100 protein-coding genes and 1 riboswitch (1 of these 101 running past the window's edge) are annotated in these 115343 nt (G+C 65.1%); of the genes, 62 read left to right on the top strand and 38 right to left on the bottom strand.

Annotated features, from left to right (window positions below):
- On the bottom strand, positions 1–442 hold the beginning of the coding sequence (locus tag ACE103_RS02595; protein WP_375778223.1) for an acyl-CoA dehydrogenase family protein. 743 nt of this gene lie to the left of the window's left edge; only the first 442 of its 1185 coding nucleotides appear in the window; the start codon lies at positions 440–442; its stop codon lies off the left edge, out of view.
- 168 nt (positions 443–610) lie between these two features.
- On the opposite strand from ACE103_RS02595, the gene ACE103_RS02590 reads away from it, so the two are divergent.
- A complete protein-coding gene (locus tag ACE103_RS02590; protein ID WP_375778222.1) occupies positions 611–1156 on the top strand; it encodes a carboxymuconolactone decarboxylase family protein in 546 nt (181 codons plus the stop codon).
- 134 nt (positions 1157–1290) lie between these two features.
- A complete protein-coding gene (locus ACE103_RS02585; RefSeq protein ID WP_375778221.1) occupies positions 1291–1785 on the top strand; it encodes a VOC family protein in 495 nt (164 codons plus the stop codon).
- Positions 1786–1884: 99 nt separating this feature from the next.
- On the opposite strand, the gene ACE103_RS02580 is transcribed toward ACE103_RS02585, so the two are convergent.
- Together ACE103_RS02580 and ACE103_RS02575 are read right to left on the bottom strand one after the other, a co-directional pair.
- Positions 1885–2385, bottom strand: a complete 501-nt coding sequence (locus ACE103_RS02580; RefSeq protein ID WP_375778220.1) for a DUF2938 domain-containing protein — start codon at positions 2383–2385, stop codon at positions 1885–1887.
- Positions 2378–3241, bottom strand: coding sequence for a class I SAM-dependent methyltransferase (locus ACE103_RS02575; protein ID WP_375778219.1), 864 nt, complete (start codon positions 3239–3241; stop codon positions 2378–2380). The genes ACE103_RS02580 and ACE103_RS02575 overlap by 8 nt, the downstream gene beginning before the upstream one ends.
- 95 nt (positions 3242–3336) lie before the next feature.
- On the opposite strand from ACE103_RS02575, the gene ACE103_RS02570 reads away from it, so the two are divergent.
- Entirely contained in the window at positions 3337–3768 is a 432-nt protein-coding gene (locus ACE103_RS02570; protein WP_375778218.1) for a helix-turn-helix domain-containing protein, read from the top strand.
- A gap of 20 nt (positions 3769–3788) precedes the next feature.
- Here the strand turns inward: ACE103_RS02570 and ACE103_RS02565 are convergent, their stop codons facing one another.
- The 3 genes from ACE103_RS02565 to ACE103_RS02555 form a co-directional block, all read right to left on the bottom strand.
- Entirely contained in the window at positions 3789–5003 is a 1215-nt protein-coding gene (locus ACE103_RS02565; RefSeq protein ID WP_375778217.1) for an MFS transporter, read from the bottom strand.
- Between the two features lie 118 nt (positions 5004–5121).
- Complete coding sequence (locus ACE103_RS02560) at positions 5122–6366, bottom strand: MFS transporter (RefSeq protein WP_375780988.1); 1245 nt, start codon at positions 6364–6366, stop codon at positions 5122–5124.
- 293 nt (positions 6367–6659) lie between these two features.
- Positions 6660–7157, bottom strand: coding sequence for a type II toxin-antitoxin system HicB family antitoxin (locus ACE103_RS02555; protein ID WP_223974706.1), 498 nt, complete (start codon positions 7155–7157; stop codon positions 6660–6662).
- A gap of 78 nt (positions 7158–7235) precedes the next feature.
- On the opposite strand from ACE103_RS02555, the gene ACE103_RS02550 reads away from it, so the two are divergent.
- Positions 7236–8108, top strand: a complete 873-nt coding sequence (locus ACE103_RS02550; protein WP_375778216.1) for a protein-L-isoaspartate O-methyltransferase — start codon at positions 7236–7238, stop codon at positions 8106–8108.
- On the opposite strand, the gene ACE103_RS02545 is transcribed toward ACE103_RS02550, so the two are convergent.
- Positions 8099–8788 carry a DUF938 domain-containing protein gene (locus ACE103_RS02545; protein WP_375778215.1) on the bottom strand — a complete coding sequence of 230 codons (690 nt, stop codon included), beginning with the start codon at positions 8786–8788 and terminating at the stop codon, positions 8099–8101. The two genes, ACE103_RS02550 and ACE103_RS02545, sit on opposite strands and share 10 nt — an antisense overlap.
- Before the next feature lie 229 nt (positions 8789–9017).
- Here ACE103_RS02545 and soxX point away from each other — a divergent pair, with 229 nt between their 5' ends.
- The 10 genes from soxX (at position 9018) to ACE103_RS02495 (ending at position 16605) form a co-directional block, all read left to right on the top strand.
- Positions 9018–9308 (top strand): sulfur oxidation c-type cytochrome SoxX, encoded by a 291-nt coding sequence (soxX, locus tag ACE103_RS02540; RefSeq protein WP_375780987.1) that lies wholly within the window; start codon positions 9018–9020, stop codon positions 9306–9308.
- A 31-nt stretch (positions 9309–9339) separates the two neighbouring features.
- Positions 9340–9834 (top strand): thiosulfate oxidation carrier protein SoxY, encoded by a 495-nt coding sequence (gene soxY / locus ACE103_RS02535; protein WP_223974703.1) that lies wholly within the window; start codon positions 9340–9342, stop codon positions 9832–9834.
- Between the two features lie 20 nt (positions 9835–9854).
- On the top strand, positions 9855–10166 hold the full coding sequence (soxZ, locus tag ACE103_RS02530) for a thiosulfate oxidation carrier complex protein SoxZ (protein WP_050419904.1): 312 nt from the start codon (positions 9855–9857) through the stop codon (positions 10164–10166).
- Entirely contained in the window at positions 10163–11023 is an 861-nt protein-coding gene (soxA, locus tag ACE103_RS02525) for a sulfur oxidation c-type cytochrome SoxA (protein WP_375778214.1), read from the top strand. Before soxZ ends, soxA begins: the two co-directional genes overlap by 4 nt.
- 8 nt (positions 11024–11031) lie before the next feature.
- Positions 11032–11334 carry a hypothetical protein gene (locus ACE103_RS02520; RefSeq protein WP_375780986.1) on the top strand — a complete coding sequence of 101 codons (303 nt, stop codon included), beginning with the start codon at positions 11032–11034 and terminating at the stop codon, positions 11332–11334.
- Between the two features lie 36 nt (positions 11335–11370).
- Positions 11371–13119, top strand: a complete 1749-nt coding sequence (gene soxB / locus ACE103_RS02515) for a thiosulfohydrolase SoxB (protein ID WP_375778213.1) — start codon at positions 11371–11373, stop codon at positions 13117–13119.
- Positions 13116–13571 carry a hypothetical protein gene (locus ACE103_RS02510; RefSeq protein ID WP_375778212.1) on the top strand — a complete coding sequence of 152 codons (456 nt, stop codon included), beginning with the start codon at positions 13116–13118 and terminating at the stop codon, positions 13569–13571. Before soxB ends, ACE103_RS02510 begins: the two co-directional genes overlap by 4 nt.
- Positions 13572–13705: 134 nt before the next feature.
- Complete coding sequence (locus tag ACE103_RS02505) at positions 13706–14164, top strand: hypothetical protein (protein ID WP_375778211.1); 459 nt, start codon at positions 13706–13708, stop codon at positions 14162–14164.
- A gap of 207 nt (positions 14165–14371) precedes the next feature.
- Positions 14372–15304: an IS110 family transposase gene (locus tag ACE103_RS02500; protein WP_375777642.1), complete on the top strand. Its 933-nt coding sequence runs from the start codon at positions 14372–14374 to the stop codon at positions 15302–15304.
- Positions 15305–15564: 260 nt separating this feature from the next.
- The gene (locus ACE103_RS02495) at positions 15565–16605 is read left to right on the top strand and encodes an MBL fold metallo-hydrolase (RefSeq protein ID WP_375778210.1); all 1041 of its coding nucleotides are present in this window, start codon (positions 15565–15567) and stop codon (positions 16603–16605) included.
- A gap of 181 nt (positions 16606–16786) precedes the next feature.
- On the opposite strand, the gene ACE103_RS02490 is transcribed toward ACE103_RS02495, so the two are convergent.
- The 3 genes from ACE103_RS02490 to ACE103_RS02480 are packed head-to-tail and all read right to left on the bottom strand — an operon-like array spanning position 16787 to position 19448.
- On the bottom strand, positions 16787–17590 hold the full coding sequence (locus ACE103_RS02490; protein ID WP_375778209.1) for an ABC transporter substrate-binding protein: 804 nt from the start codon (positions 17588–17590) through the stop codon (positions 16787–16789).
- Positions 17591–17634: 44 nt separating this feature from the next.
- The gene (locus ACE103_RS02485; RefSeq protein ID WP_375778208.1) at positions 17635–18408 is read right to left on the bottom strand and encodes an ABC transporter ATP-binding protein; all 774 of its coding nucleotides are present in this window, start codon (positions 18406–18408) and stop codon (positions 17635–17637) included.
- Positions 18405–19448, bottom strand: coding sequence for a FecCD family ABC transporter permease (locus ACE103_RS02480; RefSeq protein ID WP_375778207.1), 1044 nt, complete (start codon positions 19446–19448; stop codon positions 18405–18407). The genes ACE103_RS02485 and ACE103_RS02480 overlap by 4 nt, the downstream gene beginning before the upstream one ends.
- Positions 19449–19560: 112 nt before the next feature.
- Positions 19561–19759, top strand: a riboswitch (cobalamin riboswitch).
- Between the two features lie 159 nt (positions 19760–19918).
- On the opposite strand from ACE103_RS02480, the gene ACE103_RS02475 reads away from it, so the two are divergent.
- Together ACE103_RS02475 and ACE103_RS02470 are read left to right on the top strand one after the other, a co-directional pair.
- Positions 19919–22126 carry a TonB-dependent receptor gene (locus tag ACE103_RS02475; protein ID WP_375778206.1) on the top strand — a complete coding sequence of 736 codons (2208 nt, stop codon included), beginning with the start codon at positions 19919–19921 and terminating at the stop codon, positions 22124–22126.
- Between the two features lie 113 nt (positions 22127–22239).
- Positions 22240–22410, top strand: a complete 171-nt coding sequence (locus ACE103_RS02470) for a hypothetical protein (protein WP_375778205.1) — start codon at positions 22240–22242, stop codon at positions 22408–22410.
- Positions 22411–22527: 117 nt separating this feature from the next.
- Here ACE103_RS02470 and ACE103_RS02465 read toward each other — a convergent pair whose 3' ends face one another.
- Entirely contained in the window at positions 22528–23817 is a 1290-nt protein-coding gene (locus ACE103_RS02465; protein WP_375778204.1) for a hypothetical protein, read from the bottom strand.
- A gap of 225 nt (positions 23818–24042) precedes the next feature.
- Here ACE103_RS02465 and ACE103_RS02460 point away from each other — a divergent pair, with 225 nt between their 5' ends.
- A complete protein-coding gene (locus ACE103_RS02460; protein ID WP_375778203.1) occupies positions 24043–25275 on the top strand; it encodes an MFS transporter in 1233 nt (410 codons plus the stop codon).
- 70 nt (positions 25276–25345) lie between these two features.
- On the opposite strand, the gene ACE103_RS02455 is transcribed toward ACE103_RS02460, so the two are convergent.
- Complete coding sequence (locus ACE103_RS02455) at positions 25346–26821, bottom strand: CHAD domain-containing protein (RefSeq protein ID WP_375781313.1); 1476 nt, start codon at positions 26819–26821, stop codon at positions 25346–25348.
- Here ACE103_RS02455 and ACE103_RS02450 point away from each other — a divergent pair.
- The gene (locus tag ACE103_RS02450; protein ID WP_375781318.1) at positions 26717–26938 is read left to right on the top strand and encodes a hypothetical protein; all 222 of its coding nucleotides are present in this window, start codon (positions 26717–26719) and stop codon (positions 26936–26938) included. The two genes, ACE103_RS02455 and ACE103_RS02450, sit on opposite strands and share 105 nt — an antisense overlap.
- 93 nt (positions 26939–27031) lie before the next feature.
- On the opposite strand, the gene ACE103_RS02445 is transcribed toward ACE103_RS02450, so the two are convergent.
- A complete protein-coding gene (locus tag ACE103_RS02445; protein WP_375778202.1) occupies positions 27032–27259 on the bottom strand; it encodes a hypothetical protein in 228 nt (75 codons plus the stop codon).
- 77 nt (positions 27260–27336) lie between these two features.
- On the opposite strand from ACE103_RS02445, the gene ACE103_RS02440 reads away from it, so the two are divergent.
- Both ACE103_RS02440 and ACE103_RS02435 read left to right on the top strand, forming a co-directional pair.
- Positions 27337–29157: a chloride channel protein gene (locus ACE103_RS02440; protein ID WP_375778201.1), complete on the top strand. Its 1821-nt coding sequence runs from the start codon at positions 27337–27339 to the stop codon at positions 29155–29157.
- Positions 29158–29323: 166 nt separating this feature from the next.
- On the top strand, positions 29324–31042 hold the full coding sequence (locus ACE103_RS02435; RefSeq protein ID WP_375778200.1) for an amidohydrolase family protein: 1719 nt from the start codon (positions 29324–29326) through the stop codon (positions 31040–31042).
- A gap of 322 nt (positions 31043–31364) precedes the next feature.
- Here the strand turns inward: ACE103_RS02435 and ACE103_RS02430 are convergent, their stop codons facing one another.
- Positions 31365–32681: an MFS transporter gene (locus ACE103_RS02430; RefSeq protein WP_375778199.1), complete on the bottom strand. Its 1317-nt coding sequence runs from the start codon at positions 32679–32681 to the stop codon at positions 31365–31367.
- A gap of 247 nt (positions 32682–32928) precedes the next feature.
- Between ACE103_RS02430 and ACE103_RS02425 the strand changes: the two genes are divergently transcribed.
- The 5 genes from ACE103_RS02425 (at position 32929) to ACE103_RS02405 (ending at position 38391) form a co-directional block, all read left to right on the top strand.
- The gene (locus tag ACE103_RS02425; RefSeq protein ID WP_375778198.1) at positions 32929–33687 is read left to right on the top strand and encodes a class I SAM-dependent methyltransferase; all 759 of its coding nucleotides are present in this window, start codon (positions 32929–32931) and stop codon (positions 33685–33687) included.
- A 40-nt stretch (positions 33688–33727) separates the two neighbouring features.
- Positions 33728–34381: an ABC transporter ATP-binding protein gene (locus ACE103_RS02420; protein WP_375778197.1), complete on the top strand. Its 654-nt coding sequence runs from the start codon at positions 33728–33730 to the stop codon at positions 34379–34381.
- A complete protein-coding gene (locus ACE103_RS02415; protein ID WP_375778196.1) occupies positions 34378–36837 on the top strand; it encodes an FtsX-like permease family protein in 2460 nt (819 codons plus the stop codon). Before ACE103_RS02420 ends, ACE103_RS02415 begins: the two co-directional genes overlap by 4 nt.
- The gene (locus tag ACE103_RS02410) at positions 36827–37912 is read left to right on the top strand and encodes a lipocalin-like domain-containing protein (protein ID WP_375778195.1); all 1086 of its coding nucleotides are present in this window, start codon (positions 36827–36829) and stop codon (positions 37910–37912) included. Before ACE103_RS02415 ends, ACE103_RS02410 begins: the two co-directional genes overlap by 11 nt.
- 89 nt (positions 37913–38001) lie before the next feature.
- Positions 38002–38391 (top strand): MAPEG family protein, encoded by a 390-nt coding sequence (locus tag ACE103_RS02405; RefSeq protein WP_223974675.1) that lies wholly within the window; start codon positions 38002–38004, stop codon positions 38389–38391.
- A 176-nt stretch (positions 38392–38567) separates the two neighbouring features.
- Here the strand turns inward: ACE103_RS02405 and ACE103_RS02400 are convergent, their stop codons facing one another.
- The 3 genes from ACE103_RS02400 to ACE103_RS02390 form a co-directional block, all read right to left on the bottom strand.
- A complete protein-coding gene (locus tag ACE103_RS02400; RefSeq protein WP_375778194.1) occupies positions 38568–39758 on the bottom strand; it encodes an ABC transporter substrate-binding protein in 1191 nt (396 codons plus the stop codon).
- A 231-nt stretch (positions 39759–39989) separates the two neighbouring features.
- A complete protein-coding gene (locus ACE103_RS02395; protein WP_375778193.1) occupies positions 39990–43163 on the bottom strand; it encodes an efflux RND transporter permease subunit in 3174 nt (1057 codons plus the stop codon).
- Positions 43160–44326 (bottom strand): efflux RND transporter periplasmic adaptor subunit, encoded by a 1167-nt coding sequence (locus ACE103_RS02390; RefSeq protein WP_223974980.1) that lies wholly within the window; start codon positions 44324–44326, stop codon positions 43160–43162. Before ACE103_RS02390 ends, ACE103_RS02395 begins: the two co-directional genes overlap by 4 nt.
- 872 nt (positions 44327–45198) lie before the next feature.
- On the opposite strand from ACE103_RS02390, the gene ACE103_RS02385 reads away from it, so the two are divergent.
- The 5 genes from ACE103_RS02385 (at position 45199) to ACE103_RS02365 (ending at position 54218) form a co-directional block, all read left to right on the top strand.
- A complete protein-coding gene (locus tag ACE103_RS02385) occupies positions 45199–51744 on the top strand; it encodes a hypothetical protein (RefSeq protein ID WP_375778192.1) in 6546 nt (2181 codons plus the stop codon).
- Between the two features lie 337 nt (positions 51745–52081).
- Complete coding sequence (locus tag ACE103_RS02380) at positions 52082–52579, top strand: phage tail protein (RefSeq protein ID WP_375778191.1); 498 nt, start codon at positions 52082–52084, stop codon at positions 52577–52579.
- Positions 52580–52591: 12 nt separating this feature from the next.
- Positions 52592–53110: a phage tail protein gene (locus tag ACE103_RS02375; RefSeq protein ID WP_223974670.1), complete on the top strand. Its 519-nt coding sequence runs from the start codon at positions 52592–52594 to the stop codon at positions 53108–53110.
- A 12-nt stretch (positions 53111–53122) separates the two neighbouring features.
- Positions 53123–53653 (top strand): phage tail protein, encoded by a 531-nt coding sequence (locus ACE103_RS02370; protein WP_223974668.1) that lies wholly within the window; start codon positions 53123–53125, stop codon positions 53651–53653.
- Positions 53654–53660: 7 nt separating this feature from the next.
- Positions 53661–54218: a GNAT family N-acetyltransferase gene (locus ACE103_RS02365; protein WP_375778190.1), complete on the top strand. Its 558-nt coding sequence runs from the start codon at positions 53661–53663 to the stop codon at positions 54216–54218.
- Here the strand turns inward: ACE103_RS02365 and ACE103_RS02360 are convergent.
- Entirely contained in the window at positions 54200–54502 is a 303-nt protein-coding gene (locus ACE103_RS02360) for a DUF6916 family protein (RefSeq protein WP_375778189.1), read from the bottom strand. The two genes, ACE103_RS02365 and ACE103_RS02360, sit on opposite strands and share 19 nt — an antisense overlap.
- 471 nt (positions 54503–54973) lie before the next feature.
- Here ACE103_RS02360 and ACE103_RS02355 point away from each other — a divergent pair, with 471 nt between their 5' ends.
- From ACE103_RS02355 to ACE103_RS02315, 9 genes are all read left to right on the top strand, one after another.
- Positions 54974–56128, top strand: coding sequence for an iron-containing alcohol dehydrogenase (locus tag ACE103_RS02355; RefSeq protein ID WP_375778188.1), 1155 nt, complete (start codon positions 54974–54976; stop codon positions 56126–56128).
- 29 nt (positions 56129–56157) lie between these two features.
- Positions 56158–57708: an AMP-binding protein gene (locus tag ACE103_RS02350; RefSeq protein ID WP_375778187.1), complete on the top strand. Its 1551-nt coding sequence runs from the start codon at positions 56158–56160 to the stop codon at positions 57706–57708.
- Positions 57709–57830: 122 nt separating this feature from the next.
- Complete coding sequence (locus tag ACE103_RS02345) at positions 57831–58529, top strand: DUF2270 domain-containing protein (protein ID WP_375778186.1); 699 nt, start codon at positions 57831–57833, stop codon at positions 58527–58529.
- Between the two features lie 79 nt (positions 58530–58608).
- Complete coding sequence (locus ACE103_RS02340) at positions 58609–59496, top strand: TauD/TfdA dioxygenase family protein (RefSeq protein WP_375778185.1); 888 nt, start codon at positions 58609–58611, stop codon at positions 59494–59496.
- Positions 59497–59945: 449 nt separating this feature from the next.
- Entirely contained in the window at positions 59946–61541 is a 1596-nt protein-coding gene (locus ACE103_RS02335; protein WP_375778184.1) for an ABC transporter substrate-binding protein, read from the top strand.
- 85 nt (positions 61542–61626) lie between these two features.
- On the top strand, positions 61627–62574 hold the full coding sequence (locus tag ACE103_RS02330; protein WP_074129975.1) for an ABC transporter permease: 948 nt from the start codon (positions 61627–61629) through the stop codon (positions 62572–62574).
- Between the two features lie 4 nt (positions 62575–62578).
- On the top strand, positions 62579–63472 hold the full coding sequence (locus ACE103_RS02325) for an ABC transporter permease (protein WP_375778183.1): 894 nt from the start codon (positions 62579–62581) through the stop codon (positions 63470–63472).
- On the top strand, positions 63472–64485 hold the full coding sequence (locus ACE103_RS02320; protein ID WP_375778182.1) for an ABC transporter ATP-binding protein: 1014 nt from the start codon (positions 63472–63474) through the stop codon (positions 64483–64485). Before ACE103_RS02325 ends, ACE103_RS02320 begins: the two co-directional genes overlap by 1 nt.
- On the top strand, positions 64482–65474 hold the full coding sequence (locus ACE103_RS02315) for an ABC transporter ATP-binding protein (RefSeq protein ID WP_375778181.1): 993 nt from the start codon (positions 64482–64484) through the stop codon (positions 65472–65474). The genes ACE103_RS02320 and ACE103_RS02315 overlap by 4 nt, the downstream gene beginning before the upstream one ends.
- A gap of 152 nt (positions 65475–65626) precedes the next feature.
- On the opposite strand, the gene ACE103_RS02310 is transcribed toward ACE103_RS02315, so the two are convergent.
- The 4 genes from ACE103_RS02310 to ACE103_RS02295 all read right to left on the bottom strand — a co-directional run bounded on the left by ACE103_RS02310 (position 65627) and on the right by ACE103_RS02295 (position 71799).
- A complete protein-coding gene (locus tag ACE103_RS02310; RefSeq protein WP_375778180.1) occupies positions 65627–67606 on the bottom strand; it encodes an acetyl/propionyl/methylcrotonyl-CoA carboxylase subunit alpha in 1980 nt (659 codons plus the stop codon).
- The gene (locus tag ACE103_RS02305) at positions 67603–69219 is read right to left on the bottom strand and encodes an acyl-CoA carboxylase subunit beta (RefSeq protein ID WP_375778179.1); all 1617 of its coding nucleotides are present in this window, start codon (positions 69217–69219) and stop codon (positions 67603–67605) included. The genes ACE103_RS02310 and ACE103_RS02305 overlap by 4 nt, the downstream gene beginning before the upstream one ends.
- A complete protein-coding gene (locus ACE103_RS02300; RefSeq protein WP_375778178.1) occupies positions 69219–70817 on the bottom strand; it encodes an AMP-binding protein in 1599 nt (532 codons plus the stop codon). The genes ACE103_RS02305 and ACE103_RS02300 overlap by 1 nt, the downstream gene beginning before the upstream one ends.
- Positions 70818–70932: 115 nt before the next feature.
- Positions 70933–71799, bottom strand: coding sequence for a 3-keto-5-aminohexanoate cleavage protein (locus ACE103_RS02295; RefSeq protein WP_375778177.1), 867 nt, complete (start codon positions 71797–71799; stop codon positions 70933–70935).
- A gap of 214 nt (positions 71800–72013) precedes the next feature.
- Between ACE103_RS02295 and ACE103_RS02290 the strand changes: the two genes are divergently transcribed.
- Entirely contained in the window at positions 72014–73237 is a 1224-nt protein-coding gene (locus ACE103_RS02290) for an ABC transporter substrate-binding protein (protein WP_375778176.1), read from the top strand.
- A gap of 51 nt (positions 73238–73288) precedes the next feature.
- Here the strand turns inward: ACE103_RS02290 and ACE103_RS02285 are convergent, their stop codons facing one another.
- The 5 genes from ACE103_RS02285 to ACE103_RS02265 form a co-directional block, all read right to left on the bottom strand.
- The gene (locus ACE103_RS02285) at positions 73289–74110 is read right to left on the bottom strand and encodes a helix-turn-helix domain-containing protein (protein ID WP_375778175.1); all 822 of its coding nucleotides are present in this window, start codon (positions 74108–74110) and stop codon (positions 73289–73291) included.
- Positions 74111–74307: 197 nt separating this feature from the next.
- Positions 74308–74964: a glutathione S-transferase family protein gene (locus ACE103_RS02280; protein ID WP_375778174.1), complete on the bottom strand. Its 657-nt coding sequence runs from the start codon at positions 74962–74964 to the stop codon at positions 74308–74310.
- Positions 74965–75063: 99 nt separating this feature from the next.
- A complete protein-coding gene (locus ACE103_RS02275) occupies positions 75064–76272 on the bottom strand; it encodes an acyl-CoA dehydrogenase family protein (RefSeq protein WP_375778173.1) in 1209 nt (402 codons plus the stop codon).
- Positions 76273–76332: 60 nt separating this feature from the next.
- Complete coding sequence (locus tag ACE103_RS02270; RefSeq protein ID WP_375778172.1) at positions 76333–77490, bottom strand: acyl-CoA dehydrogenase family protein; 1158 nt, start codon at positions 77488–77490, stop codon at positions 76333–76335.
- Between the two features lie 133 nt (positions 77491–77623).
- Entirely contained in the window at positions 77624–78760 is a 1137-nt protein-coding gene (locus ACE103_RS02265; RefSeq protein WP_375778171.1) for an acyl-CoA dehydrogenase family protein, read from the bottom strand.
- Between the two features lie 215 nt (positions 78761–78975).
- Between ACE103_RS02265 and ACE103_RS02260 the strand changes: the two genes are divergently transcribed.
- Both ACE103_RS02260 and ACE103_RS02255 read left to right on the top strand, forming a co-directional pair.
- Positions 78976–80517 (top strand): long-chain fatty acid--CoA ligase, encoded by a 1542-nt coding sequence (locus ACE103_RS02260; RefSeq protein ID WP_375778170.1) that lies wholly within the window; start codon positions 78976–78978, stop codon positions 80515–80517.
- Between the two features lie 127 nt (positions 80518–80644).
- Positions 80645–81865, top strand: coding sequence for an ABC transporter substrate-binding protein (locus ACE103_RS02255; RefSeq protein WP_375778169.1), 1221 nt, complete (start codon positions 80645–80647; stop codon positions 81863–81865).
- Positions 81866–82064: 199 nt separating this feature from the next.
- Here ACE103_RS02255 and ACE103_RS02250 read toward each other — a convergent pair whose 3' ends face one another.
- Positions 82065–82829, bottom strand: coding sequence for a multiprotein-bridging factor 1 family protein (locus ACE103_RS02250; RefSeq protein WP_375778168.1), 765 nt, complete (start codon positions 82827–82829; stop codon positions 82065–82067).
- 252 nt (positions 82830–83081) lie between these two features.
- On the opposite strand from ACE103_RS02250, the gene ACE103_RS02245 reads away from it, so the two are divergent.
- The 3 genes from ACE103_RS02245 (at position 83082) to ACE103_RS02235 (ending at position 88475) form a co-directional block, all read left to right on the top strand.
- Positions 83082–85301 (top strand): marine proteobacterial sortase target protein, encoded by a 2220-nt coding sequence (locus ACE103_RS02245; RefSeq protein WP_375781312.1) that lies wholly within the window; start codon positions 83082–83084, stop codon positions 85299–85301.
- A 192-nt stretch (positions 85302–85493) separates the two neighbouring features.
- On the top strand, positions 85494–86084 hold the full coding sequence (locus ACE103_RS02240; protein WP_375778167.1) for a class GN sortase: 591 nt from the start codon (positions 85494–85496) through the stop codon (positions 86082–86084).
- A gap of 168 nt (positions 86085–86252) precedes the next feature.
- Complete coding sequence (locus tag ACE103_RS02235; RefSeq protein WP_375778166.1) at positions 86253–88475, top strand: acetate--CoA ligase family protein; 2223 nt, start codon at positions 86253–86255, stop codon at positions 88473–88475.
- A gap of 94 nt (positions 88476–88569) precedes the next feature.
- Here ACE103_RS02235 and ACE103_RS02230 read toward each other — a convergent pair whose 3' ends face one another.
- Positions 88570–89331 carry a trypsin-like serine protease gene (locus ACE103_RS02230; protein ID WP_375778165.1) on the bottom strand — a complete coding sequence of 254 codons (762 nt, stop codon included), beginning with the start codon at positions 89329–89331 and terminating at the stop codon, positions 88570–88572.
- A 439-nt stretch (positions 89332–89770) separates the two neighbouring features.
- Between ACE103_RS02230 and ACE103_RS02225 the strand changes: the two genes are divergently transcribed.
- From ACE103_RS02225 to ACE103_RS02180, 10 genes are all read left to right on the top strand, one after another.
- Positions 89771–90445 (top strand): LuxR C-terminal-related transcriptional regulator, encoded by a 675-nt coding sequence (locus tag ACE103_RS02225; protein WP_375778164.1) that lies wholly within the window; start codon positions 89771–89773, stop codon positions 90443–90445.
- 350 nt (positions 90446–90795) lie between these two features.
- Positions 90796–93255: a S8 family serine peptidase gene (locus tag ACE103_RS02220; protein ID WP_375778163.1), complete on the top strand. Its 2460-nt coding sequence runs from the start codon at positions 90796–90798 to the stop codon at positions 93253–93255.
- Between the two features lie 174 nt (positions 93256–93429).
- Positions 93430–93621 (top strand): hypothetical protein, encoded by a 192-nt coding sequence (locus ACE103_RS02215; protein WP_029080476.1) that lies wholly within the window; start codon positions 93430–93432, stop codon positions 93619–93621.
- Positions 93622–93677: 56 nt separating this feature from the next.
- Positions 93678–93857, top strand: a complete 180-nt coding sequence (locus ACE103_RS02210; protein ID WP_050630159.1) for a hypothetical protein — start codon at positions 93678–93680, stop codon at positions 93855–93857.
- 36 nt (positions 93858–93893) lie between these two features.
- Entirely contained in the window at positions 93894–94238 is a 345-nt protein-coding gene (locus ACE103_RS02205; RefSeq protein WP_223974627.1) for a hypothetical protein, read from the top strand.
- A gap of 99 nt (positions 94239–94337) precedes the next feature.
- A complete protein-coding gene (locus tag ACE103_RS02200; RefSeq protein WP_223974626.1) occupies positions 94338–95036 on the top strand; it encodes an isoprenylcysteine carboxylmethyltransferase family protein in 699 nt (232 codons plus the stop codon).
- A gap of 155 nt (positions 95037–95191) precedes the next feature.
- Complete coding sequence (locus ACE103_RS02195; protein ID WP_375778162.1) at positions 95192–95824, top strand: HAD-IA family hydrolase; 633 nt, start codon at positions 95192–95194, stop codon at positions 95822–95824.
- A 174-nt stretch (positions 95825–95998) separates the two neighbouring features.
- Positions 95999–96322, top strand: a complete 324-nt coding sequence (locus tag ACE103_RS02190; RefSeq protein ID WP_375778161.1) for a hypothetical protein — start codon at positions 95999–96001, stop codon at positions 96320–96322.
- 143 nt (positions 96323–96465) lie between these two features.
- Positions 96466–97419: an AAA family ATPase gene (locus ACE103_RS02185; protein ID WP_375781311.1), complete on the top strand. Its 954-nt coding sequence runs from the start codon at positions 96466–96468 to the stop codon at positions 97417–97419.
- Between the two features lie 6 nt (positions 97420–97425).
- Positions 97426–98802 (top strand): VWA domain-containing protein, encoded by a 1377-nt coding sequence (locus ACE103_RS02180; RefSeq protein WP_375778160.1) that lies wholly within the window; start codon positions 97426–97428, stop codon positions 98800–98802.
- A 74-nt stretch (positions 98803–98876) separates the two neighbouring features.
- Here the strand turns inward: ACE103_RS02180 and ACE103_RS02175 are convergent, their stop codons facing one another.
- Both ACE103_RS02175 and ACE103_RS02170 read right to left on the bottom strand, forming a co-directional pair.
- The gene (locus ACE103_RS02175; RefSeq protein WP_375778159.1) at positions 98877–99404 is read right to left on the bottom strand and encodes a hypothetical protein; all 528 of its coding nucleotides are present in this window, start codon (positions 99402–99404) and stop codon (positions 98877–98879) included.
- Positions 99401–99634, bottom strand: a complete 234-nt coding sequence (locus ACE103_RS02170) for a hypothetical protein (RefSeq protein WP_375778158.1) — start codon at positions 99632–99634, stop codon at positions 99401–99403. Before ACE103_RS02170 ends, ACE103_RS02175 begins: the two co-directional genes overlap by 4 nt.
- A gap of 104 nt (positions 99635–99738) precedes the next feature.
- On the opposite strand from ACE103_RS02170, the gene ACE103_RS02165 reads away from it, so the two are divergent.
- Positions 99739–100959, top strand: coding sequence for a DUF2235 domain-containing protein (locus ACE103_RS02165; protein ID WP_375778157.1), 1221 nt, complete (start codon positions 99739–99741; stop codon positions 100957–100959).
- 201 nt (positions 100960–101160) lie between these two features.
- Here ACE103_RS02165 and ACE103_RS02160 read toward each other — a convergent pair whose 3' ends face one another.
- The 3 genes from ACE103_RS02160 to ACE103_RS02150 are packed head-to-tail and all read right to left on the bottom strand — an operon-like array spanning position 101161 to position 105211.
- Positions 101161–103383 (bottom strand): molybdopterin cofactor-binding domain-containing protein, encoded by a 2223-nt coding sequence (locus tag ACE103_RS02160; RefSeq protein ID WP_375778156.1) that lies wholly within the window; start codon positions 103381–103383, stop codon positions 101161–101163.
- Entirely contained in the window at positions 103380–103871 is a 492-nt protein-coding gene (locus ACE103_RS02155) for a (2Fe-2S)-binding protein (RefSeq protein WP_223974612.1), read from the bottom strand. The genes ACE103_RS02160 and ACE103_RS02155 overlap by 4 nt, the downstream gene beginning before the upstream one ends.
- On the bottom strand, positions 103868–105211 hold the full coding sequence (locus ACE103_RS02150; RefSeq protein WP_375778155.1) for a c-type cytochrome: 1344 nt from the start codon (positions 105209–105211) through the stop codon (positions 103868–103870). The genes ACE103_RS02155 and ACE103_RS02150 overlap by 4 nt, the downstream gene beginning before the upstream one ends.
- Before the next feature lie 134 nt (positions 105212–105345).
- Here ACE103_RS02150 and recQ point away from each other — a divergent pair, with 134 nt between their 5' ends.
- The 4 genes from recQ (at position 105346) to ACE103_RS02130 (ending at position 110993) form a co-directional block, all read left to right on the top strand.
- Entirely contained in the window at positions 105346–107214 is a 1869-nt protein-coding gene (recQ, locus tag ACE103_RS02145) for a DNA helicase RecQ (protein ID WP_375778154.1), read from the top strand.
- 144 nt (positions 107215–107358) lie between these two features.
- Positions 107359–108051 (top strand): alpha/beta hydrolase, encoded by a 693-nt coding sequence (locus tag ACE103_RS02140; RefSeq protein WP_375778153.1) that lies wholly within the window; start codon positions 107359–107361, stop codon positions 108049–108051.
- Between the two features lie 167 nt (positions 108052–108218).
- On the top strand, positions 108219–109967 hold the full coding sequence (locus ACE103_RS02135; protein WP_375778152.1) for a flavin-containing monooxygenase: 1749 nt from the start codon (positions 108219–108221) through the stop codon (positions 109965–109967).
- An 81-nt stretch (positions 109968–110048) separates the two neighbouring features.
- Positions 110049–110993 (top strand): metallophosphoesterase, encoded by a 945-nt coding sequence (locus ACE103_RS02130; protein ID WP_375778151.1) that lies wholly within the window; start codon positions 110049–110051, stop codon positions 110991–110993.
- 23 nt (positions 110994–111016) lie between these two features.
- Here the strand turns inward: ACE103_RS02130 and ACE103_RS02125 are convergent, their stop codons facing one another.
- The 3 genes from ACE103_RS02125 to ACE103_RS02115 form a co-directional block, all read right to left on the bottom strand.
- On the bottom strand, positions 111017–112279 hold the full coding sequence (locus ACE103_RS02125) for a S1C family serine protease (RefSeq protein ID WP_375778150.1): 1263 nt from the start codon (positions 112277–112279) through the stop codon (positions 111017–111019).
- A 203-nt stretch (positions 112280–112482) separates the two neighbouring features.
- Positions 112483–112728, bottom strand: a complete 246-nt coding sequence (locus ACE103_RS02120) for a hypothetical protein (protein ID WP_375781310.1) — start codon at positions 112726–112728, stop codon at positions 112483–112485.
- 127 nt (positions 112729–112855) lie between these two features.
- Positions 112856–113869, bottom strand: coding sequence for a 1-aminocyclopropane-1-carboxylate deaminase (locus ACE103_RS02115; protein WP_097676548.1), 1014 nt, complete (start codon positions 113867–113869; stop codon positions 112856–112858).
- 161 nt (positions 113870–114030) lie between these two features.
- On the opposite strand from ACE103_RS02115, the gene ACE103_RS02110 reads away from it, so the two are divergent.
- The gene (locus ACE103_RS02110) at positions 114031–114495 is read left to right on the top strand and encodes an Lrp/AsnC family transcriptional regulator (RefSeq protein WP_097676549.1); all 465 of its coding nucleotides are present in this window, start codon (positions 114031–114033) and stop codon (positions 114493–114495) included.
- A gap of 21 nt (positions 114496–114516) precedes the next feature.
- On the opposite strand, the gene ACE103_RS02105 is transcribed toward ACE103_RS02110, so the two are convergent.
- Positions 114517–114759: a hypothetical protein gene (locus ACE103_RS02105; RefSeq protein WP_097676550.1), complete on the bottom strand. Its 243-nt coding sequence runs from the start codon at positions 114757–114759 to the stop codon at positions 114517–114519.
- Positions 114760–115053: 294 nt separating this feature from the next.
- Here ACE103_RS02105 and ACE103_RS02100 point away from each other — a divergent pair, with 294 nt between their 5' ends.
- Positions 115054–115260, top strand: a complete 207-nt coding sequence (locus ACE103_RS02100) for a hypothetical protein (protein ID WP_097676551.1) — start codon at positions 115054–115056, stop codon at positions 115258–115260.
- Positions 115261–115343 lie beyond the last annotated feature (83 nt).

Raw genomic sequence — 115343 nt, 5'->3', positions numbered from 1 at the left:
GGGTCTGCAGCGAGGCGAGGTCGGAGCCGGCGTTCGGCTCGGAATAGCCCTGGCACCAGCGGATCAGGCCCGCGGTGATCTTGGGCAGATGCTCCTTCTTCTGCTCCTCGGTGCCGTATTGCAGCAACGCCGGTCCGAGCATCGAGATGCCGAACGAGGTCAGCGGCTGGCGCGCGCCGATCGCCGCCATCTCCTGGCGCACGATCTTGGCTTCCTCGCCGTCGAGGCCGCCGCCGCCATATTGCTTCGGCCAATGCGGCACGGTCCAACCCTTGTCGCGCATCCGCTCGAACCAGACCCGCTGCGCGTCCGAGGAGAATTTCGCGTTGCGGCCACCCCAGAAGGTGTCGCCATCCGACGTCATCGGTTTACGCATCTCGGCTGGGCAATTCTGCTCCAGCCAGGCGCGGGTCTCCGCGCGGAATTTCTCGAGGTCAGCCATGGTGCGTTTCCAGTCAAATTCGACGAATTGGATTCGACCTTAGACCTACGCAGCCGCCGAGTTCAATATGCCTCGCAGCCGCGCCATGCTCTGGCGTCGCTACTCACCTCGCGCGATCGGGTGTATCGCCGAAGTGGGGTAACGATTGAAAAACAAGAGGAAACGGACATGCGGCTGAAGCTGCTTTCGCCTAGCGAAATGAACCCCGCCCAGAAAGAAACCTACGACGAGTCGATCGCCGGCAAGCGCGGCGCGCCACCGGCGCCGATGATGGCCTGGCTCAACAGCCCGGAGATGGCGCGGCATGCCACGCGGCTCGGCGAGGTGCTGCGCTTCGACACGGTCTTCCCGCCGAAGCTGGCGGAGATCGCGATCCTCGTCACCGCGCGGCACTGGACCGCGCATTACGAATGGTATGCCCACAAGCGCCTCGCGCTGAAGGGCGGCCTCGATCAGAAGATCATCGAGGACATTCGCGTGCGCCGGACGCCGACTTTCGACGACCCCAAGGCAAAAATGATCTACGACGTCGCCAAGGCGCTGCACGAAGGTCACGGCCTGCCGAAGGGACTTTATGACGAGGCGGTCGAGGTGCTGAGCATGCGCGGGCTGGTCGAGGTGATCGGCCTCTGCGGCTACTACACCATGGTGTCGATGACGCTGAACACGTTCGAGTTCCAGCTGCCCGGCGGCGAGTTGTCGGAGCTCTGCTAGATCAGGCCGGCCGCGGCGCTTTTCGGAAACGCTGCGTTTCCGGATGGATTGCTCCGGCCCGGCAAATCCGGACTATATCAGGCGGCGAAGCCCTGCCCCTGACGGCAAGGCGTTGATGCCAACGGAGCCAGGTCATGCCGGAAAATTCCCCCATCATCGCGGGCACGCGGATCGGGCATGTCCACCTCAAGGTCGCCGATCTCGAGCGGGCGCTCGGCTTCTATTGCGGCGTGCTCGGCTTCGAATTGCAGCAGCGCTTGGGCACGGACGCCGCCTTCATCTCGGCCGGCGGCTATCACCACCACATCGGCCTCAACACCTGGGAGAGCAAGGGCGGCCATCCGCCACCGCCAGGCACGACGGGCCTGTTCCACACCGCCATCCTTTATCCGACCCGCCCGGCGCTGGCCGATGCGCTGCATCGGGTGCTGTCGGCCGGCATCCAGCTCGACGGCGCCAGCGACCACGGCGTCAGCCAGGCGCTCTACCTGTGCGATCCCGACGAGAACGGCGTCGAGCTCTATTGGGACCGCCCCGAAGCCGAATGGCCGCGCAGCGCCGACGGCAAGCTTTCGATGTTCACGCGCCGGCTGGACCTTGAGGACCTGTTGAGGCAGCGCGTGGCGTAATTCCGCAACGCGGATTGTAGCCCGGATGAAGCGGAGCGAAATCCGGGGCTCACTCCACGAGGCGATACTGCCCCCGGATTACGCTTCGCTCCATCCGGGCTACAAACTTGCCAGACTGACGAGCCAGCCGGCCGCATAGAGGCCAACGCCGAACACCGCATGCGTCAGGAGGCTCTGCAGCCGCGCCGCCCATGGCTGCGGCGTTCGGCTCGCAGCGATGCCGGCGCCCATCGCCGGCTGCATCACCAGGAACGGCGCGGCCACGCTGCCGATCCCGACGATCAGCGCCGGAGCGATGCTGGGCTGCCGCGCCCAACCAAGCCCGAAGATCGCAAGCAGCACGCCGGCAAAGCCGATCCCGATCAGATAATGCGCAGCCCATCCGATCAGCCTTTCGCCCGCGACCTGCGGCGACGCAGCGATGCGGTCGTGGCGCAGGCTGCCGGATGCGAGATGGCCGAGCCAGCGGCCGACCAGGGCATAGTCCAGCGACGGGATGCCGAGCAGCCGTTTGCGGGCGATGCCCCAGACGTCCATCACGACCGTCGCGCCGGCGCCGATCAGCGCCGCGCTTGTCGCAAATTCCACGGCGTCAGCCATGCGCAGCCTCCGCCGGTGCGCGCGCCGCGACCATCCAGCAGGCCGCGTTGAAGCGAATCTCGCTGCCGTGAATGTAGCGGTCGAAGGCACCGCGCACGGTCTCGATCACCTGCGTGCGACGCGGCTCTTTCATCCCCTGCAGTATCGTCCCGACCGGGCCGAGCCAGCTCACATAACGGGTCAGCTCCGATGCCGGAAAGCGCAAGGCGATATCGACCGGCTCGATCGCGATCGCGTCCCAGCCGCTGTCCTCCAGGATGCGCTCGACCCGCTCCCGATCCGCGAAGCCGAACTGCCCCGGCGCATCGGGACGCCGCGCCGGAAGATCCGGCAGCAGCGGCTTCGCCGCCCGCTCCGCCGTCGTCATGAACGGGTTCTCGACCGCGCCGCGCCACGCGATGAAGCGAAGCGCGGCATCCGGCCGGGCCGCCCGCCGCAGATTGGCGAAGGCCTGCACCGGATCGGCAAAGAACATCACGCCGAGACGCGAGATGATGATGTCGAAGCTCGCCGGCGCAAAGCTATGGGTCTGCGCGTCGGCGCAGATGAAGCCGGCAGGCAGCCCTTCCCGCGCCGCTCGGGCCCGGCCCGCCGCGATCATCGGCTCGGAGATGTCGATGCCGGTGCAATGCCCTTGCGGGCCGAGCACGCGAGCGACGGCGAACGTCGTGGCGCCCGTACCGCAGCCGACATCCAGCACATGGCCGGCCGCGGCATCGGCCACCGCCCGAACGAGCAGCTCCTCAAGCGGCTTGAACATCCGTTCGAGCACGTCGCGCGTCTCGACCCAGGCGCGTCCGGCAGCGCCGTTCCAAAGTTTGACCTGCTCGTCCTCGGCCTGCGGTGCGGCACTCATGATCTCGTCCTTTTGCTATTTGCCTGTCCTGATGCTTGCCTTAAGCAAGCGCCTGGCGGCACACTGCTAGTTCAAGTGAACTTGAGGTCAAGGCCATGCGGGACGTCGACATCGCGGAGGTGGCGCAATTATCCGGCGTTCGCGCCTCGACCCTGCGCTTCTACGAGGAAAAGGGGCTGATCGCCTCGCACGGCCGGCGCGGGCTGCGCCGACTGTTCGATCCGGCCGTGCTGGACCGGCTGGCGCTGATCGCACTCGGGCGCGCCTCCGGCTTCTCGCTCGACGAGATCGCGAGAATGTTCGCGCCCGACGGCAGGCCGCGCATCGACCGCAAATTGCTCGCGGCCAAGGCCGACGACCTCGACCGCACCATCCGCCGGCTCAACGCGATGCGCGACGGCCTGCGCCACGCCGCCGTGTGTCCCGCGCCGAGCCACATGGAATGTCCGACCTTCCGACGCCTGCTGCGGGTCGCCGCGGCCGGGAAGATCGGTGAGAAGAAGAAGAAATCACGAAAGAAATCGTAGCCCCGGGTGAGCCAACGGGGCTACTTCCCCATCGTCATGATCGCCGCCGCCGCGATCAGCTCCAGGCCGATGCAGCCATAGAACGGCAGCGTGTAGCTGCCCGAGAGATCGTGCAGCAGCCCGATCACGCCGGGGCCGAAGGCGTAGGTGATCTGGTTGATCGCGGTGATCAGGCTGACCAGCACGCCGAACGCGCGCGGGTCGAACTCGCGTTGCACGATCAGCGCCGGCAGCGTGATCAGATTGCCGACCGAGAAGCCGAACAGCGCGCAGGCGGCGATCTGCGCGACGTCGTTGTGCACGTTGATGATGATGACGAGCGCGATCGCCTGGCTGATAAAGGACAGCGCCGACGCCAGCCGCTGGTTGAGCCGGTCGATCACGAACGAGAACGAGACACGGCCGACCACGGCCATCGCGGTCAACAGCGCCATCGCAACCGTGGCGCGCTCGCGGCCGATCACCTGATCGAGATACGCGATCAGATGAACGATGAATCCGACCTGGGCGAACAGCACCAGTGCGAAGGCAATCGACACCGAGAGGAAACGGATGTCGCGCAGGGCCCGGGCGCGCACCTGGGTCGCCGACGGCGCGTCAGTCGCCGCTGGAGTCACCGCGTGCAGATGCTCCGGCGGCCGCCCGACGAAGATCAGGATCACAGGCACCATCACCACGACGAGCGCCACCGCGGCTGCGATCATCGCGCCGGAGAAGCCGAAATAACCGATGCCGGCAACCAGCAGCGGCACGCCGACGATGCCGCCGAAGCTGGCGCCGTTCAGCGCCAGGCTGATCGCCATGCCGCGCTTCTTGTCGAACCACAGGCCGAGCGTATTGGTGATGATGCCGAGGCTGGTGCCGGCCCAGCCGAACGCCAGCAGCGCATCGGCGAGATAGAGCTGCCACGGCTCGCGCACCTCGCCGATCGCAACCGCGGCGACCGCCATCGCGAGGGTGCCCGCGATCAGGCAGCTGCGCGCACCGAACGCCTTGATCGCCTCGCTGACGAAGGCAACCAGTGCGGCGCCGAACAGATAGAAGAAGGTCGTGCCCGACGAGATCAGCGACGCCGGCCAGCCGTGCAGCCGCTGCAACTCGGCGACATAGACGCTCTGTCCATAGAAACCTAGTCCCCAGCCGAAGGTCGCAAGCAGGAAGCAGACGACGACGATGCGCCAGCCCTCATAGCCAAGCGCGGATTCGTCATGGAGCGTAGGTGATGATGCGTCCATTTCTTGCTCTTGCTTCTCACATCGTCAGGACCGGATTAATCCGTTCTCACGATGTGGGCAGCCTTGCAAGCCGGTCATTTCGAAACCGGTCGAAGTGTCAGCAATTGGCAGCAGGAGATTAGATGCCGGCGTCCGGGATTTCTTCCACTGTACGCAATTTCGCCCGCCGCTTGGCGAATGACGCCAGCGACAGCACGGCAAGCCCGAGCAGCACCGGCGGAAACACCACCATGTTGACGGCGTTCCAGCCGTAATGCGCGAGCAGCTGGCCCGACGAGAACGAGCCGATCGCCATCATGCCGAACACCAGGAAATCGTTGAACGCCTGCACTTTGTTGCGTTCCTGCGGCCGGTGCGTCTCCAGCACCAGCGCAGAGGCGCCGACGAACGCAAAATTCCAGCCGATCCCGAGCACGAACAGCGTGGCCCAGAAGTGCGGCGCCGTGATGCCGGACAACCCGATCATCGCAGCAACCGCCTCGAGCACCAGCCCGAGCGCGACGATGACGGGAGCGCCGAAGCGGGCGATCAGCGAGCCCGTGAAGAAGCTCGGGCCGTACATCGCCACAATGTGCCACTGGATGCCGAAGTTGGAATCGCTGACCGACAATCCGCACATCTTCATGGCGAGCGGCGCCGAGGTCATCACCAGGTTCATCATCGGATAGGCGATCACGCCGCACAGCGCGGCGGCAATGAAGCGCGGCTGTTTTGCGATCTCGCGCAGCGGACGGCCGCCATGCAGATCCGCCGCCGCCGGCTTCGGCGCGGCGACACCCGACAGCACCGCCATCGCCACCAGCGCGACCAGCGCCTGCATCACGAAGGAGAACGCGAACAGATAAGGCGGCCAGATATCCATGGTCCATTGCACGAGCTGCGGCCCGAGCACACCGGCGAACACGCCGCCCGCCATCACCCACGACACCGCCTTGGGCCGGAACGCAACGCTGGCACCATCGGCGGCGGCAAAGCGATAGGATTGCGCGACGGCGCCATAGAGCCCGCCGAGAAAGGTCGCGCCGCAGAACAGCCAGAACGACGAGTGCAGGATCGCCCAGGCGCCGAGCGCACCCGTCAGCGTGCCGCAGAAGGTACCAACGATGAAGGCGATGCGCCGGCCGTAAGCGCGCGAGATCGCACCGGTCGGCAGCGTGCCGGCGGCGAGCCCCAGCACATACATCGAGAGCGGCACGGTCGCGAGCGAGATGTCGGGCGCCAGCGTCGCGCCGACGATCGAGCCGGTGGCGAAGATCACGGCCGAATTGGCGCCGGTCAGCGCCTGCGCCGCCGCAAGCCGCCACACATTGCTGCGCGCCCGCGCGTCATCGGTCGTCTCATCCGCAGCCGTCACGTCGATCATCTGAAGTCCCGCCTTGAAGCCCCGGCGGGAGCCTCCAATCGCGCGCACTATGGAGAGCGCGTGCAGGCCGATCAACCGGCGCAAACGGACGTAGGCCATGCGGGAGGCGCACGGTTGTTGGCCAGGTCGAACACCCACACTCCGGCGTCGTCCTGGCGAAGGCCAGGACCCATAATCACCGAGTCTTGTTGCGAGAGGGATCGCGGCCCCAGTTACGCGCAACAACCAGCATTTGGGGTAATGGGTCCTGGCTTTCGCCAGGACGACGTCACGCGTGTTGCATCGCGCGTCGCCTACCGCGCAGGCTTCTTGCCCGGGCGCTTCTCGGCGCGCAGCGCGCCGGTCTTGTGCACCTTGGAGCGCGGCGCGATCGGGGCGCCGCGCGGATAACCGCCCGGCCATTCGAGCGCGAGCGAGCTCGCAAAGCCGAAGAAGCTCGAACGGCTCATGCCTAGCTCAGCGGCGCGCTTGTCGATGCGCGCGATCAGGCTTTTCGGCAGATAGACGTTGACACGCTCGGACGGATCGGGCGGATCGACACCGACCATGAAGAAGGCGGCGACGTCGGAGCCTTTGGGCGGCACGATCCGCTCGATCGGCGTCGGCTCCGGCAGCGCGTGGCCCTGCTCGACCCAGCCGTCCACCGCCTGCGCCAGCGCATGCTCGGCACGTTCGATCGCCTCTTCCTGCGACTTGCCGCCGGCGACGCAGCCGGGAAAGTCGGGAAACCACGCCCCGAACGCGCCGCGCGGACCGCGCTCCAGCACGGCCGGATAGAGCCGTCTCTTCATTCTGGCCTCCGTCGTTGAAGTATGCTATTTCACACACGTCAGTGTGTCAAATCACACAACACAGGGCAGGGAGCAGTAATGGACCCGCAAGCCGAACTCCCCATCGTACGAGCCGCCTATGCCAAGCAGATCATGGCTGCCGCAGACATCAGCGATGCGCGCGTGACCGCGGCCTTCGCCGCCGTTCCCCGCGAGGACTTCGTCGGCCCGGGACCATGGATGATACTGCGATGGTTGACCCGCGACTATGTCCCGACGCCCGACGCCGATCCGGTCTATCTCTACACCAACGACCTGGTCGCCTTGCGGCCGGAGCGGCGGCTCAACAACGGCCAGCCGTCGCTGCACGCCCATCTCATGCATCAGGCCGCACCCGCCGCCGGTGAGCACGTGGTGCATATCGGTACCGGCACGGGCTACTACACGGCGCTCCTCGCGCACCTGGTCGGGCCGACCGGCCGCGTCACCGGGATCGAATACGACCCGGAGCTTGCCGCGCGCGCCCGGACCAATCTTGCCCCGTATCCGAATGTCGAGATCATCGCAGGCGACGGCACGCTGGTCGCGTTCGATCCAGCCGACGTGATCTATGTCAACGCCGGCTGCACCCGGCCCGCCGTGCGATGGCTCGACGGGCTTGCCGACGGCGGCCGCCTGATCCTGCCGCTGACGTCGGATGAAGGATTCAAGGGCGGCGCGCCGGAGCAGATCACGCGCTCCGGCGCGGTGTTCCGTATCCGGCGCGAGGGCGCACAGTATCAAGCCATTTGGATCTCACCGGTCGCGATCATTCCCTGCGACGGCGGTCGCGACGAGGCGTCGGAAAAGGCCCTGTCCGAAGCCTACGCGCGCGACGGCTGGCAGAAGGTGACGCGGCTTTATCGCGATGCCGAGATTCCCGACGAACGCTGTTGGCTGCGCGGGGATGGGTGGTGCCTGGCTTATGACTGAGCCGCGTCCTTCCGGACAAACATCAAAATCATGTTGTTGGCCGGCATTTCGAAGGTGCCTGCGAGCTTCAGCCCGACGCTCTCCGCAAGCTTCTCGACCTCGGCGATATCGCGCACGCCCCATTCGGCGTCGCGTTCACGCAGCGAGGTGTCGAACACCGCATTGCTGAGCGCGGTGTGCTTGCCGCCGCGCTTGAACGGGCCGTAGAGGAACAGCCTTCCGTCGGCACGCAGATGCCGCGCGGCGCCGGCGAACAGGCCCTCGGCCACGCGCCACGGCGCGATGTGGATCACGTTGGCGCAGAAGATCGCGAGCAGTTTGTCCGGACCTTTGCCGTCCGACGGTACGGGTGACCAATCCGGGTCGGACAGATCGATCGGCTGCGGCGGCTGGATGTTGGGCAAGCCGGCATGCGCGCGCCAGGCGTAGATGCTGCGCAGATGCGCGGCGTGGAGGTCACTCGGCCACCATGCGATATCGGGCGTCCGACCGGCGAAACAGACGACATGCTGGCCGGTGCCGCTACCGGCCTCCAGCACGTCGCCGGATTGGCCGTCGAGGTAATCCTTCAGGATCGCCCAGATCGGCTGGTGATTGCGGTGGAACGCTGCCGCGTCGAGCCGCCCGTCCGCCTCGACCGGGCTGCCGTCCTTGCCGAACTCCACCACAAACTCCGCCACTAGCTTCTCCTCAAGGGCTCAACCACACACACATGACAGGCGGACGGACCGCCACGCTTCCATTAACCCCGTCGCAACGCGCCTATTCTCCGAGTTGCCAGCCGATGGCCTTTGTGCTTTCCACTCTTTATATTGCGATGGGATCATCGAGATTGAAGCCCGGGAAACGTCCTTGATCGCCACTTTCTCCAAGCCAGCCCTTGTCCTGGCGTTGCTGGCCGGCACCGCCATGGCTGCGCCCGCGCAGGCCCAATCCGCCGCCGAGGGCCAAAAGTTCGCCTTCGACCGCGGCAAGGGCAATTGCCTGACCTGCCATGTCATCAAGGGCGGCGAGCTGCCCGGCACGATCGGCCCCGAATTGACCGGGCTCAAGGCGAAATACAGCCGCGACGAGCTGATTGCGATCGTCACCGATGAGACCAAGCGCAACCCGCAGACGGTGATGCCGCCGTTCGGCCGAAACCGGATTTTGAGCGAGAAGGAAATCAGCGCGGTGGTGGACTTCCTGCAGACGCTGTGACGCCGCAACCGTCGCTTGAGGAGATTATTCGATGAGCATCACGACCAGCGAATTTCTTGGGAGCCGCCGCCTGGTGCTGAAGGGCGCGGGCGTCGCCGCACTGATCGGCCTTGGCGTCATTCCGTTCGGCGTGCCGCAGGCGCTCGCCGCCGCCAACGACAAATATCCGGAAGAGGCGTTCAAGCAGAAGAACGAGGCCGACGCGATCAAGGCGCTCTACGGCAAGACCGCCGAGCCCTCCGACAAGGTCAAGATGGACGCACCGGAGATCGCCGAGAACGGCGCGGTCGTGCCGATCTCCGCCACCACGACGCTATCAGACGTCACCTCGATCTCATTCCTGGTCAGCGAGAACCCGATCTCGCTGATCGCGACGTACAGGATTCCAGCCGGCACGCTGCCGAGCGTCGCCAACCGCATCAAGATGGCCAAGACCAGCAACGTCACCGTGATCGTCGAGGCCGGCGGCAAGCTCTACAGCGCCCAGAAAGAAATCAAGGTCACCGTCGGCGGCTGCGGCGGCTGAGCAATCAAGGGATAAACCAGATGGCATCGAGCATTCGCGTGCGCGCCACGTCAAACGGCGATACCACCGAGGTGCAGGCGCTGATCCAGCATCCGATGGATTCCGGCTTCGTCAAGGACGCAAAGGGCGAGATCATCCCGCCGCATTTCATCCAGGTGCTGACCTTCGAGTATGACGGCAAGCCGGTGTTCGTCGCCGACTGGGGCGGCGGCGTCTCCAAGGACCCCTATGTCAAGTTCGCCTTCAAGGGCGGCAAGAAGGGCGACGACCTGAAGGTCAGCTGGGTCGACAACAAGGGCGCGACCGACACCACCACGGCGAAGATTCAATGACGCGGCGCTTCGCAATCCGCGCAGCAATTGTCACGTTCGCGCTTGGTGTGCTGGCGCTCGCGCCGGCCGCGCACGCAGCCGACAGCATCGATCCCGCCGCCGACAAGGCCGCGTTCCAGAAATTCTTCACCAGCAAATTCCCCAAGCTGAAGCCCGAAAACTTCGTCAACGGTCCCTATTCGATGAATGAGGACCTGCACAAGCAGTGGGAAGAGAAGGAGCAGTTTCCGCCCTACGAGTTCTCGCTCGAGGCCGGCAAGGAAATGTTCTCGACGCCGTTCAAGAACGGCAAGACCTACGCCGACTGCTTCCCGAACCAGGGCATCGGCATCCGCCAGAACTATCCCTATTTCGATGAGAAGGAAGGCAAGGTCGTCACGCTCGAGCTCGCGCTCAACCGCTGCCGCGAGGCCAATGGCGAGGCGCCGTTCTCCTATGTGAAGGACGACATGGCGGCGCTCACCGCCTACATGGCCTTCACCTCGCGCGGCAAGCCGATGGACATCAAGATCCCGAACGATCCGCGCGCGCTGGAGGCCTATCAGAAGGGCAAGGAGTATTTCTACACCCGCCGCGGCCAGCTCAATTTCTCCTGCGCCACCTGCCACATCCAGAGCCCGGGCGAGCGCATCCGCGCCGAGGTACTGGCGCCGGCGCTCGGCATCCTGAACGCGATGCCGATCTACCGCTCGGAATGGTCGGGCATGGGCACCACGAGCCGCCGCTTCACCACCTGCAACAGCCAGATCCGCGGCGTGCCGCTCAATCCGCAGGACGACGAGTACCGCAACCTCGAATATTATTTGTCCTATGTCAGCAACGGCCTGCCTATTTCGGGACCGGGAGCACGGCCATGAGCACGGTCATGCGAGCCATCTTCGCGGCATCGGCCCTGCTGGTTGCGACTACGACCACCGCCCTCGCCGCCTCCGAGGCCGACTACAAGGCGGCCTATGCCGCGGCCGAGGCCGCCAACAAGGAAGCGGGCAGTCTGCGCAACCAGTGGACCACGACGGCTTCAACGCTCGCCGCCGCAAAAAAGGCCGGTGAGGCTGGTGATTTCGACACCGCAGTCGCCCAGGCCAAGGAGGCCGAGGCGCTGGCAAGGGCATCGATCTTCCAGGCGACCAGCGAAAAGGAACGCTGGAAGGACATGGAAGTTCGCTAAAGGCGCGCAGGCCACGGGGGCCGCGCGGAGAGAGTGATGATCATCCGCCGCCGGGATTTCCTGAGAGCTTCCGCCGCCGCAACGCTCGTGGCCGGCGTGCCTCGCCTCGCGCACAGCGCCGATACCGCCAGCGTCTACGACCTCGAACGCTTCGGCAACGCCCGCATCCTGCACATGACCGACACCCATGCGCAGCTCAAGCCGGTGTTGTTTCGCGAGCCCGGCGTCAATATCGGCGTCGGCACGATGGCCGGCCAGCCGCCGCATCTGGTGGGCAAGGCGTTCCTCGACCGCTTCGGCATCCGGCCCGACAGCGCCGACGCCTATGCCTTTACCTGCGTCGAGTTCGAGAAGGCCGCCGTCCGCTTCGGCCGGCTCGGCGGCTTTGCCCATCTGAAGACGCTGGTCGACAAGCTGCGCGCCGATGTCGGCGACAAGCGTTCGATCCTGCTCGACGGCGGCGACCTCTGGCAGGGCACCGGGCTCGCCAACGCCATGAACGGCGCCGACATGGTGGAGGCCGCAAACCTGCTCGGCATCGAGGCGATGACCGGGCACTGGGAATTCACCTATGGCGAACAGGTGCTGCGTGACAATCTCTCCCGCTTCAAAGGCGAGTTTTTGGCGCAGAACGTATTCCTGACCGAGGAGGCTGCGTTCAACGACGCCAAGGCGTTCGATCCGGCCTCGGGGCGGGTGTTCAAGCCGTCTGTCATCAAGGAGATCGGCGGCCATCGCGTCGCGATCATCGGCCAGGCCTTTCCTTATGTGCCGATCGCGCACCCCAAGCGCTTCACGCCGGACTGGAAGTTCGGCATCCGCGACGAGGAGCTGCAAAAGCTGGTCGACGGCCATCGCAACAACGACAAGGTCGAGGCGGTGATCCTGCTGTCGCATAACGGCATGGACGTCGACCTCAAGCTCGCGAGCCGCGTCACCGGGATCGATGTCATCCTCGGCGGCCACACCCATGACGCGATCCCGATCCCGATCACGGTGACCAATGCCGGCGGCGTCACGCTGGTGACCAATGCCGGCTCCAACGGCAAGTTCATCGGCGTGCTCGATCTCGACCTCACGAAGGGCAAGGTCGCCAATGTTCGCTATCGCCTGCTGCCGGTGTTCGCCGAGCTGCTGAAGCCCGATCCCGCGATGCAGGCGTTGATCGACAAGATGCGCGATCCGCATTCCGACGAGTGGAGCGACAAGCTCGGTACGGCCGACCGCCTGCTCTACCGCCGCGGTAATTTCTCCGGCACCGTCGACCAGCTGATCTGCGATGCGCTGGTGAACGAGCTCAACGCCGAGATCGCGCTGTCGCCCGGCTTCCGCTGGGGCCTCACCACGCTGGCCGGCCAGCCGCTGACCATGGAAGACGTGCTTTCGGAAACCGCGATCACCTATCCCGAGACCTACGTCGCCAGCATGACCGGCAGCCAGATCAAGGATGTGCTGGAAGACGTCTGCGACAATTTGTTCAACGTCGATCCCTATTACCAGCAGGGCGGCGACATGGTCCGCGTCGGCGGCCTCGCCTACACCTGCACGCCGGGCGAGAGCGTCGGCAAGCGCATTTCCGACCTGAAGCTCGGCAACGGCAAGCACCTCGAAGCCGGCAAGCATTACAAGGTCGCGGGCTGGGCCTCGGTCAACCAGCAGAGCGGCGCGCCGATCTGGGATGTCGTGGCCAAGCATTTGCGCTCCGGCCGGCCGCCGAACCGCGACGAACCCGCCGTGACGCTGAAAGGCGTCGAGGACAATCCCGGCATCGCGAGGCACGGATGAGGCGGCGCGCGCTCATCGCGGCGCTCGGCCTTGCGGCGGTCGCGCTGGCGACGCCGCCGGCCCGCGCCCAGCTTGCGCCGTTGCAGGACAAGCCGTTCGCCGAGCACAAGGTCGTGCTGCAGCTCTCCGACAACGATCCGAAGAAACAGGGCCTCGTTCTCAGCGTCGCCAGCAACCTGATGAAGCATTACGACCCCGACAAGGTCGCGGTCGAGATCGTCGCCTTCGGCCCGGGCATCGACCTGCTCAGGCCCGATAATGCCAACCGCAAGCTGGTCGAGAGCCTGGTCGCGCAGGGCGCGCGGGTCGACATCTGCCTCAATACCGTCGACACCATCGAGCGCGACACCGGCAAACGGCCCGATTACATCGCAGCCGCCACCCCCGTGCAGGTCGGCGTCGCACAAATTTTGCTCCTCACCGAGAACGGATACACGCTGGTCCGTCCTTAACCCCACCGTCATTGCGAGCGAAGCGAAGCAATCCATGCTTTGCCGCAGGATCGAATGGATTGCTTCGTCGCTTCGCTCCCGTGCGCAAACGCTTTGCGTTTGTCGCAGACAATGACGGAGAGAGCGGCAGTCACATGAAAGACCCTGCCATGCTTCGCCGTCTCGCCGCCGCCGTCGTGCTTTCGCTTGCCTTCACGGCGAGCGCACTCGCCGCCGACAAGCCGCACCATATCGCGATTCAGGTCGACCAGAACGACCCGCAGATCATGAATCTCGCGCTCAACAACGCGACCAACGTGATCGAATATTACCGCGCGAGGAGCGAGGACGTGGAGATCGACATCGTCGCCTACGGTCCCGGCCTCAACATGCTGCGCAGCGATACCTCGCCGGTGCAGGACCGCATCAGGCGACTCAAGGATCTCGTCTTCCCCGGCAAGATCCAGTTCTCCGCCTGCAACAACACCAGGCAGGGCATGGAGAAGGCCGAAGGCCACGCGATCGCCGTCGTCCCGGACGCCACCATCGTACCGTCGGGGGTGGTCCATTTGATGGACCTGCAGGAGCAGGGCTGGAGTTACGTGAGGCCGTAGGCGTCCGCGCCCATCCAGAACCGTCATCCTTGTAAGTCTCGAATCGCCGGATCGGATAGAATGTCCGGTGCGGTAGCGGACGGGAGACCGCTTCATCCAAGGGCTTTGAAGCCCGTGCCTCAGCGCGGCGCCCCGTCCGTTGTTCCATTGAACCCGAACAGTCGCGAGGGCCGCCTGGCGAGCCCGGTTGCGCAAGGATGGGTGCAGATGGACGCGATCTACGTTGGCATTGATGTGTCGAAGGACCGGCTGGACGTGCATGTGCGTCCAAGCGGAGAAGCCTTTGCCGTGGCACGTGACGGCAAAGGCTTGGAAGAGCTCGTTGCGCGCTTGCAGGTGATCTCGCCGGCGCTGATTGCGGTGGAGGCAACCGGCGGCTTCGAGACCATCGTCGCTGCTGCGCTGGCGGGCGCCCAGCTGCCGCTGGTGGTGGTCAATCCGGCCCAGATCCGGCACTTCGCGCAGGCGGTTGGTCAGCGTGCCAAGACGGACCCGATCGATGCGGCAGTCATCGCGCGGTTTGTCGAGGCCGTAAAGCCGGAGCCACGTGCCATGCCGGATCAGGAAGCTCGGCTGCTGGCTGAACTGGTCAGTCGCCGACGGCAGATCATCGAGATGATCGTTGCCGAGCGTCAGCGCGAGAAGCGGGCCGAGAACGTCCGCGTCCGCAAGAGCCTTGCCCGCCATATCAAGGTCCTCGAGAAGGAGCTGCCGGAGATCGACAACGACATCGACACGCTGGTGCGCGGCTCGCCAGTCTGGCGCGCCAAGGAGGAACTGCTGGTCAGCTTTCCTGGCGTGAGCAACACCCTCGCGCGGACCTTCCTTGCCGAGGTGCCGGAGCTCGGCGCACTCAATCGGCGCCAGATCGCGAGCCTCGCCGGTCTTGCCCCGTTCACCCGCCAGTCGGGCCGCTGGAAGGGCAAGAGCATGATCGGCGGCGGAAGAGCCAAGCTGCGCGCCGGGCTCTACATGGCCGCTCTGTCGGCCAGCCGGTACCATCCGCAGCTCAAGGTCTTCTATCGGCGCCTGGTGACCGCTGGAAAGCCCAAGATGGTCGCCCTCATCGCCGTTGCGCGCAAAGTTCTCACCACCCTCAACGCCATGCTCAGGGACCAAAAACCATGGCAACCCGCTTGACGAAGAACACAGTCGCTGAGGAGCCGCGAAGCGGCGTCTCGAAGGATGCACGGCCCCATTGCCTCCGCGCGCCAACACTCCTCTCGGAAAGAGCCGGGCCGCCGACCCTTCGAGACGCCGCTTCGCGGCTCCTCAGTGTGACGGTGATGGATTGGGGTGACGGGACCGGATTACTCCGGGGGATGGATTTGCTTTGAATCCACCCCATCTATGGAATAATATCCTCCTCACGACTCGACCCGGAGAACAGGTAAGCCGTCATGATCTTTCGCCAGCTGTTCGACAGCGTGTCCGGCACCTACAGCTATCTGCTCGCCAGCCGCGCCGGCGGTGAGGCGCTGATCCTCGATCCGGTGCTGGAGAAGGCCGACCGCTACTGCAAGCTGCTGCAGGAACTCGACCTTCGGCTGGTCAAGGCGGTCGATACGCATCTCCACGCCGATCACGTCACCGGTCTCGGCGAGCTGCGCGACCGCACCCAGTGCATCACCATCATGGGCGAGCAGAGCAAGGCCGACGTGGTGTCGATGCGCGTCTCCGACGGCGACAGGGTGACGATCGAAGGCCTCTGCCTCGAGGCCCTGTACACGCCGGGCCACACCGACGATTCCTACAGCTATCTGATGGGCGACCGCGTCTTCACCGGCGACACGCTCTTGATCCGCGGCACCGGCCGCACCGATTTCCAGAACGGCAGCGCGCGGGCACAGTACGATTCGATCTTCAACCGCCTGCTGAAGCTGCCCGAGGAGACCATGGTATTCCCCGCGCATGACTACAAGGGCGACACCGTCTCCACGATCGGCGAGGAGAAGCGCTACAATCCGCGGCTGCAGGTGAAATCGATCGACGACTATGTCGAGCTGATGAACAACCTCAATTTGCCGAACCCGAAGCTGATGGACGTCGTGCTGCCCGCCAACATGCATGTCGGCCTGCACCAGGACGAGCTCGCCAAGGAAGGCCTCTCGCTTAGCGCGCGCGACGCCATCGCGAGCCTCGGCCGGCCCGATATCCTGCTGGTCGATTTGCGCGAGAGCGGCGAGCGGGCCAAGCACGGCACGCTCGAAGGCGCGCTGCACGCGCCCTATCCCGGGATTTGCGCCATCTTGCAGCCCGGCGGCATGCTGCGCGAAGTCGCGGCCGCGACCGGCCGCCGTGTCGTGTTCTTCTGCGCCTTCGGCGAGCGTTCCGCGATGGCGGTGGCGGCCGCGAAGAAGGCCGGGCTGGCGAACACCGCGCATATAGAAGGCGGCATGGATGCCTGGAAGAAGGCCGGCGGGCCGGTGGTGATGGGGTAGCCCGCTAGCTGCGCACAATTTCCATCACCGTCACCCCCGCGCAACGGCTTCGCCGTTGTCGCTGGAGGAGCGCGGCACGCGCGTCTCGAAGGGCGACGGCCCAACTCTCACCGCAGACGCGTAGAAATATCCGGGCCGTGCATCCTTCGAGACGCGCTGCGCGCTCCTCAGGATGACGGGTTTAATGAGGGCCGCTCGCAGTCACCCGCTGCAGCTCCGCGGTCAACCGATCCAGCGCATCGGCCAGCATCACGCCGCCACACACGGTGAGCCGCTCCGGCAGCACGATCCGCTTGATCTCCGGATAGAAGCGCTCCAGCGCCGGATGCAGCAGGAAGGCGCGGCCCTCATCCTCGGCGCGATCGCCGGCCTCCGACACCAAGATGAAATCCGGCCGCAGTTTTACGATCGCCTCCAGCGAAGCAAATCCGCCCGCGTCGAGCCCGAGCTCGCCGGCCGCGTTGGTCAGGCCGGTTGCCGCCAGCAGCGAGCTGATCAGGCTGCTATCGCCGGAGACAAAGCCGCGGCGCTCCAGCGGCAGCACGCGATAGTGATGAACGCTCGCCACCGCCCGCACCCGCGCGACCGTCGCATCGAGCCGCGCGACCTCGGCCCGCGCGCGATCGGGATGTTGCACCACGTCGCCCATCGCGCGGATCTGGTCCCTCACCTCGTCCAGCGTGCGCGGCACCGTGAACTCGACGAGGTGCAGCCCGTTGGCCTTCAAGAGATCGCGCGTCGCGCGCTTGTCGAACAGGCTGACCACGACAAGGTCGGGCTTGAGCAACAGCACATCCTCGGCCCCGCCCGACAGGCGCGGAAAGTTTCGCGCTTTCTCGGCGGCCCAGGATTGCCAGGCATCGCGCGAAAAGCGGCTCAGCCCGAGGATCTGGTCCGGATCGGCCAGCGACAGCACGAGCTGGTCGCTGCACACATTCATCGAGATGATGCTCGGTCCGGCCGGCAAGGCGGCTGCACACGACATCAGCCATGCTGCTGCAGCCAAAGCTGCGAGACGCCACCCACCCATCACACGTCCGCCCACGGCACGATCACGGCCTCGCGCCGAAATTCGGCGCGATAGGCGCTGACCCGGAACACGCTCGCGAGGACCGCTTCGGACAACGCCTCATCCGGCGTGCCTTGCGCCGCCAGCCGTCCGTCCGACAGCACCAGCACATGATCGGCAAAGCGCGCGGCGAGCCCGAGATCATGCGTCACCACGATGACCAGCACGCCGGTGTCGGCGACGTTGCGCAGCTTCTGCATCACGTCGATCTGGTGGCGTGGATCGAGCGAAGCGGTCGGCTCGTCGGCGAGGATCACCGGCGCCTCCACCGCCAGCACCCGGGCCAGCGCGACGCGGCTGCGCTCGCCGCCGGAGAGCTCGGTGACGCGGCGATCGGCGAATTCGGTGACGTCGACCGCCTGCATCGCCCGCACCACCGCCTCGATATCCTTCGGCAACAGTCGCGCCGGATCGGTCGCGCCATGCGGATAGCGGCCGAGCGCGACGATATCGCGCGCCGGCAGCGGCCAGTGCACCATGTGCCCCTGTGGCAAATAGGCGAAACGTTTTGCCCGTTCGCGCAGCGGCAGCGACGCCAGCGCGTCGCCGCCGATCCTGATGTCGCCATCGGATGGAATTAGTCCAGCGAGCGCGCGCAGCAGCGTGGTCTTGCCGGCGCCGTTGGGGCCAACCAGCGCGACCAGATGGCCGGCCTCCAGCGACAGCGAAACATCGTGCAGCACCTTGCGGCTGCCGAGCGAGGCATTGAGCGCGGTGGCGGCGAGCAGCGTCATGCCACGCCTCCGCCCAGCGCGCGGCGTTCGCGCATGATCAGATACAGGAAGAACGGCACGCCGATGATCGAGGTCAGCACGCCGACCTTGATGTCCGAGGTCGAGGGGATGATGCGCACCGCGATATCGGCGGCGAGCAGCAGCGCCGAACCGGTGAGCGCGCTCGGCACCAGCAGCCGCGCCGGATCGTGACCGATCAGGGGGCGCATCAGATGCGGTGCGACGAGACCGATGAAGCCGATCGTGCCCGTGACGGCGACAGCACCGCCGACGCCGAGCGCAACGCCCGTGATCACGAGCAACCTTAGCCGCCCGACATCGACGCCGAGGCTCTGCGCCGCCTCCTCGCCGAGCGTCAGCGCGCGGAACGCGCTCGCCTGGCTGAGCAGGATGGCAGCGCCCGCGATGATGAAGGGCAGCGCCAGCGCCACGTGCTGGAAGCTGCGGTCCTCCAGCGAACCGAGCAGCCAGAATGCGATCTCCAGCACCACGAACGGATTGCTGGAGAGGTTCATCACCAGCGCGGTCGCAGCCCCGGCGAAGCTCGAGATCGCAAGCCCGGCGAGGATCAGGATCAGCAGCCCGGCATTGCGGCCGGCGATTGCGAGCAGCGCGAACACCGAGCCGAACGCAGCGATGATCGCCACCACCGGCAGCGCGTAGGAGCGCACATCGGCGAGGCCGAGCGCGATCACCAGCACCGCGCCGAATGCCGCCGATTGCGGCGCGCCGAACAGCGACGGCGAGGCCAGCGGATTGCGCAGCAGGCCCTGGAGCGCCGCGCCCGATAGCCCGAGAATACCGCCGATCGCGAACGCCAGAATGGTGCGCGGCAGCCGGATCTCGCGCACGATCACCTGCGCCACATCGCTGCCGCCGCCGAACAGCGCCTCGATCACCGCAAGCGGCGACAGCCGCACCGGCCCGATGCCGAGCGAGAGCACTGCCAGCAAGACCACGAGCGCGAGCAGCGCCGCGGTGGCGCTCCATCGGCGCCGCGCCGCGACCTCGGCCGCCAAGGTAAAATCCTGCACGCTCATTGGATCCATGCTCTTACAGCGATCGCCGTGGCAGGCAAGCGACACTCGACAAAAACCGTGGCCGCGTGACCGCTGCCCGACGTCCGCCGGGTTGACATTGCTGCCGGGCCGAACCCTAGATGAACATGACGGTTCTTTAGCGAGATGAAAAGGGAATGCGGTGCGGGGAAACTTCCCCAATGCCGCGGCTGCCCCCGCAACTGTATGCGGTGAATCCTTCGTCACAGGCCACTGGGAATCTCGGTCCTGGGAAGGCGACGAAGGGTAACGACCCGCGAGCCAGGAGACCTGCCGTCAGCCGTGGTCACACGCGAAGATGCCGGTCGGGGAGTACAGGCATGAGCTTCACCTGACGCGAGCGCGCATGGTGAGACTGGTTCGCGGTGACGTGCCACTGACGTTACCGAGGTCTCGCTTAGATGTTCTCCAACTCTTCCTCCCGGCGCCGCGCGCTTCTGTTCGCGTCGACGATGATCGTGCCGACAATCGTTCTCTCGACCGCACAGGCGCAGCAGGCACCCTCGCCCGATCAGCTACCGGCCGTCGAAATCACCAAGCCAAGCGACCAGAATTTCACGCGCGCCAAGCCGGCCGCCGACGAAGCGCCGGCGCCGCGCCGCCCGGCGCCGGGCACCGCCCAAGGCAACAATGTGGGCAGCGGAGCAGGATCGAACACGACAGGGACCGGACCGGCCGCCGGAACGGGCGGCGGCGGCCGGCAGTTCGCTGGCATCGTCGGCTCGTCGTCGACCGTGATCACGGCCGACGACATCGCGCATTCGCCAGTGCAGTCGCTGCCCGAGATTCTCGCGCAGGTGCCAGGCGTGCAGCTGCAAACGCTTTACGGCGGGCCGAACGGCGCCAAGACCTCGGTCGACCTGCGCGGCTTCGGCGCATTCGCCTCCGACAACACCTTGTTCCTGCTCAACGGCCGACGCCTCAACGACGTCGACAAGGCCGGCTTCGATCTCACGACGATCCCGCTCGATTCGATCGAACGCATCGAGATCACCCGCGGCAACAGCGGTGCGGTGCTCTATGGCGACAACGCGGTGGGCGGCGTGGTCAACATCATCACCAAGACCGGCGCCGGCGGTCCGCCAGCGACGATACGCGCCGAAGGCGGTTTCGGCTCGTTCAACACCCGCATGGCCGCGGTGTCCGCGGCGCTCAATTCCGGCCCGTGGTCGACCTCGTTCTACGGCAACGGCATCAAGTCCGACGGCTACCGCGTCAACAACGCGCTCGACCAGCGCAACGCCGTCGGCAACGTCAATTACACGACATCGGATCTCACCGCCTTCCTCACCGTCACCGGCAGCGACCAGAAGCTCGGCCTGCCCGGCGGACGGCTGGTCGATCCGTCGATCGGCGTCAACGAACTGCTCACCGATCGCCGCGGCGCGGCGACGCCCTTCGACTATGCCAACCAGCAGACCGCCAGCGTCACCACTGGCTTCACCAAGACGCTGATGAACGGCGTCGACCTGATCGTCGACGGCGGCTGGCGCCAGCGCGAGACGCAAAGCGGCTTCTTCGGCACCGTGCCGACCATCAGCTTCGCCTCGACCTACAATGACGCCGCGCTGCAGACCTGGTCGATCACGCCGCGGCTCAGCGTCAAGAACGTGATGCTGGGCATGCCGTCGACGATCCTCACCGGCATCGACTATTACGATTCGACGTTCCGTGAGGCGCGCGGCGCCTATCAGGGCGTCGATCCCTATCACATCTACAATATCGAGCAGCAAACCGTGGCCGGGTACTGGCAGCACACACTGGGCCTATTGCCGACGACCGACTTCTCCTACGGCGCGCGCGTCCAGAACACCAGCGTCTCGGCACGCGATCGCTACGATCCGAACGCACCGTTTGCGTTCGACACGCAGGCGGCGCCGCTCGACAGCAACGAGACCCAATACGCGCTGCATGTCGGCGCCGAGCATCGCTTCACCGACACCTTCTCGGTGTTCGGCCGTGCCGCGCGCGCATTCCGCACGCCTGACGTCGACGAGCGCGTCGCATCGGGTCCGTCATTCGACCCGCTGACCTTCGCCCCGATCCCGCAGAACTTCCAGCTCAAAACCCAGACGTCGCAGGACGTCGAGGGCGGCTTCCGGGTCAAGACCAACTTGTTTCAGGTCCAGACCAGCATCTATCTGATGGATCTCGAGAACGAGATCCATTTCAACCCGGTGCTGTTCTACAACACCAACCTCGACCCAACCCGCCGCTACGGATCGGAGACGAGCGCCTCGCTGAGGGTCAGCGACAGCGTCACCCTGCGCGGCGGCATGGCGATCACCCGTGCCGTCTTTCGCGAAGGCATCTGGGCCGGCAACGACGTGCCGCTGGTGTCGCGCTACACCGGCAATCTCGGCGTGACCTGGAATATCTGGCAGAACTATCTGGTGTTCGACGCCACGGTGCGGGCCTGGAGCTCGCGTATCATGGACAACGACCAGGCCAATACCCAGAACCGGATTCCGGGCAACGCCACTGCCGATCTCAAGCTCAGCGGGCAATATGACCGCTTCTTCTGGTCGCTCAGCGTGAACAATCTGTTCAACGCGCTCTATTACGACTACGCCATCGCGAGCTCGTTCACGGCCGGCCGCTTCTCGGCCTATCCGCTTCCCGGCCGCACCTACATGGTCAAGGCCGGCGCGACGTTCTAGAGCATGATCGGCGCGGCCGCGCGTGACCCGGCCGCGCCATCTCCTTACGTTACAAGCCCCGGTGAACTGGAGTAGAATTCCGGCAGATGATTTGACCCGTGCAGGGGAAACGCATGGCCAAGGCCGGAAAGAAGAGCAAGGGCAGCGGCAAGATCGACGACAAGACCGACGACAAGTCGAAAAAGCCTCCACCGCCCGCAGCGCCGCAGGACGACGATTATGAGGATGGCGACATCGCCACGCCGAAGGTCGATCGCTACGGCAATGATGATGAGCCATTGTGACGGATGAGCGATATCCATCCCCACGTCGTCCCGGCGAAAGCCGGGACCCATACTCCGCAGCGGATGTTTTGAATGGGACTCGTCGTTCCACCATCGCTCACCAATAACCATTCGTGGTTATGGGTCCCGGCTTTCGCCGGGACGACGTGTTGAGAGATCGTGCAAGAAACTTTCCCCCTCAATTGTCCTGATACTTGCGCGATCGAGCAGATGCGCACCGAAGCCACCGCGGGCCAGCGATGAGGCGATCGGCGGTGATGCCAGCAGCAGCGCTGTCGTCATCGCCAGCGGCACGGCGCTGAGCCCATCGAGCCGCACCGGCGTCAGCTCCTCGCTGCTGCCCCGATAGAGACCTTCGCCCGCGGCGATGCGACCGCATTCCCTGATCAGGTCGCGCCGCGTGCCGTCGCGCGATGCGCTGCCGAGCAGCGCCTGCATCGCGAGATGCGTCCGCACCCCGACACGGCTCTCGGGAAGCGGCGCCGGCGTCTCGCCGAGCGAGACCCGCAGCAGCAGGTCGACCAGATCGGTGCCTGACCGGTGCGCGTTCATCGGCTCGACCAGCCGCGGGTTGCAGTCGATCAACAACGGCGTTGCGCTGTCGAGCGGCATGATAACGTCGACCGAGAGCGCGCCGTGCCAGCCGAGATGCGCGCCGATGGTCTCGAGCGCGGCGCGAATCGCCGGCCGGCTCACGCTCTCCTTGATCGCCTCGCCGCCACCGACGCCGGCCGCGATCTGCCGGTAGGCGTGGAAGCCGACCAACGCGCCGCGGCAGAACACCGACTGGGCTTTCTCGACCGTGCCGGTGATGAGATCCTGCGCCAGCACCTCGCCGGTAAAATCGCCGGCGGATTCGAGATCATAGAGCGCGCGATTGAGATCGCCCGCGTCGCGCACGAACCAGACGCCGCGGCTGGCGGTGCCGACCGACGTCTTGACCACGGATGGAAACCGCAGGCCGTCGCGCAGTCCGTCGGCCGAGGTCACGATCCGGGTCGGCGGCTGCGGCAGCCCGAGCCGGTCGAGCAGCCGGCTGAAGCCGGCCTTGCTGTGCACGGCGCGATAGCTGTCGAAATCCGGCAGCGCCAGGCCCGTCCGTGATATCAATCGCGCCGCGGCGCGGGCGAACAGAAACCCCTGCTCATGGGTCGGCAGCAGCACATCGTATTGCCGCGATGCCAGCAGCCGCTCGACGAAGCCCAGGAAGCCGGCCGGATCTGACCGCAGTGGCGGGCAATGGTGGTACTTGCGGACAAAGCGGGAGTAGCGCGCCAGGCACCAGCGCGAGGGGTCGCAGACCTCGACGTGATGGCCGGCCAGCCCCAGGATCGTGATCGCCTCGCGGCCGGAGGTGCTGGAGCCCTCTGACACAAGCACCCGGAGCGGCTTTTTGGGGTCGATCATGACCGATCATCACCGCAGGACCGCACTTTGTCGCCGCCTTTAATGCCGCATGTGTCGATCCGGCACGCCCGCGCCGGGGGCAGCCATGCAGGCGCGTTCATGGACAATTAGCGGCCAGCCTTTATTTTCTGGCCGCCCTGCCGGGCATATTTTTTGACGCGTTTTCTGCACCCGAACCGGTACCCACTTCGCTCGAAAACGCTTTGGAATTGGGGTTTCACTGACATGGTCGACATTCTGGCCGCACCGCAGCAAGCGAAAGCCGACAGCGCGCTGCGCACGCTGACGGGCATTTCGGTCGCCCATTGGGTCAGCCATTTCCATATCTTCGTGCTGCCGATGCTGTTCCCGTTCCTGAAGCAGCAGCTCGGCGTCGGCTATATCGAACTCGGTTTCGCGCTGACAGTGTTCGCGGTGGTCTCCGGCCTGACCCAGGCGCCGATCGGCTACCTCGCCGACCATATCGGCGCGCGCAAGATCCTGCTGATCGGACTGACCATCGGCGGCTGCGCGTTGATCGGGCTCGGCCTGCATCTGAGCTATACCTCGCTGATCGTCTGCGCCATCGCGCTCGGCCTCGCCAACAGCGTCTACCATCCGGCAGACTACGCCATCCTCTCGGCCCATATGGACGAGGCGCGGATGGGCCGCGCCTTCTCGATCCACACCTTTGCCGGATTCCTCGGCGGCGCGGTGGCGCCGGCGATCATGGCCGCTCTGGTCGCCTGGATCGGTGGCCTCGGCGCGCTGGTCGTGGCCGGCGCGGTCGGCCCGCTGGTGGCGCTGTTCCTGATCGTGCTCGGCATTCCCGATGCCGGCGCCAACAAGAACAAGCCGAAGGACGGCTCAGCACCGAAGGCCAGTGTGATCACGCCGGCGCTGATGGTGCTGACCGCGTTCTTCACGCTGCTCAGCCTGTCGACCTCGGGCATCAACAATTTCGGCGTGGTCGCGCTGCTGGGCGGTTACGGCGCGTCATTCTCGACCGCCAACATCGCACTCACCGCGTTCCTCGGCGCCAGCGCCGCGGGCGTGCTCGCGGGCGGCTATCTCGCCGACTGGACCCATCGCCACAGCCAGCTTGCCGCGGCCTGCTTCGCGGTCAATGCCGTGTTGGTGCTGCTGATTGCGCTGATGAGCCTGCCGCCGGTGGCGCTCACCTTCGCGATGGGGCTCGCCGGATTCCTCGGCGGCGTGATCGCGCCGTCGCGCGACATGATGGTACGCAACGCCGCGCCTCCCGGTGCCGCCGGCCGCGCCTTCGGCATCGTCTCCACCGGCTTCAACTTCGGCGGCATCGTCAGCCCGTTGCTGTTCGGCTGGATCATGGACCAGCACATGCCGCATTGGGTGTTCGGTGCGTCGGTGGGCTTCATGGTGCTGACCGTGCTGCTCGCGCTGGTCACCGAACGCAAGCCACAGGCCTCCGGGCTTGCGATCCAGGCGCAGCCCCGTTAGGGCACCCTTGCTCTAAGCCGCATGAAGCTTCCGTCCACGCAAGACGCGACGATCCACGCTGCTGCCGAACTCACCGGCCCCAGAATGCGGGCGTCGTCTTGAAGCGGCGCCAGCTCTTGCGCAGCGCTTTCGCGACCGCGATCTGATCGCGGGCCAGCCAGCCGGCCATCGCGCCGATACCGAGATGAAGCGCGGGTTGGTCGTCCCGCGCGATGGTGTGGAGCAGCACGCGGGTGCTGCCGATGTCGCAGACTCGCCCGAGGCTGTTCTGCAACCCGGCGAGCCGCTTCACATAGCGCTTCGCGGGCGCGTGGGACGCATAGAGCGGCAGAAAGAACTCCGCCGCATAGCGCAACTTCTTGAGATTGATCCTGAGATTGTGCTGCGCGTTGATATCGAGCCGCCGGAACCGCGCACCCCGCTTCAATGTCTTGCGATGCAATCGTTCCAGAATCTGATCGGCGAGCACCGGCATCGGCTGTGACAGGACAGCCAGCGCTTCGCTGTCGATCTCGTTGCGCCAGCTGCGGCGTTCCACCAGATGCCCCAGCGAGAGCAGGAAGCGGCTGCATCGAGGGTCGGCCAGAACGCTTTGCAAGGTCCCGTAGCTCGACTTCTGCCGCCGCTCGACCGCCTTGCGAAGGCCGTCCAGGTCGATATCCGGAACCGCGCTGACGAGGCGGGTGATGGTCGTTCCTGCGAACACGTCCCAATCCCGGGCCTTGCCGAGTTGGCGCATCAGCCATTTTGCTTCGCTGTTGATCGCCAGAAATGCCGGCGCAGGAATGTCGCGCCGGAACAGCGCACAGATCGTCCGCAAGCGCCGCAAGGCCACGCGCATCTGGTGCACGCCTTCGGGGTCGGTTCCCTGCTCGGCCACCGCGTGATTTTTCAAAAGATGATGCCAGCAGGAGCCCACCAGCAGTGCGATGACGTCGTCGACCACGAGGTCCGCCGTGATGCCTGACAAGTCGGCCTTCGTTGCCAACGGCGCGACATCGAACGCCAGCGCATAGCCGCGTTCCGCCTTGCTCCGCGTGCCGATCTGCAGCGGCGCGGCGTCGAGCAGCTGGGTTCCGAGATCGAACAGGACGCCGGCATTGCCGCTCTTCAGTTCAAGCTCGATTTCCGACAGCACCTCCTGGCGCGCATCGGCCTCGATCGTCCCCTCGTCGAATGCGATCTCAATCGACGCATCGGGCAGATCGAGCTGCCGCGCGTGCCGGCGCACTTTTGTCGCGAACACCGGCACCAATCCATCGTTGCTCAGCCCCGCCACGGGATCGCCGACCTCGTCGGCGGGGAACCGCGCCAGATCGGGGGTGATGCCTTCAATCGGCATCTCCCATTGACGCCGCCTTAGAGGCTGCGCGCCATTGGACGAAAGCTTCAGCGTCTGGATGAAGCTTTTGCCGCTGCGTCGCACACGCAACGACATGCCATGCTGAAACAGCAGCCGCTCCGGCGTGTCATAATAGACCGTTTCCAGCCGGTGAAATGCGCCGCGATTGCGCGCATGCTGCACGATGCAGGCTGCCTCGCGCAGTTTTCCGAGGCTTCCTTGCGGCGCAAGCAGCTTGAGTTCGATTTCCGCCTGATCGCCATGCCTGACGGCAATGGCAGTCCCCGCATCGGTCACGACCGGCCGCCGTCCATCGAATGAAATCGCCCCCGGCATGGTCTATGAAGGTTTCATGACAATGACAAGGCATATCGCGCCATTGCAGCCCGCAATGGCCGCAAATTGTATCTAAACTCACGCTTTTAAGTTGGATTTGGCCGCACCGCCATCCAAGCGCGCCGAAGCGTGATGCGCAGCAGGAATTTGTTCCGATCGCCGCGACAACACTTGCTTCAAGAGCGGCTCGATCCGCGACAGCTCATCGAGATAAACCGCAGACAGTTCGGCGAGATGATCGGCCTGGCTCGGAACCCGTTTCCGGGCCTTGCCTTGCGATCTCGGGGGTCTTTTCAACGCTGCCATTCGATGGCTACCGCTTGTAATTATATCGCAATACGATATGACGCCGCGTCCACTCCACCCCGAGCCTTACGCCACCCATGAGCGTCATTTCCACCAAATCGAACACCTCCGCCAAAGCCACCGCCAAGACCAGCAATACGATCGGCGACAAGGCCAGCCACCTGCTGAGCGACTTCACCACCGATCCGCGCGTCGTGGTGATCTCGGCGATCGCCGTGTTCGTCTCCGCCGCCGGCGTGCTGGCCGGTGCGGGACTGCTGCAGCTGATCAAGCTTGCCACCAATATCGCCTATTTCGGCCAGTTCAGCTTCGCCGACCTGAAATTGCAGGATTCGCCGCTCGGCCTCTGGACCGTGCTGGTGCCGGTCGCGGGCTCGCTGATCATCGGACTGATGGCGCGCTTCGGCAGCGAGAAGATCCGCGGGCACGGCATTCCGGAGGCCATCGAGGCCATCTTGCTGGGCCGCTCGCGGCTCGATCCCAAGGTCGCGATCCTGAAGCCCTTGTCGTCGGCGATCTCGATCGGCACCGGCGGCCCGTTCGGCGCCGAGGGCCCGATCATCATGACGGGCGGAGCGATCGGCTCTCTGATCGCACAGATGCTCCCCGTCACGGACAACGAGCGCAAGACCCTGCTGGTGGCCGGCGCCGCCGCCGGCATGACCACGGTGTTCGGAACGCCGATTGCCGCGATCATGCTCGCGGTCGAACTGCTGCTGTTCGAATGGACGCCGCGCAGCTTCATTCCGGTCACCGTCGCCGCCGTGGTGGCAGCGGTCGGGCGCACCTTCTTGCACATGCCCGCGCCGCTGTTTCCGTTCACGGGCAGCGTCGACATCTCCGTGCTGCAGCTCGGCGCCTGGATGCTGATCGGCATCCTCTCCGGGCTGCTGTCGGGCCTGCTCACCCAGCTGGTCTATGGTTGCGAGGACATTTTCCTGAAGCTGCCGATCCACTGGATGTGGTGGCCGCTGATCGGCGGCCTGGTCGTCGGCCTCGGCGGGCTGATCGAGCCGCAGGCGCTCGGCGTCGGCTATGACAACCTCGCTTCGATGCTGCAAGGCGACGTGGTGCTGAAAGCGGCGCTGCTGCTGCTGGTGGTGAAGGCCGTGATCTGGTCGGTCGCGCTCGGCTCGGGCACGTCGGGCGGCGTGCTGGCGCCGCTGCTGATCATGGGCGGCGCGATGGGAACGGCGCTAAGCGGCTACCTTCCGGCGGCGAGCCCCGGCTTCTGGGCACTGCTGGCGATGGCGGCGACGATGGGCGGCACGATGCGCTCGCCTTTGACCGCGACCTTCTTCGCGGTCGAGCTCACCGGCAACACCCATGTGCTGCTGCCGCTGATCGCGGCCTGCTGCAGCGCGCATGGCGTCACGGTGCTGCTGATGCGGCGCTCGATCCTGACCGAGAAAGTCGCGCGGCGCGGTCACCATCTGGTGCGCGAGTACCGGGTCGATCCCTTTGCGCTGACGCGAGTGCGCGACGTGATGACCAAGGCGGTCGAGACGGTCGCCGACACCATGACGCTGCACGGCGCGGCAGCCTTCCTGACCAACCCGAAGACCGGTCACCCGAGCTTCCCGGTCGTCGATGCCAACCATCACGTGCTCGGGGTGATCGACCCGCCGTCCGTGCTGCGCTGGCGCCGGGCCGGCAAGCATCGCACCGCGACGCTCAACCAGCTGCTGGCGGGCAGCAAGATCACCGTCGCCTATCCCGATGAGTATCTGGACCGGCTCGCCGACCGCCTGATGCAGGTCAACGTCTCGCATCTGCCTGTCATCTTGCGCGAGGATCAGCGCCTCGTCGGCTACATCGGCTGGAAGGACCTGATGCGGGTGCGCGCCAGGCTGCAGGCCGAGGAAACCCAGAAGACATCCTTCTTCGGCGCGCGATAGGTTCGAAGCGGCTTCACCGGCGGAACAAATTTCCGCCGGGCGCAACGCATGTTCTCGCTGGCAAAATCGCTGCCAGCGCATCCCAGAGCTTCACCGGCGATGGTTGACAGCATCAAGGGCTCACCCATGATGCCGGCAACCAAGAACAGCCCCGGGATGAAACGCCATGACCTCGACCCCAGACCTCGTGATCCGCGGCGGCAACATCGCCGACGGCAAGGGCGGCGACCTCTATGAGGCCGATGTCGCGATCTCGGGCGGCAAGATCACCGAAGTCGGCAAGGTCTCCGCAAAAGGCAAAGAAGAGATCGACGCGCGCGGCAGACTGGTGGCGCCCGGCTTCGTCGACGTCCACACCCATTACGATGGTCAGGTGACCTGGAGCCAGGACATCACCCCGTCGTCGCAGAACGGCGTCACGACAGCGATCATGGGCAATTGCGGCGTCGGCTTCGCGCCCTGCCGGCCGAGCGATCACGGCAGGCTGATCCAGTTGATGGAAGGCGTCGAGGACATTCCGGAGCCGGTGCTCTCCGCCGGCATTCCCTGGGCATGGGAAAGCTTCCCCGACTACATGGAATGGCTGTCGAAACGCAGCTTCGACATGGACATCGGCGCGCAACTGCCGCACGCCGCGCTGCGGGTCTATGTGATGGGCGAGCGCGGCGCACGCCGCGATCCCGCCACGCCCGAGGACAACCAGGCGATGGCCGCACTCGCCGGCGATGCGGTGCGATCCGGCGCGCTGGGCTTCTCGACCTCGCGCACGCTCAATCACCGCACCTCGACCGGCGACTACACGCCGACGCTGAAGGCGGGCGAGGATGAATTGACCGCGATCGCCGGCGCGATGCACGGCGTCGGCCGCAGCGTACTGCAATTCGTGCTCGACCAGAGCACCGTCCACGAAGACCTGCCGATGATGCTGCGGGTCGCCGAGAACACAAAATGCCCGATCTCGTTCTCGGTCGCCCAGGCCGACAAGGCGCCGCGGCGCTGGCGGCAGACCATGGACACCATCAATGAAGCAGCCGCGCGCGGCCTGTCGATCACGACCCAGATCGCGGCACGGCCGGTTGGGCTGTTGCTCGGGCTGGAATTGTCGCGCAACCCGTTCCAGACTCATCCGAGCTATCGCGAAATTGCCAGGCTGCCGCTGGCCGAGCGGCTGACGCATCTGCGGCGGCCCGAGGTGCGCGCCGCGATCCTGAGCGAGAGCGCGACGGCGACCGACGATCCGCTGTTCTTCCGGCCGAACTACGACAAGATGTATCTGCTGGGCAATCCGCCGGACTACGAACAGCCGCCGGAGAACGCGCTCGGCCCGCAGGCGCGCCGCCAGGGCCGGCAGCCGGAGGAGCTCGCCTATGACGCGATGCTGACCGACGAGGGCCGCGGCATGCTCTATGTGCCGTTCCTGAATTATGCCGACGGCAATCTCGATGCCGTGCATGAGATGCTGCGCGAGCCGAGCGCCGTGCCCGGCCTGTCCGACGGCGGCGCGCATTGCGGCATCATCTGCGACGCCAGCTTCCCGACCTATCTCTTGACGCACTGGACGCGGGACCGCAGCCGCGGCGAGAAGCTCTCGATCCCGTTCGTGATCGCGGCGCAATCGCGCAAGACCGCGCTGTCGGTTGGGCTCACTGATCGCGGCGTGATCGCGCCCGGCTTCAAGGCCGACGTCAACGTGATCGATTACGACCGGCTGCATCTGCATCCGCCGAAGGTGCATTACGACCTGCCGGTCGGCGGCCGCCGCCTATTGCAACAGGTCGACGGCTACGACGCCACCATCGTCTCAGGCGTGGTGACCCAGCGCGAAGGCAAGGCCACCGGCGCGCGACCGGGCAGGCTGGTGCGCGGCGCGCGGGGGATGAATTGAGATAGCTTGTAGCCCGGATGAAGCGAAGCGCAATCCGGGGCAGCTCGATCCGCGGATAGCAAGGCCCCGGATTTCGCTGCGCTTCATCCGGGCTACAGAAAGCTCGACATTGACGCGAACCGCGGCCGCCGCGTCGACCCTCCCCTGGAGGGGGAGGGTCGCTGGGCATGTAGCGAAGCGGAATGCGCAGCGGGGTGGGGTGACGGTCTCTCCACACGGATGCTGCCCGTGTTGAGAGATCACCCAACCCCGTCTCACATTTCGCTGCGCTCAATGTGATCCGACCCTCCCCCTCCAGGGGAGGATCGAAGCATCACGTCCCTTACGTCGGCGACATCGCACCCTTGATCGCGCCCGCTTGCTGCGAGCTGCCGGTCAGCCGCGCGCGCTCGGTGTTGGGCCACAGCAGCAGCAATCCGAGTAGTCCCGAGCCGACCATGATTGCCGCGTTGATGGTGAAGCCGCTCATATAGCCGGCCATCGGCGTGGCGGCGTGCTGGATCACACTGCCCATCACCGTCGGCGCCAGGATGCCTGAGATGGTGTACAGCGCGCCGTAGATCGCGATGATCGCGCCGCGCTGCGATACCGGCGTGAACTCGCCGAGCATCGGCGGGCACACCACATAGATCGAGCCGCACAGGCCGGAGCCGATCACCAGCAGCGCGATCATCAGCGCGCCCGGCGGCGCATAGGGCAGCGTTGCGAGGATGGCGCCACCGATGACCAGAGGCACCGAGCCGAGCACGCCGCGCGCGCCGCGCGTGGTGAAGCCGCGCGCCAGCATCAGCTGCGAGATCCAGCCGGTCAGGAGCACGATGGTCGCACCGAAGATCCAGGGCAGGATCGAGACGAAGCCGGCCTGCTGCTGCGAGAAGCCGAGCCCCTCGATGATGAAGGAGGTGAACCAAGTCAGCCCGAGCGACAACGCCCAATAGGCGCCGAAGGTCGCGACCACGCAGCCGACGAAGGTGCGCGATGTCAGCAGCTTCCAGTAGGGAATCCGCGGCTCCTCGGCCATGACGGCAGCCGTCGACACCAGCGGCCCCTCCTTGCCGAGCGCGAACCAGGCGACGGTCCAGATCAGGCCGACGATTCCAAGCGCGCCGAAGGCGTGATGCCAGCTGTGATTGACGATGATCCAGTTCAGCGCCGGCACCGCGAGAATCACGCCGAACGCCGAACCCTGCGACAGGATCGCGGTCGGCAGCGTGCGCTTCTCGTCCGGAAACCATTTGTAGATCGCGTGCGCGGCAACCGAGAAGGCCGGTCCCTCGCCGGCGCCGAGGATGATGCGGCAGATCACCAGCGTCGTATAGCTGACGGTACCGATCATCGGAAACTGCGCCAGCGACCAGATCACCGCCAGGATCAGCAGCACCCAGCGCGTATCAACGCGGTTGACGATGAAGCCGACCACGATCGCCGAGATCGAGAACAGGATGAAGAAGGCCGAGCCGAGATCGCCGAATTGCTCCGGGGTGAGACCCATCTCCTTCCGGATCGGCACGCCGGCAAGCCCGACCACGATCTTGTCCGCAAAGTTCACCACCATGAACAGGAATAGAAGGAAGGTGATCTGCCAGGCGCCTTTGGGCGTCCCCGTTGACGTCCCCTTGGACGTCGATTGCGTCGTCATGTCTGGCTCCCCGTCGTTTCGTTTTTTGGCTTCGTAAGATCGGCCCCGTCAGGCGATGCTAGCCACGCCTCGCCGCGCAACGCAACCCGCATTTCCTCGGGTTCTGTGGCCGGCGCGACACGATGGCCGGGCGAGCCCGCCCGATCACGATCGCGTCGTCGCGGCCAGTGAAGCGGTGATCTGTCATGGGCCGGCTGCTATGCTCGGGGCAACGAAAAGCCGAGGTTATTGGAGGTTGGGTTATTTCATGAACAGATCGATCCTTCGCGCGGCCGCCTGCGCTGCGCTTGTGTCCGCCGCACTACTCGCCGTGCCTCAAGTCCGCGCTGAGGACGCCGCCGGTCCCGACTATGCGGCGATCGTCGCCGCGCCCGATCGCAGCGATGCGGATCGCCAGGTCGACCAGCGCCGCCAGCCGGCCAAGATGCTGGCCTTTGCCGGCGTCAAGCCCGGCATGAACATCCTCGACATGGCGGCGAGCGCCGGCTACAGCACCGAACTGTTGGCGCGCACCGTCGCCCCGTCGGGCAAGGTCTACGCGCAGGATTCGGCGACCGTGCTCGAGCGCTTCGTCAAGGACAAGTTCGACACCCGCGCCAAGTCGCCGGCGATGAAGAACGTCGTCCATGTGGTGCGCGACTACGACGATCCGATCCCGCCCGAGGTCAACAACCTCGACATGATCACCTTGTTCTTTTTCTATCACGACATCAGCTATCTGCCGGTCGATCGCGCCGCGATGAACAAGAAGATGTTCGCCGCGCTCAAACCCGGCGGCTACCTCGTGATCGCGGACCACTCGGCCAAGGCGGGCGAAGGCGTAAGCGTCGCCAAGACGCTGCACCGGATCGAGGAGAGCACCCTGAAGCAGGAGATCGAGGCGGCCGGCTTCAAGCTGGTGGCCGAAGCCGATTTCCTGCATCATGCGGAGGACCCGAAGGACATTCCCGTCTTCAAGGCGCCGGTGCCGATCGACGAGTTCGTCCTGAAATACCAGAAGCCTTGAGTGAGGCACGGCTATCGCTTCATCTGACCAGACCGCCGCGGTGCTTCGCGTCACCGGCCTGACCAAGAGTTACCGCTCTGCCGGTGAAGACGTCGCGGTGCTGCGGGGCGTCGATCTCGCTGTGGCGACCGGCGAGAGCGTGGCGCTATCGGGCGAATCCGGCAGCGGCAAGAGCACGCTGCTGCATCTGATCGCAGGGCTCGATGCCGCCGACGGTGGCGAGATCAGGCTTGCCGACATCACCGTCGCCGGTCTCAACGACGCCGGCCGCGCCGAGTTGCGCCGCGACCGCCTCGGCCTCGTGTTCCAGCAATTCAACCTGATCCCGAGTTTGACGGTTGCGGACAATCTGCTCTTCCAGTCCCGCATCGCCGGCCGGCACGATGCGGCCTGGCATGACGAGCTGGTCGAGCGCCTTGGGCTCAAGCAGCTCCTGAAGCGCTATCCCGAGCAATTGTCCGGCGGCCAGCAGCAGCGCGTCGCGATCGGCCGCGCCCTGGCGCCGAAGCCGCTGTTGCTGCTCGCTGACGAGCCAACCGGCAATCTCGACGAGGACACCGCCGACGAGGTGCTGCATCTGGCGCGCGATCTGGTGGCGCGTACCGGCTGCGGCTTCCTGATGGTCACCCACAGCGCGCGGCTCGCCGCGACGCTCGACCGCCAGGTCACCCTGCATGCCGGGATAATCGCATGAGGCGGGCTCTCTGGATCCTCGCCGTGCTGCTCAGCCATTGGCGGCGGCATCCGATGCAGCTTGCGACGCTCTTGATCGGGCTGATCTCGGCGACCGCACTGTGGAGCGGCGTGCAGGCGCTGAACCAGCAGGCTCGCATCGCCTATGACCGCGCCGCCGCGACCTTCGGCGGCTCGCGTACCGCCATGCTGGTGAGCCGCGATAGCGCGACCTTTCCTCAACAACTGTTCGTCGATCTGCGCCGCGCCGGCTGGCCGGTGTCACCGATGCTGGAGGGTCGCGTCCAGATCGACGGGCGCAGCCTCCGCCTGCTCGGCGTCGAGCCAGTGACTCTGCCGTCCGAGGTCGGCAACGCACCGGCGGTCGGGCGCGGCAACCTGCTGTCTTTCGTCACGCCGCCTGGTGAAATGCTGGTGGCGCCGGAAACGCTACGCGATCTCGGCCTCAAGGAAGGCGAACGGCCGCAGGCCAACGGCACGACCTTGCCGCCGCTGCGCGTGCAAGCGGAGCTCGCCCCCGGCGCGCTCATCGTCGACATCGGCATCGCGCAGGACATCCTGAAGATGCCCGGCCAGGTGTCGCGCCTGCTGGTCGGCAAGTCCAAGGCACCGCATGCACCGCTGGAAAGCGTCGCAGGCGAAAAACTCCGGCTGGTCGAGCCGAGCGCCGAAAGCGACCTCGAACGGCTGACCGACAGTTTCCATCTCAACCTCACTGCGTTCGGCCTGCTGTCGTTTTTCGTCGGCCTGTTCATCGTCAATTCCGCGATCGGCCTCGCCTTCGAGCAGCGGCTGCCGATGCTGCGCACCTTGCGCGCCTGCGGCGTCTCGGCACGGCTGCTCAACACCGTGCTGGCGATCGAGCTGGTGTCGCTGGCGCTGGTCGCCGGCCTGATTGGCCTGGTCTGCGGCTACTTCATCGCGGCAGCCTTGCTGCCCGATGTCGCGGCCTCGCTGCGCGGGCTCTATGGCGCGCAGATCCCCGGACAGCTTTCGCTCAAACCCGTCTGGTGGTTCGCCGGCATCGCCATCAGCATTCTGGGCGCGCTCGCCGCCGCCGCCGCGAGCCTTGCCAAGGCGATCCGGATGCCGGTGCTGGCGACGGCGCAGCCGCAAGCCTGGCAGCAGGCGCAGCGCCGCTGGCTGATGTTCCAGAGCGCTGCGGCGCTCGCAGTGTTTGCGGTCGCCGCGGCTCTGATTCAGTTCGGCGATTCCCTGATCGCGGGCTTTGCGGTATTGGCCGCGCTGATGCTCGGCGCAGCATTGATCCTTCCGATGGTGCTGCAAATCGCGCTCGCGTTCGGCCAGCGCAGCGCGCGGGCGCCGGTCGGCATCTGGTTCTGGGCCGACAGCCGCCAACAGCTCTCGGGCCTGTCGCTGGCGCTGATGGCGCTGTTGCTCGCGCTCGCGGTCAATGTCGGCGTCAGCACCATGGTGGAAAGTTTCAGCCGCACCTTCCTGGTCTGGCTCGACGGCCGCCTCGCCGCCGATGTCTACATCAGCGCCGCCAGCGATGCGCAGGCGAAGGAGATCAAGGCGTGGCTGCGCGATCGGCCTGAAGTCGAGGCCATCCTGCCCGGCGGCCGCGCCGACACCCAATTCGGCGGCGCACCGATCGAGGTGCTCGGCCTGCCCGACCACGTCACCTATCGCGACAACTGGCCGTTGCTGGAAAGCACGTCCAATGCCTGGGTCCGGCTACGTCCCGGCGACACCTGTCTCGTCAGCGAGCAGCTGTCGCGGCGGATGAAGCTTGCTATCGGCGATCATATCGAGGTCCCCGCCCCTGGCGGTCCCTGGCCGCTCGAGATCGTCGGCATCTATGCCGATTACGGCAACCCCAAGGGCCAGATCGCGGTCAACTTCGCCGCACTGACCCGGCGCTTCCCGCAGACGCCACAGACCCGGCTCGGGCTTCGCGTCGCGCAAGATCACATCGCACCGCTGATCACGGCGTTGCAGGAGAAGTTCGGCCTCGACGACCGCAACGTTGCCGACCAGGCGACGATGAAGCGGGAATCCAGGCGGGTGTTCAACCGCACCTTCTCGGTGACCGCGGCGCTCAACGCCTTCACGCTCGGCGTCGCCGGGATCGCGCTCTTGACCAGCCTGCTCACGCTCGCCAATTCGCGGCTGCCGCAGCTTGCGCCGCTGTGGGCGATCGGCCTGACGCGGCGGCGGCTCGCGGCGCTCGAACTGCTGAAGACCATGGCGGTCGCATTGATCACCGCGCTGTTCGCGCTGCCGCTCGGCCTCCTGGTTGCGTGGTGCCTGCTTGCGATCGTCAATGTGAAGGCGTTCGGCTGGCGGCTGCCGTTCCACGTCTTTCCGTTGCAGCTGATCGAGCTGCTCGCGGTGGCGCTCGCTGCAGCCTTCTGTGCGGCGGCACTGCCGGTCGCTAGATTGGCGCGCATGCAGCCGGCCAGCCTGATTAGGATCTTTGTCAATGAGCGCTAGCGGCGCGATCACCCGTCGCGCCTTTGCCGGCGGTGCGCTGGCGCTCGCGCTCGGCGACAAGGGTTTTGCGCAGGGCTTTGCCGGGCTCGGCGAGAATGCCGAAGGTTTTTCCGCCGTTACGCCCGGCAGGCCGTTCGTATTCCCCATCGATCACGGCCCGCATCCGGAATTCCGGATCGAGTGGTGGTACGTGACCGCGAATCTCTCCGACGCGAATGGTGCCGCCTATGGCGCGCAATGGACGCTGTTCCGGCAGGCGATGAAGCCGGGCGGCCCCAGCGAGGGCTGGGCCAACCAGCAGGTCTGGATGGGCCACGCCGCCGCGACCAGCGCCACCACGCATCGCTTCAGCGAGACTTTTGCGCGCGGCGGCGTCGGTCAGGCCGGTGTCGAAGCGACGCCGTTCCGCGCCTGGATCGACGCCTGGGAGATGCGCGGGATCGACCCGTTCGATGCGCCGCGCGTCGCGCCGCTCGAGCTGAAGGCCTCGGCTGCCGACTTCAGCACCGCGCTCCGCCTCGACGCCAATCGCCCGTTGGTGCTGCAAGGCGACCGTGGCTACAGCCGCAAGTCGGATCGCGGACAGGCCTCCTATTATTACAGCCAGCCGTTCTACCAGGCGTCCGGCCGCATCGTGATCGACGACAGACCGGTCGACGTCACGGGCATGGCCTGGATGGATCGCGAATGGAGCAGCCGGCCATTGGCGGCGGACCAGACCGGCTGGGACTGGTTCTCGCTGCATCTGCCGGGCGACGAGAAGCTGATGCTGTACCGGCTGCGCCAGAAGGATGGCCGCGAGAACCTGTTCGGCAACTGGATCACGGCGGACGGCCGCTCGGCCGAGATAGCGGCAGCCGGCAACAGCATCATGCCGGCTGCGACCACCGAGATCGACGGCCGCAAGTTGCCGACGTCATGGCGCGTCAACCTTCCGGCGCGCGGCCTTGCCATCGAGACCACGCCGGTCAATCCGAAGGCCTGGATGGGGACCAGCTTCCCTTATTGGGAGGGCCCGATCCGCTTTGCGGGCAGTCACACGGGAATCGGCTATCTTGAGATGACCGGGTACTAGAGCGGCCCAGCAAAAAATTCCGCCAGTCACACCGGTCGCTGCCGCCCCGTCATGACATCGGGGCCAATGAAACAAGAGGACACGCCGACATGTACCACTACACCGCCATCGTGACCTGCCTTGCGGTCGCGTTCTACTTCTTCACCTCGACGCAGGTCGCGCGCGCCCGCGTCGCCTATGGCGTCAAGCTGCCGGCGATCTCGGGGCATCCGGATTTCGAGCGCATCTTCCGCATCCAGATGAACACACTGGAATGGATGCCGATCTTCCTGCCGTCGCTCTGGCTATTCGCGATCTATAACGGCGATGCCGCCGCGGCTGCGATCGGCGCGCTCTGGGTGGTCGGCCGCATCGTCTACTTCATCGGCTATCGCGAGGCGGTGGCAAAGCGCAGCCGGGGTTTCGCGATTCAGGCCGCAGCGTGCATCATCCTGTGGATCGGCGCACTCGGCGGCGCGGTGTGGCGGCTGGTGCATTGAAGGCGCGATCGCGCCGCACACTCCGCTGTCGTCCCGGGCTTGACCCGGGACCCATAACCACAGGGTCTAGTTTTTGCAATGGCTGGGGCCACTGCGCGGCAACGTAGCTAACATCGGTGGTTATGGGTCCCGGCTTTCGCCGGGACGACACCGATGTTTGTTGCGTCAGCTACGCGTCACTTGGTCAGCGGGCAGCCGCTGTCCTTGGCCCGCGGGAAGGCCTGATCGCCGGGCACCACGGCGAGCTGCTTGTAATAGTCCCACGGCTTCTTCGATTCCGAGGGCTTCTTGACCTCGAACAGATACATGTCGTGGACCATGCGGCCGTTCTCCTGCACCTTGCCCTGGGCGAAGGCGTCGTCGACCGGCAGCTCCTTCAGCTTCTTGGCGACCGCATCGGAATCCTTGGTGCCGGCAGCCTTCACCGCCTTCAGATAGCTCAACGTCGCCGAATAGGTGCCGGCGTGGATCATGCTCGGCATCCGCCCCGTCCGCTTGAAGAAGCGCTCGGAGAAGGCGCGGGTCTTGTCGTCATGATCCCAGTAGAAGCCTTCAGTCAGCACCAGGCCCTGCGCAGCCTCGAGGCCAAGACCATTGACCTCGGCGAGCGTCATCAGGAGGCCAGCGAGCTTCTGGCCGCCCCTCACGATGCCGAACTCGGCAGCCTGCTTGATCGAGTTGGTGGTGTCCTGGCCGGCATTGGCGAGGCCGATCACCTTCGCCTTCGAACTCTGCGCCTGCAGCAGGAACGAGGAGAAGTCCGACGAATTCAGCGGCACCCGCACCGAGCCCAGCACCTTGCCGCCGGCCGCGGTGACGATCTCGCTGGTGTCCTTTTCCAGCGCATAGCCGAACGCATAGTCGGCGGTGAGGAAGAACCAGCTGTCACCGCCGGACTTCACCAGCGCACCGCCGGTGCCGACCGCGAGCGCGTGGGTGTCGAATGCCCAATGGAAGCCGTAGGGCGTGCAGGCCGCGCCGGTGATCGCCGAGGTCGCGGCGCCGACCACGATGTCGATCTTCTTCTTTTCCTTCGATAGATCCTGCACCGCGAGCGCGACCGACGATGTCGTCAGCTCGGTGATCATGTCGACGCCATCGGCGTCATACCAGCGCCGCGCGATCGAGGTCGCGAGGTCGGGCTTGTTCTGGTGATCGGCGGTGACCATCTCGATCTTCTGGCCGAGCACCTCGCCGCCGAAATCCTCGATCGCCATCCTGGCGGCTTCGACCGAGTACTTCCCGCCGTAATCGGCGTAGACGCCCGATTGGTCGTTCAGGATGCCGATCTTGACACCCTGGGCCATCGCCGGCGCCGCCAGCATCAGGCTGCATGCCGCAACCGCAGCCAAAAATCCCGACTTCATTGTTATGTTCTCCCAGCAGTCTCTCATCAGGAAAAATCGGCGCGACATTATTTTATAACCCCGCGCCTGCCCATCTCTTTCCGCTCAGCCAAAAGTATGGGCCTGCGGCGTCATTCCGGGGCGCCGCAAAGCGGCGAGCCCGGAATCCATTTCTCCTCTTGGACATGCGGCCCGATGGATTCCGGGCTCGCGCTGCGCGCGCCCCGGAATGACGGGTGGAGAGCGCAATACTCACCCCGCCACATTCGCCGCTGGTTCCTTCGGCTTACCCTCGTTCTTTCCTTCCGCGAGGTTGCGCACCACCATGTAGAAGATCGGCGTGAAGACGAGGCCGAACAGGGTGACGCCGAGCATGCCGAAGAACACGGCGACGCCGACCGCCTGCCGCATCTCCGAGCCCGAGCCGGTCGACAGCACCAGCGGCAGCACGCCGAGGATGAAGGCGAACGACGTCATCAGGATCGGCCGCAGGCGGAGCCGGCAGGCCTCAATGACCGCCTCCAGCCGCGGCCTGCCCTCGAGCTCGATATCGCGCGCGAACTCGACGATCAGGATCGCGTTCTTGGCGGCCAGGCCCACCAGCACCACGAAGCCGATCTGGGTCAGGATGTTGACGTCCTGCCCCATCAGCCGCACGCCGATGGTGGCCGCGAACAGGCACATCGGCACGATCAGGATCACCGCGAACGGCAGTGTCCAGCTGCCATATTGCGCGGCCAGCACCAGATAGACGAACAGCACGCAGATCGGGAACACGTAGAGGCCGGCATTGGCGCCGTTGACCTGCTGGTAGGACAGATCGGTCCATTCGAACGAGAAGCCGCTCGGCAGGGTATCGTCGGCGATCTTCTTGATGGTGTTGAGCGCCGTCGTCGAGCTGACGCCCGGCGCCGGTTCACCCTGCAGTTCGGACGCCGAGTAGAGATTGTAGCGCGCGACGCGATCGGGGCCCGAGATGTCCTTGAAGTCCACGACGCTGCCGAGCATCACCATGTCGCCATTGGCGTTGCGGGTGCGCAGCCGCGAAAGATCGGTGGTCTCCTTGCGGAACGGCAGATCAGCCTGCGCGGTGACGTGGTAGGTGCGCCCGAACAGGTTGAAGTCGTTGACATAGGTCGAGCCGAAATAGGTCTCGATCGTGTCGGTGATGTTGGCGATGGGAACGCCGAGCTTCTGCGCCTTGACGCGGTCGATATCGACGAACAGCTGCGGGGTATTCGCGGAGTACGGCGAAAACACTGAGGTCAGGTTCGGCGATTTGCGCGCGGCCTGCACCAGCTCGTCGGTCGCGGACGCCAGCAGTTCGGGCCCGCGCCCCTGTCGATCCTGGACGCGGATGGTAAAACCACCGCCGGTGCCGATACCCGGCACGGCCGGCGGCGGAATGACGATGATGAAGGCGCCCTGGATCACCGACAGGCGCTTGCGCAGGTCGGCGGTGATTGCGGTCGCCGTCAGTCCCTTCTTCAGCCGCGCCTCCGGCTCGTCGAACACCGGGAACAGCGCCGCGGCGTTGCCCGCCTGCGTACGCGTCGCACCGGAGAAGCCGGCGAACGCCGCGACGCGGACGATGCCCGGCGTATCCAGCGCGATCCGCTCGATCTCACGCACCACAGCCGTGGTCCGCGCCAGCGATGCGGCGCCCGGCAGTTGTGCCGAGATGATGACGTAGCCGCGGTCCTGCGCCGGAATGAAGCCCTGCGAGGTGGTCGCGAGCAGCCAGCCGGCGCTGCCGATCAAGACGAGGTAGATCGCGACCATCACCACCGTGTGCCGGATCACGAAGTCTGCGACCGCCGCATAACCATGCGCCAGCCGGTCGAACACGCGGTTGAACAGCGCGGTGAAGCTGTCCCAGCCGCGCGCGATGATGTTCCAGCGTGCCGGCGGGCGTTTCTCCTCGTGCGGGACCAGGATCTGCGAGGCCAGCGCCGGTGACAGCGTCAGCGAGCAGAAGCAGGAAATCGCGGTCGCGACCGCGATGGTCACGGCGAATTGCTGGAAGAACTGCCCGGAGATACCGCCGAGGAACGCGGTCGGCACGAACACCGCACACAGCACCAGCGCGATCGAGACCAGTGCGCCGCCGACCTCCTCCATGGTCTTGAGCGCAGCCTCGCGGCGGCTCATGCCGTGCTCGAGATGCCGTTCGACATTCTCGACCACCACAATGGCGTCGTCGACCACGATACCGACTGCGAGCACCAACCCAAACAGCGTCAGATTGTTGATCGAGAAGCCCAGCGCGGCCATCACAGCGAAGGTGCCGACCAGCGACACCGGAATCGCGATGATCGGGATGATGGCAGGCCGCCAGCCCTGCAGGAACACCAGCACCACGATGACGACGAGCGCCATCGCCTCGTAGATCGTCTTGATCAGCTCATGAACCGATTGGGCGATGAACTCGGTCGGATTGTAGCCGATGTTGTAGTCGAGCCCCTTCGGGAAACTCGCCTTCATCCGCTCCATCGTGTCGGAGATGCTCTTGGCGGTGGCGAGCGCGTTCGATCCGGGCCGCTGCGTCACCAGCAACGCGACCGCCGATTTGCGCAGCAGGAAGCTGTTGGTGGCGTAGGACAGCGCACCGAGCTCGACGCGGGCGACGTCGCGCAGCCGCACGGTCCGGCCGTCGGAGCCGGCCTTCACCACGATGTCCTCGAACTGCCTGATGTCCTTGAGGCGGCCGGTGAACACGAGATTCGGCTGGAAGGCGCGATCGGCGATCGGCGGCTCGGCGATCTGGCCGCCCGCGATCTGCAGGTTCTGCGCCCGGATCGCCGCCAGCACCTCGGCCGAGGTCAGGCCGAGATTGGCGATCCGGTCGGGATCGAGCCACAGCCGCATCGAGTAATCGCGCGCGCCGAACATCTGGATGTCGCCGACGCCGTCGAGCCGCAGCAGCTGGTCGCGGACCTGGAGCAGCGCGTAGTTGGAGATATAGAGCTGGTCGAACGTGTCGTCGGGCGACAGCATGAACACGACCATCAGGATGTCGGGCGAGTTCTTGCGGGTGACGACGCCGTTGCGCTGCACCTCTTCAGGCAGCCGCGGTTGCGCGATCGCGACGCGGTTCTGCACCAGCACCTGGGCCTTGTCGAGGTCGGTGCCGAGCTTGAAGGTCGCGGTGATGGTGAGCTGGCCGTTCGAGGTCGCCTGGCTGTAGAGATACAGCATGTCCTCGACGCCGTTGATCTCCTGCTCGATTGGAGCGGCGACGGTGTCGGACACGGTCTGCGCCGAGGCGCCCGGATACTGCGTGGTGACGGTGACGGTCGGCGGCACAACTTGCGGATATTCCGAGACCGGCAGCGTCGGATAGGCAATCGCGCCGACGATCAGCAGCACGATCGACAGCACCATCGCAAGGATGGGCTGGTTGATGGAGAGCCTGCCGAGATTCATGGCTTCGCACCTGCCGCGGGCTTGGTGTCTGCCGGGGCATTCGCACCTGCGGGAGCCTGGGCCATTTTCGGCGTCACCTTGGCGCCGACGCGGGCACGTTGCAGCCCGTCGACGATCACATGGTCCTCCGGCTTGAGGCCCTCGCGGATCACGCGCAGGCCCTCATCCAGCGGTCCGAGCGTAACTGTCCTTGCTTCCACCGTGTTGTCGTCCTTGACCACGAACACGATCTTGCGCGACTGGTCGGTGGCGATGGCGGTATCCGGGATCAGCAGCGCCTCGTAGGGCGAGGAGCCGATCAGACGGACGCGGCCGAACTGGCCGGGCAGGATCGAGAGGTCCTTGTTCGGGATCACCGCGCGGCTGCGCAGCGTCGCGGTGGAGACGTCGAGGCGGTTGTCGATGAAGTCCATCTTGCCTTCATGCGAGGGTTTGGTCTCGCCGGTCAGCGCCACCTGCACCGGGTTCGCGGTATCGCGCGAACTCGGCCGCCGGCCTTCGAACCACAGCTTGCTGTTGCGCTGATAGGTCGCCTCGTCGACGTCGAAATAGATGTAAATCGGATCGAGCGACACGATCGAGGTCAACAGCGTCGAACCGCTCTCGCTGCCCTGCACGAGATTGCCCGGCGTCACCAGATGCCGGCTGACGCGGCCGGTGATCGGCGCCAGCACATGGGTGAATTCGACGTTGAGCTGCGCGGCCTTCAGCGAGCCCTCGGCCTGCGTCTCGGCGGCGCGCGCCGCCTGCAACGCCTGGCGGCGCTGGTCGACGACCTGCTCCGAGACCGCGCTGGTCTGCACCAGATTAAGCCCGCGCTCGAGATCCCGCTTGGCAAGCTCGCCCTTGGCGCGTGCGTCGGCGAGTTGACCTTCGGCCTGCAGCACGACCGCCTCAAACGGCCGCGGATCGATAATGTAAAGCAGATCGCCGGTGTGGACGATGTCACCATCCTTGAACTCGACACTGTTGACGAAGCCGCCGACGCGGGCGCGGACCTGGACCTCCTCGACCGCCTCGAAGCGGCCGGTGAATTCGTCCCAATCGGTGACGGTGCGCTTGACCGGCTGCGCGACGGTCACGGGCGGCGCCGGAGGCGCGGCCTGCGATTGCGCGGTCTTGTCGTCGCAGCCGCCGACCGTCAGCGCGGCCAACAGCCCGATCGGCGCGAGGCCGCGCCGGCACGCCCTGACGAATCCCTGGCGGCGGAGCGAACGACGCTCGACACCGGTCACCGGAGCCGGACGCCCCGTTCTGTCAATCGAACTCAATTCGCTCTCCCCCAAAAGACTACGAAGCACGCCGACCAAAGCAGGGCTACGAAAGTCGCAACTAAAATTGCGGTGATTCAACACGGATGGACCACCGCAATGTCGCGGCAGCGGACGTCACAGATGTAACCGCACCCCAGTCTGTTCAAGATGGCCGCCGGATCAAGCGAATAGTTGCGCAATCTGAAAGCCTTACGACACGCTCGCGAAACCGTGACGACGAAAAGGGGCAGTTTGGCTGGCCTATCGGAGCTGCGAGGTCACAGACAGGCCGCCCCGAATCAATCACAACGCGAATTCGTTTCACAGATTCGTCACACTGCACCCGATTCCAATTTTGGCACAGAAACCTCCGGCCCGCTGACGGCAGGACCAGCCAGGTTCCCGCACTCTACCTCTCGCTGCACGAGCGGAATCATAGTTAGCGGCGCGGTTGTCATCCGGACACACATTGACACCCGGTAGTATCGCCAATACGGTCTTGGTTGCCAAAGTATGAATATTCTTGGCCCGCCGCATTTTCCTCGAACATTCATTGTGTTTGTCGCGGCGCGAGTGTGTGAAAGCGACTACGCAAATGGCACGGGCATTTGAGCTCGCTGATGCCACGGCTGCGCGAACATCGCGGCTTGCTCGAATAGCAGGCGGCTCGGCGCGATCGCCGGTCGCGGGTGATCAACTTCAACGTGTGAGCGGCTTCACACGTCATCGTCCCCAACAATTGTAAATATTGATCGGCTTCCACGCCGGTCGCAGGAGTGCGCATGTCGACCATACCCGCTTTTACAATCGGTGGTTTAACGCGCCCCGAACTTCAGCTCGATTCGACCGGTCATATCGTCCTCGACGCGGCCGCCCAAGCGTTCGCCGACACGTATGGTCTGCAATATCTCTACCTCGGCTGCCCTCCCGGCACGCTCTGGCCGCCGGTCACCGACTCGCTGTCGGCGCCGGTCGATGCCAATTCGGGGAGTAACACGGTCATTGAGGGCGCCGCGGCCAACACGCTTGCCAACATCACCGCGCAGGCCACCAGCAGCAGCGGCAATGCCGTCACCTATTCGTTGACCGGCGACACCTCCAGCGGCGGGTTCAAGATCGACCCGAACACCGGCGTGGTGTCGGTCGCAGACCCCACCAAGATCAACTACGTGACCAGCCCCGGTCATGCCTACACCATCACCGTTCAGGCGAGCGACGGCATCGCGACGAGCGCGCAGAGCTTCTCCATCGCCGTCACCGACGTTGCGCCGTCCACGCCGGTCGACAGCAATGCGGCAGCCAACAAGGTGGCGGAAGGCGCCGCAGCCGGCACGGCTGTGGGCATCACCGCAACATCGACCGATATGAATCCCGTGACCTACAGCCTGACTGGCGATAGTTCGGGCGGGGGCTTCGCCATCAATGCGACGACAGGTGTCATCACCGTCGCCGATCCCAGCAAGATCAACTACGTCACCGCGCCTGGTCATGCTTACACCGTCACCGCGACCGCGAGCGACGGCACCCTGAGCAGCTCGCAGAGCTTCACGATCGATGTGACATTGGGTGCGGCAACTCACTTCGCCGTGAGCATTCCGGCCAACGGCGCAGCGGGAACGCCAGGCACGGTCACCGTCACCGCGCTCGATGCCTTGAACCACGTCGTCACCAACTACACGGGTACGGTTCACTTCACGTCAAGCGACGGCCACGCCGCGCTGCCGGCCGACGTGACGCTGACCAACGGCACCGGCAGCTTCAGCGAAACGCTGGACACCGCCGGCAGCCAGACCATCACCGCGACCGATACGGCCAACAGCGCCGTCAAGGGCACATCGAATTCCGAGATCGTGACACCGGGCGTCGCCACGCATTTTTCGGTCAGTCTCCCCACCAACGGCACGGCGGGGACACCGGGCTCGGTCATCGTCACGGCGCTTGATGCCTTCGACAATGTCGCGACCAGTTACTCGGGGATCGTTCACTTCACGTCGAGCGACGGCAGTGCCGTGCTGCCGGCCGACATGACGTTGACCAACGGCACCGGCAGCTTCAACGAGACATTCAAGACCGCCGGCAGCCAGACCGTCACCGCGACCGACACGGTCAGCGCCATCAACGGCACGTCGAACGCCGAGACCGTGACGGGCGGCGCCGCCACGCATTTTGTGGTCAGCATTCCGGCGAGCGGAGCCGCGGGGACACCAGGTTCGGTCATCGTCACCGCGCTCGATGCCTTCGGCAACGTGGCCACCGGCTACACAGGAACCGTGCACTTCACATCGAGCGACGGCCACGCCATGCTGCCCGCCGACGTGACGTTGACCAACGGCACCGGCAGCTTCAGCGAGACATTCGAGTCGATCGGCAGCCAGACCATCATCGCGACCGATACGGTCAGCCCCGGTATCACCGGCACCTCGAATACCGAGACTGTGACGCCGGGTCCCGTCACACACTTCGCGATCAGCATTCCGGGCAGCAGCACTGCGGGAATCGCAGGTTCAGGCACCGTGACCGCGCTCGACGCCTTCGGCAACGTCGTCACCGGCTACACCGGGACCGTGCACTTCACGTCGACCGACGGCCATGCCGTTCTGCCGGCCAACATGACGCTGACCAACGGCACCGCCACGTTCAGCGAGACGCTCGACACCGCCGGAAGCCAGACCATCACCGCGACCGACACGGTGACGAGCACGATCACCGGCACCTCGAATGCCGAAACCGTGACGGCGGCCGCCGCCACGCACTTTGCCGTCAGCATTCCGGGCAGCGGCTCTGCCGGCACCGCCGGCTCAGGCACTGTGAGCGCGCTCGATGCCTTCGGCAATGTCGTCACCGGCTACACCGGAACCGTGCACTTCACATCTACCGACGGCAGCGCCGCGCTGCCGGCCGACATGGTGTTGACCAATGGCACCGGAACCTTCAACGAGACCTTCGATACCTCGGGCAGCCAGACCATCACCGCGACCGACACGGTCAGCGCCATCACCGGCACGTCGAATGCCGAAAACGTCGCGCCCGGCCCCGCCACGCATTTTGCGGTGAGCATCCCGGCCAACGGCCGCGCGGACATTGCAGGATCGGTCACCGTCACGGCGCTCGATGCCCATGGCAACGTCGCCACCGGCTACACCGGCACCGTGCACTTCACATCGAGCGATCCCACCGCCGTGCTGCCGTCCGACACGACGCTGACCGGGGGCATCGGCACCTTCACCGAGAAGTTCGAGACCGCCGGAAGCCAGACCATCACCGCGACCGACACAGTCAGTGCCGGCGTCACCGGCACGTCAAACGCCGAGACCGTGGCTCCTCCGGACGCGCCGCCCGTCGTGACCGGCGGCCACACCCTGAACTACATCGAAGGACAGGCCGCCACCGCGTTCGACCCGGCGCTGACGGTCACCGACGCCGACAACGCAACGCTCGATCACGTGACGGTGCAGATCACCGGCAACTATTTCAACGGCCAGGATGTCCTCGGTTTCGTCGACACCGCGCACATCCACGGCGCATGGGACGCCTTGCACGGTGAGTTGACGCTGACCGGTATCGCCGGCTCCACGGTCGGCGACTTCCAGACCGCACTGGATTCGATCACATACTTCAACACCAGCAACAACCCGTCCGGCCTGGCCCGCACGGTGACCATCACCGCCAATGACGGCACGCTCGACGGCACGCCTGCGACCGACACCATCGACGTCACGCCGGTCAACAACCCGCCGGTGGTGACAATCGGCGCCATCACCAACTTCAGCGAGCCACCGGTCGGCACGCCGCCGGCGAATTCGATCCCGGTCACGATCGCCCCGAACCTCACGATCACCGACGTCGACAGCGCCAACCTGATCAGCGCGACCTTCGAGCTGAGCGACCTCAAGCCGTCGGACGTGCTGTCGATCGCGGGTCACGCCGGCACCAGCGGCGACATCGGCAATATCCACTTCGCGATCTCCAGCACGGCCACCACCGAAACCGTCACCCTGACCGGGACCGACACGATTGCGCATTACAACGCGATCCTCGATGCCGTCCAGTTCAACAACACCGGCGAGCCTCCCGACACCACGGCGCGCTCCTATACCGTGACCGCCGTCGACGACGGCGGCACCGCGCACGGCGGCAACGACACGGGATCGGCATCCGCAACCCAGACCGTCACCGCGATCAACGATCCGCCGACCGCGACGGTGCCTTCGGATTCATCGGTCGGGACGGCCTTTTCGCACACCAACCTCGCGATATCGGGGCTCTCGGTCGCCGACATCGATTCCGCAGGCGGTAACGAAACCGCAACGATCACTTCGAACCACGGCGCGCTGTCTTTCGACGTCACCGGACTTGCCAGTTTCACCAACAACAACACCCATACCGTCACGCTCACCGGCACCATCGCGCAGGTCAACACCGCGCTGGCGACGTTGACCTACAACAGCGACGACGGCTTCACCGGCACCGATACCGTCACGCTGAACGTCAACGACAACGGCAACACCGGCACACCCGGCGCGCAGACCTCCGGCCCGCAGACCTTCCATGTCGGCGTCGTTCCGCAGGTGTTCTACATCGACAACTCGACGACAGGCACCAGCCACAACCTCGGCACCCAGGCCGATCCCTACACCTCGATCGCCGCCTTCAATGCAGCCAACCCGGCAGGCTCCGGCGACTACGTCGTGCTCGAGCACGGCACCGGCACCTACAGCGAAGCCAACGGCATCAATCTCGCCAACGGCGTCAATCTGATCGGCGGCAGCCATACCCTGCAGTTCACCAATCCGGTGACCAACCAGCTGGTCACCGCGAATGTCGGCTCCGGCACCGATCCGGTCATCCATGTCACTGGCGCCGACAACGGCATCGACCTGCTCGGCACCACGGGCCACACCATCAACGGCGTCAGCATCGACACCTCGGCCTCGACCGGCATCGGCATCAGCGACGACGGCAACAATGTCGGCACCGTCACGATGTCCGACATCGTGATCAAGACGGCCAGCGGCGCCGGCATGAACTTCACGCATGGCGGCAGCATCACGCTGACCGGCACCGCCAACTCCATCACATCGGGCACCGGTACCGCGCTCGATGTCGAGAACACCCAGATCGGCTCTAACAACCTCACCTTCAAGAGCATCACGTCGAGCGGCGGCTCCGGCAACGGCATTATCCTCTCCAACACCGGCACCGCCGCCGGCAATGGCGGCCTGCACGTCACCGGCGACGGCTCGACGGCGGGCAGCGGCGGCACCATCGCCAGCAAGACCGGCGTCGACGGCAGCACCACGCAGGGCAGCGGCGTCTACCTGAACAACACCAAGGATGTGCAGATTTCCTTTGTGACGATGCACGACTTCCAGAACTACGGCATCGTCGGCACCAACGTCACCGGCTTTGCGCTCGGCAATACCACGGTGACCGGCACCAACGGCACCAGCGTCGGCGGCATCGGCGAGGGCGACGTCTACTTCACCGGCCTGTCGGGCACGGCGTCGATCACGAACTCGACCCTCACCGGCGCAGCCTATGATGCCCTGCACGTGTTCAACGACGGCGGCCAGACGCTGAACCGCATTACCGTGACCGGCTCGACCTTCGCGACCAATTCTGCGGTCGGCAACGCGTCCAACGACGCGATCGGCTTCGAGGCCACCGGCGGCACCTTCAACGCCACGATCCAGAACTCGAACGTCACTTCCGCGCGCGGCGACATGTTCCAGCTCAATCTGCTCGGCACGGTGTCGTCGGACCTGGTCATGTCGGGCGACAATTTCAGCAACACCAACCAGAACATCGTCAGCGGCGGCGGCGGCATTACGATCGGCGGCGGCGGCCCAACCAACAATATCACGCTGACCTACGACATCGCGAACAACATCATCAAGGGCGCTCTCGGCGCCGCGCTCGCAGTCACCAAGGGTACCGGCACCGACGCGCACTTCACCGGCACGATCGACGGCAATACGATCGGCACCCAGGGCGTGGCCGGCAGCGGCTCTACTCAGGGCATCGGCATCAACGTCTTCCAGGACGGCGCGGGCACGTCGAGCACGACCATCACCAACAACCATATCTCCGGCGTCGTCGGCGGCATCTTTACGCTGAACCATAACGGCGCCGGCGGGGCGATGACCGCGGTGATCCAGGGCAACACGATCGATACGCTGGATTCGACGAACGGATTTGCCGGCATCGATGTGCAGAACGGGTCGGCGACCGGAGCCGGCGGCGACAACAACCTGCTGAACGCCACGATCGGCGGCGCCGGGGCGCTGAAGAACAGCGTCGATCTCGGCGGCAACACGGGCCTCGGCCTGGTCGCCGGCATCTTCCTCGAGCAGGAGGGCGTTTCGAAAACCGGTTTGATCGGCAGCCCCAACTATGCCGGCACACCGTATAATTTCGCTGCGGTTGGGAGCTATGTGGCGGGCAACAACACCGTGACCGGCACCGGAAACGGGGCGGTCGGCACACAGGCCATCGGTGACCCCGGGCAGTCCGCGGGCGGCGGCTATTTCGGCGGCGCCCAGTTCATGGTCGCCGTCTCGGGCGGCGTCGAAGCGGCCTCGCCGACGACGGGCGAAACCAACCTCACCCAGACGGAGCTGAATTCCGTCATCTCCGCGGCGATCGCGCAATGGGCCACGGCCGGTGCGACGGCAAGCCAGCTCGCCATCATGAAGGCGGTCACGTTCGGTGTCGCCAGTCTCGGCGGCAACGTCATCAGCGCGGAATCGAACGGCCACATCACGATCGATGCCAGCGCCGCCGGACACGGCTGGTTCGTCGACCCGACACCATCGGACAATTTCGAGTTTGCCCATGCCGCGACCGCGACCGACCTGTTCGCGGACCCGACCAGTACGGCAGCCGGACATCTCGACCTTCTGACCGCGGTGGCGCACGAACTCGGTCACGTCGTCGGCCTGGCGGACGACACGACGCCGAGCCACTCCGGCGACTTGATGTACATCAACCTGGCCGATGGCGAGCGCCGGCTGCCGAGTGCCGCTGATGCCAACACAGCCGCGCCGCACGTCATGCCCACGCAGGGCACTGCGTCTTCGCAATTCAATCTGGCCACCCGTGACAGCTTCAACTTCTCGTCGTTCACCCAGTCGCCGCCGCAGACCCCGACCGGCGCAAGCCATGCCGACACCGGCGCGAACACCCAGAACCTGTCCGATCTGTTCAGCGGCCTTTCCAATGCGGCAGCCCCGTGGTGGACTGGCCACGAGGCAGCGTTCGCAGCAATGGGCGGCACGCCGACCGACAATCACGCCCACACCCAGGTGCATCACGACCTGATCGTCTGATCGGGCACCGTATCAACCACGACGCCTGCCGGATCGCTTCAGCAGACGTGGTTCGTTCGGCACGATCGAATCCGAATTGCCCGGAGCGGAGAACTCCGATCGTCGCGCAGGGAGTACGCGCGGACGTCAGTTTCATGACACGAGTTCCGTAGTCAGCGATCGCGGTTTCGCGACTCGCGGACGTCGCACTCAACCGATGATTGAATAAAAATTGCCAACGCGGCACAATCGTTTAGGTTGCACTTAGTGGAAAACACGCTATCGTGCACATGTTGACGACGCTGCATCATTGTCTTGTATTTTTCACAAATCTTACGACGTATTCGCGGAGGGACTCATGGCCGATCCGTTTCTTTCCGAAATCCGCATGATGACCTTCAACTTTGCGCCCAAAGGCTGGGCGTTCTGCAACGGGCAGTTGGTGCCGCTCAATCAGAACCAACCGCTGTTTTCATTGCTTGGCACTGTCTATGGCGGCAACGGGCAGACCAACTTCGGACTGCCCAATCTGCAGGGCCGCACCCCGATGCATGTCGGCAACGGCCATGTGCTCGGTGAACTCGGCGGCGAGCAGGCGCACACGCTTTCGATCAACGAAATGCCGCAGCACACCCACATCGCGAACGCCACCAACACCAATAGCGCACTTCTGGTGCCGGCCAACAACGTTCTCGGCGCCTTGAACAACGCCTACGCCGCGCCCGCGGCGCTGACCGCGCTCGCGCCGGGCAGCATTTCCACGGTCGGCGGCAGCCAGGCGCATCAGAACATGCAACCGTTCCTGACGATCAATTTCTGCATCGCGCTGCAGGGCATCTTCCCTTCGCAGAATTGACGGAGACCTCTCATGCCACAACCGTTCATCGGCGAAATCAAAATGTTCGCCGGCAATTTCGCGCCGGCCGGCTGGCAGTTCTGCGATGGCAGGCTGCTGGCGATTTCCGAAAACGACGCGCTGTTCAACCTGATCGGCACCACCTATGGCGGCGACGGCCAGTCGACCTTTGGGCTGCCAGACCTCCGCGGCCGGCTGCCGGTGCATATGGGCACCAATGCGGGCACCGCGTTCACGATTGGCGAAATCGGCGGCGTCGAGCAAGTCACCCTCACGACGCAGACGATTCCGGCACATACCCATACGATGCTGGCATCGCAGAACACCGGCACGAGCTCGAACCCGCAAGGCAACGTGCTCGACCAGATGAGCGGAGCGCTGCTGCTCTACAAGGAGCAAACGCCGACCACGCCGCTGAGCCCGGTGGTGATCGGACCGACCGGCGGCAGCCTGCCGCACAGCAACATCCAGCCCTTTCTGTGCATCGGTTTCATTATTTCGCTGTTCGGCATCTTCCCGAGCCAGAGCTAGGAGCGCGACACCATGGCTGACCCCTTCGTCGCCGAGATCCGCATCTTTCCGTTCAACTTCGCCCCCAAGGGCTGGGCTTTCTGCAACGGTCAGCTTGTCCCGCTCTCGCAGAACACGGCGCTGTTCTCGCTGCTCGGCACCACCTATGGCGGCAACGGCACGTCGAACTTCGGACTTCCGAACATGCAGGGCAACGCGCCACTGGCGCCAGGACAGGGACCCGGCCTCTCGCTGTACGACCTCGGCGAGAACGGCGGCTCCGATACGGTAACTCTGCTGCAATCGGAACTCGCCTCGCACCCCCACGACATGATGGCGATCAACCTGCAGGCCGACCAGGCAGCACCGGCATCGAACCGGGGCATCGCACGATCGCTCAACGGCGCGGCCTATGTCGCCGGCACTCCGACGCCCACGTTGGTGCAGATGAGCCCCAACATGATCGGACTGACGGGCTCCGGCCTGGCGCACAACAATCTGATGCCCTATCTGACGCTCAATTTCTGCATTTCGCTGCAGGGCGTCTTCCCGCCAAGGGGCTGAGGTCGTTTTGGCGCTCCCCGCTTCCTCCACTGGCGCACCCGCATTCGGCTGGGCCCGCGCGGCTCGATCCGGCTGCGGCTTTCGCCGCCTGTCGGAGGCCGACCTGCCGTTCCTCGGCCGGCTCTATGCCGCGACGCGCACCGAGGAGCTGGCGCCGGTGCCCTGGAGCGAAGCGGACAAGGCCGCCTTTCTCGATCAGCAATTCCGTGCCCAGCACGCGCACTACCAGCAATACTATCCGAACGCCGACTGGCTGGTGATCACGCGCGAGGATGAGGACATCGGCCGGTTCTACATCGAGCGCTGGCCAAGCCAGCACCGCATCATCGACATTGCCTTCATGCCGGTTCATCGCGGCAGGGGTTACGGCGAGGCGCTGCTGCGCGATGCGATGGACGAGGCGGCTGATGCCGGCAAGGACGTCTCGATCCATGTCGAGAAGCTCAATCCGGCGATGCGGCTCTATCGCCGGCTCGGTTTCGTCACCGAGGAGGACAAGGGCGTCTACGACCTGATGCGCTGGCGGGCAACAGGAGCTTCCGGCTATCAGGTGAAGATCGCCTGATAGCCGTTACCGTCCGCGAGCGGACCGATCGGCACCATGAAGACCTCGATCACGCCCAGCACCGGATGCCGCACCGGATAGATCGCCTGCGGCAACCATGCTCCCTTCGGCGTCGTGAACAGCAGCGAGAACGCACCGCCCGGCCGGCCGCTGTTGCCCACAGGCTCGACCTTGGCGAGCTTCAGCGCCACGACGCCTTCCGGCGTCTGCATCTCGAACTCCGCGCCGTGATGCGACCGGAAGTCATCGATATGCAGTTTGGCCAGATCGACGGTGGATGTCATGCGCACGTCCCTGTTGCCGTCGAGGTGTAACACACGCCGCGATGTTGCCGTCAAGATTTCTGCTGCCGGTCATCCGCGGTCTGAACCAAAGCTCACCCGGCTTTCCCTGCGCCCTCTGCTCAGGAGGAGGGCAAGTAAACGCAAGACTCGGACGCAGCGCGCCGCGAGGATGTGGAAGCATGACTCACAGAATGCGCAACACACTCGGCGTCGTCCTGGCGAAAGCCAGGACCCATTACCCCAAACCTCAATTGCTGCGCGACGCTGGGGCCGCGGTCCCTTTCATCACCAAATGCGGTGGTTATGGGTCCCGGCCCCGTGCGCAATTGCGCACTCGGCCGGGACGACGGTGGTGAACGCGGAGCCGCTGAACGTGCAACCGAGAGCCCTGATGACGGCCCCGATTTCCTCCGCTAACCTCCCCGCAAACGGCCGCCGGCAAGGTGGGCCATCTTGAGGGAGGACAGGCGCGTGCATCGAGGCCGTGTTGTATTCGGCGCCATGGACGAGGTCGTGTTCGGGCGGCCCGCCCGCGAGGCCATCGTCGAGCAACTGGACCGGCTTGGCGCCCAGCGCGCCTTCCTGATGGTGTCGGGTACGCTGAACCGCGAAACCGACGAGATCGAGAAAATCCGCGAGAAGCTCGGCACTCGTTGTGTCGGCACGTTCGACCAGATGCCGGCGCATACGCCGCGCGCCGCGGTCATCGCGGCGGCGCAACAGGCGCGTGATGCGAAGGCCGATCTGATCGTCACCATCGGCGGCGGTTCGATCACCGACGGCGCCAAGGCGGTGCAGCTTTGCCTCGCCAACAACGTCACGACATCCGACGGCATCGACACGATCCGCACCCGTGGCGGCGTCTCGCCCGAGATGAACCCTCCGACCGTGCGCCAGATCAGCGTGCCGACCACGATCGCCGGCGGCGAGTTCTCGTCGATCGCAGGCGTCACTAACGAGGCCAAGCGGCAGAAGGAGATGCTGCGCCATCCCCTGGTGATGCCGCGCGCTACCATCCTCGATCCGGAGCTGTCGGTGCACACGCCGGACTGGCTGTTCCTGTCGACCGGCATCCGCGCCGTCGATCATTGCGTCGAGGGCATCTGCTCGCGCGAGGCGCATCCTTACGGCGATGCGCAGGCGCTGAAGGGGCTGGAGATGCTGGCGGCCGGCCTGCCGCGGGCGAAGGCCGATCCGAAGGACATCTCGGCGCGGATGGATTGCCAGATCGGCACCTGGCTTTCGACCGGTCCGCTCGCCTCCGGCGTGCCGATGGGCGCGAGCCACGGCATCGGCTACGTGCTCGGCGCCGAGTTCGACGTGCCGCACGGCTACACGTCCTGCGTGATGTTGCCGGCGGTGATGCGCTGGAACAAGCGCGACAATGCCGACCGGCAGGCCCTGGTCGCGGCCGCGATGGGGCATCCGGGTGCTGACGCCGGCGACGTGCTCGACCACTTCATCCGCGACCTCGGCATGCCGCGCAGTTTGCAGGAGGTCTACGTCGGACCCGAGCATTTCGACCGCATCGCGGCGGGTGCGATGCGCACGCCATGGGTGCCGCGCAATCCGCGCAAGATCGACGGTCCATCCCAGGTCCGCGAGATTCTGGTGATGGCCGCTTAAAGCAACACTGAGGGGAGATCTGAGCTTCGATGTACACCGGCAAGCATGCTTACCTGCGCCCGCTGCAACCGGCCTACATCATGGCCGGGACCGGCGAGATCGTCACCTATCGCGAGCTCGAGGCGCGCAACAACCGTCTGGCGCATCTGTTCCGCAACCGCGGCATGAAGCGGCTCGACCACTATTCGATCTTCATGGAGAACAACAACCGCTACCTCGAGGCCTGCGGCGCCGGCGAACGTTCCGGCCTCTATTTCACCTGCGTCAATTCCTACCTCACGCCCAGTGAGCTCGCCTACATCCTGACCAACAGCCAGTCGCGGATCCTGATCACCTCGAAGCTGAAGCTCGACATCGCGCGCGAGGCGCTGAAGGAGTGTCCGCAGGTCGAACTCTGCATCGTGGTCGATGGCGACAGTGAAAGCGACCGCATCGTCGGGCTGCGTGAGGCAACTGCGGGACTGCCGGCGACGCCGATCGCGGACGAATATGCCGGCACCGCGATGCTTTATTCGTCCGGCACGACCGGCCGGCCGAAGGGCATCGTGCGGCCGCTGCCCGAGCAGCCGCCGTCAGAAAACCTGCCGCTGTTCGATTTCCTGACCAAGCTCTGGCACTACCGCGAGGGCATGGTCTATTTGTCGCCGGCACCGCTCTATCACTCGGCGCCGCAGGCCGCGGTCAATCTCACCATCCGGATGGGCGGCACCGTCGTCATCATGGAGAGCTTCGATCCCGAGCGCTATCTCCAGCTGGTCGAGAGATGGGGCATCACCCACAGCCAACTGGTGCCGACGATGTTCTCGCGCCTGCTGAAGCTGCCCGAGGAGGTGCGCGCCCGCTACGATCTGTCGACGCTCGAGATCGCGATCCATGCCGCGGCGCCCTGCCCGGCGCTGGTCAAGGACGACATGATCAAATGGTGGGGCCCGATCATCCACGAATATTACGGCGCGACCGAAGGCCTCGGCTTCACCGCCTGCAACAGCGAGGAATGGCTGGCGCATCGCGGCACCGTCGGCAAGGTGCTGCTCGGCGATTTGCATATTCTCGACGAGAACATGCAGCCCTGCCCGAAGGGCACGCCGGGCACCGTGTGGTTCAAGACTGCCACGCCGTTCGAGTATTTCAACGATCCGGCCAAGACCAGCGAGGCCCGCTCGGCGGACGGCAGCATGAGCACGGTCGGCGACGTCGGCTATGTCGACGACGACAACTTCCTCTATCTGACTGACCGCGCCACCTTCATGATCATTTCCGGCGGCGTGAACATCTACCCGCAGGAATGCGAGAACCTCCTGATCACCCATCCCAAGGTCGCCGACGCCGCCGTGTTCGGCGTGCCCAATGTCGATCTCGGCGAGGAGGTGAAAGCGGTGGTGCAGCCGGTCGACGGCATCGCGCCGGGGCCGGAGCTCGCCGAGGAGCTGATCGCGTTCTGCGCAAGCGCGCTGTCGCGCCAGAAGGTGCCGCGCTCGGTGGATTTCGAGGTCGAGCTGCCGCGGCTGCCGACCGGAAAACTCTACAAGCGCCTGCTGCGCGATCGCTATTGGGGCAACAAGACCTCGCGGATCGTCTGAACAGGCGATGCGGCGAGCCGTACGGTTGGAGTTGGGGATGCCGGACGGCGTAACTGACTCGCCCGCCGTGCGGATTCCGCGCTATGCTCCGGGATCGCAAGCCAGCATCGCCGGAGGCCGCCATGCCGTCGCCCCAGCCGCGCGAGCCGGAGCCGGGACAGGCCGGAAGGCTCGAATTCACTGCTGCCGAGATCGGCGCGCTCGCCCATCTCTATCGTGGCGAGGTCTACCGCAGCACGGTCTGGCGCACCCGCCTCGACAGCTCCACCAACTGGGCGGTGGTCACCACCGGCATCGCGCTGTCGGCGACTTACAGCAGCGCAGAGGCCTCGCCCTTGCCGATGGTGCTGGTCGGGTTGCTGGTCACGGTCTTCCTGTTGTTCGAGGCGCGGCGCTATCGCTACTTCAACGTCTGGCGCGCCCGCGCGCGGTTGCTGGAAACCGATTTCTACGCGCCGATGATCCGCGGCGAATGTCCGACGCCGAACGCGGCCTGGACCGAGCTGCTCGCCAACGACTACCGCCACCCGAGCTACCACATCAGCTTGGCCCGGGCGATCGGCCGGCGGCTGCGCCGGACCTATGGCTGGATCTTCGCGATCCAGGCCATCGCCTATTACGGCAAGCTGGCGATCCACCCGTTGCCGCTGACCACGCTGAGCGAGATCTGGGACCGCGCCTCGATCGGCCCGATTCCCGGAGCCATCGTGGTTCTGGCCGGCGTCGCCTTCCATTCCAGCTGGGCGCTGTTCGCCTTCGTCACGCATCGCATGGAGGCCGCGGGCCGACGTGCGCGGCACAATCTGATCGCGATGGGGTGAGGCGGCGCGAGCCGCGTTGCCGCTGGCGGGCTTTTCCCCTAACCTCGCCTCAACAAGAAAAGTCAGGGAGGATTTGCCGATGGAAGTGATCCCACTGCGCGAGGGATTCGGAGCCGAACTGCGCGGCGTCACGCTTTCGGATGTTGCAGCCCATGATGCCGTGTATGCCGCAGTGCGCGCGGCGTTCGAGGAACACTCGGTGCTGGTGTTCCGCGGCCAAGAGGTCAGCGACGACATCCAGCTCGCATTCTCGCGCCGCTTCGGTCCGCCCGAGACGACCAAGGTCGGCTCGATGGGCACCGGCTCGCATTTCGTGATCCTGTCGACCTTCGGACCCGACGGCAAGGTGGTTCCATCCGACCATCGGCAGCAGCTGCGCGCCAAGGCCAATCAGCTCTGGCACACCGACTCCTCCTTCAAGCGCGTGCCGGCGCTGACCTCGATCCTGTCCGCGCGCATTATCCCCGAGCATGGCGGCGAGACCGAATTCGTCTCGATGCGGCTGGCCTTCGAGCGGCTCGACAAAGACGTGGCGAAGCGGCTGGAGAACTCGTTCGCCTGGCACTCCTACGCGCATTCGCGCAGCAAGGTGGCAACCGGGCTCGCAACGACTGAGGAGGTCGATGCGCTGCCGCCGGTATGCTGGCGCATGGTCTGGCGCAATCCCGTCAACGGCCGCGGTGCGCTGTATCTCGCCTCCCATGCCTATGGCGTCGAAGGCATGGATGCCGATGCCGGCAAGGCGCTGATCGAGCAATTGACCGAAACCGCGACCGCGCCCGGCGTCAGCTATCTGCATCAATGGAAGCAGGGCGACGTCGTGATGTGGGACAACCGCGCCACCATGCATCGCGGCCGCCCCTGGCCGGCGCATGAAGGCCGCCTGATGATCCGCACCACGATCTCGGCAACCGAGGCCGACGGTGTCGCGAACATGCAGCCGCCCTCAACGCAGGCGGCGGAGTGATTTTTTTGTCGAAGCTCTCACACCGTCATCCTGAGGAGCCGCGAAACGGCGTCTCGAAAGATCGACGGCCCGGCTGGTGGCCGTTCATCCTTCGAGACGCGCGTTCCGCGCTCCTCCAGCGACAAAGGCGAAGCCTTTGCGGGGGGATGACGGAGAACAAGTGTGCGGCGACGTTCGCAATCGGCGACAAACTGTCGCTGATTGCGGACTGCTTCAAGTCGCGCGCATCGGCGTCGGCAATCGAATTCGAACAGAGATTCGTAGCTTCATAGCAAAACAGACTGAGTTCCGTACAATCACCGCCATTATTCCCGGTCCGTGGAAATTTTAATGCCGCCACGTCATCCGAATTGCCAATCCCCGCACGGCCGTCGCTGGTTGCCCGAAAGCCTCACCGTGGTATCGTCGATGCCAATCGGCCATTGAGACCGAAATTCGTGGAGGGGACCATGCGGAGCGTGCAAGCGCTGGCCGTCGCGGTGTTGTCTGTGCTGACCATCAGCGACGTTTCACGCGCAGCCGAGCCGAAATCCGGCGGCATCTTCAGGATCTATCACCGCGACAGCCCCGGCAGCGCCTCGATCCACGAGGGCGCGACCTATTCGGTGAACATTCCGTTCATGCCGATCTTCAACAACCTCGTCATCTTCGACCAGCATATCGCGCAGAACAGCGCCGACACGATCCGGCCCGAGCTTGCGGAGAGCTGGGCCTGGAGCGGCGACAACAAGACGCTGAACTTCAAGCTGCGCAAGGACGTGAAGTGGCACGACGGTAAGCCGTTCACCGCGGCCGACGTCAAATGCACCTTCGACATGCTGATGGGCAAGTCGCAGCAGAAATTCCGGCAGAATCCGCGCAAGTCCTGGTACGACCAGGTCGACGAGGTCACCACCAACGGCGACTATGAAGCATCCTTCAAGCTGAAGCGGCCGCAGCCGGCGCTCCTGTCGCTGCTCGCCTCGGGTTATTCGCCGGTCTATCCCTGCCATGTGTCGCCGGCGGAGATGCGCACCAAGCCCGTCGGCACCGGCCCCTTCAAGTTCGTCGAGTTCAAGGCCAACGAATCGATCAAGCTGACCAAGAACCCGGATTACTTCAAGAAGGGCCTGCCCTATCTCGACGGCATCGAGTTCACCATCATCACTAACCGCTCGACGGCAATCCTCGGCTTCGTCTCGGGCAAGTTCGACATGACGTTCCCGACCGAGGTCTCGATCCCGCTGCTGAAGGACGTCAAGTCGCAGGACCCCAAGGCGGTCTGCGTGGTGGAACCGAATAACGTTTCCACCAACATCATCATCAATTCGAGCGCACCGCCATTCGACAATCTCGACATCCGCCGCGCGCTGGCGCTGGCGCTCGACCGGAAAGCCTTCATCCAGATCATGTTCGAGGGCCAGGGCGACATCGGCGGCACCATGGAGCCGGCACCGGACGGCTTGTGGGCAATGCCGAAGGACATGCTGGAGCAGATCCCCGGCTACGGTCCCGACATCGAGAAGAACCGCGAGGAAGCCCGCAAGCTGATGCAGAAGGCGGGCTATGGCCCCGACAAGCACCTGCAGATCAAGGTGTCGACCCGCAACATCGCGGTGTACCGCGATCCCGCCATCATCCTGATCGACCAGATCAAGAGCATCTATATCGACGCCGAACTTGACGTCGTCGACACCGCGCAATGGTTCCCGAAGATCGCGCGCAAGGACTACTCGCTCGGCCTCAACCTCACCGGCAATGCCGTCGACGAGCCCGATCAGTCCTTCTACGAGAACTATGCCTGCGGCTCGGAGCGCAACTACACCAACTATTGCAACAAGGACATCGAGAAGCTGTTCGACCAGCAGTCGGAGGAAACCAACCTCGACAAGCGCAAGAAGCTGGTCTGGGAGATCGACAAGAAGCTGCAGGAAGACGTCGCGCGACCGATCATCTTCCATGCCCGGACCGGCACCTGCTGGAAGCCGTACGTGAAGAATGTCACGATCATGTCCAACAGCTCCTATAACGGCTATCGGTACGAAGACGTCTGGCTGGACAAATAGGCATAGCGTTTTCGAGCGAAGTCGATACCGGTTTGCGTCAAGAAAACGCGTCAGAAGAAGATTCGGGATCAGGGAGAGAGCCAGGGTGTTTGCCTATATCGTGCGGCGGCTGTTCCTGATGCTCGTGACCCTGTTCGGGATCTCGGTCATCATCTTCGTGCTGCTGCGCGTGGTCCCGGGCAACATCGTCGACATCCTGTTCGACGCCGCGGGCTTCGTCGATCCCGCCGACAAGGCCAATCTCGAGCGCGAGCTCGGCCTCAGCCAACCGATCGTGATCCAGTATCTGCACTGGATCGGCGGCCTGCTGCACGGCGACCTCGGCTATTCCTATGTCTCCGAGAAGCCGGCGCTCGAGGAGATCCTGCCGCGGATTCCGATCACCGCGCGGCTGGCGGGGCTGGCGCTGTTGTTCTCCGCGTCGATCGGCATTCCGCTCGGGGTCATCAGCGCTGTGCACCAGGGCTCGAAGCTCGACTATGCGCTGCGCGTCGTCAGCCTCAGCGGCCTGTCGCTGCCGTCGTTCTGGCTCGGCCTGTTGATCCTGATGGCCTCGGTCTCGCTGTTCGGCACCATGCCGATCTTCAATCCGAACCCGAAGACCTGGCTCGAGGCGCTGACCATCTATGCGGTGCCGGCGATGGCGGTCGGCTTCCGCAGCGCGGCGCTGACCATGCGTATCACCCGCTCCTCGATGCTGGAGATCCTGCGTCAGGACTACATCCGCACCGCGCGCGCCAAGGGCGCTTCCGAGGCCTCGGTGAACTATCACCACGCGCTGAAGAACGCGGTGCTGCCGGTCATCACCGTGATCGGCATCGAGGCCGCGTTCCTGATCGGCGGGCTTATCGTCACAGAGACCGTGTTCAACATCCCCGGCATCGCCCGCTTCCTGGTCGAGGCGCTGCGCTGGCGCGACTACCCGATCGTTCAGAACCTCGTGATGTTCATCGCAGTCGTCGTCGTGGTCGTGAATTTCATCGTCGATATGCTCTATGCGGCGATCGACCCACGTATCCGGTTCGGAGACTGAGCACGTGGCAATGATTAATTTCGAGAGCGAACTGCGCCGCGCCGGGGCCAACGCCACCGGCGGCTGGGGGCGGTTTGCGTTCCTCGCGCAGCGCCATGTGCTCGGCACCATCGGCCTGATCATCATGCTGCTGTTTCTGCTGACCGCGATCTTTGCCGATCTGATCAGCCGCTACGATCCGCTCACCGTCGATTCTGCGCACCGGCTGGCCGCGCCCTCTATGCTGCACTGGTTCGGCACCGATTCGTTCGGCCGCGACGTCTGGAGCCGCATCGTCCATGGCGCACGGATCTCGCTTGCGGTCGGCATCGGCTCCACGACCTTGGGCGCTACGCTCGGCGTCATCGTAGGTCTCACCTCCGGCTATCTCTCTGGCTGGGTCGACCTCGTGTTCCAGCGGGTGACCGACATCCTGCAATCGCTGCCGCTACTGGTGCTCGCACTTGTCATGACCGCGGCGCTCGGCCCATCGCTGCCGAACGTCATCCTTGCGATCGCCATTCCCTTGATCCCGACGGTCGCCCGCGTGATCCGCGCCAACACGCTGGCGCTGCGCGAACAGCCGTTCGTGGAAGCCGCCAAATCGATCGGCATGAGCGAGACGCGCATCGCGCTGCGCCACGTATTGCCCAACACGATCGCGCCGCTGATCGTGCTGGCCACCGCGCAACTCGGCTCGACCATCCTGACCGAGGCTTCGCTGTCGTTTCTTGGCCTCGGAATCCCCGAGCCCTATCCGTCCTGGGGCCGCATGCTGTCGGAATCCGCCGCTGAATATGTCCGCACCGCGCCGTGGCTGGTGATCTTCCCCGGCATTGCGATCAGTCTCGCGGTGTTTGGCACCAATCTGTTCGGCGACGCACTGCGCGACATCCTCGATCCGAGGCAGCGCGGCTGATGAGCGAGGCTGTTCCGACAGAGACGGTTCTCGACGTGAAGAACCTGCAGACGGTGTTCTTCACCAATTCCGGCCTGTTCCGCGCGGTCGACGACGTCTCGTTCTCGGTCCGCCGCGGCGAGACGCTCGCGATCGTCGGCGAATCCGGCTGCGGCAAGAGCGTCAGCGCGCTCTCGATCATGCGCCTGGTGCCCGATCCGCCCGGCCGCATCGTCGGCGGCTCGGTGACGCTCGAGGGTACTGACCTCCTGAAGCTCGACGATGCCGCGATGCGCGCCGTCAGGGGCAACCGCATCTCGATGATCTTCCAGGAGCCGATGACCTCGCTCAATCCGGTGATGCGGATCGGCGACCAGATCACCGAGGCCGTGCGCCTGCATCGGAAGATGAGCAGCAAGGAGGCGTGGGCGCAGGCGGTCGACATGCTGCGGCTGGTGCGCATCCCCGAGCCGGAGCGTCGCGCGCAGGAATATCCGCACCAGCTCTCCGGCGGCATGCGCCAGCGCGCCATGATCGCAATGGCGCTGGCGTGCCGGCCGGCGCTGTTGATCGCGGACGAGCCGACCACCGCACTCGATGTCACCATCCAAGCTCAGATCCTGGCGCTGATCGTCGATCTGCAGCAGCGGCTCGGCACCGGGCTGATCTTGATCACCCATGACCTCGGCGTCGTCGCCCAAACCGCGCAGCGCGTGATCGTGATGTATGCCGGCAAGAAGGTTGAGGAGGCGACCGTCGAGTCCCTGTTCGAGACGCCGCTGCATCCGTATACGCGCGGGCTGATGGCCTCGATGCCGGCGGTGATCGCGCTCGGCGCGAAGACCGATGCGCGACTGACCGAAATTCCCGGCATGGTGCCGTCGCTGACCAATCTGCCGCCCGGCTGCGCCTTCGCGCCGCGCTGCAAGCTCGCGGTCGACCGCTGTCGTCAGGAATATCCACCGCTCGACGAGGTCAAGAGCAATCACTGGGCGGCGTGCTGGCGCGCCGGCGAGATGGTGGGGGCGTCATGACCGAGCAACGCCCGCTCCTCGAAGTCACCGATCTCGTCAAGCATTACGCGGTGCGCGGCGGCGTGCTGCGCCGGCAGGTCGGCACCGTGCATGCGGTCGACGGCGTCAGCTTTTCGCTCGGCGCCGGCGAGACGCTCGGACTGGTCGGCGAATCCGGCTGCGGCAAGTCGACGGTGGCGCGCACGGTACTACGGCTGGTCGAGCCGACCAGCGGCGCGATCAAGCTGGACGGCGAGGACATCGCGCCGCTGAGCAAGACCGCGCTGCGGCCGTATCGCCGCTCGATGCAGATCGTGTTCCAAGATCCGTTCGCCTCGCTCAACCCGCGCATGACGGCCGGCGACATCGTGGGCGAGCCATTGACCGTGCACGGCATCGCAACCGGCGCGAAGAGGCAGGAACGCGTCGCCGAGCTGTTCCAGCAGGTTGGTCTCCGGCCCGACCAGATGAAGAATTTTCCGCATCAATTCTCCGGCGGTCAGCGCCAGCGCATCTGCATTGCGCGTGCGCTGTCGCTCGGACCGCGACTGATCGTCTGCGACGAGCCGGTCTCCGCGCTCGACGTCTCGATCCAGGCCCAGGTGATCAACCTGTTGATCGACCTGCAGCGCAAGCAGAACTTTTCCTACCTGTTCATCGCGCACGATCTCGCGGTGGTCGCCCATATCAGCCACCGCGTGGCGGTGATGTATCTCGGTCGTATTGTCGAGATTGCCGACAAGCACGAGCTGTTCGCCAATCCGCGCCACCCTTATACGCAGGCGCTGCTCGCCTCGGTGCCGATCGCCAACCCCAAGGCCCGGCGGCTCACGCCGCTGATCGACGGCGATGTGCCGAGCCCGATCAACCCACCCTCGGGCTGCGCCTTCCACACCCGCTGCCGCTACGCGATGGATCGCTGCAGGACCGAGCGCCCGGCGCTGCAGGCGGCTGGCACGGCGCATCAAGTTGCGTGCTGGCTGAATGACGGCACGGGAAGGAGTCAATAGCTCAGCGTCGTCCCGGCGAAGGCCGGGACCCATTACCCCGAATGCCCGTTGATTTGCCAAGCTGGGGCCACAGCTTGTTCCCAGAACATACAACGGTGGTTATGGGTCCCGGCCCCCGTGCGCAATTGCGCACTAGGCCGGGACGACGGCCGTTATGCGGCCGCCTCGATCTCCACCACGATCTTCCCAGTGGTCACCTGCTCGCCCTCGGCGACGTCGATCGACGACACCGTGCCCGCGACGCCCGCCGTATGCACGTGCTCCATCTTCATCGCCTCCAGCGTCATCACCGGCTGGCCGGCCGCGACCTTGTCGCCCGCCTTCACCAGCACCGCGACGACCCGGCCGTTCATGGCCGCGCGAACCTTGCCATCGCCGCCGGCGGCCGTAGCACTCTCCGGCGGTGCGAGGGTGAAATCGCGCGCCGACAGTGTGACGCCGCGATGCAGGATATAGAGCCGATCGCCGTCGCGCAGGAACCTGGCCTGCTCCATCAAGCCGTCGTGATGGAAACGGATGCTATCTTGGTCCAGCTCATCGATCGCGAAGCTGAAGCGATCTCCATTGCGAGTGGCGAGGTAGCTGCCGTCGCGCACGCGAAATATCTCGATCTCCTGCACGCCGTGACCGAGGTCAATCCGCAGGCCGAGCGGGAATGTCGCCGACAGCGAGCGGCCGCGCTGCCACGGGGGCGCGTGCGGATTGGTGACATAGAGCAGCAGCGCCGCGAGCGCGAGGTCCCTGCCGCGATCGGGCCGCAGCGCCAGCAGCACATCGCGGTTGTTGCCGATGAAAGCCGTGGTCGCCTCGCCCTTGGCAAAGACCGAATGACGCAGGCAATCGATCAGGAACCCCTGATTGGTGGTGACGCCGAAGGCCGTGACCTGCTCCAGCGCGCAGATCAGACTGCCGCGTGCCTCGTCGCGGGTTGCGCCATGGCTGATCACCTTGGAGATCATCGAATCGTAGAACGGCGGGATCTCCGAGCCGGACTGCAGCGCGTGCTCGACGCGGATGCCATCCGGCATCTGCCACCGCGCCATCGTGCCGGATTGCGGCATGAAGTCATGCCCAGCATCCTCCGAGCAGAGTCGCACCTCGATGGCGTGACCGGAGAAAGTGATGTCCTCCTGCGCCAAGCCGAGCGGCTCGCCCCTGGCGACGCGAAGCTGCAATTCGACCAGATCGAGACCGGTGATCGCCTCGGTCACGGGATGCTCGACCTGCAGCCGCGTGTTCATCTCCATGAAATAGAAATTGCCGGCGCGATCGAGCAGGAACTCCAGCGTGCCCGCGCCCTCATAGCCGATCGCCCTGACCGCCTCGACTGCGACCGCACCCATCCGTGCGCGCAGCTCCGGCGTCACCGCGGGCGACGGCGCTTCCTCAATCAGCTTCTGGTGCCGCCGCTGCACCGAGCAATCGCGTTCGCCGAGATGGACCGCGTTGCCATAGCGATCGCCGAACACCTGGATCTCGATGTGGCGGGGATCGACGATGGCGCGCTCGAGGATGACGGTGGGATCGCCGAACGCACCCTGCGCCTCCGACCGCGCACTGCGCAGCGCATCCGGAAACGCGGCGGCATCCGCGACCAGCCGCATCCCGCGGCCACCACCGCCGGCGACCGCCTTGATCATGACCGGAAATCCAATTGCCTTGGCTTCCGTCAGCATCACCGCGTCGCTCTGGTCGGCGCCTTGATAGCCGGGTACGCAAGGCACGCCGGACTTCTGCATGATCTCCTTGGCGCCGGCCTTGTTGCCCATCGCAAGGATCGCTTCCGGCGACGGACCGATAAACACCAGCCCGGCATCGCGGCAGGCCTGCGCAAAATCCTCGTTCTCGGCGAGGAAGCCGTAGCCGGGATGCACCGCGCCAGCGCCGCTCGCCTTGGCGGCCGCGATGATCGCGTCGATCTTCAGATAGGATTGCGCGGGCAGCGCCTCGCCGATCCGCACCGCCTGATCGGCCTCACGCACATGCAGCGCGTCGCGATCGGCGTCGGAGTAGACCGCGACTACGCCATAGCCGAGCCGCCGCGCCGTATGCATGATGCGCAGCGCGATCTCGCCGCGATTGGCGATCAGGATCTTGAAGAACGGTGTCCGCTTCACGATGGTACCGCTCATGGCCGTGCCACCGAGAACTGCATGCGTTGCGGGGTGCGTGCTTCCGCCTCGCGGCAGATCGCCAGCACCTCCGACAGCACCGTCCGCGTATCGCGCGGATCGATCACGCCGTCGTCGAGCACCCGGGCGCTGGTCGAGAACACGTCCATCTGGCCGTCGAATACGCCGGTGATCTGCGCCTTCATTGCCTCCAGCTTCTCCTTCTCGATCGGCTTGCCGCGCCGCGCAGCAGCGGCTTCAGTGACGATCGCCATGGTTTCGGCGGCTTGCTCGCCGCCCATCACCGCGGTCTTGGCGTTCGGCCAGGAGAAGCAGAAGCGCGGATGGAAGCCGCGGCCGCACATGCCGTAATTGCCGGCGCCGAACGAGGCGCCGCAATACAGCGTGATCTGCGGCACCGTCGCCGAGGTCACGGCCTGGATCATCTTCGATCCGTGCTTGATCATGCCGGCCTCTTCATAAGCGCGGCCGACCATGTAGCCGGTGGTGTTGTTCATGTAGAGGATCGGCGTGCGCGACTGGCAGCAAGCCTGGATGAAATGGGTCGCCTTGTTGGCGCCGGGCACATCGAGCGGCCCGTTGTTGGTGATGATGCCGATAGCCTGCCCTTCGATACGCGCGTGGCCGCAGACCGTCGCCGAGCCGTAATTGGCGCCGAACTCGGTGAAGTCGGAATCGTCGATAAAGCGCGCGATCGCCTGGCGCATGTCGACGGGACGCTTGTGGTCCATCGGCATGATGCCGAGCAGCTCCTCAGCGTCATAACGCGGCGGCTTCACCGCAGCGGGCTCCGGCGCGGGCCGGTCCCAGGGCAGCTTGGCCATGATCTCGCGCGCGATGCGCAGCGCATCGCGGTCATCCTCAGCGAGATAATCGCCAAGGCCGGAGATCTGGGTGTGCATCTCGGCGCCGCCGAGCTCCTCCTCGGTCGCGATCTCGCCGGTGGCGGCTTTGAGCAAAGGTGGCCCAGCGAGGAACGCGCGGGTGCGGCCGCGCACCATCACGATGTAATCGGAAAGCCCTGTCTGATACGCACCGCCCGCGGTCGAGGAGCCGTGGGTGACGGTGACGACGGGAAGCCCCGCCGCTGACAGCCGAGCCAAATTGCGGAAGATGTTGCCGCCGCGGACGAAATCCTCGACGCGGTAGCGCAGCAGGTTGGCGCCGGCGCTTTCGACCAACTGCACATAAGGCAGCTTGTTCTCCAGCGCGAGCTCCTGCACCCGCAGCGTCTTGTCGAGGCCGTAAGGTTGCAGCGCACCGGCGTCGATGCCGGCATCATTGGCGCTGACCATGCAGCGAATGCCGGAGACGAAGCCAATGCCGGCGACCAGCCCGCCGCCGGGCACGCTCTTGTCCGCGTCCGGCACATCGAACATGTAGCCGGCGAGCGTGGACAGCTCGAGGAACGGCGAGCCGGGATCGAGCACCAGCGCGACGCGCTCGCGCGGCAGCAGTTGGCCGCGTTTGTGGAAGCGGTCCTTGGCCGCGGCGGATGCGGCGCGCGTGCGCTCCTCCAGTCCCCGCATCCGGGCGATCAGCGCCAGCATGCCGTCGCGATTGCTCTGGAACGCGGCGCTGCCGGTGGCGATGGTGTTCTCGATGATAGCCACTAGGCGCGCTCCACAAAATGCCCACTGTACTGCTGCCGCAGTTCGACCTTGCGCAGCTTACCGGTCGCGGTCATCGGCATCTCCTCGAGGATACGCACCAGTTTCGGCACCTGGAAGCCGCCGAGATGCTTTCTGCAATGCGCCTCGATGCCGGCCTCGTCGGCCACCGCGCCGGGCTTCAGCTTGACGAAAGCTGACACCGCCTCGCCCCATTGCGGATGCGGCAGGCCGACCACGGCGGCATTCTGCACGGCAGGGTGCGCCAGCAGCGCCTCCTCGATCTTGACGGAAGCGACGTTCTCGCCGCCCGACTTGATCATGTCCTTCTTGCGATCGAGGAACAACACCTCGCCATTGCCGTCGATCAGGGCAAGATCGCCGGTATGGTGCCAGCCGAACTTGCGCGCCTCCTCGGTCGACTTCGGGTCCTTGTAATAACCCATCATCACGTTGGGTCCGCGGTGCACCAGCTCGCCGATCTCGCCGCGCGGCAGCAGCTTGCCGTTGTCGTCCATGATCGCCGTCTCGTTGACGATCAGCGACTCGCCCCAGTAATTGCCGAAGCGCTCGAGCTGCACCTCCGGCCGCGACATCGTCGTCGCCGGGTACATCTCGGTCTGGCCACTGGTCAGCACGAAGTTCGGACACATGTCCGCCATCGCGCGTTCGAGCAGCGGCTTGCCCATCGGCGCCATCGTGTAGATGCAGCAGCGCAGGCCCGTGAGATCGTATTCGCGGCGGCGCGGATGATCGAGGATCGCCTGGTACATCAGCGACAGGCCGACGAACACAGTGAGTTTGTCGCGGACGATCGCCTCCATGCAGACCACCGGATCGAAGCCGCGCATCAGCGCCATGCGGCCGCCGACCGAGAGATAGCTGAGCAGCAGCACGTGGCCGGCACAATGGAACAGCGGAAACTGGCCCGTGATCCCGTCGTCACGCGAGAGCTGCATCTCGATGCAGTTGCTCATCACGGCCATGACCACGGCGAGATGGCAATGCATCGCGCCCTTCGGACGCGACGTGGTACCCGAAGTGTAGATGATCATCGCGAGATCGCGGTCGCTGATCTCGATCTCAGGCTCGATATCGGATTGCCCCTCCAGCAGGCCGTTGAACTCCTGCAATCCGGTCTTGCCGGCATTGCCGGTCAGGTCGATCGCGATCATCTCCATGCCGCGGGCTTCCAGCGCGGCGCGCCGGTCGGCCTGGGCATGGAGATTGTCGTCGATGACGGCAAAACGGACCTCGGCGTGGCCGAGGATGTAGTCCATGTCCGCCGGGCCGAGCATGGTGTTGATCGGTACCCAGACCAGACCGGCGCGGTGGATGCCGAACAGCGCTTTGACGAACTCGACCGAGTTGTTGCAGATCGTCGAGATCTTCTCACCGGGCTTCAGCCCGCGCTGCACCAGATGGTTGGCGAAGCGATTGGCGTCGCGCTCGAGCTCGGTGAAGGTGACTTGCCTAGTGCCATCGGTCAGCGCGACGCGATCCGGAAACCGCCGCGCGGCGCGCTTGAGGAGGTCGCCGATCGCGACCCGCCCGATGCGGCCCGGCCCGGTGACGCCGCCGGTTGCTGCGAGATTGTGCATAGCTCGTTACTCCCCGCTGTCATTCCGGGGCAGCCCGCAGGGCTGAGCCCGCAATCCATACTCACGATCGTGGTTATGGATTCCGGGCTCGCGCTGCGCCCGCCCCGGAATGACGTCAGTGCCTGACCCCGAAAATCTTCCGCGCTTCCGCAGGGCTCGCGATCTCGCGGCCGGCGCGCCGCGCGCAGGCGGCGAGCCCTTCGACGAGCTGCCCGTTCGACGTCACCTTGGTGCCGTCGCCGAGATAGAACGTGTCTTCCAACCCGCTGCGCAGATGGCCGCCGAGATCGGCGGCGCGCTGGTGCAGCGGCCAGATCTCGGCGCGGCCGATCGCGGTGACCTGCCAATGCGCATCCGGCGCCTTCAGCTTGAGCAGGATCGGCAACAGCTCCGGATCGGCCGGCATGCCCGAGGCGACACCCATGACGAAGTTGTATTCGAGCGGGCCGGAATACATTCCGGTCTGCCGGTACATCCCGACGCAGCGCACGATGCCGACGTCGAAGCACTCGAATTCGGGAATGGTGCCGGCGGCCTTCATCACGTCGAGATAATCCTGCACCTTCTCGACCGCGTTATCGAACATCATCGGCGGCCACGCCCAGGTGTTGTCGGCCTTGACCTTCAGATAATTCAGCGAGCCGGCATTGCAGGCCGCGATCTCGGGTTTGGTTTCGCGCACGCAGTCGAGCGCGCCCTGGTAGTGCGGACCGGAGGTGCCGGTGGTGTGGTTGATGATCACGCCGGGGCAGGCCTCGCGGATCGCCTGCTGGATCTCCTTGCTGACGCCGACCTCCCATGACGGCAGGTGGCCCTTGTTCGGCTCCTGCTGGCGCAGATGGATGTGCATGATGCTGGCGCCGGCGTTGAACGCGGCCTTGGCTTCGCGCGCCATCTCTTCCGGCGTCACCGGAACATTGTGCTGCTTCGGGTCGGTAAGCACGCCGTTCAGCGCGCAGGTGATGACGGCCTTGTCGCTCATGAGTCTCTCGTCCGGGTTGCGGCGCACCTGCGCGGTTGATTTTGCCATGATGAGAAATTTGTCTGTGCGCCATCTTGCGTTGACTGGCTAAGTGGATGCGCTCACGACGGAATCCGCCGTCAGCCGGTTAACACAAGACGCGACGCCCACGCGGCGCATAGGCTCTGCTGTAAGCAGAAGCGGCGCAACAAGCCGGCATCACGGGGAGAACGTCATGGTCTCGATCAACCGGCGCAGATGGCTTACGGGCGCCGCAGGCGCGGGACTTGCCGCGGCCGCGGGCCTCAGGCCTTCGCTTGCCGAAGATACGCCCGGCGTCACCGCGACCGAGATCAAGATCGGCAGCACCACCTCGCTGAGCGGCCCGGTGTCGGCGCTGGGCGTGCAGGCGCGCTGCCAGGAAGCCTATTTCAAGATGCTGAACGAGCAAGGCGGCATCGCCGGCCGGCAGATCAAGTACATCTATTACGACGATGCGTTCAATCCGGCGAAAACCGTGGAGCAGGTGCGCCGCCTGATCGAGAGCGACAATGTCGCCTTCCTGTTCAACATGCTCGGCACCGCCCCGAATTCGTCGGTCGTCAAATACATCAACGCCGCCAAGGTGCCGCATCTGTTCCTGTCGGTGAACGGCGACAAATGGGGCGACTACAAGAGCTATCCCTGGACCATGGGCTTCGCGCCGAGCGCGCGGACCGAGGCGCAGGTGTTCGTCAAATATGCGCTGAGCCAGAACAAGGACGCGAAGTTCGCGGTGCTCTACCAGAATGACGACCTCGGCAAGGATTTCGTCACCGGCACCAAGGATGTGCTCGGCGAGCGGTTCGCGACCTCGGCCGTGGTGGCCTCGCACGAGGTCACAGATCCGACGATCGATTCCCAGATCGTCACTTTGCGCGGTGCCAATCCCGACGTGCTGATCTCGGGCACCACCGCAAAATTCTGCGCCCAGTCGATCCGCAAGATCTACGAGCTCGGCTGGAAGCCGATGCATTTCATCGCGAGCGGCGCGGCCTCAATCTCCTCGACCATCGCGCCGGTCGGTCTCGACAAGTCGCAGGGCACGATCTCGTCGGCCTATGTGAAGGACGTCGCCGATCCGGCCTGGACCAACGACCCCGGCGTGAAGGATTTTCTCGCCTTTATGGCGAAGTACTTCCCCGACGGCAATCCGAAGGAGGGCTACAGCCTCTATGCCTACACGGTGGCGCAGGTGCTCAAGATCGTGCTCGAGCAGTGCAAGGGCAACTTCACCCGCGACAACATCATGGCGCAGGCGAACAATTTGAAAGATGTCGAGGTCCCGACGCTGCTACCCGGCATCAAGGTCAACACCAGCCCGACCAATCATCACCCGCTGCAGCAGCTTCAGCTGCAACGGATCGAAGGGCCCGGCTGGCTACGCTTCGGCGAGGTGATCCAGGGCGCGAATCTCTAGCGTCGTCCCGGCCTAGTGCGCAATTGCGCACTAGGCTGGGACGACGGATGGTTACGTCAGCGCGCGCTCCTGCCCGGTGCGGTAGATCGCAAGATCCCGCGAGCCGGAGAAGATCGCGCGCGGCTTCAGGCCATAGAAGCGGCGGATCGAGTGGCTGAAATGGGTCGAGTCGGGATAGCCGATGTCTTGAGCGAGATGCGCGAGGTTGATGTCCTGGTTGGCGAAATGCAGCAGATGCCGCGCGCGCTTCCAGGCGCGGAACGAGCGGAACGAAATTCCGGTCTCTTCCTTGAACAGATGCAGGAAGCGCGACGGCGACAGCCCGGCTTCGGTGGCGCAGCCTGCCGCGGTCACCGGCTCGCCGGAGAACTGCCCGATGCGGCTGATCGCGCGCACCACGCGCGGATCGAGCACACGCTGCGGCAGCGCGTCGCCGAAGCACATGGTGTCGAACTCGGCATTCGCGATCGCGTCGCGATGCTGCATCTCGGCAAGCGTCGCATAGGCGTTGCGAATCCGGTTCGCGAACAAATGAGAGTCCGGTCCTTGCAGGCGGCGCGCGACGGCTTCGAGTATGCCGTCAGGCACGCTTTCCGGCTCGATCGCAACACAGATCGCGGATCGATATTCGCTGGTGATGGTGTGGCGCAGGTTCGGCATCGTCACCGCGAGCTCGCCATGCGACTCGCGGCCTTCGCTGGTCGACAGATGCAGGCCGTCGCGGATCGCGACATAGACATGGAACGCGCCGGGACAGCGCTCGCGCGGGCGGCCGAGCAGCCCGGCATAGAACACCCGTTCCGGCGTGATCAGCATCCGGTGGCCGGACGGCTGGCCGGAGTTCTGGCACTTCGCGTCCACGATCGCGTCCATGGCGGTTCCTCCTCGCGCGGCTCTTTGGGCCGCTGCGGCGGAGCTACCATAGCGCAAATTCGCAAAAGCGATACGTCGTCATTCCGGGGCGATGCGACGCATCGAACCCCAATGCGCAATTGCGCATCGGGGAATCTCAGGGTTCCGCAGCGCGCAATTACGCATGAGAGCGCATTGCCCCCGGAACGACAGGAAAGTTACGGCCGCGCGCGCGGCGCAACGTTCTGTTCCTGCCCGGCTTTTTGCTCCGACGCCACCGCGCGCCTGTAACCTTCGCGCTGTTGCAGCCGCGCCCAATAGGCCGCGACATTCGGCCCGAAATCCTTGGCGAGGCCGATATTGCTGGCGAGCCGGAGCGCATAACCGTTGGCAATGTCGGCAGCCGTGAAGCGTTCCGCGCAGAGGAATTCAGAATTCGCGGCGGCCGTTTCCACTGCACGCAGGCGGCCCAGGAACCATTTTGCATAATCGCCCGAGACCTGCGGATTGCGTCGTTCCTCCGGCTCCAGCTGGCTGTAGCGAAGCACCAGCGTCTGCGGAAAGGTCAGCGTCGCGTCGGAGAAATACATCCAGTTCAGAAACGCGCCATAGGCCGGCTCGTCGACACCTACGATCAGCGGCGTCGGGCCGTATTTGGTGCCGAGGTAATGGCAGATGCCGGAGGACTCCGTCATCTTCGTCTCGCCGTCGACCATGAACGGAATGGTGCCGAGCGGATTGATGCCAAGATATTCCTTGGCGAACACGCGCGGCGGGAACGGCAGCATCTTCAGCTCATAGGGCAGCCCGAGCTCCTCCAGCATCCACAACGGACGGAACGAGCGCGCGGCATCGCAGTGATAGAGCGTGATCATCGGGCGTTTCCCATGTTCTTGATCGCCGCCACCATGGAGCGCCGGCGCGATGACTGCAACAATGTCGTGCGCGGTGGATTCATCGCGCAGGTTTCCGGTTCAGGCATTGTATTTGCGCAGCTCGAGCCGCGCGATCTGGTTGCGATGGACCTCGTCCGGACCGTCGGCGAGACGCAGCAGCCGGGCCGTCGCGTACGCCGCCGCGAGCCCGAAATCATTGCTGGTGCCGCCGCCGCCATGGGCCTGGATCGCCCAGTCGATCACCTGGCAGGCCATGTTGGGGACCGCGACCTTGATCATGGCGATCTCGGCCTTGGCGACCCTGTTGCCCACGGTGTCCATCATGTGCGCGGCGTTGAGCGTCAACAGGCGCGCCTGCTCGATCATGATGCGCGATTCCGCGATCCGCTCCTGCGTGACCGTCTGCTCCGCGACCGGCTTGCCGAACGCGATCCGGCTCCTGGTCCTGACGCACATCTTCTCCAGCGTGCGTTCGGCGAGCCCGATCAGCCGCATGCAGTGATGAATGCGGCCCGGACCAAGGCGGCCCTGCGCGATCTCGAAGCCGCGGCCCTCGCCGAGCAGCATGTTGCTTGCGGGCACCCGCACATTGCTGAACACGACCTCGGAGGCGCGATCCGGCACGCCGTAGAACCCGAACACCGGCAGCGGCCGCAGCACCTCGATCCCGGGCGCATCCATCGGCACCAGGATCATCGACTGCTGGCGATGCCGGTCCGGATTATCGGGATCGGTCTTGCCCATGAAGATGCAGATCTTGCAGCGCGGGTCGGTGGCGTTGGTGGTGTACCATTTGCGGCCGTTGATGACGTAGTCATCACCGTCGCGCACGATCGAGCTCTCGATATTGGTCGCGTCGCTGGAGGCGACGGCCGGCTCGGTCATCGCGAAGCAGGACCGGATCTCGCCGGCGAGCAGCGGGTTCAGCCAGCGCTCCTGATGCTCCCTTGTGCCGTAGCGCGCCAGCACTTCCATGTTGCCGGTGTCGGGCGCCGAGCAATTGAAGAGCTCGGGTGCAAGATGCGACCGCCCCATGATCTCGCACAGCGGCGCATATTCGAGATTGGAGAGACCTGCGCCGTGTTCGCTCTCGGGCAGGAACAGATTCCACAGCCCCTCGTCCCTTGCGATGGGCTTCAGCTCCTCGACAACCGGAAACACCTTCCACGGGCCGAGGTCTTCCGCCTCGCGGTAGAACCGGGCTTCGTTCGGATAGACGTGACGGTCCATGAACGACTGAAGGCGATGCTTCAGCTCGGTGACTCTCTGGGTCTCCTGAAAGAGCATGTTGACCTCCGTCCCTGCGCTCGTACCGGCGGCGCACGCGATCCGCCGGACGGTCTCGCACTATTTCTTCATCCCGGGCAGCGTGCCCATCATCTTGCATAATACCATCAGCATCACCTCGTCGGCGCCGCCGCCGATCGAGGTCAGGCGGCTGTCGCGATAGGCGCGGCTGACCGGCGTCTCATTGGTAAAGCCCATGCCGCCCCAATATTGCAGGCAGGCATCGGTGAGCTCGCGGCCGAGCCTGCCGGCCTTCAGCTTGGCCATGGTCGCGAGCCGCGTCACGTCCTCGCCCGCCACCAGCGCCTCGCCAGCGCGGTAGATCAGTGAGCGCAGCAGCTCGACCTCGGTCTGCATCTCCGCGAGCTTGAAGTGCACCACCTGGTTGTCGAGGATCGAGCCGCCGAACACCTTGCGGCCTCGGGTGTAGTCGATGGTCGCGTTGATGATGAATTCATGCGCCTTCAGGCAGGCGGCCGCGCCCCACAGCCGCTCCTCCTGGAACTGGACCATCTGGTAGGTGAAGCCCTGACCTTCCTCGCCGATCCGGTTGCGCTTCGGCACCCGGACATTGTCGAAGAAGATCTGCGCGGTGTCGGAGGAGCGCATGCCGAGCTTGTCGAGTTTTCGGGCGACCTGCACACCCTTGGTCTTCATCGGCACGCAGATCAGCGACTTGTTGCGATGAACCTGGCCATCGCTGGTGTTGGCGAGCAGGCAGATCCAGTCGGCCTGGGTGCCGTTGGTGATCCACATCTTGCCGCCATTGATGACGTAGTCGTCGCCGTCGGAGCGCGCATTGGTCTTGATCGAGGCGACGTCGGAGCCGGCGCCGGGCTCGGAGACGCCGATGCAGGCGACCTGGTCGCCCGCGATCGCCGGCACCAGGAATTCGCGCCGCACCTCGTCGGAGCCGAACCGCGCCAGCGCCGGCGTCGCCATGTCGGTCTGCACCCCGATCGCCATCGGCACACCGCCGCAAGTGATGACGCCTAACTCCTCGGCCATCATCAGCGCGTAGGAGTAATCCAGCCCCTGGCCGCCGAACTCGACCGGCTTGTTGAGCCCGAGGAAGCCGAGATCGCCGAGCTTCTTGAACAGCTCATGCGCCGGGAAGATGTCGGCCTTCTCCCATTCGTCGACATGGGGATTGATCTCGGCCGCGATGAATTTCTGGAGCGCGCGGCGCGGTTCGTCGTGATCGGCGGTGAAGAGCATGTTCTACCTATCCTTCGTCATTCCGGGGCGCGCAAAGCGCGAGCCCGGAATCCCTACGCATTATCGTGGTTATGGATTCCGGGCTCGCCGCTTCGCGTCGCCCCGGAATGACGGTCGAAGGTTAACGGCATCGCTAAAGTCCCATCTGCCTTGACGCGAGATCCTTCATGATCTCCTCGGTGCCGCCGCCGATCGCGTTGACCTTGACCTCGCGGTAGATGCGCTCGACCTTGATGCCGCGCATGAAGCCGGCGCCGCCGAAGATCTGCACCGCCTCGGAGGCGCAATGCGCCATCGTCTGCGTGGCCTGGTTCTTCATCATACAGATCTCGGCGACCGGGCTTTCGCCCTGGCCGAGCCGCCACGCCAGCATCTCCAGCATCGCCTGCGAGACCGCAACCTTCTGCGCCATGTCGACGATCTTGTGCCTGATCACCTGGTGCTGGGCGATCGGCTTGCCGAACGTCTTGCGCTCCTTGGCATAGGCCACTGCCTCGTCGAGGCAGACGCGCGCATAGGCGGTGCAGCTTGCCGCCATGCCCATGCGCTCGCTGTTGAAGTTGTACATGATCTGCTTGAAACCCTGGCCTTCCTCGCCGATCAGGTTCTCGACCGGCACGCGGCATTCGTCGAAATGCAAGGTAGCGGTATCCGATGCCCACCAGCCCATCTTCTTCAGCTTGGTGCGGGACAGGCCGGGCGTATTGCCTTCGATCAAGAGCAGGCTGACGCCACCCGGACCTTCGCCTCCGGTGCGCACCGCGACCGTCAGATAGTCGGCGCGCATGCCTGACGTGATGAAGGTCTTCTCGCCAGAGACGACGTAATGGTCGCCGTCGCGCCGCGCCTTGGTGCGCAGGTTCGCGACGTCGGAGCCACCGCCCGGCTCGGTGATCGCGAGCGCGGAGATCTTCTTGCCGGCGAGCACCTCGGGCAGCACCCGCGCCTTGACCTCGGGCCGGGCGGCGCGGGCGATCGGCGGCGAGCCTATGGTGTGGCTCATCAGGCTCGCGGAGACGCCGCCGGCTCCGGCGCGCGCCAGCTCCTGCGAGGCCACGATCTTCATGAACTGGTCGGCGGCGATCCCGCCATATTCTTCCGGGAAACCGAGGCCGAGCAGCCCGATTTCGGACGCCTTGGCATAGAGCGCGCGCGGAAACTCGCCCTCCTCGTCCCATTGATGGGCATAAGGCTCGATTTCCCTAGCCACAAAGCGCCGCATCACCTCGCGAAAGGCCTCGTGCTCGCTGGTGTAGAACGGGTTTGCCATCCGCGTGCTCCGTTGATTCCCACCTCCGACGATGTCCGGATTTTTCCCCGTTCACTTGCGTCGAGTGGCTGCCTCCGGCGCCGGCGTCCAGGCCAGCGATTTGCCAGCCACTAAACGCAAGACAGTATCCTAATACGCCCCCTCCACTGGCAATTCATGGCATCAATCGAGCCAGGAACAGGCGGCGCAAGACTGCCGTTCCAGAGGAGGGATATTTGCCGGTTCGTTATTACGACTGGATCGCGCATCATCGCCGGCGCACGCCGGACAAGATGGCGCTTGTCGATCTCACAAGCGGACGCCGCTTTGGCTATGCGGAGCTCGATGCCCGCGTGTCGCGGCTCGCGAGCTATCTGCGCGACGAGCTGAAGGTTACCAGCGGCGACCGGGTCGCGGTGCTGGCGCTGAACACCACGGATACGCTGGAAGTGCAGTTCGCCTGCTTCCGGATCGGCGCGGTCTTCCTGCCGCTCAACACCCGCCTCACCGTTCCCGAGCTGCGCTACATCACCGGCGACGCTTCGCCAAAAGTGATGATCCATGACGACGACCTCGCCGAGACCGCGCTTGCGGTCGCCAAGCTGTGCGACGTCGCTTCCACCGTGCGGCTCGGCCCCGGCGGCGCCTATGAGGCCGGCATCGCGGCGGCCAAGCCGCTCGAACGGTTCGAGGAGGTCACGCTCGATGACATCTCGACCATCATGTATACCTCGGGCACCACGGGCCAGCCCAAGGGTGCGATCATCACCCATGGGATGACGTTCTGGAATTGCGTCAATCTCGGCGGCCCCGCTTACATCTCGCCGGCCTCGGTGCTGCTGACGGTGCTGCCGCTGTTCCACACCGGCGGCCTGAACTGCTACACCAACCCGGTGCTGCATGCCGGCGGCACCGTGCTGATCATGCGCGCGTTCGATCCCGGCGAGGCGCTGAAGCTGATCGGCGATCCCTTGCAAGGCATCAACGTCTTCTTCGGCGTGCCCGCGATCTACCAGTTCATGGCACAGCATCCGGCCTTCGCATCAGTGGATTTCAGCCGCCTGATAATCGGCGGGGTCGGCGGCGCACCGATGCCGGTGCCGCTGCTCAAGACCTGGGAGGCGCGCGGCGTGGCGCTGCAGCAGGGTTACGGCATGACCGAGACGTCACCGGCGGTGATGGTGCTCGACCGCGAGGATGCCGCGCGCAAGGCCGGCTCGTCCGGCAAGCCGGTGCTGCACACCGAGGTTCGCATCGTGCGGCCCGACGGCAGCGATGCTGCGGTCGGCGAGCTCGGCGAGCTCTGGGTCAAGGGCCCGAACATCACGCCGGGCTATTGGAACCGGCCGGACGCCAACGCCTCCTCCTTCACCGACGGCTGGCTGCACACCGGTGACGCCACGCGGATCGACGAGGAGGGCTTCTACTACATCGTCGACCGCTGGAAGGACATGTACATCTCCGGCGGCGAAAACGTCTATCCGGCCGAGGTCGAGAGCGTGCTGCATCAACTGGCAACCGTTGCCGAGGTCGCCGTCATCGGCATTCCCGACCAGCAATGGGGCGAGGTCGGAATGGCGATCATCGCCGTGAAGCCCGGCCATACGCTGACGCCGGCCGAGATCCACGCGCATTGCCAGGCCAATCTGGCGCGGTTCAAGTGCCCGCGCCTGATCGAATTCATCGAGGCCCTGCCGCGAAACGCGACAGGCAAAATTCATAAGCCGACGCTCCGGCAGCAATTCAGCCAGCCGAAGCCGACCGATACCGCGGCGTGATCCGAAAACGCGCCTCACGCGTTCCGGATCTCGCAGTGACAAGAATTGCCCCGCAACCGTCTGCCGGGACCGGCTGCGGGTTCGTTGCGTAAGTCCCCAACCAGAATCAATCGAGGAAATTGCCTTTATGAAAACCACAAAATTGTCGCTGCTGGCCGCTGCCGCGGCGCTCTGCCTGCTCTCCAGCCAGGCCGCCTTTGCACAAAAGAAGTATGACACCGGCGCCTCAGACACCGAGATCAAGATTGGCAATGTCGAGGCCTATAGCGGTCCCGCCTCCGCTTATGGCGTCATCGGCAAGACCGAAGAAGCTTATTTCAAGATGATCAACGATCAGGGCGGCATCAACGGCCGCAAGATCAACTGGATCTCCTACGACGACGGCTACTCGCCGCCGAAGACCGTGGAGCAGATCCGCAAGCTGATCGAGAGCGACGAGGTTTTCCTGGTGTTCAACGCGCTGGGCACGCCGACCCAGACCGCGGTGCAGAAGTATCACAACGCCAAGAAGGTGCCGCAGCTCTTCCTCGCCACCGGCGCCAGCAAGTGGAACGATCCGAAGGATTTCCCGTGGACCATGGGCTTCCAGCCGAGCTATCGCGTTGAGGCCCGGATCTTCGGCAAGTACATCCTCAAGACCAAGCCGGATGCCAAGGTCGTGATCTTCTATGCCAATGACGATTTCGGCAAGGACTACCTGGTCGGCTTGAAGGAGGTGCTCGACAAGTCGAGCGTCAAGATCGTCGCCGAGGAAAGCTACGAAACCACCGAGCCGTCGATCGATTCCCACATCGTCAAGCTGAAGGACACCGGCGCCGACGTGTTCGTCAACATCTCGACGCCGAAATTCGCCGCACAGGCGATCAAGAAGATCGCCGAGCTCGGCTGGAAGCCGATGCACGTGATGACCGACGTCTCGATCTCGATCGGCGCGGTCATGAAGCCCGCCGGCCTCGAAGCGTCCGAAGGCGTGCTGTCGGCCGGCTACCTCAAGGACGCCTCCGATCCGCAGTGGAAGAATGACGAGGGCATGAAGAAGTTCATGGCCTTCGCCGAGAAGTACATGCCGGGCGCCAATCTGTCGGACGCCAATCTGGTCTATGGCTACGCCGCGGCGCAGACCATGGTGCAGGTGCTGAAGCAGGCCGGCGACAATCTGACGCGTGAGAACGTGATGAAGCAGGCCGCCAGCCTGAAGGACTTCACGCCCGACACGCTGATCCCCGGCATCCGGATCAACACCAGCGCGACCGACTTCGCGCCGGTCGAGCAGCTCAAGATGATGCAGTTCAAGAACGGACAGTGGGAGCTGTTCGGCGACATCATCAGCGCCGAGACCGGCGGCTAGCGCCACGCCGGGACGGCCACATCAGCCATCGCGAAGCCGCCCATCCGGGCGGCTTCGTTGTTTCGGCGAGCACTCTCACCGTCACCCTGAGGAGCGCGCTCTTGCGCGCGTCTCGAAGGGTCGACGGCCCGGTCGGTGGCCGTGCATCCTTCGAGGCTCGCAAGAGCTCTCACCTCAGGATGACGGGACTGGCAGATGACTACCCCGGCAAAAAGATCGCAAACGGCTCGTCGATCGTGCGGCGCAGATGCTCGCGATAGAGGACAAAATTCGCATCGTCGGCCGACACCCGGCCGAGGCTCGGCTTGGGCACGTTCTTGATCGGCAGGAATGCGATCGGCGCGGCGACCGGCGTCAGCAGCGAGCCGCGGCCGGCGAGCAAGGTCGTGATGATGCCGTACATCTCACCGGAATTGCGCGGGCGCGAGACCGTGATCACGCGATGCTGGCCATGCCGGTTGGTCACGAGATAGACGAAGCCCGATTCATTGGGCACCGCCACCTCGCCATACTGCGTGTAATCAGCATCCTGCCGCTCGGCCTCGCGGAAGCCGAGCGATGACGCCGCATCGTCCCAGGCGATCTCCGTCCGATAGGCATAGACCGCGCCCTGCTCGCCGAATGACGGGCGCACCGTGATGTAAGTCCCTTCGATCCGCGCCACCGAGCGGCGCGAATAGGATCCGAGGCTGTCGGGCGCGATTCCGCCATTGGCAGGCGCAGCCACCGTGATTGCCGCCGGCAGCTTGCGCAAGGACACACCGAGCGCCTGCTCGAGCCGCACGGTGGTCGCCAGCGTGAACGGACGGCGGCCGCCGAGCACCTTCTCCAATGTCGACAGGCTGAGCTTCGCCTGCTCGGCCAGCGTCTGCCGCGAGATGCGGCGGCGCGCGATTTCCTCGCGGATGGTCTCCGCGACCTGCCGGCTCTGCTCGGCGGAAAGCTGCTTGTCCGGCGTCGGCATCGTGATCCTGCGCTGATTCCCCATCAATCCGCGCAGTCTAGCAGACCGGACAATCCATCACAAAACCGCACAAAGCCGCCTCGGCCGGCGGCGGGCCGCGCCGGGCGGCGGCCAATCATTGCCGATCATTCTGCTCGCGCCAAAGCCGCCGCTCTCCATGATTGCGAAGCAGCGAAAGCCTCGCTCGGAGTGACGAAAATGACGATTTACGATGCATGTGAGAGCAGCCCGCAGATCCGCCTCTCGCGCCGGATGCGTATTGCGCTGTTCTTCCTGGTGGAAGGTGTCGCCGCGCTGGCGATCGGCTTCGCGGCGCTGTTCGTGAGTTTTGATCCGGTCTGGTCGGCCGAGTTACCGCAACAGGCGGTGCTGCGGCCGAGCGAAGCTCGTTCCGGCTCGCTGCTGTTCAAGACCGACGACGGCTACAGGGATGCGCTGAGACTCGGCATCGATGTCGACCTCACCGTGTCGGGCCCGACGGTCCGCGCCCGCGTCACGCAGATCTTCCGCAACCCGACCAAGGACTGGGTGGAAGCGACCTATGTCTATCCGCTGCCCGCGGGCGGGGCGGTCGACACGCTGAAGATGGTGGTCGGCGACCGCATCGTGGTCGGCGACATCAAGGAGCGGCAGCAGGCCCGCGCGATCTACGAGCAGGCCAAGCAGAATGGCCAGAAGGCCGCGCTCACCGAGCAGGAGCGGCCGAACATCTTCACCAACTCGGTGGCCAATATCGGCCCCGGCGAGACCGTGCTGGTGCAGATCGAGTATCAGGAGCCGGTGCAGCAGAACGGCAATGAGTTCTCGCTGCGGGTGCCGATGGTGGTCGGCCCGCGTTACAATCCGCGTCCGGTGGTGCAGAGCGTCGACCTCCGCGCCGATGGCAGCGGCTGGGGCGCCACCACGACCGATCCGGTGCCGGACCGCGATCGCATCGCCTCCGAAGTCCTCGATCCCGCGACGAATGCGCCGATCAATCCGACCAACATCACGGTGCACCTCAATGCCGGCTTCCCGCTCGGCGAGGTGAAAAGCCATTTCCACCAGGTCAGGATCGAGAGCCCCGACGGCACGACGCGCGTCGTCAAGCTCGCCGAAGGCCCGGTGCCCGCCGATCGCGATTTCGAACTGACCTGGAAGCCGGCCGCCGAGAAGGCGCCGTCGGTCGGGCTGTTCCGCGAGCATGTCGGCAATTCCGACTATCTGCTGGCCTTCGTGACCCCGCCATCGGTCGAGCAGGCGCAACAGAAGGCCCTGCCGCGCGAAGTGATCTTCGTGATCGACAATTCCGGCTCGATGGGCGGCACCTCGATCATCCAGGCGAAGGCGAGCCTCATCTACGCGCTCGGCCGCCTGCAACCGACTGATCGCTTCAACGTGATCCGCTTCGACGACACCATGGACGTGCTGTTCCCGACACCAGTCGCTGCAACCAGCGACAATCTCCGGAGCGCAACGTCGTTCGTCAGCGCGTTGCAGGCCCGCGGCGGCACCGAGATGGTGCCGGCGATACGAGCAGCGCTCTCCGACACCAACCATGACGACGCCGATCATGTTCGCCAAGTCGTGTTCCTGACCGACGGCGCGATCGGCAACGAGCAGCAATTGTTCGAGACCATCAGCGCGCTGCGCGGCCGCTCACGAATCTTCATGGTCGGCATCGGCTCGGCGCCGAACACCTATTTGATGATGCGCGCCGCCGAGCTCGGCCGCGGCACCTTCACCCATATCGGCTCGGTCGAGCAGGTCGACGAGCGGATGCGCGACCTGTTCGCCAAGCTGGAGAATCCCGCGGTGACCAACCTTGCCGCGAAATTCTCCGAGGCGACAGTCGACCTGACGCCGTCGGCACTGCCCGACGTCTATCGCGACGAGCCGCTCGTGCTGGCCGCGAAGCTCGACAAGCTCGCCGGCTCGGTCGAGATCAAGGGCCGCATCGGCGATCGTCCGTGGAGCGTGACGCTGCCGCTCGCGAATGCCGCCGAAGGCAAAGGCCTGTCGAAACTGTGGGCGCGCCGCAAGATCGCGGATGCCGAGGTTGCACGCACCACGCGGCAGGCGAACCCGGAGGATGCCGACAAGACCATTCTTGCGCTGGCGCTGGAGCATCAGCTTGTGACGCGGCTGACCAGCCTGGTTGCGGTCGACAAGACGCCGAGCCGTCCCGAAGGCGAGCCGCTCAGGCTCTCCGAACTGCCGCTCAACCTGCCCGCCGGCTGGGATTTCGCAAAGGTGTTCGGCGAGCGTCCGCGCCTGCCGGCTGCACCGACCGAGCGTCGCGCCGACGCCGGCGACGGCAAGGTGCAGTTCGCCGCGCTGAAGCGGTCACCGGTCGCGACGCAAGGTCCCGGCACGATCCAGCTGCCGAAGACCGCGACCGACGCCGAGCTGAAGATGATCGCAGGTGTGATCCTGCTCACGGTCAGCCTTCTGCTTCTGGTGTTCAACCGACGTCAGACGTTGTCCCACTGACGTCGGATGAAAGGAGGAGGTGCCCCCCGACCTTCTCTTTCAAGAGCGCGCGCGGCCTTCTCACCCGTCCCCCCGGGGGCCGCGCGCGCCACTCCTTCTTCGAGTGTCATTCCGGGGCGATGCGCAGCATCGAACCCGGAATCTCGAGATTCCGGGTTCGCTACGCGCCCCGGAATGACGGAAGGCTCAACAATGCGCCGCTTCATCCTCCCGCTCGCTTTCGCCCTCATCGGCCTGATCCTGTTCGGCCAGGGCGCCTATATCCACGCCAAAGCAGTGCTTGCGCAGGTGCTGCTGGAGCGCGCCTTCGCACAGAGCATCGCGACCGGACATCCCGTGAAGCCGTGGCGCTGGGCCGATACCTGGCCGGTGGCCAGGATCGAGGTGAAGCGTCTGCACGCCTCCACGATCGCGTTGGCCGGCAGCAGCGGCCAGGCGCTGGCGTTCGGTCCCGGCCATGTCGAAGAGACCGTCGGTGCCGGCGAACCGGGCGTCGCGGTCTATTCCGCGCATCGCGACACCCATTTCCGCTTTCTCAAGGACGTCACAATCGGTGACGAGATCGACGTCACGAGAAGCGACGGCAAGATTTTTCGCTACCGGGCCGATCGCAGCTCGGTCGTCCGCTTCGATCAATCGGGCATCGATCCGCTCACCAACCGGTATGAGCTGGTGCTGTCGACCTGCTGGCCGTTCGACGCGCTGACATCCGGGCCCGAGCGTTATCTGTTGCACGCGACCATGATTCAATCGGATTCGAGCCAATCCGACTCAGGTTCCTGATCCGCATCGATTTTGCGCCTGCCGGGATATTGCAAGCGTTGGCCTGACTTGCGCCAGCGTGAGTTGCTACCCCCTTCCATCGGCCATAAAAACAATGAAAAGTCGCGTTCTGCGGTGATCTGCCGTGGGCCAGAGGAAACAAGTAGAACAAGGATAAGGGCAGGCTCCATGGAAGCTTTCGTAGGCACCGCGTCACATCCGTCCCGCAAATGGGCACCGCCCGCCGACGCCAGCGACATCGTCAAGAGCATCCATGCGATGCTGCACCCGCGCAACATCGTGCTGGTCGGCGCCACCGACAAGCCCGGCAACTACGCCGAACGGATCTGGAACAACCTGATCAAATACGAATATGCCGGCGGCCTGTTTCCGATCAACGCCAAGCGCGAAACCATCTGGGGCGTCACCTGCTACAAGGATTTCGCCAGCCTTCCGGAAAAGCCCGACCATGTGCTGGTGCTGGTACCGGCGCGATTCGCCGTGCAAGTGATCCGCGACGCGGCCGCTGCCGGCGCCCGCTCGGCGACCATCGTCACCTCCGGCTTCAGCGAGCTGCAGGACGAGGAGAGCCAGCGGCTCGCGGTCGAGCTGAAGCAGGCGATCAAGGAGACCGGACTTGCCGTCACCGGTCCGAATTGCCTCGGCAATCTCAGCGCCGGCGAGAACCTGTTCACTAACATTGACGACCGCATCGTCACCATGGAGCCGGGCGCGGTGGCGATCGCCGGCCAATCCGGCGCGATCGTGATGGCGATCCGCCAGGCGCTGGAGGATCGCGGTGTCGGCGTCGGCTACATGGTCACCACCGGCAATGAATCCGGGCTCGAGACCCCGGACCTGATGAGCTATTTCGCTGCCGATCCGAGCATCCGCGTCATCGTGGTCTATCTCGAAGGCGTCAGGAACACAAAGGTGTTCCGCGAAGCCTGCAAGGCCGCGCGCGCTGCGGGCAAGCCGGTGATCGCGCTCAAGCTCGGCGCTTCCGAAGGCGGCCGCGCCGCTGCGATGGCGCATACCGGCGCGCTGGCCGGCTCGATCGAGACATTCGATGCGATCTCGACCCGCGAAGGCGTGATCCGGGTGCGCGGGCTGGATGAATTGATCGAAACCACCGAGTGCTTCGTCCATGCTGATCCACCGAAGGGCAACCGCCTCGCGGCGGTGTCGCTGTCGGGCGGCAAGCGCGGACTTCTGATCGACGCGTTCTATTCGGCCGGCCTGAATTTCGCGCCGCTGAGCCCGAACGCATCGGAGCAGCTGGCAAAGATGCTCGGGCCCGGCAGCATCGTCGGCAACCCGCTCGATGCCGGCTTCGCCGCGGTGGTCGATCCCTCCGTCTACATGAAATCGATCAAGATCATGATCGACGATCCCGACACCGACGTCGTCATCATCGACGCCGAGCTGCCGAAGGCGCCGCATGAGCTGCGCGAGCGCAATCTGAAGATCGTCAACGAGATGGCGGGCCAGGCCAACAAGCCCGTGATCTATATCAGCGCGATGTCGATCGGCTTCACCGAATTCACCAAGGGACTACGCAAGTCGCTGCCCGATATCGCCGTCATGCAGGGCCTCGACCGCGCGGTCGGCGCGATCAAGTCGCTGATCGAATACGCCGGTCTGCGCAAGGAGGTGCCCGACATCGTGTCGAGCTCGAAAGCGTCCGCACGCGCCGTGCTGGAGAAGACGCTGAAGGCCGCCAACGGCGCCGCCGCGCTCGACGAGGTCGCCTCGAAGCAGCTGCTCAAGGCCTATGGCATCCCGATCTCTAAGGAAGACGTCGCGCAGACCGCAGCGGAGGCGGTGAAGATCGCCAAGGCAATCGGCTTCCCGGTGGTCGCCAAAGTTGTCAGCCCCGACATCCTGCACAAGTCGGACATCGGCGGCGTGGTGCTGAACCTCGGCAATGCGGCCGAGGTGAAGAAGGCGTTCAACGACATCACCGCGCGGGTAAAGAAGCTGAAGGGCAAGCCGAAGCTCGAGGGCATCCTGATTGCGCAGCAGGTCAAGGCCGACCTCGAGCTCGTGGTGGGCGCCTCGCTCGATGCCGAGATGGGCCCCGTGGTGCTGTTCGGCACCGGCGGCGTCGATATCGAGCTGCTGAAGGACGTCGCCCTTGCCGGCGCGCCGCTCGACGCCACCGAGGCGAAAGAGCTGATCGCCAAGACCAAGGCCGGGGTCAAGCTGAAGGGTTACCGCGGCAAGCCGGCGCTGCACGAGCCATCGGCGGTGAAGGCGCTGGTCGGGCTCTCCAACCTGATGGCCGACGCCAATGGCCGCATCGCCTCGATCGACGTCAATCCGTTCCTGATCAACAGCAAGCTCGGCGTCGCCGTCGACGGCCTGATCGTGCTGAACAACGCCGCCGCGAACAAGGCAGCGGGGCATTAGGATCGTCATGCGCGGGCTTGACCCGCGCATCCATCTTCAGAAGCAAGTCATTTCCAGATGGATTGCCGGTCAAGCCCGGCAATGACAACCGTTGTCAGAAGCTCGCGCCCCACTGCCGCGCGGTCTGCATCACCCAGTCGCGATAGAGCATGAGCGGCGTCACCCCGGTGATGCCGCCGCAACCGGCGGTGCCGTTCGGGCCGGTGGACCAACTCACCACGCCGACGATGACAGGCCCGCCTTGTTTGTCCTCGAACACCGGCGCACCGGAATCGCCGGTGCAGGCGCCGAGCCCCTCGCGCACGCCGTGCCCGACCGGATCGACGAGACGGATCTGCAGCGTACCGGGCTTGCCGTTCGCAATCAGGCTGATGACACGGATGCTGCCGCCGCTCTTGCCGTCGCCGCGCACCGTGACGCCGACGCCGGCGATGGTGAAGCGGCCGCCGACCTGGACCGGAATGTCGGGTATGCCGAGCACGGCCGGCGCCTTGCCTGCAACCGGCAGCGCGAGTTGCAGCACCGCGACATCGGCGGTCGCGACATGATTGGTCATCGCCTGCATCCGAAAGCCGGGATGGATCGCAACCGTCTTGACGTCCTGCAGCTTCGGCTGCCGGTCCGGCCCATAATCGACGATCTTGTAGTCGGCACCGGGCTGCACGCAATGCGCCGCGGTCAGCACCACCTTCGGCGCGATCAGCGCGCCGGTGCAGAAATTGCCGCGCGAGCCGACGATGGTGACGACGGCGCGCGCGACGCCATCGGTCGACGGCGCGCCACCACCGACGATCGCGAAGGCCGGCGTTGCCATCAACAGGGTCAGAAAGACTGTCGCTCGAATCACGCTCGTCATGAAATCCTGTCGATTGGCATCTGATATGAGCACATCCGAGGCGCGGCATTGCGTCGCTCACACTCGGCCGAAGAACACGCAATCTTGTACAGAGCACCCGGGCGCGCATGCGTCAATTATCTAAATATCTAGACGTCGATCACTACGGCGTTGAAGTCACCGCGAGATTTCCCGCAGCCCCATGGTGCGCACGCGCTGCGTGTCGCCGCCTTGCCGCGATATCCGATACATCGTATCCTGCGTCGTGCTGCCAGCGCGACGTTCGAATGTGAACTGTATCTCTTGATCCCGCGCGTATCGGGGCCGTAATTTCGACCTGATAATAAATACAACCTCTGGCAGCATACCGCATACTTACCTTCATGACTTTCTGGATGCCGGTGCCGTTGACTTATAGACGGCTTTTCATCCGCCATTTCGTTGAGTTTCGAGGATAATCATGAGGATCGCGGTCGTCACGCCGATCAGGCTGTTCAGCGAGGGGCTCACCTCGAGTTTCCAGAACCACGCCGAGTTTGCCGTCGAGGCGGCGGTCGCCGATCTTGCCGGCCTGCGCGCGACCCTCGAGACCAACAGTGTGAGTGTCATTCTGATCGACGTCACACAGGGCATCGATCTTGACGAGGTGCGCGTGATTGCGAGCGAGCATGCGGAGATCGCGCTCGTGGCGCTCGGCCTCAACGAGGACCGGCGCGACGTGGTCCGCTGCGGCCGGGCCGGGTTTAGTGGCTACATTTCCCGGAATGCCAGCTTCGACGAGCTCTGCCGCGCACTGTCGGACGTGGCGTCAGGGCGGCTTGCCTGCAGCGCCGAGATTTCCGGCGGACTGCTGCGCGCGCTGTTTTGCATGGAGCGTCAGACGGATACGATCGATACCGACCAGGGCCTGACGCGCCGCGAAGGCGAGGTTCTCAAGCTCATCGGGCAAGGCATGTCGAACAAGGAGATCGCGCGCGATCTCAATCTCAGTCTTGCCACCGTCAAGCATCACGTCCATCACGTGCTGCAAAAGCTCGGCCTGCCGCGCCGGGCGCAGGCGATGCGGCGGGTGCGCGAAGCGCCGTGGCTGGCATCATCCGCGCCGGCTCTCGATCGCCGCCGCGAGCTCGACTGACCCCAGCGACCTGAATCCGTATTCGACGACCGCAGCGCGTGCACGCATTGGTGCGCAGATTCGGCGCGGCTTTGCGCGCATGCGGGCGCGTCACGCGGTGAGATCGATCCCGACTAAACCCTTTGATCGATCTTTCGAGGCGCAGGATCGATCTCGTGGATCGGTCGATCCGCATCATCGTCTCGATCCTTTCTGATCCACCGCGGTGAATAGGCCTTTCGCAGCACACCTGCCACAACAGCACCAACGCAGCGACATGCCGCTCTTTTCGCTCGCTGCGCGGTTGCAGATTGCCGTGGAAGACGGATCGACTGCACGAATTTCGCAGCAGACCGTCGAGGATCGATTTCATGAATCCAGTTGCCGACATCGCTGGTCTGACTGCCTTGTGGCAGAGAACGTCGGGTGGCGACCCCGCGGTGAAGATCGCGATCATCGACGGCCCCGTCGATCTCAATCATCCCTCGCTCAGGCAGGCCCGCGTCGCGATGGGCGGCGAGTTCGTCGCGCCGTCTTCATCGATGATCCAGTCCGAGCACGGCACGCACGTCACGAGCGTGCTGATGGGGACACCCGGCAGCCCGGTGCTCGGCGTCGCGCCGAACTGCAGCGCAACCGTGTTCTCGATCTATCGCGAGAATGCCGCCGGGCAGATCGAGCCGTCCTCGCAAAGCACATTGGCGCTCGCGATCAACCAGGCACTGGCCGTGGGCGCCGACATCATCAACATCAGCAGCGGCCAGCAATCCGCGACGGGACAGGCTGATCGCATTCTGGTCGACGCGGTGCGGGCCTGCGAACGCGCCGGCAAGCTGATCGTCGCCGCCGCCGGCAATGATGGCTGCCGCTGCGTCCAGGTGCCGGGCAGCCTCGCTTCGGTGCTTGCGGTCGGCGCGTGCGATCTGGCCGGCAACCCGCTGCCGTTCAGCAATTTCGGCGACGCCTATCTCGAGAACGGCATCCTGGCGCCGGGCGAGAACATCGCCGGCGCCTCGCCGGTCCGCAACGTCAGCCTGCGTTCCGGAACGAGTTACGCCGCGCCGATCGTCACCGGCGTCGTCGCGCTGCTGCTCTCATGCCTGCGCCAGAACGGACGCAAGGCCGATCCGCAAGCCGTCCGTGCCGCGCTGCTCGAAAGCGCAGGGCCCTGCCGCAACGACGGCAGCGCCTCGCGCTGCCTCGCCGGACGGCTCGATATTCCCGCGGCTGTCGCCGCCCTGCTTGGCGAGCAGGCGGACGCCGTCATGCCGTCGGGTGCCACGGCCGCGCCTCCCCGCTTCTGGGGAGTGTCCGCGCGCCCTTTCGTCCAACCGTCATCCGCCGCTCAGCCAACTGCAACCAGAGAGGGTTCCATGGGAGATCTATCAGCAATGTCTGCACCATCGGCTCCGCGCATATTCGGGCCGGACGGCTCGGTCCTACGAAACAGCGCCGGGATCATGCCAAGCGAGGCGCAACCCGCCGCGCCGGCGGCAGCTGCGGCCATGGCCGTCCCTGTTGATCACGGCGTCGTCGCCGCACCGATCGCAGCGCCCGCGCCTTATCCGTATCACGCGCCCCATGCGGGCGGCGACATGGTTTGGATACCGGCCCCGGCACCGCAGATGGTGATGCCGCCTATGATGATGCCGCAGATAGCGATGCCGACGGCCGGCATGATGCCGCAAACCTGGCTGCAGCCGCAGCAACTGCACGCGCTGATGCCGAGCAATGCGCTTCCCGTCGCAATGCCCCAGGCGCTGCCGATGTACGAGGCGCCCGCGGTTCGAGCCAGCGAGAAGAACTGCGGCTGTGGCGGCGGCATGCGTCCGCAGGGCGCGACGGCCGAGTCCACCGGTCAGCTCGCCTTCCCGATCGGCCGACTGTTCTACGATTTCGGCAAGGAAGCCCGCCTCGACTACTTCGTGCAGGCGATCGCCAACTGGCGCGACAGCCTGATCGGACGCGGCGATCCCGCGTTCGGACCGGAGCGCGATCACTCCGGCGATACCTCGGCGCCGTACAACCCGGCGATCATGGCGCGCTATCTGTTGAACCAGGCCGAAGGCGAGACCGCGACGCCGGCCGGCGCCGGCAACAACTTCCCCGACGCCGACGCCATCACCTGGACGATGACGATCGATTCGATCCCGATCTATGCGATCAAGCCGCTCGATGTGTTCGGTCTCGGGTTCTTCGCCGCGCTGATCCTGGCGCTCTGGCATCAGGAAGTCTCGCATGACGATCCCGCGACGACCCGCACCGTGGTGCTGGCGACGGCGGCCGCCGCCGGCGCTGACGCACGACCGATCACACCCCCCGCATTCCCGCCGCGCGGCGGCGTCGCGCGGGTCTCGATGGCCGGTTGGGTCGACAGCACCAACACGACCAAGCTCCTCAACGGCACGGTCGTTCCGACGCTGGTGACCGATTGGCGCGGCTTCTACCAGTGGGATCTCTACACGCTGTTTGGGCCCGACCCGACCACCTGGCCGGACGGCGCCGAGGGTTTCCTCGAGCGGATTTACAATGAATTCCGCAACGTCGGTCTTTCACCGCAGGATCGCGCACTGAACTACTCGGCGATGAATGCCTACAATACGCGGAAGATCTTCACCGACGTCGCCAAGAAGGGCTTGCGGCTCGACACCGTCGAGGTCGACCAGAGTCTGATCTGCCGTCCGGAATCGATCTGCCACGACGTGACCTACCGCTTCTTCAACCCGACGCAGGTCCTGACCCAGGCGCGCGAAGTCTATCAGTACACGATCGACGTGAGCGACGTGGTGCCGGTGGCGGTCGGACCGCTGCGGCAGTGGCAGGTCTATTGACGCGATTGCTCCTCTGCGTCCGGAGGAGATCAGAACGTGGCGCGAATTAGCGTCACGTGGTCCAGGGGATCGACGCGATGAGCGATCCCCTGGGCGACGTCCAGCGACGGCTGCCCCGGTCGGTGCCCACCTCCCGTAGTTGCCGTCAATTCAAACCGAAAGAAGGAGCTGAACATGTACGCAAGGAACGACTTTGAGACCTTCGGCAGCGTGCGTAGCCCGATCCAGTGTGAGGGCATCGAGCGCGGTCCGAAGCGGATTGCCGAAGTGGCGACCAACGGTTCGGTCAACCCGCAGGGCTGGCAGGACATCCTCGGTACGGCCGTGCAGGCGCTGCCGGGCGTCCTCGGTGCCTTCGGCATCTGATCGCCAAACTCGGGGCCCGGCGCTGTCGGGCCCCACCCATCCTCGAGGAGGCCGACATGATGCAGAAATCCACCGCCAGGAGCCCGCAGCAACAGCAGCAGAACGGTCGCCGGATCGAGCCCTCCGGAAAGATCGTCGTGTCGTCAGTCGTGACCCACGCCTCGCTGCTCGCCGCGATCAGCGACCGCAACCCGATCATCGCCAAACGCACCACATCCGACGAAGACAAATCCTGACGTCGTCGTCATCACCGAACCAATGGAGCCGATGCCATGGCAAGACCGCCCCGCAAATCCGGATCCGACAGCACAGCCTCCTCTCCGCCGCCGGCGGAAGCAGCATCCGCAGCGTCAAGCATTGCCGACGCGCGGCGCCCGTTGGAGGCAGCTGTTGTTGCCCGTCCGAAGATCGCCACCACGCCCGCCCCGCCGACAACGTCGGCCTACATGGCTCCGCCGCAGGGCCCCGGTGCTCCGCAGCAGATGCGCCATGATGGCTCGCCGCATTCGGAGGCGCGGCTCAACACCGCGATGAAGATCCTGCTCGATCCCGCAGCCCGCGCGTTGCCGAGCAAGGTCTATTCCGGACAGGCACGAAACTGGACCCGCAGACCGTAACCCGGCCTGCGCACTGAGCGGCGCTTCGATCCGCTACCCGGACATGCAACGGCCCGCCCGATCCGGCGGCGCGGCCGTTGCCGCTCGTCGGAGAAAGACATGGACCAGAACGGCAATCCCAACGGAAATCCCCCTGGCATCAATCTGCGCCGCGCCGCCTGCACATTCGTCGGCCTCGGGACACTCCTGTTTCTTGCGGCCGGCACCATGCGATGGGCCGGCGGCTGGATGTTCCTGCTCGAGATCACGATCGGCGGGCTGATCACCGAGGCATGGCTCGCAAGGCACGATCCGGGATTGCTGGCGGAGCGCCGCACCGCGCGCGGCCAGGCCGGGTGGGACCGCGTCATCACGACGATCATGCCGCTGTTGTGGCTGACATGGCTGCCGCTGATGGCGCTCGACGCGGTGCGCTACCAGACATCTTTCGTCCCGTTCTGGCTGCAGTGCACCGGCGCGGTGATGATCGCCGCCTCGTTCTACATCGTCTACCGGACCTACCGCGAAAACAGCTACGCCGCCCCGGTCGTGAAGATCCAGCGCGAGCGCGGGCATGCTGCGGTGACGACGGGGCCGTACGCCTATGTGCGGCATCCGATCTATGCCAGCGGCCTGTTGACCTATGTCGGCACCCCGCTGCTGCTCGGATCCTGGTATGGCCTTGGCATCGTGCCTGTCATGGCGGCGCTGCTCGGCTTGCGGTCGATGATGGAGGAGCGGATGCTCGCCGCCGAACTCGACGGCTACGCCGAATATCTCGGCCGCGTGCGTTACCGCCTGGTTCCGATGGTCTGGTGAGCCCGTTCCGTATGGCGGAGTTTGCCGCAAACTGGCGGCTTGCCTGATCGGCGGCAATTCCAATAAAGAAGGCTGAACGCGCGTTTCCCTGTCTTCGGCCAAAACGGCCGGGCGACCCGAGGCGAAGCCGCCGCTTTGCAACGGGCAGGACTTTGATGATCGAGGCAGTGATCTGGGATTTCGGCGGCGTCTTGACCACCTCGCCGTTCGAGGCCTTCGCGCGCTACGAGACCGAGCGCGGCCTGCCCGTCGACATCATCCGCCGCACCAACGCCGCCAGCCACCTGGAAAACGCCTGGGCCAAGTTCGAGCGCGCCGAGATCGGTATCGATGCGTTCGACGAGTTGTTTGCCACTGAATCGAAGGCGCTCGGCGCCGAGGTGCGCGGCAAGGACGTGCTGCCGCTGCTCTCCGGCGACCTCCGCCCCGAAATGGTCGAGGCGCTGAAGCGCATCAAGGCGAAATTCAAGACCGGCTGCATCACCAACAATCTGCCGTCGAACGCAATCGGCAGCCATAGCGGACGCACGCTCTATGTCGCGGAAGTCATGGCGCTGTTCGACCATGTCATCGAGTCCGCGAAGATCGGCCTGCGCAAGCCCGATCCGCGCATCTACCAGATGATGGTGGAGACGCTGCAGGTGAACCCGAAGACCTGCGTCTATCTCGACGATCTCGGCGTCAACCTGAAGCCGGCGCGCGAGATGGGCATGACCACGATCAAGGTCGCGAACGCCGCACAGGCGATCTCCGAGCTCGAAGCCGCGACCGGGCTCACGCTGAGGTGAAGCGACCCCGCCGCATATTCACTCCACATTCAGGCGGCAATCTCTAATTCTCAGCCTCCCCTTGGGTCGCGGCGCGACCGTGAAATCGCACCGTGATCCCATTCCTGGTCTGAGCATGACGTTCCGGAAAAGCCGACATCGCTTCTCCGGATCATGCCTGCGGAGGCACATCCCATGAAACGTCTCGTCGTCGCCTTGGTCTCGGCTGGTTCGCTGCTGGTCTCGGTCGCAGCGTTCGCTCAATCAACCTCAACCCCCGCACCGGCAGCAGCGCCGGCGGCGGCTCCGGCGCAAGAGAGCACGTCGGCGGCGGTGCCCGTGCCTGGCGCGAAGCGCGCGGCCTGCCAGAGCGCGGCGAAGGCGCTGAAGGGTCAGGATCGGCACGATCAGATGCAGCTCTGCATGGCGCAGGCGCATCTCGACTGCCTGAAGCAGGCGATCGACCAGAAGATCACAGGCCCGCAGCGCAAGGATTTCGTGAAGAGCTGCGCGGGCTAGAGGCGCCGCCTCCTCCGTATTGCGCTCGGCGGAAATACCCCGGAACCATGCGCTAACTCCATGCCTTTGCGGGCCAAACGAGCCTTGTGCTTTGCCCGCAACGGGAGCAGAACAGGTCCGAGTTCAAGGCAAATTCGGAGCTGATCCTCGTGGCTGACACCAGGCCCACCGCCTCGATCGAGGCCGTGGAAAGCGGCCTCGCCGCGCAAGGCTATATTGCGAGCCGGCAGATCGCGACCGCGGTTTATCTGTCGCAGCAGATCGAGAAGCCGATCCTGGTCGAAGGCCCTGCCGGCGTCGGCAAGACCGAGCTTGCGAAGGCGATCGCCGCCTGGCGCGGCCTGAAGATGATCCGCCTGCAGTGCTATGAGGGCCTCGACGAGGCCAAGGCGCTGTACGAGTGGAAATACGCCAAGCAGCTGCTCTACACCCAGATCCTGAAGGACAAGCTCGGCGAGGTGCTCGGCGGCGCGCAGACGCTGGCCGCCGCGCTCGACCAGCTCCACACTTTCGGCGACGTGTTCTTCTCCAAGGAATTCGTCGAGCCGCGGCCGCTGTTGCAGGCGCTGGAGCAGCCGGCCGGCTGCGTGCTCCTGATCGACGAGATCGACAAGTCGGATGCCGAATTCGAATCGCTGCTGCTGGAAATCCTCTCGGACTTCCAGGTCACGATCCCCGAGCTCGGCACCGTCTCCGCGGTGGCGCCGCCGACCGTGATCCTGACCTCGAACAGCGAACGTGATCTCGGCGATGCCTTGAAGCGGCGCTGCCTGCATCTGCATATCGGCTTCCCCGAGCAGAGGTTGGAAGAGCGCATCGTCGAGAGCCGGGTGCCCGGCATCTCGCAGACATTGCGCAAGCAGATGGTCGGCTTCATCCACGAGATCCGCTCGCTGGACCTGAAGAAGCTGCCCTCGGTCAGCGAGGCGATCGACTGGGCGCGCGTGCTGGTGCTGCTGCAGGCGAGCGAGCTCGACACCGAGATCGTCAAGGACACGCTCAACGTGCTCCTGAAATACGAGGCCGACATCGAGGCCGCGACGCCGCAGATCTCAAGCTTCATCGCCAAGGCGTCGCGCCAAGGCGTGTTCAGCTAGACCAAGATGCGCGAGAACCTGCATCGCTTCTTTCGTGCGGCGCGGGGAGCCGGGGTCCGGGTCTCGCCCGCCGAAAGCATCGATGCGATGCGGGCGGTCGCCCAGGTCGGCTTTGCCGACCGCGACATCCTGCGCGACACGTTCCTGCTGACGCTTGCCAAGACGCAGGACGAGAAGCGCTCGCTCGGCGAATGCTTTGATCTGTTCTTCAGCCAGCCCGAGCCGCAGCAGGAGAGCGCCGAGCAGGACAAGACCGACGACAACAACGAATCCGCCGCCAACCCGTCGGCCGATGAGCACGGCGATACGGCGGGCGGCGCTGCCAATGAGAATGTCGGGCCGCTGGCGCAGATGCTGCTGTCGCAGGATCGCGCCGCGATATCGACGGCGATCGCCAACGCTTCCGGCGCCGCCTCGCTACCCGACATCCGCTACTTCACCCAGCGCGGCATCTTCCAGACCCGCATCCTCGATGCAATGGGCATCCAGCGCCTGCGCGACGACATCGACGAACAGACCACGCGCAATCCGGCGCTTGCCGAGCGGCTGCAGGAGGCGCTCAACGGCCTGCGCGGCACGGTTCGCGACACGGTCTCGCAAGCCCTGCTGCTCTACGGACGCGAAGAGACCGAAAACCTGCGCAACGAGATCCTGCGCAACGCGCCGCTAGCGCGGATCGAGCCGCGCCAGGTCGAGCAGATGCGTGCGCTGATCCGACAGATCGCACGCCGGCTGCGCGAGCGCTATTCCAAGCCGCGCAAGCGTCAACGCCGCGGCCATCTCGACGTCCGCCGCACGCTGCGGCGGAATGCGGCCTGGGGCGGCGTGCCGTTCCTCACCGCGTGGAAGCGCAAGCATCGCGACCGGCCGAAGATCATAGCCCTCTGCGACGTCTCGGGATCGGTCGCCCGCGTCTCGGACTTCTTCCTGCTCCTGATCCACAGCCTGCACGAGGTGGTCGACGACGTCCGCTCGTTCGCCTTCTCGGGCCACCTGATCGAGGTCAGCGACATCCTGGAATCCAATTCACCGGAAGAAGCGATGAAGGAGATCATGTCCAAGGTCGGCTTCGGCTCGTCCGATTACGGCAATTCCTTCGCCGATTTCGAGGACAATTGGATGAGCGCGATCACGCCGCAGACCACGGTGATCGTGCTCGGCGACGCCCGCAGCAACAATCTCGATCCGCGCGCCGACATCCTGCGCCGCATCGGCGAGCGTTCAAAGCGACTGGTATGGCTCAACCCTGAAGGCCGCATGGTCTGGGGCTTTGGCGATTCCGAGATGCCTCGCTACGCGACCTTCTGCACCGTGGTGCGACAGTGCGCGACCGCGCAGCAGCTCGAGCGCGCCGTCTCCGACATCGTGGCGACGTATCAATAGATCGCCAGCGCTTTAGAGCGTTTTCGAGTGAAGTGGACACCGGTTCGCGTGAAGAAAACGCGTCAAACAAAAATCTAGAGGCGAAGCGAGTCGCTGTGAAACAGCCATGCGACGAGCGCGACCAGCGTCAGCGCGATCGAGGCAGAGATGCTGACGAGCTTGATCGTCGTGATCGCCTTCAGCATCGAGACGGCCCGTGCCGCCGCATGCGGATCGCCGTGCAGCAACAGCCAGGCCAGCAAGCAATCCTCGATCAGATCGCTCAGCAGATACACCGCCGGCACGACCAGGCCGAGCCACGCTGCAGTCGGATAGATCTGGTTCAGCCAGAATGATGACGCCGCGCCCATCGCGCCCGCCAGCGCCAGCATGACGACGAGATCGAGCGGAAACAGGATCGGGAAGACATACTTCATCCGCAGATCGGATTGCACCAGCTCGCCGAGCTGATCGCCGGTGTAGCTCAGCGTCTTCTCCGGAAAGCGGGTCCGGAATCTGCCCACGAAAACGCGATCGGAATAGCTGCCGACCCACCAGAACAGTCCGAACGCACTCACCACCAATCCCGCGAGAATGACCGTCACGAGAGCTTGGTGGCTCATGCCGATCCGTTCCGGTCCAGGCTGAGGAAGCTGCGAAAGGCGGCAGGCAAGATGATCGCGCGCACCGGCGAAATCCCTGAAGGCCAGAAAAATATCGACGGAATATCGCAATGACTGCCGTTGAGATTCCCACCTTTTCCAAGGTGTTGCAATTGAATTCTGCGGATCGTCGTGTCGTGCGAGCACACGGGCCCGATGCCGGCCGCAGGCTCCAGAACGACTGTCGGCATTCATGCCGCGTACATAGAACCGTCTTCAATTGAAGATTGAATCTTCCCCGTGTCCTGCCGTACATAGAGATCACGAATTTTCACGGCGGCCGCGGGGGCAACGGATGCCGAAGGATATTGTGATTTGTTGCGACGGCACCGGCAACGAGATCGGCGCCAATATTTCCAACGTCCTGAAGCTGTTTCGCGTCGCCGACAAGGACGACCGGCAGCGCATCTACTATCATCCGGGTCTCGGCACGATCGGCCTCCAGAACAGCTGGGGCCGCTTCAAGCAGGAAGTACGCGGCCTGTTCGGGCTGGCCTTCGGCGCCGGTCTCGACGAGGACACGCTCGGCGCCTACCGGTTTTTGTGCCGGCTCTGGGAGCCCGGCGACCGGGTCTGGATGTTCGGCTTCAGCCGCGGCGCCTATACCGTGCGCACGCTGGCGGCCTTCGTTCATGTGATGGGCCTCCTGCCGGTCGACCAGCTCGATATCGCGGACTACGCGTTCAACACCTACAAGAAAGCCAGCTCCGACTCCCAGAAATCGGACGGCACGTTCGACGATGCCCCGCTGAAGGAAGCCTGGCACTTCAGCCAGATCGCCGGCGGGCGCAACATCGACATCGAGTTCGTCGGGGTCTGGGATACCGTGGCCTCGATCATCGTGCCGCGGCAGGACAACTTCCTGTTCGATCTCCAGACGCTGCTGTTTACCCGCACCAACTTCATTGTCAGGCGATTTCGCCAGACGATCTCGATCGACGAACGCAGGCGCATGTTCCGCCTCAACCGCTGGATCGAACCGCAGAAGTTCCGCTCCGATCCGTTCGATCCGGCGACCGATGTGGAGCAGGACATTCGCCAGGCCTGGTTCGCCGGCGTGCACTCCGACGTCGGCGGCGGCTATCCCGAGGACCAGAGCGGGCCGTCAAAATTTCCGCTGATCTGGATGCTCGAGCAGGCCAGGTCCGCCGGGCTGCACATGGATCAGGCGCTGATCGATCATCTCGCCTGGGGCATGCTGCTGCCGCCGCACAAGCACGACTTCGTGCCGCCGAGCGCGACGGCTCCGTTGCACAATTCGCTGACCGCCGCCTGGGAAATCCTGGAATGGATTCCAAAGAGCGACAAATGGAAGGAATGGCCGGAGCGGAAGTCCTTCCTCGGCTTCTACCTGCCGCGCGGCGAGCCGCGGCCAATTCCGGAAGGTGCGACCATCCATAGCTCGGTGGTTGAGCGGATGGACAAGGATCCGACCTACCAGCCGATCAACCTGCCGAAAACCTACAAGGTCGAACCAATGACGCCACCACCGGCGCCGCCCGCTCCGACGGGCTGAAGGCCTCAAGCATGATTTAGCCGCGAAGGCGACCTGCTCCCTCTCCCGCTTGCGGGGGAGGGCTGGGGTGGGGTGTCCCTCAGCGAGTCACATTGTGGAAAGAGCCCCCACCCGTATCGCATCTTCGATGCGATACGACCTCCCCCGCAAGCGGGAGAGGTGCAGCGAGTTTGCGGTTAGATCAATCCAATCAACTTCATTTCAGGCGTCGATCGCGTCCTTGATCCGCTTGCGGCTGAGCGGCAGGTCGCGCAGCCGCTTGCCGGTCGCGCGCGCAATGGCATTGGCGAGCGACGCAGCGGCCGGGCCCTGCCCGGTCTCGCCGCTGCCGAGGAACGGCTGGCCCGGGCGGTTGATGATGTGGACGGCGATGCTGTCGGGCACGGCATTGAAGCGCAGGATCGGGTAGGTCTGCCAGTCGATGCTGGTGATCCTTGCTTCATCGAAGGTGACGCTCTCATAGAGCGTCCAGCTCGCCGACTGCACGATCGCGCCCTCGACCTGATTGGCGATGCCGTCCGGATTGACGACCTGGCCGGCATCGACAGCAGCGACCGCGCGCACCAGGCGAGCCCGGCCGGTCTCGCGATCAACCTCCACCTCGGTCGCAATGGCGCAATAGGCGGCGAGGTTCTTGTAGCGCGCGAATGCGAAGCCATAGCCGCGATTCTGCGGCGCTCTCTCGCCGGGCCTCCAGCCGAATTCCTGGGCGGCCTTCTCGACCACCGCGCGGCCGCGCGCATCGTCGAGATGCTTGAGGCGAAACACGACCGGATCGGCGCCGGCGAGATCGGCCAGCTCGTCCATAAAACTCTCGATCGAAAACACATTGTGATAGGCGCCGAGCGCGCGCATCGCCGATATCCGCAGCGGCATCGCGGGAATGAAGTGATGCATCACATGCGCGTTCGGGAAATTGTAGATCGGGATCGCGTTGCGATCGCCGCCGCCTTCCGGCAGCGGCAAAGGTTTGGGCGCAGGCACCGCGAACGAGCGCGCGATGTGCTGGGCCGCAAGCAGCGAGCCAGCGCCGCCGGGCCGCATCGAATGCGTGTTGCTCCACACCGCAAAATTCCAGTCGGCGATCCTGCCGTCGGCCGTGAGCGAGGCGCTCAGCCTGGTCACCATCGCGGGGCCATACGGCTCCCAGCCGTGCTCCTGCTCGCGCATCCACTGCACCCGGACCGGGCGCCCGGGCAGCGCACGGGCAATCAGCGCGGCGTCCGCCGCGGCATCGTCGGCGCCGTTATGGCCGTAGCATCCGGAGCCCTCGACATGGATCAGGCGGACGCTGGCCGGCGGCATGCCGAGCATTTCGGCGATGGCCTGCCGGTCGGGGTAGACGCCTTGGGTGTGCGTCCACACCGTCATCGCGCCATCGACGAACTGCGCGACCGCGCAGGACGGTCCGATCGAGCCATGCGACTGATACGGCCGCGTATAGGTCGCTTCGAGCGATCGCGTGCCGCTCACCGCGGGATCGGAGCGCTCGAAGATTGCAAAGTCCTGCGACGGCAGCGCGGTCAGCACATTTGCCAGATCCCGCTGGTTCGGCAGCTTCGCACTCTCCCGCCATTTCGCCGCGGCTGACAGCGCGTGCATGGCCTTGACCGCGGCAAACTCCCTCTCCGCCACCACGGCGAGGAAATTGCCGTCGCGCACGATTCCGATCACACCGGGCATCTTCTCGATCGCGGCCGTATCGCATTCGATCAGCTGCGCGCCGTAGCTCGGCGGGCGCACCACGCGCGCATGCACCATGCCGGGAAGCCGCATCTCCTGCACATAGGCGGCGCCGCCGGTAACCTTGGCCGGAATATCGACGCGCGGCACCGGCTGGCCCATCACTGTGAAACTCGCCGGATCCTTCAGGCGCGATGGCGGCTGCGCCTGGACATGCAGCATGTCGGAGGCGACGAGCTCACCATAACCCAGACGCCGGCCGTCGGGGGCGATCACCGTCGCATTCTCGGTCCGCAAACTATCGGGCGGCAGGTCGAGCCGCCTGGCCGCTTCCGCAACCAGCAGCGCACGCGCCTGCGCCGCGGCATGCAGGATCGCGGTGCCGCTGTCCTGCATCGAATGGCTACCGGAGGTGTAGCCTTCGTTCGCCGTGAGTTTCGTATCGGCCGTGATCACCTTCAGCGCCTCGAAGGGAATATCGAGCTGCTCGGCCGCGATCTGCTGGAACGCAGTCCGGAAGCCCTGGCCGAGCTCGGCCTTGCCCGTGAAGGCCGTGATCCGGCCATCGGCATCGATCCGGATCCAGGAATCCAGATTGGGCGAGGTCGCGAGACTACCTGGCAGCTTCGGGCCTTGAGTCTTCTGCTCCTGCGCCACTGCATGGCGGAACGAGAAGCTGACGATCAGCGCGCCGCTGCCAGCCAGCACGCTGCGGCGATCGAGCACCACCGGCGCGGTCATCGGACGCTCCTGTCGCTTGCGGCGTCGGCCGTATCCATCAGCCTCGCGGCGCGATGCACCGCGCGGAGAATGCGCATGTGGGTGCCGCAGCGGCAGAGATTGGGCTCCAGCTCGGCGCGGATCTGTGCATCTGATGGTTTCGGGTTGCGCATCAGGAGCGCCTGCGCGCGCATCATCATCCCGGCGATGCAGTAGCCGCACTGCGCCGCCTGCTCCTCGATGAAGGCGCGCTGGATCGGCGCCGGTGCCGTCACCGTGCCGAGCCCTTCGAGCGTCGTCACCTGCTTGCCTTCGACGAGCAGCAGCGGCGTGACGCAGGACAGCACTGCCTTGCCGTCGACGATCACGGTGCAGGCGCCGCATTGCCCGAGCCCGCAGCCGAACTTGGCGGCATTGAGTGCGAGATCGTTGCGCAGCACGTAGAGCAGCGGCGTATCCGGATCGGCATCAACCTGATGATCCCGGCCATTGACCTTCAATGTCGTCATGGCGTGCCTCGCTGTCTGGAGTCCGCAGGCGCGTCGCGCGCCGCAAGCGACGTGGCCTGCACCGCGCGCGCCTCGCGCACGGCCTTGTCGAGATCGTTCCACGCCGGCTGCTTGCCGAAGCGGACACGCAGATAGTTCGCGAGCGCGATCATCTGCGCGTCGTCGATGCTGGCCGCGAAGCCCGGCATGATCGGGCTGCGCTCGCCCGCGATGGCACCGATGCCCGCCAGCACGATGTTGACGAGATTGCGCGGATCGGGGCTCGCAATCGCCGTGCTGAGTCCGAGATTGACGCCGCCATAGGGCAGCGCCCGATTGCCTTCATGGCAGGCTGCGCAGGCCGCAGCATAGATCGCCGCGCCCGCGGCGTTGGCTTGCGCTGCGTCCAGTGATGCCGATTGCGCCACGGCATCAGCGGGCTGCTTGCGATCCGGCACCGGCGCACCCGAGATATCGGCCATGTATACGGCGATGGCGCGCACGTCGCTGTCGGCGACATCAGCCAGATTGCCGACCACTTCAGCCATCGGCCCGCGTGCGGTGCCGTGATCGCTGTGCCAGCCGCGGCGCAGATAGGCGTACAAGGCGTCAGCCGTCCACCGCACCGGGGCGTGCGAGGCGTCGTTCAGCGCATTGGCGTGCCAATTGTCGACGTCGCCGCCGGAGAACTGCGCATTCACCCGCTCGGCGCCGAGCGCGTTGCGCGGCGTGTGGCAGGCGCCGCAATGCGCGAGCCCCTCGACCAGATAGGCACCGCGGTTCCACTCGGCGCCCTTCGCCGGATCGGAAGGAACGTCGCCGCTGCGCAAATACAACAACTTCCACCCGGCAATCAGCGGCCGATGGTTCAACGGAAACGCCAGCTGATTCGCCGGCGGCGACGCATGCACCGGCTGTCGCGTCATCAGGAACGCGTAGAGCGCCCGGTCGTCCGCATCGGAGACATTGGTGAAATGGTCATAGGGAAAGGTCGGGTAGAGATGCCGGCCGTCGCGGGCGACGCCCGAGCGCATCGCGCGGACGAACGCCTCCTCCGGCCAGCCACCGATGCCGGTCTCGCCGTCCGGCGTGATGTTCGACGAGAAGATGGTGCCGAACGGCGTCGGAACCGGAAGCCCGCCGGCATAGTTCCCACCGCCCTGCACGGTATGACAGGTGTTGCAATTGCCGATCGCCGCGAGATCACGGCCGCGCTTGACGATGTCGGGATCGAAAGTGTCCGGCCGGGGCGGCGCAATGGCCGCGATCTGCGGCCGCCAGGCGATCGCAGCGCCCACGGCTGCGCCGGCGACCAGCACGATCGCAGCAATGCCTGTGATGATCCGCAGTTGGCCGGCCATGCGTGAATTGAGTTTGTTGTTGGGACGTGTATTAACACGTTTCGTTCCGGTATCGTTCGGCCAGAAGACCTCGATCACCGCCTGTTGACCCCAGGGAAATCCGGGGGAATCCCCAAGGGATCAAGCAAGGGATCATGACCGCCCAGCCCGCCCTCGATCATGCATCCGCTCCGCCCCGCGACGCGCGATCCGTGCTCAGTTCCGTGTTCGGCCTGTCGGGCTTCCGCGGCGCGCAGGAAAAGATCGTCCGCCACGTCACCGATGGTGGCAATTGCCTGGTGCTGATGCCGACGGGCGGTGGCAAGTCGCTGTGCTACCAGCTGCCGTCGCTGCTGCGCGATGGCTGCGGCATCGTGGTGTCGCCCTTGATCGCGCTGATGCGTGACCAGGTCGCGGGTCTCACCGAGGCCGGCGTCAACGCTGCGGTTTTGAATTCGACGCTGTCCTATCAGGAAGCCTCCGAGGTCGAGCGGCGGCTGCTCGCCGGCGATCTCGATTTGCTCTATGTCGCGCCGGAACGGCTGCTGACGCCGCGCTGCCTCAATCTGCTCAGCCAGGCGCAGATCGCACTGTTTGCGATCGACGAGGCGCATTGCGTCTCGCAATGGGGTCACGACTTCCGCCCCGAATATATCGGCTTGTCCGCACTCGCCGAGCGCTTCCCCAAGGTGCCGCGCATCGCGCTGACGGCGACCGCGGACGCGCTGACGCGCAAGGAGATCGCCGAGCGGCTGTCACTCACCGACGCGCCGGAGTTCGTCGCAAGCTTCGATCGCCCCAACATCCGCTACGAGATCGTCGACAAGCAGAACGCCACTACGCAACTGAAGAACTTCATCAAGGAGCGGCATGCCGGCGACGCCGGCGTGGTCTATTGCCTGTCACGCGCCAAGGTCGAGGACGTTGCCGCATCGCTCAGCGAGGCCGGCATTCCCGCGCTGCCCTATCACGCCGGGCTCGACGCCGGCGTGCGCGCCCGGAATCAGGACCGCTTCCTCAACGAGGACGGCATCGTGATTGTCGCCACGATCGCGTTCGGCATGGGCATCGACAAGCCCGACGTGCGCTTCGTCGCGCATCTCGATTTGCCGAAGAGCATCGAGGCCTATTACCAGGAGACCGGACGCGCCGGCCGTGACGGCAAGCCGTCGGCCGCCTGGATGGCTTACGGCCTCTCCGACATCGTGCAGCAGCGCCGCATGATCGACGAATCGACCGGCTCCGACGCCTTCAAGCGTGTCTCGATCGGCAAGCTCGATGCGCTGGTTGCGCTCGCCGAGACCGTGCATTGCCGGCGGCAGCGCCTGCTCGGCTATTTCGGCGAGACCCGCACCGACGAAAGCTGCGGCAATTGCGACAACTGCCTGACGCCGCCGCGGGTCCGCGACGGCAAGGTGCTCGCGCAGAAGCTGTTGTCCTGCGCCTATCGCACCGGGCAACGGTTTGGCGCCATGCACCTGATCGACGTGCTGGTTGGGCGGCTGACCGAACGCGTCAAGCAGTTCAACCACGACCAATTGTCGGTGTTCGGCATCGGCCGCGAGCTCAACGAGAAGCAGTGGCGCGCGGTGCTGCGCCAGCTGGTGGCGATGGGCCATCTGCGCGCCGACAGCGACGCCTTCGGCGCGCTGAAGCTGACCGATAGCGCCCGCGGCGTCTTGAAAGGCGAGACCGCGGTGATGCTGCGCGAGCAGCCGGAAGGCGCGCGCAACCGCGCGGTCCGCGGCAAGTCGCGCCGTGGCGAACTCGCGCCCGCGGCCGACAGCCCCGGCGGGATCGCCAGCCCAGCGCTGCATGCGGCGCTACGCGCCTGGCGTTCGGAGGTCGCGCGGCAGCGCGGCGTGCCGGCCTATGTGGTGCTGCACGATTCGACCATCGACGGTATCGCCGCGATGCGTCCGGATACGCTGGGCGAACTGCGCAACATCGCCGGGATCGGCGACAAGAAGCTCGAGCATTACGGCGCCGAGCTGATCCGGATCGTGAAGTCGAACGACGACTGAACAGTCGGCCTTGGCGACTGCCTCGCCTCGGTGACGACAACGTGACACCGGCGCAAGGCCGCCGCGCTTTGTCTCGTTGACGGCAGCCAGGCACCCGCTCATCCTGACCGCGTTTCCTTAACTCATCCACCAGAGGAGCCGAGCATGAGCAGCAAGCCGACGATCGTTCTGGTTCACGGATTCTGGGGAGGTGCGGCGCACTGGAGCAAGGTGATCGTCGCGCTCGCGCGCAAGGGGCACACTGGCCTGCAAGCGGTCGAGATGCCGCTGACCTCACTCGCCGACGACGCCGATCGCCTGCGCAAGATGGTCAAGCAGCAGAGCGGTCCGGTGCTGCTGGTCGGCCATTCCTACGGCGGCGCCGTCATCACCGAGGCCGGCGACCTGCCCAATGTCGCTGGCCTCGTCTATATCGCGGCCTTCGCGCCCGACGCCGGCGAGAGCCCCGGGGGCATCAGCCAGGCGCTTCCGCCGGCTGCGATCGCCAATCTTGCGCCCGACAGCGACGGCTATCTCTGGATCAAGCCCGACAAATTCCACGAGAGCTTCTGCCAGGACCTGCCTGCCGATGAAGCGCTGGTGATGGCGGTCACCCAGAAGGCGCCGCTTGCCAGCACCTTCGGAAACAACATCACCGCGCCGGCCTGGCGCAAGAAACCGGTCTGGTACCAGATTTCGAGCGAAGACCGGATGATCAACCCCGACAATCAGAAGCGGATGTCGGAGCGGATGAAGCCCCGCAAGATCATCACGCTCGCTGCCGGCCACGCTTCGCTGGCCTCGAAGCCTGTCGAGGTGACCGCCTTCATCGACGAGGCCGCGACGAGTCTCGCCTGATGCAGCGCCCGGATACCGCAGCCCTCGGCGCCGCGGCATAGGAGCCATACCCGGCGCGGCAGCGCATGCGCTTGCGGGCCGCGCCGCCCTCGCCCTAATCTTTCGGTCGTCGCGTCCAACGAGGCGTGACCAAGACTTAACGACAAGAGATAGGGAAGAGACGGGCCATGGCTCAGGAGAGCACCGCGCGCAAGGCTGCGCGCCCTGCCGAAACTGGAACGTTCGACGCCGTCGTGATCGGCGCAGGGTTCGCCGGCCTGTACATGCTGCATCGGCTGCGCGGGCTCGGCTTCACCGCGCGGGTCTATGAGGCCGGCGGTGGCGTCGGCGGCACCTGGTACTGGAACCGCTATCCCGGCGCGCGCTGCGACGTCGAGAGCCTGCAATACTCTTTCTCGTTCTCCGAGGAACTCGACCAGGACTGGAGCTGGTCGGAGAAATATTCTCCGCAGCCCGAAATTCTCGCTTACGCCAACCACGTCGCCGACCGCTTCGACCTGCGCGGCCAGATCGTGTTCGACACCCGCGTCACCGCGGCAACCTTCGACGAGAAAGCAGGCAGCTGGCTGATCGAGACCGATCGCGGCGACAAGGTCACTGCCAAATTCTGCATCATGGCGGTCGGCTGCCTGTCGGCGCCGAACCGCCCTGCTTTCCCCGGAATGGCGGATTTCCGCGGGCCGATCTATCACACCGGCGAATGGCCGCATGAGGGTGTCGACTTCACCGGCCTGCGCGTCGGCGTCATCGGCACCGGCTCGTCCGCGATCCAGTCAATCCCGATCATCGCGCAGCAGGCGTCGGAGCTCACCGTGTTCCAGCGCACCGCGACCTGGTCGGTCCCGGCGTGGAACGAGCGGCTGTCGGCGGAATATCTGAAGGAAGCCAAGGCGCATTATCCGGAGCTGCGTGCGAAGGCGCGTGCGCGCCCGACCGGGTTCTACTTCCTGTTCAACGCCCAGCCCGCATTGCAGGCAAGCGAGCACGAACGCGAGCGCCTCTATGAGGAAGCCTGGCAACGCGGCGGCCTGCCCTTCCTCGGCGCGTTCGGCGACCTCTTGTTCGAGAAGGCCGCCAACGACACCATCGCCGATTTCGCGCGCGAGAAGATCCGCGGCATCGTCAAGGATCCTGCCACCGCCGAGCTGCTGTCCCCTCGAAACGTGTTCGGCTGCAAGCGGCTCTGCGTCGATACCAACTACTTCGAGACCTACAATCTGCCGCATGTGAAGCTGGTCGACGTGTCGAAGACACCGATCGAGCGGTTCACCACCGAGGGCATCGTGGTCGACGGCACCGAATACAAATTCGATGCGATCGTCTCCGCCACCGGCTTTGCCGCCATGACGGGCTCGTTCGACAAGATCGCGATCACCGGCCGCGGCGGGCAGACGCTCGCCGAAAAATGGCGCGCCGGCCCGCGCGCCTATCTCGGCCTCGCCTCGGAAGGATTTCCGAACTTGTTCATGATCACCGGGCCCGGCAGTCCGTCGGTGCTCGCGAGCATGATCCAGGCGATCGAGCAGCATGTCGACTGGCTGGCGGATTGCCTTGGTCACATGCGCGACGTCGGCGCCGGCACGATCGAGGCGGTCCGCGACGATGAGGACGCCTGGGTCGCCCATGTCAACGACGTCTCCACGGTCTCGCTGCGCTCGACCTGCAGCTCCTGGTATGTCGGCGCCAACATCCCGGGCCGTCCCCGCGTGTTCATGCCCTATATCGGCGGCTTCCCGATCTATGTGCAGAAGTGCAATGAGGTGATGAATTCGGGCTATGACGGCTTCGTGCTGCAGGGTGCCCGCAAAGGCAACGCGCCGCCGCAGGTCCGCTTCACCGAGCGCTGGCAGGTGCCGCTCGACATCGAGGTGATCTCGCCGGCCGCGGTCGCCGCCAAGCGCGTCCCCATGGTCTGAACCTCAGCGGTATCCCGGCCGGGATTGCGCGTGATAGTGTCGTGCGGCCCGCGCTTCGCACCGCGGGCCGCACGGGGGACGATGGCCGACACGGCATTGCAGGGATTGGTCGAGCGGATCGGCGCGGATCACGTCGTGCGCCGGCTTGGAATCGAGGCCGCGCACGAGAAGCAGCTGTTCGGCCAGGGCACGCTGCTGTTCAACGTCGAGAACTGGAAGCTGGCGCCGTGGGTCATCGAGACCGTGCTCAAGCTGGCCGGCCTCCATGGCCGCGCGCGGCGCAACGCCGACCGGGTCGAGGTGCGGCGCAATCTGGTGACGTCGACGCGTCTGCCGGCGGCCTTCGACGGCTTCACCATCCTTCATCTCAGCGATCTCCACGCCGACATCAGCCAGGGCGCGATGCGGCATCTGACCGACATCGTCCGCACTATCGCCTGCGACATCTGCGTCCTGACTGGTGACTATCGCGGCAAGACGTTTGGCTCGTTCGAAACCAGCCTCGCGCTGATGAGGGATCTCTGCGCACGGATCAAGCTGCCGCTCTACGGCATCCTCGGCAATCACGACAGCATCCGCATGACGCCGGCGCTGGAGGCGATGGGCATCAGAATGCTGTTCAACGAGCAGGAGCCGATCACGCGCGACGGCGCGACCATCCATCTCGCCGGCGTCGACGATGCGCATTTCTATCGCACCGACGACATTGCAAAGTCTGCCGCAGCGATCCCGCGCGATGCGTTCTCGATCCTGCTCGCGCATACGCCGGAATCCTATCGCGAGGCGGCCGCGGCCGGCTTCGACCTGATGCTGAGCGGCCATACCCATGGCGGTCAGCTCTGCCTGCCCGGCGGGATCGCGATCAAGCTGGAGGCGCGGCTGCCGCGCAGGATGGGCCGGGGCGCCTGGCGCTTCCAGACGCTTGCCGGCTACACGTCAACCGGCGCCGGCACCAGCCTGGCGCCGGTGCGGCTCAACTGCCCGGCCGAGATCACGGTGCATACGCTGCGTCGGCTCGGGGACTGACACCATACGCCGCGGCGCCGGCATCAATTCCCCGGCTTCTTCGCGCCGGCGGTTTGTTCGTTCACCTTGCACGTGACCAGGAGCGTAAAGCCGCGCGCGGCCTTTGCGATCTCGGACGTCTCCCGCTTTGTCGCATCATGCCATTCGGCACTCTGATACTGCACCGCGCTGTTGTCGAGGAAGTCACGCAACGCCCCGGTCTTGATCGCGAAGTTGATGTTCTCCGGGATGGTTCCTGTTGCCCGCGCGACCCTGACGGCATCGAGCTTCGCGGCCACGACGCCGACCACACCACCGCCGAGATCGAACAGCGGTCCGCCACTGTTGCCCGGCTGCACCGCGGCGCTGATCTGCAGGAAGCGGGTGTCGTTGAGGATACCGCTCAGCGAAGAGACGATGCCCGTGGTCACGGTGAAATCGGACGTCAGCAGTCCGTGATAGGGATAACCGATCGCCACCACGCCATCGCCGACCAGAATGGCATTCTGCCTGATCTTGGCGACATCCTTGAACGGGGACGGCGCCTGTAGCAGCGCGAGATCGTTGGTTTCATCGCTGGACACCAGCCGCAGTTTGATCGGCGCCTCGCCGCTGAGATTTCCGGTAATCTCGCTGCAACCGTCGATGACATGATGGTTGGTGACGACATGGCCGCTGCTGCTGACCACGAAGCCGGTCCCGGTCCCGGACTTCGCCTGCTTCTGTGGCGGCGGGTTCGGCGCAGCCTGCGGCGGCGCGGCCGCGGGCTTGGTCGCGACCGCGAATTCGCCGGCACTGGCGACACCATTCTTCTTCACTGAGACCACGCAGTTGAGCAGCGCCGGCAGCAATTGCGCGGTCTGATTGAGGTTGAACTGAAACAATTGTCCCTGCGCGAAAGCCGTCATCTGGCGCGCCTTGCGGAACTGATTGATCAGCGCCGAATTCACCGGCATCTCGACATTCACGAGCTTCTCGCCGAGCGGCATGCCGTAGACATTGAACGCGGGCTGGCCGTCGAAGGTCAGCGCTAGCGGAAAGGCTTCGCCCGGCGTCAAACGCCAGCTGTCATGAGCCAAGCCCAGCCGCCAGCTGCCATTCGCGGCAACCGCCACCATGAAGAAGATGCCGCTCTGGTAGGTGCTCCCCGCCGAGCAATGCGTGAACGCGCCGCTCTTGTCGTCGGTGAAGGCGCCGCCCTTCCAATTGCCGACCGTGATCGAGCCGTAGGGACCGCGGGCGCTCGATGGAGTTGCGGACGCAAATAGCCACGCGGCCACCACGGCCGCCCAGATCGCAACTCTCATGACATGCACTCCCCAGCCACAACCCCTTATAGGAGGCAGAGAAATTCATCCGCAAGTGGTGCGCGGCTTGGCCTTTGGTCGAGCGGCCACGCAATACCGCCGCGGATGAGGCGATCGCCACACCCTCTGGTTACAGATGTAATGTTCCTATTTTGTTCATAAGATGTCAACCCCCACACATTCCTCGCCGAGCCGGGCGGACGCTATTGCGGCTCCCGAACCGAAGACTGCGTCGGCGGATTTGAATCGCTGAACCAATAGCGGGATGCGAAGGCATGCACGCCGACGCCGATCAGGAAGATGCCGGCATAGAGCTCGATCTCGCTGTTCATCGCCAGCAGGCGAGCGCGCGGCGTATGACCATGGCTCTGGTAAGCCCAAAACCAATGCCCCACCGCAACGATGCCGACGCCGAGCGCGGCAATGGCTCGGCCGGCCGCATTCATCATCCTCACGCGAAGGTCTCCCGACTCGCCCGGCATGGACAGGATATCGGGAGAAGCTGACGCCGACCTGACGTGGGGGCGTAGCCAGGATGAAGCGAAGCGTAATCCGGGCTACGAAGCGCCGCCTGCCTCAGCCGTTCCTGAATGCGTAGGCGTAGCCGTTGAGCGCCGGCGCGCCGCCGAGATGGGCATAGAGCACCTTCGACCCAGCCGGGAAGAAACCCTTCTGCACCAGATCGATCATGCCCTGCATCGACTTCCCCTCGTAGACGGGGTCGGTGATCATGCCTTCCAGCCGAGCGCTGAGGCGGATCGCCGCCTTGGTTTCTTCCGACGGCACGCCATAGGCGGGATAGGCGTAGTCCTCGATCAGCACGACATCATCCTCGACGATGTCGCGGCCGAGCTCGACCAGTTTTGCAGTGTTCTGCGCGATCGACAGCACTTGCGCCTTGGTCTGCGCAGGCGTGAACGAACCGTCGATGCCGATCACGTTGCGCGCGCGCCCGTCGGCGGCGAAGCCGACCAGCATGCCGGCATGGGTCGAGCCGGTCACCGTGCAGACGACGATGTAGTCGAACTTGACGCCGAGCTGACGCTCCTGCGCGCGCACCTCTTCGGCGAAGCCGACATAGCCGAGCCCGCCATATTTGTGCACCGAGGCGCCCGCGGGAATGGCGTAAGGCTTGCCGCCCGCTGCCTTCACCTCCTCGATCGCCTGCTCCCAGCTCTTGCGGATGCCGATGTCGAAGCCGTCGTCAACCAGGCGCACATCCGCGCCCATGACGCGCGAGAGCAGGATGTTGCCGACGCGGTCGTAGACTGCGTCCTCATGCGGCACCCAGCTTTCCTGCACCAGCCGGCACTTCATGCCGATCTTGGCCGCGACCGCCGCGACCATGCGGGTGTGGTTCGACTGCACGCCGCCGATCGAGACCAGCGTGTCGGCGTTGGAGGCGATCGCGTCGGGGATGATGTATTCGAGCTTGCGCAGCTTGTTGCCGCCGAAGGCTAAGCCCGAATTGCAATCCTCGCGCTTGGCATAGAGCTCGACCTTGCCGCCGAGATGCTTTGACAGCCGATCGAGCTTCTCGATGGCGGTCGGCCCGAAGGTGAGCGGGTAGCGCGCGAACTTCTCCAGCATGCTGGCATCCTCTTTGGTGATCTGGAACGGCGGCCAGAACTATCACTCCGGCTGCGAAAGGTGCTCTCTAACTCAGCTCCCGCGATTACCGAAGATTGCGGAATTTCGTCACGATGATATCGTTTCTCTCACGAAGTTGCCCAATAGTGAGAGATTCTTCCATGTCCGCCCGACTAGACCGCATCGACCTCAAGATGTTGAGATTGCTGCAGAAGAATGGCCGGCTGAGCAACGCCGAGCTGGCCGACCAGGTCGGCGTCAGCCCCGCCACCTGCCATCGCCGGACCCAGGCGCTGTTCGACGAGGGCTTTCTCAGCGGCGTCCGCGCCATGGTGGCGCCGCGCAAGGTCGGCATGGGCACGCTGGTGATGGTCGGCGTCGTGCTCGACCGCTCGACGCCGGAGAGCTTTGCGAGCTTCGAGCAGGCGGTGGCGAACCTCAAATGCGTGCTCGACTGTCACCTCGTCGCCGGCGACTTCGATTACTTCCTCAAGATCCGTGCCGGCGACATGGAGGATTTCAACCGCATCCATGGCGACCAGCTGATCGCGTTGCCGGGCGTGCGGCAGACCCGCACCTTCTTCGTGATGAAGGAGGTGGTGGACAATGCGGCGCTCGAGTTCTGAGTTTCGGCTCCGCTCGGCAACCTACTTCGAAGCCTTGTCGATCTTGTGCGCCAGATGGCCGGTCTGATGATCGCGACGGAGCTGGCTCAGCGAGGTCTCGTTCAGCGCAGCCAGGACATCGCTCAGCTTCTCGGTTTCGGGATAGCCCGCCGCGAAACCCGGCCCGTAAACCTTGCGCAAGGTACGCAGCAGCGTGTTTCCGTGCTTGCCGCTGATCTCACCGTCCTTGTTGGGATGCCGGTGGTCGAGACCTGCCTTGCTCATGTTGCTCTCCCTTGTATCATTGGCAGGCAGCATCTGCCTGCGGCGATCAAATGGCAATTGAGGCCGCAAAACGACCGGGAACCGTTCCGACGCTCTCACGCATCCTTCGTCGAAGGCGAGGTTTCGGTGGCTATTTGCGGCGGATTCGGTCAATGTGGCCAATGTGCTCCTGCGGACTCCGGAGAGGCCTGACGCGGCTGTCGAACCAGCAAGTCGCGTCCATACGGGAAGCCAAAGCTCCATTGCGTCACAGCACAGTCCTGCGTGAGAGCCCCCAACTGCAGAGGTGGACAGATGTCATATGCCTACAAGCTGAATGAGGACGTTCGCCACCGGGCCCAGGGCCCGCAAGGTCGAGCCGAGGCCGATGAGCCGGCGGTCTACACCATCGTTCAACGCATGCCGATCGAAGCAGACGGGCGGCTTCGGTACCGGATCAGGAGCAAGGCCGGCAATATCGAGCGCGTGGTGACGGAAGAGCAGCTGTCGTATTCGCAGTAGGCAACGCAGCGCCGCCGAAAATCGGCGCAGGCCACCTGCCGCGGACCGTGAGCGAGCATCCCGGAGTGCAAGCGGGAAATCAA

The sequence above is a fragment of the Bradyrhizobium sp. ma5 genome, assembly GCF_042258955.1.
Lineage (GTDB): Bacteria > Pseudomonadota > Alphaproteobacteria > Rhizobiales > Xanthobacteraceae > Bradyrhizobium.
This window is presented reverse-complemented; position numbering and strand designations above follow the sequence as displayed.

Coding starts and splice junctions, on each gene's coding strand:
- ACE103_RS02590 (WP_375778222.1), top strand. CDS start 611: ATGCGGCTGAAGCTGCTTTCGCCTAGCGAAATGAACCCCGCCCAGAAA.
- ACE103_RS02585 (WP_375778221.1), top strand. CDS start 1,291: ATGCCGGAAAATTCCCCCATCATCGCGGGCACGCGGATCGGGCATGTC.
- ACE103_RS02580 (WP_375778220.1), bottom strand. CDS start 2,385: ATGGCTGACGCCGTGGAATTTGCGACAAGCGCGGCGCTGATCGGCGCC.
- ACE103_RS02575 (WP_375778219.1), bottom strand. CDS start 3,241: ATGAGTGCCGCACCGCAGGCCGAGGACGAGCAGGTCAAACTTTGGAAC.
- ACE103_RS02570 (WP_375778218.1), top strand. CDS start 3,337: ATGCGGGACGTCGACATCGCGGAGGTGGCGCAATTATCCGGCGTTCGC.
- ACE103_RS02565 (WP_375778217.1), bottom strand. CDS start 5,003: ATGGACGCATCATCACCTACGCTCCATGACGAATCCGCGCTTGGCTAT.
- ACE103_RS02560 (WP_375780988.1), bottom strand. CDS start 6,366: ATGATCGACGTGACGGCTGCGGATGAGACGACCGATGACGCGCGGGCG.
- ACE103_RS02555 (WP_223974706.1), bottom strand. CDS start 7,157: ATGAAGAGACGGCTCTATCCGGCCGTGCTGGAGCGCGGTCCGCGCGGC.
- ACE103_RS02550 (WP_375778216.1), top strand. CDS start 7,236: ATGGACCCGCAAGCCGAACTCCCCATCGTACGAGCCGCCTATGCCAAG.
- soxX (WP_375780987.1), top strand. CDS start 9,018: ATGGCTGCGCCCGCGCAGGCCCAATCCGCCGCCGAGGGCCAAAAGTTC.
- soxY (WP_223974703.1), top strand. CDS start 9,340: ATGAGCATCACGACCAGCGAATTTCTTGGGAGCCGCCGCCTGGTGCTG.
- soxZ (WP_050419904.1), top strand. CDS start 9,855: ATGGCATCGAGCATTCGCGTGCGCGCCACGTCAAACGGCGATACCACC.
- soxA (WP_375778214.1), top strand. CDS start 10,163: ATGACGCGGCGCTTCGCAATCCGCGCAGCAATTGTCACGTTCGCGCTT.
- ACE103_RS02520 (WP_375780986.1), top strand. CDS start 11,032: ATGCGAGCCATCTTCGCGGCATCGGCCCTGCTGGTTGCGACTACGACC.
- soxB (WP_375778213.1), top strand. CDS start 11,371: ATGATCATCCGCCGCCGGGATTTCCTGAGAGCTTCCGCCGCCGCAACG.
- ACE103_RS02510 (WP_375778212.1), top strand. CDS start 13,116: ATGAGGCGGCGCGCGCTCATCGCGGCGCTCGGCCTTGCGGCGGTCGCG.
- ACE103_RS02505 (WP_375778211.1), top strand. CDS start 13,706: ATGAAAGACCCTGCCATGCTTCGCCGTCTCGCCGCCGCCGTCGTGCTT.
- ACE103_RS02500 (WP_375777642.1), top strand. CDS start 14,372: ATGGACGCGATCTACGTTGGCATTGATGTGTCGAAGGACCGGCTGGAC.
- ACE103_RS02495 (WP_375778210.1), top strand. CDS start 15,565: ATGATCTTTCGCCAGCTGTTCGACAGCGTGTCCGGCACCTACAGCTAT.
- ACE103_RS02490 (WP_375778209.1), bottom strand. CDS start 17,590: ATGTCGTGTGCAGCCGCCTTGCCGGCCGGACCGAGCATCATCTCGATG.
- ACE103_RS02485 (WP_375778208.1), bottom strand. CDS start 18,408: ATGACGCTGCTCGCCGCCACCGCGCTCAATGCCTCGCTCGGCAGCCGC.
- ACE103_RS02480 (WP_375778207.1), bottom strand. CDS start 19,448: ATGAGCGTGCAGGATTTTACCTTGGCGGCCGAGGTCGCGGCGCGGCGC.
- ACE103_RS02475 (WP_375778206.1), top strand. CDS start 19,919: ATGATCGTGCCGACAATCGTTCTCTCGACCGCACAGGCGCAGCAGGCA.
- ACE103_RS02470 (WP_375778205.1), top strand. CDS start 22,240: ATGGCCAAGGCCGGAAAGAAGAGCAAGGGCAGCGGCAAGATCGACGAC.
- ACE103_RS02465 (WP_375778204.1), bottom strand. CDS start 23,817: ATGATCGACCCCAAAAAGCCGCTCCGGGTGCTTGTGTCAGAGGGCTCC.
- ACE103_RS02460 (WP_375778203.1), top strand. CDS start 24,043: ATGGTCGACATTCTGGCCGCACCGCAGCAAGCGAAAGCCGACAGCGCG.
- ACE103_RS02450 (WP_375781318.1), top strand. CDS start 26,717: ATGCTGAAACAGCAGCCGCTCCGGCGTGTCATAATAGACCGTTTCCAG.
- ACE103_RS02445 (WP_375778202.1), bottom strand. CDS start 27,259: ATGGCAGCGTTGAAAAGACCCCCGAGATCGCAAGGCAAGGCCCGGAAA.
- ACE103_RS02440 (WP_375778201.1), top strand. CDS start 27,337: ATGAGCGTCATTTCCACCAAATCGAACACCTCCGCCAAAGCCACCGCC.
- ACE103_RS02435 (WP_375778200.1), top strand. CDS start 29,324: ATGACCTCGACCCCAGACCTCGTGATCCGCGGCGGCAACATCGCCGAC.
- ACE103_RS02430 (WP_375778199.1), bottom strand. CDS start 32,681: ATGACGACGCAATCGACGTCCAAGGGGACGTCAACGGGGACGCCCAAA.
- ACE103_RS02425 (WP_375778198.1), top strand. CDS start 32,929: ATGAACAGATCGATCCTTCGCGCGGCCGCCTGCGCTGCGCTTGTGTCC.
- ACE103_RS02415 (WP_375778196.1), top strand. CDS start 34,378: ATGAGGCGGGCTCTCTGGATCCTCGCCGTGCTGCTCAGCCATTGGCGG.
- ACE103_RS02410 (WP_375778195.1), top strand. CDS start 36,827: ATGAGCGCTAGCGGCGCGATCACCCGTCGCGCCTTTGCCGGCGGTGCG.
- ACE103_RS02405 (WP_223974675.1), top strand. CDS start 38,002: ATGTACCACTACACCGCCATCGTGACCTGCCTTGCGGTCGCGTTCTAC.
- ACE103_RS02400 (WP_375778194.1), bottom strand. CDS start 39,758: ATGAAGTCGGGATTTTTGGCTGCGGTTGCGGCATGCAGCCTGATGCTG.
- ACE103_RS02395 (WP_375778193.1), bottom strand. CDS start 43,163: ATGAATCTCGGCAGGCTCTCCATCAACCAGCCCATCCTTGCGATGGTG.
- ACE103_RS02385 (WP_375778192.1), top strand. CDS start 45,199: ATGTCGACCATACCCGCTTTTACAATCGGTGGTTTAACGCGCCCCGAA.
- ACE103_RS02380 (WP_375778191.1), top strand. CDS start 52,082: ATGGCCGATCCGTTTCTTTCCGAAATCCGCATGATGACCTTCAACTTT.
- ACE103_RS02375 (WP_223974670.1), top strand. CDS start 52,592: ATGCCACAACCGTTCATCGGCGAAATCAAAATGTTCGCCGGCAATTTC.
- ACE103_RS02370 (WP_223974668.1), top strand. CDS start 53,123: ATGGCTGACCCCTTCGTCGCCGAGATCCGCATCTTTCCGTTCAACTTC.
- ACE103_RS02360 (WP_375778189.1), bottom strand. CDS start 54,502: ATGACATCCACCGTCGATCTGGCCAAACTGCATATCGATGACTTCCGG.
- ACE103_RS02350 (WP_375778187.1), top strand. CDS start 56,158: ATGTACACCGGCAAGCATGCTTACCTGCGCCCGCTGCAACCGGCCTAC.
- ACE103_RS02345 (WP_375778186.1), top strand. CDS start 57,831: ATGCCGTCGCCCCAGCCGCGCGAGCCGGAGCCGGGACAGGCCGGAAGG.
- ACE103_RS02340 (WP_375778185.1), top strand. CDS start 58,609: ATGGAAGTGATCCCACTGCGCGAGGGATTCGGAGCCGAACTGCGCGGC.
- ACE103_RS02335 (WP_375778184.1), top strand. CDS start 59,946: ATGCGGAGCGTGCAAGCGCTGGCCGTCGCGGTGTTGTCTGTGCTGACC.
- ACE103_RS02320 (WP_375778182.1), top strand. CDS start 63,472: ATGAGCGAGGCTGTTCCGACAGAGACGGTTCTCGACGTGAAGAACCTG.
- ACE103_RS02315 (WP_375778181.1), top strand. CDS start 64,482: ATGACCGAGCAACGCCCGCTCCTCGAAGTCACCGATCTCGTCAAGCAT.
- ACE103_RS02310 (WP_375778180.1), bottom strand. CDS start 67,606: ATGAGCGGTACCATCGTGAAGCGGACACCGTTCTTCAAGATCCTGATC.
- ACE103_RS02300 (WP_375778178.1), bottom strand. CDS start 70,817: ATGCACAATCTCGCAGCAACCGGCGGCGTCACCGGGCCGGGCCGCATC.
- ACE103_RS02295 (WP_375778177.1), bottom strand. CDS start 71,799: ATGAGCGACAAGGCCGTCATCACCTGCGCGCTGAACGGCGTGCTTACC.
- ACE103_RS02290 (WP_375778176.1), top strand. CDS start 72,014: ATGGTCTCGATCAACCGGCGCAGATGGCTTACGGGCGCCGCAGGCGCG.
- ACE103_RS02285 (WP_375778175.1), bottom strand. CDS start 74,110: ATGGACGCGATCGTGGACGCGAAGTGCCAGAACTCCGGCCAGCCGTCC.
- ACE103_RS02280 (WP_375778174.1), bottom strand. CDS start 74,964: ATGATCACGCTCTATCACTGCGATGCCGCGCGCTCGTTCCGTCCGTTG.
- ACE103_RS02275 (WP_375778173.1), bottom strand. CDS start 76,272: ATGCTCTTTCAGGAGACCCAGAGAGTCACCGAGCTGAAGCATCGCCTT.
- ACE103_RS02270 (WP_375778172.1), bottom strand. CDS start 77,490: ATGCTCTTCACCGCCGATCACGACGAACCGCGCCGCGCGCTCCAGAAA.
- ACE103_RS02265 (WP_375778171.1), bottom strand. CDS start 78,760: ATGGCAAACCCGTTCTACACCAGCGAGCACGAGGCCTTTCGCGAGGTG.
- ACE103_RS02255 (WP_375778169.1), top strand. CDS start 80,645: ATGAAAACCACAAAATTGTCGCTGCTGGCCGCTGCCGCGGCGCTCTGC.
- ACE103_RS02250 (WP_375778168.1), bottom strand. CDS start 82,829: ATGCCGACGCCGGACAAGCAGCTTTCCGCCGAGCAGAGCCGGCAGGTC.
- ACE103_RS02245 (WP_375781312.1), top strand. CDS start 83,082: ATGCGTATTGCGCTGTTCTTCCTGGTGGAAGGTGTCGCCGCGCTGGCG.
- ACE103_RS02240 (WP_375778167.1), top strand. CDS start 85,494: ATGCGCCGCTTCATCCTCCCGCTCGCTTTCGCCCTCATCGGCCTGATC.
- ACE103_RS02235 (WP_375778166.1), top strand. CDS start 86,253: ATGGAAGCTTTCGTAGGCACCGCGTCACATCCGTCCCGCAAATGGGCA.
- ACE103_RS02230 (WP_375778165.1), bottom strand. CDS start 89,331: ATGACGAGCGTGATTCGAGCGACAGTCTTTCTGACCCTGTTGATGGCA.
- ACE103_RS02225 (WP_375778164.1), top strand. CDS start 89,771: ATGAGGATCGCGGTCGTCACGCCGATCAGGCTGTTCAGCGAGGGGCTC.
- ACE103_RS02220 (WP_375778163.1), top strand. CDS start 90,796: ATGAATCCAGTTGCCGACATCGCTGGTCTGACTGCCTTGTGGCAGAGA.
- ACE103_RS02215 (WP_029080476.1), top strand. CDS start 93,430: ATGTACGCAAGGAACGACTTTGAGACCTTCGGCAGCGTGCGTAGCCCG.
- ACE103_RS02210 (WP_050630159.1), top strand. CDS start 93,678: ATGATGCAGAAATCCACCGCCAGGAGCCCGCAGCAACAGCAGCAGAAC.
- ACE103_RS02205 (WP_223974627.1), top strand. CDS start 93,894: ATGGCAAGACCGCCCCGCAAATCCGGATCCGACAGCACAGCCTCCTCT.
- ACE103_RS02200 (WP_223974626.1), top strand. CDS start 94,338: ATGGACCAGAACGGCAATCCCAACGGAAATCCCCCTGGCATCAATCTG.
- ACE103_RS02195 (WP_375778162.1), top strand. CDS start 95,192: ATGATCGAGGCAGTGATCTGGGATTTCGGCGGCGTCTTGACCACCTCG.
- ACE103_RS02190 (WP_375778161.1), top strand. CDS start 95,999: ATGAAACGTCTCGTCGTCGCCTTGGTCTCGGCTGGTTCGCTGCTGGTC.
- ACE103_RS02180 (WP_375778160.1), top strand. CDS start 97,426: ATGCGCGAGAACCTGCATCGCTTCTTTCGTGCGGCGCGGGGAGCCGGG.
- ACE103_RS02175 (WP_375778159.1), bottom strand. CDS start 99,404: ATGAGCCACCAAGCTCTCGTGACGGTCATTCTCGCGGGATTGGTGGTG.
- ACE103_RS02170 (WP_375778158.1), bottom strand. CDS start 99,634: ATGCCGACAGTCGTTCTGGAGCCTGCGGCCGGCATCGGGCCCGTGTGC.
- ACE103_RS02165 (WP_375778157.1), top strand. CDS start 99,739: ATGCCGAAGGATATTGTGATTTGTTGCGACGGCACCGGCAACGAGATC.
- ACE103_RS02160 (WP_375778156.1), bottom strand. CDS start 103,383: ATGACCGCGCCGGTGGTGCTCGATCGCCGCAGCGTGCTGGCTGGCAGC.
- ACE103_RS02155 (WP_223974612.1), bottom strand. CDS start 103,871: ATGACGACATTGAAGGTCAATGGCCGGGATCATCAGGTTGATGCCGAT.
- ACE103_RS02150 (WP_375778155.1), bottom strand. CDS start 105,211: ATGGCCGGCCAACTGCGGATCATCACAGGCATTGCTGCGATCGTGCTG.
- recQ (WP_375778154.1), top strand. CDS start 105,346: ATGACCGCCCAGCCCGCCCTCGATCATGCATCCGCTCCGCCCCGCGAC.
- ACE103_RS02140 (WP_375778153.1), top strand. CDS start 107,359: ATGAGCAGCAAGCCGACGATCGTTCTGGTTCACGGATTCTGGGGAGGT.
- ACE103_RS02135 (WP_375778152.1), top strand. CDS start 108,219: ATGGCTCAGGAGAGCACCGCGCGCAAGGCTGCGCGCCCTGCCGAAACT.
- ACE103_RS02130 (WP_375778151.1), top strand. CDS start 110,049: ATGGCCGACACGGCATTGCAGGGATTGGTCGAGCGGATCGGCGCGGAT.
- ACE103_RS02125 (WP_375778150.1), bottom strand. CDS start 112,279: ATGAGAGTTGCGATCTGGGCGGCCGTGGTGGCCGCGTGGCTATTTGCG.
- ACE103_RS02120 (WP_375781310.1), bottom strand. CDS start 112,728: ATGATGAATGCGGCCGGCCGAGCCATTGCCGCGCTCGGCGTCGGCATC.
- ACE103_RS02115 (WP_097676548.1), bottom strand. CDS start 113,869: ATGCTGGAGAAGTTCGCGCGCTACCCGCTCACCTTCGGGCCGACCGCC.
- ACE103_RS02110 (WP_097676549.1), top strand. CDS start 114,031: ATGTCCGCCCGACTAGACCGCATCGACCTCAAGATGTTGAGATTGCTG.
- ACE103_RS02105 (WP_097676550.1), bottom strand. CDS start 114,759: ATGAGCAAGGCAGGTCTCGACCACCGGCATCCCAACAAGGACGGTGAG.
- ACE103_RS02100 (WP_097676551.1), top strand. CDS start 115,054: ATGTCATATGCCTACAAGCTGAATGAGGACGTTCGCCACCGGGCCCAG.